The sequence below is a fragment of the Arthrobacter sp. ISL-85 genome (assembly GCF_018613675.1).
GTDB lineage: Bacteria > Actinomycetota > Actinomycetes > Actinomycetales > Micrococcaceae > Arthrobacter.
The window spans coordinates 423-115,765 of sequence record NZ_JAGGPQ010000003.1; the positions used below are offsets into that span (position 1 = coordinate 423).

The following is a 115,343-nucleotide window of genomic DNA, read 5'->3' on the forward strand; positions in this document are numbered from 1 at the left end:
GACTCATAGGTCAGCTGCCGCGCCGGGTTCTCGAAGTGCTGGCGGGCCAACCATAGTTCGTGGGTTCCAGTCCAGGCCTGCCCGCCCGAATACACGATGCCCTGACGCAACAGGAGCTTGGAGATCCGGTGCCGGCAGCGCATGAGGTCCCCGCGGACATCCTCACGGGAACGGACCAGATCCCGGGCTGCTTCCTGTTCCACCGAGGGAACCTGGACCGCTGTGATCTCGCCGAGTTTGAGCAACCGGGCCAGATGCAGAGCATCCTTGGCATCGGTCTTGACCCGGTCGCCGGACGGGCGCTGAAGCTTCGATGGAGCCGCGACAACTGTATCGATCCCGGCGGAAAGCAGGAATCTGGCTAAACCGAAACCTGTCGGGCCGGCCTCGTAAACAACCTTCGCCGGCGGAGGCAGCGAGATGATCCAAGCAAGAATCTCCTCTCGGTCAGGCGTCAGACGTTGCCGGAAAAGTTCGCCGGTCTGACCGTCCAAGGCGCAGGCAACGACAGTTCGGGCATGGACATCCAGGCCAACGCTTGTACGCTCGAACATAGCTGGAACCTCCGAATTTCAAATGTGGCTCTACCTGTTCGCCAAGTGTGGCAGGCAACCCACGTCTTGCTTTGAAAAGGAGGTTCCAGCCTTCTGGAACACAGTCCCCGAGGGGGCCCCTTCTGATAGAGGCCATCAGCGCCGGCAAAGGAGCCGGAGCGCCGAACCCCTTAAGTCAGCCCTATCGAACAGGGCGCTCCCGGGTCCGGAGCGGCGAAAATGGCCTTCAGAAGGGCCCCCGACCACCGGCGCCCCTCCTTCACCCATATCGTCTAGTGGGGGCTACAGGTAACCCAGCTCGGCGTTGAGTGTGCGCAACCACGCATGGAGTTCGTTCATGATGGGTCCTCTCTCGGGCCTCCGCGAGGTCGGCAGGAGTGCCGATGTCGTGGTTCAGGCCGCCAAGGTCGGGCAGTCTGATCAATAGTGATTCGGCGAACAACACGCGCCGGCGCGGTGTCCAGAGAGCCCCATCGCGCGCAGGCAAGTGGCTGCCACGCGGACGTGGTTCGCACGGAAGTCGCCGCGCAGCCACTGCGGGTGACCGGACGCGTCGGTCAGCACGACACCGTCGGAGTCATCGGCCGGATCGGATGCATTGAGAAGCAGCATCACGGCGTGCGGAGCGCGGGGTAGGTCGCAGGGGAGCACCAACATGCGCTCGGCGTCAGGTGCCTGGCGTCCGAGTTCGTCGTGTTCGGCGAGATGGTCATGGTCGGGGAATGCGCCATGGATCACAAACGCCAGGATCGAACAGATCAAAAGAACACGGCGACCCCGGCTGGGTGAGCGCACTGCGCGCCCCGGCGAGTCAAGGCCCTGGCCGCCGACGACGGAGCGCTGCAGATGTCCCTGTTTCGATGAGACGGACCTAAAGGACATCTCCCAACCGACCATCCCGGCGAACGACTCATCGGCTGCCCCAACCCCGCCCTGCCGTACGAACGGGCCCGCAAGTGTGGGGAACTGGTCACCGCCACCGACGTCGAACAGGCAAGAATCACCGCCGCCGCCGAAGTGGCCTGGACGGGATCTACATGATCCGGACCACCGTCAACGCACCCCGGATGGACGCTGGCAAGGTCGTGGCGACCTGCAAGTCCCTCGCCAACGTCGAACGCGACTCCCGCTCGATCAAAGGGATCGATCTGCAACTGCGCCCGGTCCACCACTACACCGAAACCCGGGTATGGGGCATGTTCATCCGCATGCTCGCCGTCTACCTGGCCTGGCAACTGCGCAAAGCTTGGGCACCGCTGACCTTCACCGAGGAACACCGGACCGAACCGGCGAACCCTGTCGCCTCCGCCACCCGCTCTACCGCCGCGCAGAGCAAGGCATCCCGGCGCACCATAGCAGGCGGACAATCTGCCAACAGCTTCCGTTCGCCGCTCCGTCACCTCGGGATCCTTGCCCGCAACCGGCTGCGCATCAACGGCACCGGGAAGTACTGCGGCTTTGAACTCCTCACCACGCCCACACCCACCCAGCGCCAGGCCTTCGAACTCATCGGGTAGCCCATCCCGACCATCATCGGAGGCAGGTAGCCAGACAGACAACCACCGGGACTCGTGAAATCCCGGCCCCAGCGGGGATTTCACGCGTCACGAGAGACGTAACTTCGGGTTAGTTTACGGCCAGCACGCCCGGACCGCGGACGTCGGCCCGGTGCCGCCGTCGGACACAATCACGGCGGCACCGAGATTCTTTCCAGTAGCGCGCACGATGTCCCAGTACCACGTGGTGTTGCGCCGGAACGCGCGGGCCGATCCCGTATCGGCTACTGAGGTCTGCGAGGCGTAACTGGCGACCCATTCTTGGAACCGCCGCAGCTGCTAGCGGCGCATGACGTTGGGACGTTTCCGGACCGCTGACGCGCCACAGTTCGGGCATCGCCCGCGTTTGGTACCGGCGGCCGTGCGCCCGTTCCTTACCCGAGCTTGTTCGATGCCCGACACGTAGCGGGCGTGCCAGTCGGCTTCGAGCATCCCCAGCGTTCATCACCGCCGTGGATACTCGCCACCGGAACCCGTTCGTCCGCGCGATATAAATCCTAGCCGCCTCGATCGGTTCGCCCCAAGGGGAGGATCAGCTTTCAGTACCCGTCCGTGCAGGGGTGTGACTCTCGGTCAGACTCACGGCGGGAGCTACCGTCCTTCCCCCCCAGGCTGCAATCACGAAGAGGGCGCCCCCTATCGCGAAGAGGACCGATACACCTAGGGTGCTTGGCGCGGCTGCTGAGCCGACGAGTGCGAGCGCGACCACCGGTCCGAGACCTCCCCCCACCGCTCCGCTGGTTTCCTTCCCGACGCCGATACCGGTGACGCGAATATTCGTAGAGAACTGGCGCGCCATGAACGGACTCGTCGCGACAGACAGCAGAGGGGCCAGGAAGCCCGTTCCCAGGATTAGCGCTACCCAGATCCAAATCGGTGACCTCGTGTCGAGCAGCCAGAAGAAGGGGACGGAGTAAGCAATCACCAACACGCCGCCGATGGCGAGAACCCATCGGATCGGAACCGCGTCGCACAGCCTTCCACACAGGGGCGTCCAAATAATGGCGAAGAGGCTAGCCAGCGTGACCCCAAAGGTACTGACCGATGGTCCGACATGTTGAAACTCTGTCAGGTAGGAGAGCGCAAAGGTCTTCCATAACGTAGCTACAAGGGCGTACCCGGTGTACACGATGAACACTATGACGACGCCCCTCCAGTCCGACCGGAAAAGATCAGCCAGCACACGGGGCCACGAACGCCGCGCCTGATCAGGACGCAAGTCCAAGAACTCCGGAGTCTCGGGAAGCTTGAGGCGAATGAGGTACCCCACGCCAGCCAATACGAAGCTCAAAACGAACGGGATGCGCCAGCCCCATGAGAAGAAGAAGTCATTCCCCAGCAATGCCAGTCCGGCGACAACCAACGAAGCGGCGAAGACCCCGAGATTGACGCCGAGCGTCGGTAGGGATCCTAATCTGCCCCGTCTCTTGGGGGTCGCGAACTCATAAGCGGCAGCAATTGCAGAACTGAACTCCGCTCCAGCGCCGACTCCCTGGACGATCCGCAGAAGAACAAGCAAGATCGGAGCCGCTATGCCGATCGTTGCGTAAGAAGGAATCAAACCAATCAGTCCGCTTGAAACGCCCATCAGGACCAAGCTCCAGGTAAGTACGGTCCTTCGACCGAACTTGTCTCCGATGATCCCGAATATTAGCCCCGCAAAGGGTCGTGCGAGATATCCGACGCCGAATGTTGCCAGCGACGCCATCGTGCTGGCAACGGAATTCGAGGACGGGAAGAATGTCGGACCAATAACAAGTGCAGCCATAGCGGAGTAGAGAAAGAAGTCGAAATACTCGAGAGCGGTGCCCGTGACGATGGCCGCGCTGACGCGCCTAGGTGAAGCCGGCCTCGAGGGTTGAGTAGCAGTAGCGTTCATACGTTTGCCTTCCGTCATTGGTAAGGTCGGTGGCCCTTCCGGCATTGGTAGGGTCAGCACGTAACACGTTCCGCCTGGTGGAACGGCGGACCAACCTGAGTAGGCTCTATGATGATCGTCACAATGAGCCAGTGTCAAGTGCTCGTAAAGAGCCTTGGGGACGGGCTTGGTTCAGCTGTGCTGCCAATCCCGAGTCGATTCCGAGGAGGGGTGCGGCCAGGGATATTCCGCGCGGGCGTCCTGGAGGGTCCTTGTCCCTTTGCATTGGGGTGCCGCGGCACATGACGGTGCCCGTTGACGTTTCCGCTGGTGATTACCGTGCACGTCGCCCCCGCCTGGAAGGCTCTTGCGCTTCTGTTGACAAGTCCACAAGCTCCCGTCCATGATGGATGTACCGGTAAGCGGCATTCCGTTCCGCTGAATGGCACAGCCCTGTGACTCGGCAACCGGCGTAGCAAGAAACTTCGAGCGCATTTGGGCGAGGGTGCCCCATAGCACGACATGCACTCGCGCCTACGGGATGGGTTGCAGCGTCAATGCGTCAGGGGGGCGAGCCGGGGCTGAAGGCACAGGTCAGTCGACACAGAGGTCGGGCTGGATACACAGGGCGACACAGCAAACGTTTTGGAACGAGGCGCAGGATGGTTTTGAAGGATAACCCGAGCGAGGAGGCAGGGCCTCAGTGGCTGGACTCTGAGCGAGGGACCCAGCTGATTGGGTGGATTTGCCTCAGGTGCGGCCAAAGGGGCGTCCCGCGTCAGCGCTTCGGGTGCGAGCGGTGCGGAGCGCCTGGCAATGAGATCGGTGAGACAAGGTTCGAGGCCCGCGGAGTGTTGCGCAGCTTTGCCGAGGTCCATCGGCACGCCAAGTGGCCGGTTCCATTCGTCATGGGGGAGATCACCTTAGACGACGGTCCGACGATCCATGCGTTCCTGGATGACGAGGTTGCATGGCACCCTGGCGCGACGGTCGTCGGCCAGGCCGGCGAGCGGCTGCTCCATTCCTATGTCGTCTTCACGTCAGGAGAACACTGATGGTTCTGATTACTGATCTACGTCCCGTGCATGTGGTCGGCATCGGTCTGCACCCCTACCAGTACCCGACCGAAACGTCGTACATCGAATTGGGCCTGCAGGCCGTTAGAGAAGCCATCGTCGACGCGGGGATTACCTGGCCGACCGTCGAAGCCGCGTTCGTCGGCACAGCTAGACTCGGCATGGCGGCGGGGGTCCCCATGCTCCGGTACCTCGGAATGACGGGACTTCGAGTTTCCCAGGTCGAGAACGCCTCGGCTACAGGCTCCACGGCATTCCGGCAGGCCGTCGCAGAAGTGGCGAGCGGTTTGGCCGACGTGGCTATCGCCATCGGAGTCGACAAGCCGATCGGAAGGATCGCTGCTCCGGACACGGGGATAACACCGATCTCCCCGGTCCAGGATGTCCCGTTTGCACGCTATGCGCTGCTGACCGAGCGTTATCTGGCAGAGGCGGGATACACCAAAGAACAGATCGGTCTCGTCGCCGTCAAGAACCACAACAATGGCGCTCTCAATCCATACGCACAGCGCAGAAAGAAGCGGACGCTCGAGGAAGTGGTCCGCCCTCCCTACGTTGCAGGATCGCTCAACAGTTTGCAGATCACCCCCATCGGTGAGGGTGCCGCGGCAGTCATCGTCATGTCCGAGGAAGCGATGGAGCGCTACAAAGTCGATCAGAGCCGTTCGGTCCGCGTTGCCGCATCTTCGACAGTGAGCGATCAGGCATTCGACGGCGCAAACGCCGACGTCGCGTTGACCCAAGCCGCGACCCAGGCGGCGTACGAGGAATGGGGCGGGGATCCGTCGGATCTCGATGTCGTCGAGGTGCACGATGCGTTCGCGATCGAAGAGTTGTTGTTCGTGGAGGCAATGGGACTGTGCCCACCAGGGCAGGGCGCTGCCGAACTCGCGAAAGGGTCGTTCGACATAGGTGGCCGCCACGCCGTCAGCCCCTCTGGGGGACTGCTCTCGATGGGACATCCCCTCGGCCCGACTGGCCTGGGGCAGATAGCCGAAATCACGAGGCAACTGCGAGGAGAGGCAGGAGTCAGGCAACAGCCGGACGCCAAGGTCGGTCTGGCGCACATGGTCGGGATCGGCCCAGTTTGCGTCGTGCACATCCTGCAGCGATGAGGATCGCAAACAAGCACTTGTAAGAAAAGCGGCTGCTTTTGACCATAATCATCGAACAAGTACTCGTTCGGTGACCGAGGAAGGATTGTCAATGACGACGGAAACGAATGACACAACGGATGAGCTCCTGACAGAGCGACGAGGATCGGTGTTGTGGCTGACCCTCAACCGGCCGAAGGCGCTAAATGCCATAACTGCAACCATGCTGGATGCTCTCGTCGCTGCTGTTGAAGCGGGCGATCGCGATCCGGAGGTGCGCGCGATGGTGCTCACTGGCAGCGGACGTGGGTTTTGCGCTGGCGCGGACCTGAAGGACAGCGCCAAACGGACTCCTGAAGAGGGCGCGAAGTTCGTCAAAAAGATCGGCGAGCTCACCAGCTTCATCGAGGCGAGCGGCACCCCGGTGATCGCCGCAATCAACGGCATCGCCGTTGCCGGCGGTCTGGAACTCGTTCTCTCCTGCGACATCGTGGTGGCAGCGGAGTCCGCAGTTATTGGTGATTCCCACTCGAACTTCGCGATGTTCCCCGGCGCCGGAGTCACCGTTCGGCTTCCCCGGAAAATCGGACTTAACAATGCCAAGTACTTGATGTTCACCGGGCAGACGCAGACGGCGCGTGAGTGGATGGCGCACGGTCTGGTGAACGAAGTCGTCGCAGATGCAGAACTCATGGGTTCGGTTGAGCGCCTAGCCGAGACGATTTCTTCGAAGAGTCCGCTGGTGCTCGCGCGCATGAAGCAGGCGCTGAACGACTCCCTCGACCACCCTGTCTCGACTGGTCTGCGCTACGAGCGTGCTCTATCTGCTGCGCACAGCTATTCCTTCGACCGCGTCGAGGGACTGTCCGCCTTCCGCGAGAAGCGAGTTCCCCAGTTCGAGGGCAGGTAGGGTCGAGTGCCAAAGCCGCAGAATTCTCTCGTTGGACACCGACTTACCGCCCCACCGGACGAGACCCAAACGCCACATCAGCCGGTTCAATCCGAGGAGCAGCCGTTGTCCGCATCCAGAGTTGCAGCGCAGATTAACGACCCCGACAGTGTCTTGGCTGCTATCGAGACGCGATTCGCGTGTCGGGCGTTCGACCGCAACCGTCCGATCGATCGCGAGGTCGTCAAGGAAATTCTGCGCGTCGCCAGTAGGGCTGCATCCGGGACGAACACGCAGCCGTGGAAGGTTTACGTATTGGAGGGGCAGCCGCGCGACGACCTGGTGGCCGAGGTGTTGGCAGCGGATGATGCTGTCAGCGACGATCCGAATCTCGTGCCTGCCTACCGCGATGACCCCGATTTCTACCCCAGCGAGTGGGTGTCGCCGTATATCGACCGAAAGCGGCAGAACGGGTGGAGCTTGTACGGCCTGCTTGGGATTGCGCGGGGGGAAAAGGACAAAATGCGCGCGCAGCGACAGCGCAACTATCACTTCTTCGACGCGCCAGTGGGACTGATCTTCACTATGGATCGAGTTATGGGGCGCGGCTCATTCCTTGACTACGGAATGTTCATGCAGAACATCATGCTTCTGGCGAGAGCACACGGATTGCACACATGCCCGCAAGCGGCATGGAACTATTACGGCAAGGTCATCCTTCCCTTCTTGGACGCCGGACCTCACGAAACCGTGGTCTGCGGCATGGCACTTGGTTACGCGGACCAGCAAAAAATTGTCAACACTCTCCAGACTCCGAGAGAGCCCTTGGAAGTCTTCACTCGGTGGGTTGAGTCGTCAGGGGAGCGGATCGTCACGGGTCATCAGCTCGGCGAGCGACCGTGACCCACCCTCGGGCGCGAAGCATACGTCGGCAACCACGTGACCTCATACCAGGGGCCGGTAGTGCAACGAGTGGGATGCATGTGCCCGGCACTTACGGCAGCGATCAGAAAGAAGGAATGAATGTTGGACGATGAAACGCGCGAGATGCTTCATCAAGCTCTGGCGGAAATCTTCGCCGATGAGCCGTCTGATCTATGGGGCTCTCTGCAAAGTACCGGTGTAGACAAGGCTCTGGTGCCCGAAAATAAGGGTGGCATCGGTGTGAACTGGGCGATGGCTTGCGAACTCTTGGAGATCGCAGGCAATAACGCCGCTGCTGTGCCCCTTGCTGAGACGATGATCGGCCACTGGCTGATTGATCTGGCAGGTGCACACGAGACGGATCAGCCCACGATCGCATTTGCTTCTACGGACGCACCGGTCCACCTGAGTCGCGCAGGGGATACGTGGCGCGTGGAGGGCACTCTCAGACGTGTCCCGTGGGGTAGTACGGCTACGCATGTCGTGTTCATCAGCGACAGCCCTTCGCCTCAACTCGTCGTAGTGGACCGCCAGGCGTCGGGTGTCTCCGTTACATCTGGTCGCAATCTGGCGGGGGATCCGCGCGACGATATCCGGCTCGAAGGCGTCATACCTGCCGAGGTCGCGCCTGCGCCGTTTGAGCCCAGATCGCTGCTGGTGATCGCTGCTATCGCCCGTAGTGCATTAATGGCAGGTGCTCTTGAACGTGCCCTGACTTTGACCGTGGAATACGCAAACATGCGAGTGCAGTTTGGCCGGCCGATCGGCAAGTTCCAAAGCATTCAGCAGAACGTTTCTGTTCTCGCAACGCAGGCCGCAGCCGCGCGCGCAGCCACGGAAGCCGGTGGTGAAGCGATCGACGAATGGCTTGCGAGTGAAGACGAATCGCTCTTTCACAGCGTGGCTGCGCTGAGCGCTAAGATCCGTACCGGGGAAGCTGCGGGAGCGGGCGCCGCGATCGCACACCAGGTGTTCGGGGCAATCGGATTCACCGAAGAACTCAATCTGCAACTGTTCACCAAACATCTCTGGGCCTGGCGCGACGAGTTCGGCAATGAAGCCTTCTGGGCGGACGAACTGGGGCGACAGATCCTCGGCGAAGAACTCGAGACCACCCTGTGGCGCACCCTGGCACCCGTGGGTGCTGGTATCACTTTAGGAGAGTCGAAATGAACGCTCTGACCTTCCCATCCCCTCGGCTGTCTGAAAAGGGCGAACGGCTACGAGCCGAGGTGCGGGAATTTCTTGACGGTTTCGAGTGGCCCGTCGATCGTGACGCGGCCACTGCCTTCGGTGGCTACGACCCTCAATTCAGCGAGGCGCTCGGCGCACGTGGATGGATCGGCATGGGTTTTCCCTTGGAGTATGGCGGAGGTGGGTACGGCCTCGTCGAACGCTATGTCGTACTCGAGGAATTGCTCGCGGCACGCGCGCCCATCACCGCGCATTCGGTAGCAGACAGGCAAAGCGGCTTTCTGCTGTTGCGGTATGGCAGCGAACGCCAGCGCCAGGAAATCCTTCCCCGCATAGCCGCAGGCAAGGCGTACTTCTGTATCGGGATGAGTGAGCCAGATTCCGGATCGGACCTTGCTTCGGTTCGAACTCGCGCCAACCGAGTCGACGGAGGTTGGCTTGTGAGTGGAACGAAGATCTGGACGACGAATGCCCACCGCAGCCACTACATGATACTGTTCTGCCGCACCGCGCCGGCCGGCGAGACGCGACACGAGGGTCTGAGCCAGTTCTTGGTTGATATGAGTACGCCAGGCATCGTGTGTCGGCAAATCACCGACATTGCCGGGGGCAAACACTTCAACGAGGTGCACTTTCAGGATGTATTCCTTCCCGACGATGCGATCATCGGCACCGAGGGAGATGGCTGGAATCAGGTCACCAGTGAGTTGGCTTTCGAACGAAGCGGTCCGGAGCGATTCCTCTCGCATCTTCGCGCGCTCGAAGAGTTCGTCAGGATCTTGAAGCAGCATCCCTCGGCTGAAGGTACGAGAGTAATCGGGCGAATGGTGTCCCATCTTGTCACGCTGCGTCGGATGTCGAGGTCGGTGGCTTCGATGATCGCCGATGGGAAAGATCCTGCGCTCCATGCGGCGCTGGTGAAAGACCTGGGCACCTGCTTCGAACAGGAGATTCCCGAAGTCCTTCGGTTGGCCTTGCAGACAGAGCCTGACTCGGACGCCTCCAACGCCTACCAGGCAATGTTGGCACATGTGATACTTAACTCGCCTTCGGCCACGATCCGCGGTGGTACGAAAGAAGTGCTGCGAAGCATTGTCGCGAGAGGTCTGGGATTGCGGTGAGCACGGTGGCGAATAGGGCAATTTAGGCGAGGAAGCTGTCGACGAGGCGGGCAAACGGGCGGCGGGCGTTGCCTATGAACTTCGGCCGCGCTGCGGTGGGGTTCGAGTGAGTAGAGGCCTCCACCGGCGTGCAGGCGTGAAGATCACCGATGGGGCGAGGGTGGCGAGAAGCTCGCCGCGTTCTTGATAGAGAACAGACTGGCCTAAGGGACGAACGATGACGGAATTTTCAGCCGACTCGATCCTTGTGCTGCTCGACGCCGTTCCTGGGGGTGAACTGTCCAAATCCGCAGCTGACCCATTGGGAGCGGCCCGGTCCGTCGGTACCCCGGTGGCACTCATCGTCAGCTACGGCGCCCAGCTCGATGGGTTCGCCGCTTCCGCCGGATAACTCCGTGTGACGCGGGGCTTGCTGCAACCGGAGCCGACGCGGACCTTACGGCACCGGTCGTCGATGCGATTGCGGCAGCGGCGTCGCTTGTTCAACCCGACGCGATCCTCGCCTCAGACACGATCGGAGGGACACGATGTTTCGGGTCGGTTCGTCGAAGACCTGTTCATGTTCCTGCCACCGCTGAATGAGGCGCTCAAGGCGAATAAGTCGTAGTGGTTGGCTCGGTGCTCATGCGGGGGGGGGTCCCGCGCATTCAGGGCGGCGAGGCGTGGCCCGGGCCCGGTGACGTATCAGAGAGCATCGGTGATTCCGGTGTGGTCGGCGGCGCTTCCGATGCTGCTCCCGCCGCCATCGCAGCGTCCCCCATGGGGGCCACTCCCGCTGTGCCGTCCTGCCGTTGAACGGCGGCGGACAGCGTAGACACTCTTGGCGACGCACCGGAGTTCACTTGGCCCGTGCCGGTGGACAAGCTATGCGTTCGATTCCCGCGGCTGGCCACGGCGACAGTGCATGGGCGGCTGACGGTGACAGTTCCGCCGCCGCGCTCGTAGCCGACGCGCAAGCCATCATTGAACGGATCGGTGAGATGCCGGTGCACATGGGCGCGTCGATGGGCTGCATGACCTCACTCATCGGCGAGGGCGAGCGTGGCCGGGTTGGCCCGCGCCCTCGTGCTTGTCGGCGTCGTAGCCCGGTTCGAGCCGGCGGGTATCAAGCACGTTTAGTCGTTCTTGGCGAGTGCGCCGCACGGGTTCGCGACACTGGAGGCTGCATCCGACGCCATCGCCGCCTACAACCCGCATCGACGGCGCCCGGGCAACTTCGACGGGTTGCGCAAGGACCTGCGCCAGCATGACGACGGCGGGGTGGTGCTGGGCACTGGCATTTGGGATCCTGCATCCCTGCGGATCACGAGCAAGCCCTAGCGCGAGGTCAAGGTACGAGCGTTCCAAGGCCGCCGCGCAGGCCGTTACGGTGCCGACCCAGCTGACCCGCGGCGGTAGCTCCGACATCGTCAGTGCTGCGCACGTGCACGAGATGTGCATGCTCATTCCGCATGCCGAAGCACTCGAGGTCGCCGCGGCGGGTCACATGATCGCCGGAGACGACAACGGCGTATTCATGGCGCGGCTCTCTGATGTCCTCGTCCGCCTAAAGTGACCCGAGATGCTGGAGTGCTCCTAAGATGACCGACCCCGCACCGGCGCCCCGCTGCAATGGACCACGCTGGCCGCCGGATGCTCGCACCCAACCCAGGGCCAATGACGCACGGCACGAACCCATTTTTTGCGCGCACCCGGGATCGGCGTCGCTCGTTGTGGTCGACCTCGGCCCTGACGACGCCGCGCACTTCGACCGGATCGCGGCTGCGGGGCAGGTCGAGCTGATTTTCCTCACCCAGCACCACCACCACGTAGACCACGTCGAGGGCGCACCCGGACTCGTCGCGCGAACGCGGCCATCCGTGCGAGCGTGGGATCCCGCCCTGCGCATCGACGGCGGGCCGGCGCAAGAGCGAAGTACGTGGCAGGCGGGTGCTGCGCACGCCAGGCCAGGCGGAGGATTCGGTGTTCTTCCTGATGCCGGAAGATAGCCCAGTCGCTCGCCGCGGTCGGTGCCGGCAGGCTGGTAGTGCCCGCACGCGGTCCGTCGTTGCCCGACCTGGCCGAGACGGCACGCCACTATCTCGAGCACGGGCGTATGCGTCTCATCGAGATGAGCGGGCGCTGCGGGGGCTTAATCTCCCGGCATCCATCGTTCCTGACACCCTTTCGAGGGTCACCAATCGCGGCTGCCTCGACCTCGCGCCAGCGTTCCGGTTCGCCGGTGACGCGTCCACACGCGCGCAGCTCGAGTACCTCTCTGCCCGCTGACCCGGGGCCTGTCTGATAACCGGCGTGCGCGAGGAGCCGGCGGTTTTCATGAGGGAGTGGTCGACGGCGGCCTCGAACGCGACGGGCTCACACGCTCTGAGGGGCGCCGGTATAGGCGGCCAAACTATGTTGGAGACAAGCTCATCAGCCTTCTCCCAGGCCGTGGGCGATGGCGCGTGCGGCCCCGACTACCAGCCTCCCGTATTTCTCTTCCAGTTCGGCGGAGATTCGATGAACCGGCGTAGAAATGCCTATACCTGCTACACCCACTCCGGCGACAACTATAGGCGCTGCAACGGCGTGGACGCCTTCTCGCCACTGCTGGTCAGTCACGGCGTAACCCGTCTTGCGAGCTTGGTCGATGACAGCCAGAAGCGCGTTTGCGTCGGTGATCGTGTGCGCGTTATAGGCAGTCAATCCACGAGAGACGAGTTCATGGATCTGGTCATCTGGCCATGTCGAGATCAGAGCACGGCCATTAGCAGAGACCAGAAGTGGTATCGACATGCCGAGCGCGATGTGGGCTCGCACCCCTTGAGGGCTCTCGAGCGACTCCAGGACGAAAACGGAATCTCCTTTCACGACTGCAAGGTGGACGGTCTCTCGGGTCTCCTCCCAGAGCTGCTGCATGACTGGAAGTGCGATCGCGCGCAAATCGTTGCCCGCGTGATGGCGTTGGCCCAACTGGAACATCTTGGGAGTCAGGGTCCAACGGGTCGTCTGATCGCGGACTTCGAAAGCCCAGCCACCCTCCTGCAGGGTGCGAAGCATCCGTTGCACGGACGACTTCGGGAGATCTAGATCTCTGGCTAGTTCTGAGACGCCCACCACCCCAGGCTCAGCGAGTCGCTCCAAGACCCGAAGCCCCGTCAATACGCTTCTTACACCTGCGCCGTCGTCCATCCCGATCCCTCTCGCCCGCCACGAAGGGCCATGCGCCCTCGGACTACTTTACTGTTGTCAACGGCAAGATACGTGATCCCCTTGCGGTCGGCCGACCCTTCTCCCAATTCAGCCTGTGTCTCGAAATTTCGGTGTCTCAGAAGTGCGTACAGGTGGATTTTAACAGGTTGCGGGCCTTGTCCTTTCGGCTGACCTTAAGGGTTGTGGCAGCACGCTCCGACGTCATTCGCTTTCGGCGCCGTTCCGATAGAGGACCCACCGCTGGGTACAAGGGGCCGGACTGCGAGCGGCGCGATGCGCCTTGGTTGCGAGGAAGGCCCGCCCAGCGAAAATCGGATATCAGAATGACAAACAGCAAAGATGCATCTGGTCATTCATGGTTGGGACCGGTCCATGCGGCATGACCGCCCCAACCGTGTGAGACGCCTACGGTGTGGGACGGGCGCCGGAGTGCCTTTCGAGGGCGGGTTCCGCCCGTTCGACGACGGAGCAGTCGTGGGCGTTGAGCCGTCCGGCTGCTGCGGGGCTGGCCATTTCGCAGTCTCGTATTTCGACGAGGCGTCGGTGAAGGTGTGTTTCGGCGTGAGGGCTGAGTGCTGGGTGCTGTCGGTCTGCTGGCACGTCGTCGATCGAGGATCAATTCTGGCTGGTCCGACGCGACTCTGTTCCAGATCGGCCCGATTTCCAGGAGCAGCAGGCGGACACGGAGCCCGAACGTGCGGTGATTGAGAGGTCCCGCCAGTCGTGGCAGGAGCAGCCCGACGCTGACGAGGAGAACTGCGAATGTTTCGCCAGTCCAGTAGAAGACGGTGAGGACCGCGGCTGCCGGCGGCTTGACTCTCGTTACGGCCTCGTAGAGGAGCAGGTCGAGCAGTACCAAGGCGAAGAGAATGCAGCCGATGGCGATGAGTGTAAAAGCCGAGCGGAAGGCCGGTCCTCGCATTGTCGGAAGATTTTTTGGCACACACGTGCGATATCAGGACAGATCCACATAATGAAGGCGTATCCGGTCCAGAGGAACAGCGCCATGCCTGGCTGTTCCCGTAGCTGAGGGGCAGGTCGGGTCTGTGGCCGGGGTACGGCTTGCCAGGAATCCTGCGGCCACTGCCGAGCACGAGCCCACCGCAGCCCACCGACCGATGGTGAGCTGAAGATGTCGTGCTTCGACGTCGGCAAGCTGCTGCCAGCAGGATGGCTGTCCGGAATTGCCGGAACCCGAGGAGCAGCGACAAAAGCGTGGCCAGGCCGACGTGGTTTTACCACCCGGCAACGGATCGAGGCCGTAGTAGACGGCAGGGATGTAAAGGGTGCAGGCGATCGCGGCGAGGATGGTCGCCCGGAAGACCTGGCCGCGGTGCGGATCGAGCGCGGCGGGGAGCCCTGAGAGGGGCAGGGCCCAGAGCATGGCTGCCGGGACATACTCCATCACCCCGAACACTTTGCGGAACGCCAATGGTTCGGGTGGGATACCGGCGTCGTTGTTGATGATGCGCGGTGCGAGCTGATCGGCGAGGGCTTCGGCGGCGAGTTCAGCGTCGTGGGGGTAACTGCTGCGGCGAGTGCCAGCAGCCCGCGTTCACCGTCGAGGTCTGGAAGGAGGCTTTTGACCAATTCATTGCTCAGGCCCTCACGATCGTGTTCGAGGATCATGTGGCTGAATTCGTGGAGGATGATCTGGTGCCGGGTGCCAGTCGGATTTGGCCGGTGCATGGAGGACGACGTCCCGGTCCTCGCAGAAGAGCCAGACTCGCCAATAGTGATGGTTCTGCCGTGCTTTCGCTCGAGTTTCTTGTGGATGAGCTCAAGCGTGGCGTTGTTGGGCAGGCTGAATGCGTGTTCCGCATTCCTCGCCGCGTTGCGGGCTTCACGGTAGTTCATTGCCGGAGTGGACGGGGGAGTGGGGAACGTTGGCCGGACCGATTTGGTCCAGGGAAAACCCGTGTGGGTAAGGGAGGAACCGGCCCCACTTGGGGTGAAATGCGGTTGTGTCTTCACCGGCCGACGGCGGGTGATTGCGTTGCAACTCGAATCCAGTTTTGAAGGCGGCCCGGGATGTCGAACCGGCGCGGGTAGGCCGGGTGCGGAGGTGAGGCGGTCGTCGTCGAGCATGGTGCTGATGAGCCAGTTTGCCAGGGGGCGCAGTGACGCCGGCTGGCGGTTTTGGAAGACCTGGACGGTGACGTCCATGAGTTGCTGGCCTTTCGGCGACGGCGCGACGTGGGCCGACTCGTGGCGATCGAAGAAATCCGCGCTTCGGCGGCAGTGATCGGCATTCTGTGAGGTTCTTGCGGGAGCTGAGTTCCCTGAAGAAAACGGAATGCGGCTGAGAGTTCTGAGGCTGTGGGTTTTCGCGCGCCGAGGATGGCTCTTGCGGTGGCTTTCAGAGAGGGGCCGGTGTTGCAAACAACCGACTTCGGGGTTGCGCTCTACGAGCCATCTCCCGAATCAACCGAACAGGGCTTTTAACGTTCCGGAAATGCGGGACGTCAACGCTCGAAATCTTTGGCTCGTAGGTTTGAGTTAGTGCCGGAAAAGGCATGCAGAAGTTCGAGTGGAATCATATTGGGAGGGGGCTGACCCGTGAAGTCTCGAAACTCGGCTCCCGATGAATCAGATGCGTCGCGGTCACCAGGATGGGAAACAGCCGACAGCGCGGAAACGTTGATAGGACCATATGACGAGGCCTGCCATCGACCTGGATGTTTTTGCCTGGAATTGCGTTAGTCGCAGCTGTGATGGGCACTAAGACGACGCCCTCCTACCCGCGCAAGGATTCGAATAGGCCAAAAGAGGCGCACATGCGATATTTGGAGTTGGCCGATAAGTCAGCCTGCGTGGCAATCAAGTCCTTGACTGGTCACCTTGGCCAGGAAGCTTTAGCGTTCAGTGGGCCAGGCCCGCGCCGATTTCAACCACCAAAACTCCTGCGCCGATGAGCGTTATACCGAATGCCATGAGCGGTGTCAGCGGCTCCTTGAAAAAGAGACGGGCCGATACTGCTGTGAGTGACACACCACAGGCAACCCAGATTCCGTAGCCCACTCCAAGTGCGAGCCCTTCGGCCAAGGCCAGGCTGAGGAAGACGAATGCACAGATATAGCCGACCACTATGGGAATAAGCCACAGCTTCTTCTTCAGCCCTTCCGAAGCCCGCAGGGACATCGTGGCACCAACTTCGGTAGCGATGGCCAGGCACAGGAAGACCCAGCTCATTGCGCATCCTTCGCTTGTTGGAGGCGCTTGGCGTTTTGCGATCCAAGCTCGACTGTTACGACGCCGGCGAGGATGAACATCATGCCTAGGCCCATCAGCCATGTAAGGGTTTCGTCAAAAATAAGGGCGGATAAAAGCGCGGTGGTTGTCACTCCACCTGCGCCCCAGGCGCCATAGGCAACGCTAATGCTCATGCCCAAGCGCAGGCAGATTGTGAGCAGGCCAAAGGCGGAGAAGTATCCGACGACGACCAACGCATACCAGCCCGGCGTTTCCATGGCGGCTTTGAGCGCGAGGGTAGCGCTCACCTCCGTTAGGACCGCCCCGCCGAGCGATAGCCATTTCTTCACTCTGCTTCTCCCTCCCGCACCAGGTCGATCAATTGCGCCAAAATGACGGATCGATCGGCTGCGCTTGGCCTAAGTACCCCACTGGCTTGCGCGGCCCATAAGCCATCCGCAGCCAAGCGCGCGGTCATGAGCCGGCTGCGCTGCCCAGGAGGCATACCCTCGGGCAGCGACAACCAACGCTCAAGTGGGCCGGTCCAGGCCGCTTGCAGCTCAGGCCAATAAGCGGACTGAAACCAAAGCGCCCATTCCGCGCGCATGTTTTCTCCCTGGGCCGCGGCCTGAATGTAGGCCCGGTACCGGTCAGCTACCGTTGCCCTCTCCGGGCTCGCGCCAAGGAGGTCAATCATTCTTCGCCGGAGTTGGTGGGCAGCATGTTCGACCAAGGCCACCATGAGTGCTTCACGGTTTGGGAAGTGGTACATCAGGCCTGGCTTGGTTATCCCGGCCTCGCTGGCAACCCGCTCAAGGGTGATCGTGGCACCCTGGTCCGAGCCGGCTACGCGCAGGCCTGCGTCAAGGATTCGAGGGCGTTGGCTTTCTCGCACATCCAAACTTTACCATCCGGAAGGTAAAGTATTCGGATGGTGAGGCAGAGGATCACTTGAACCCATGCATTATCCGCTTTCGGCCGAGCCGTCGCGCCGTCAGACATACCGGGCAGCTTGGGCAGGGTTCACGGTCAGGTTTCGGCGAGAACTACGACCCTCTTTCCGGGGCGATGACAGGACTCAAGATCGTGCTGTGCCTCTGCCACCTTTTCCAAGCCTGCGTAGGTGTCGGAAACAACGATGTCGAGTGAGTCGGCTTCGATCGCGCGAAGGTACTTCGCCAGTGCGGCTGCGGGTAGATCTTTGGCTTCGCCACTGTAGCTCGTTAGCCGGACGCCCGTGGGGATGGTGAACGGTGAGAAGTCAGGGATAGTCCAGTCTCCGCTGAGGGCTCCGACATACTCCGCATAGCTGCCGTCGATGGCGCGACCGAGTCCTCCCATCATTGTGGCTACTTTTTGCCCATGATCAAGATCAACACCTTCGCCGACGGCGTCGACGACGCCAACGGCTTCGATGCCCAGGATCCGGGGGAAGGAGAAATCGGGCCCAGACTGCCCTTTTCGACTGGTGACCTCGGATTCGTTAACGCCGAACGCCATCACGCGGATAAGCGCTTGACCAGGCCCGACGTCGGGGATTGGAACCTGGGAAACGGTGAGGCCGTTGGGTCCGACGGGGCCGGCCAGCCGGATGGCGCGCATCGTTTCAGGCATGTTTATGTTCCTTTTCGTGGAATGGGTGACCGGGGGCGGGGATGGCGACCAAGGCTCCGAAGGCTTGACGCACGGCTACCTCGTCCAGTTCTGTGTCCGGGTGCGCCAGGCGGTGGCTCCACCAACCCCACAGCAGTGCATTGACGGCAAGCGCGGTGCTGGTCGGCAGCACCCGATGGAGCATCACGAGGGCATCGTCCTCAACTGCCTGAAGAACAGCTGCCACCTTCGCGTTCCGCGCGCCGTAGTGGCGAATCTCCTCATAGAGGCGGATGTCGTCGAGGTTGGGGCTCGTCGCGCCGATCGTCGCCTCGACAAGTGCATCGACGATGTCGGCCTGAGTACGCGCTTCACTCAGGGGGGCCGCATAGCGGGGTTCGAGATCAACGCGGGTTGCATCCAGGGCACTCAGGATGAGGCCCTCCAAAGTGGGGAAGTAGTACGTCATCGACCCCAGCGGCACCGCGGCGTGCTCAGCGATTCCCCGGTAAGACGCTGCGCTTATGCCCCCGGACCTGATTACATCGAGCGTCGCTTGCAGAATCCGGGAGCGGCGTCCCGGGTCGTTCGGCTTCCCTCGGCGCATACTGTTCTCCAATGTTTGACCTAGTGCGTACAGCTGTGCGTACACTTGTGCGTAGAGGAACTGCGTACGGGTGTACGTACATGGCTACAATCTAGTACAGGATGGAGGTCATCGCATGAATGGCGAAAAGCTGCAGGCGCTTGCACGGGCGAGGGTGCAGGAACTCCCCGGCGCGGATCTGGAGCACCCGTTCGGTTCAGAGTGGGACGTCTACAAGGTTCGGGGCAAGGTGTTCATGTTGATGACCGACGTCACGGGCCAACCCATCGTGGTCGTCAAGGCCGACCCTGAAGATGGGAAAGCACTCCGCGAGGAACACGCTGACATCACCCCCGGGTATCACATGAACAAGCAGCACTGGATCACGCTGCACCCGGGCGGGACCCTGAAGAAGACCCTCGTTGATCAGCTGGTCACTGAGTCTTATCTTCTCGTCGTCGCAAATCTGCCCCAGGCGAAGCGTCCCGTTGACCCCGCCTTGTTTGACGGGGCAGACCGATGACCCTCTCCGGTGACCAGTTGCAACAGATTGCCCGCAACACCGCGGCCGCGCTCGAGGGCGTCAGCAATGGCAGGCCCTTCACGCCCCACCTCGACGTGTGGAAAATACGCAACAAGGTGTTCCTCATCATCACCGAAGACGATCCGGATCAGCAGATCATCACCGTCAAAGCCGACCCGCACCACGGCGACGCTCTCTGCCGTGACTACGCCTCCGTCACCCCCGGACGTTACCTCAACAAACAGAATTGGATCTCCGTCGGATACGGCCGGGGCATTACAACGCGGTTCATTGATAACCTGGTTCAGGACTCCTACGACCTCGCCTCCGGCCAACCGTGGAAGCAGGGATCGTGAGCGGGCAACCGCCGTCGCTGTTCGAGATGGACGATTCCTCCAGGCCCCTTGCCGACCGGTTGCGCCCGCGCACCCTGGTCGAGGTCCTCGGCCAGGACCACCTCCTTGCCGCGGATGCCCCAATTGGGCGCATGCTCGGCGCGCAACGGCTCGTGTCGATGATCCTGTGGGGCCCACCTGGGTGCGGGAAGACCACCATCGCCCGTCTCCTCGCAGAGCAAACCAACCTTGCGTTCGAGCCGCTCTCGGCTACCTTCTCCGGTGTAGCGGACCTCCGCAAGGTGTTCCAAGTAGCCCAGCGCCGCCGGGAGATCGGGCAGGGAACACTGCTCTTCGTCGACGAAATCCACCGCTTCAACCGCGCCCAACAGGACTCGTTCCTGCCCTACGTCGAAGACGGCACCATTGTCCTCGTCGGCGCAACCACCGAAAACCCCAGCTTCGAACTCAACGGGGCACTGCTGTCCCGCTGCCAGGTATTCGTCTTGAAACGCCTCGACGATGTGGCGCTCCACGCCCTCATCAATCGCGCCGAAGACATACTCGGGTCACCGCTACCACTGGACGAAAACGCCCGGCAGGCGCTTATCGCCATGGCAGACGGAGACGGCAGGTACCTGCTGAACATGATCGAACAGGTCCAGTCGCTCCCTGCGCCCGTTGATCCGGCCACCCTCGCGGCCGCGGTGCAGAAGCGCGCGCCGCTATACGACAAGTCGCAGGAAGGCCACTACAACCTCATCTCGGCGCTCCACAAGTCGATGCGCGGCTCGGACCCGGACGCTGCCCTGTACTGGTTGGCTCGAATGCTCGACGGCGGCGAGGACCCGCTGTTCATCGCCCGCCGGATCATACGCTTCGCCACCGAAGACATCGGCATGGCCGACCCCAGGGCGGTGCAGCAGGCCCTCGCTGCCTGGGACGTCTATGAACGCCTCGGCTCCCCGGAAGGCGAACTCGCGATCGCCCAAGCCGTGCTCTACCTCGCAACGGCACCGAAGTCGATCGGCGTGTACCGCGGCTTCAACAGGGCCCGCGACGCAGCACGACGCACCGGTTCGCTGATGCCGCCTGCTCACATCCTCAACGCCCCCACCCGCCTGATGAAGGACCTCGGCTACGGCAAGGGTTACCAATACGACCCCGACACCGACACCGGGTTCTCAGGCGCGAACTACTTCCCCGACGGCATGCCCCGGCAGACCTTCTACGAACCCACCACCAACGGATACGAACGCGCCATCACCGAACGGCTGCACCACTGGGCGCAGCTCCGGACCGCCGGCCCAAACGCTTCTACCGGCAGCAACTCCACTACCCCCGAAACCGAATGAACTTTTAGAAAGGACTAATTGTGGCGGACACGAGCAGTACCCTCACCAATGAACACGCCGTGCGCTCCTGGCTTGGCATTCCCTATGCCACCGCCGAGCGATTCCGCCGGCCCGTTCTGCTACCTTTCAACCCTGACCTGCCCTACGACCAGAAAGGACCCGCGCCGCTTCAAGCCGGGGACACCAGCTGGCTCGAAGCAGACAACGGGTTCAGCGAAGATTGCCTGAACCTCAACGTCTGGGCACCCGAAGACGCCGGGGACGCTCCCCTCCCTGTCGTCGTCTACATCTTCGGCGGCGGTTGGCTGCTCGGCGCGAACACCCAGACCACCTCGAACGCATCCGGACTCGCCGCGACCGGAGGCGCCATCGGCGTGTCGCTGAACTACCGGCTCGGCCCGTTCGGGGCGCTTTCCCTCTCCCAATACGGCGGTGCGCTCGAGGAAGCCACAAACATCGGCCTGCAGGACATCATCACCGCACTGCAGTGGGTGCGGGAAAATATCGCCCGCTTCGGCGGCGACCCGGACAACGTCACTCTCACAGGCCACAGCGCTGGCGCCTTCTCCGCCCTAGCCCTGCTCGCCGCACCTTCGGCCGACGGGCTCTACCACCACATCGCCGCTTTCTCAGGCATGCCCTCACGCCTGGTGCCGGCCTGGGGGGCAGAAGAGCGCGCGCTAGCGGTCCTCACCGCGCTCGGGATCCAGGACGCCCCCGAACAGCTCCTCAACATCGACGCAGAGCTCCTCGCCGAGACGATGAGCAAGACGCAATCATCAGACCCTGGCGCGGCGCACGGTGTCGACAATGAGGTCATCGCCATCGTCGATGACCGCACCCAGCCCAACGGGATCCTCGCCGATCATCCCATGCGGGTCCTCGACTCCGGACTGCATCGCGTCGTCGACATTCTGTTCAGCAGCACCACCCACGAGACCGACTGGTGGGTCCTTCACAGGACCGAGGATTTCAATCCCGGCAGCATCGATGACCTGGTCGAAGAATTCGCTAACCGGAACCGCATCCCCCGCAGCCGCGCCCGGAAGATCATCGCCACGTACCAAACCGACGGGCGCACCCCAGTCCAGATTCGCGGCGCCCTGCTCACCGACTATTCCTTCACCCTGCCCCAGGCACGTGGCGCGCTCGCGCACGCCGCAGCCGGAGGGAGCGCGTACCTGCTTTCCGTCGGCCCTGTGGAAGGTGCGCACGCCGTCCACGGCACGGAGATGTACGGCATCGTTGGCCAGATCCGACCTGGCGCCAGCGACGAGCAGGTCGGCCGCGACACCTTCGTTCGGGACGCCCTCCTCGCCCTCGCATCGGGCAACACCCGTGAATTATGGGAACCGGTGACGACCGTGCCTGTGACTAAGGGCATTGGCAATATTCCGTATGATCCCACGAGCCACGCGGTCGAAGTTCTGCAAACATTCGCGGGTATCGAGCGGCCGTAACTTCACCCTCGCTGTTCGCCCTTTCGGCGTCGAACGGATTGCTCTACCAGCTCCGTAATCCATGGCCTGTGCCCCCGGTAAAAAGTCACCTGCTCTGGTAGGCCCTTGACTATTGGAACGGAGTTCGAGATGTCGATGCTGATCCGTCCGCCGGCCATAGGTGCATTGGTGATGTGGACATCACCAAAAGACGCGGGAAGGACTGGGTCCATCCACACTCCGCCGCGGGAAACGTGAGCGTCGTACTGCATCAGGCCTGTCACCAGCAGAATGGGCGTCGTTGACGCCCAGGCCTGAGGCGAACATGCCGTCGGATAGGGCAGAGGCACAGCGAATTGTTCCCGGCTGAAACCGCAAAACAATTCAGGAAGGCGGCCACCTGAATACTCGGCCGCCTCCAGCAGGGCGGTCGAGATCCGTTGCGCTTCGTCCACGAACCCATATCGCAGCAGTCCTGCTGCGATGATGGCGTTGTCATGGGGCCATACGGAACCGTTGTGATAGCTGGCGGGGTTATAGGCGCCCATGTCCGTGGCCAGGGTTCGGACGCCCCATCCGCTGAACATTTCTGGGGACACGAGGTGCTTCACCACCGACGGAGCCTTGTCCTCATCCACAAGTCCGAGCCATAGGCAGTGGCCCATGTTGGAAGCGCAGGCGTCGACATGGCGCTTCTTTCCGTCCAAGGCAACGGCGTAATAGCCACGTTCCGGCATCTAAAATTCCTCGTTGAAGCGCTTCTTCAACTGCACCATTAGATCGGCATACTCGTTCCCCAGGGCATCGTCTCCGGCGTCATAAGCCATCCAGGCGCGGGCCGCGTAGGCTCCGTAGACATACGCCTGCACCTCACACAGGGCTATCGGTGGCTCAGGCATACTTCCATCTGCGAAATTAATGCCATCCCAGGAATCCTTCCAGCCTTGGTTAATCAGCCCTCGGCTGTTCAGCCGCTCATATTCGACGAAACCGTCGCCATCTTTGTCCCCCTATTTCTGAATCCACTCCATTGCGCGGTCTGCATGAGGCAGCAGAGCAGCGATGGTGTCCGCGGCGAATCCCCAACGACTAACCGATCCGAGAACCATGACGAACAAAGGGGTGGCGTCCACGCTGCCGTAGTAGGTGGCCTTGCCTCCCAGCGCCAGTCCGCTGGAGACATCAAGCCTGACCTCATGCAAGATCTTGCCGGGTTCTTCTTCTCTTGTAGGATCTACTACGCGGCCCTGCCGGTCGGCCAGCGTTTGCAGCGTGTCTAGCGCTAAGGAGGGATCAATTGGAAGGGACATCTCCGAGGCCCATAACGAGTCCCGGCCAAAAAGGGTCATGAACCACGGGGCACCGGCGGCCACGACAACCCGGTCTGGCTGGTTAGGGTCCTCGATCCTGAGCGCACCCAGGTCGTCATAGCTGCGCCGCATAGTCCGTTCAATCGACCGGTTACCCATCTGCAGGACCGGAATCTTCGCCACCCACTGTTGTCGGCGCAGGTCACTGGGGGAGAGCTCGCCGTCAGCATGGATGAAAGACGGCGGACGACTGCCGCTCTCGGTTTCGGGCATCACCGTCAGGGTTGTGCTCCACTGGCCGTGGGGTGCAATGGTCACCCTATAGGTCAAGGTCTCCGGCGTAGCCTCCGCGCCAGACGCATGGATAACAACACCCTTTCGGACATCTTGCCAACTGGCCTGAATAATCAGCTCATCGACCCGGTTCTGCCGTGTTTCGTCCCAACGTCTTTTGATTCGCGCCTCCTTCACTTCGAAGAGATCAGCGAAATCGGCCGCAACTCTTAGCGAAACCACGCAGTCGGCTGGCACCAGCGAGTAGTTCCGAACGGTGATCTGTTCGCGGATTCCGGACCCTACTTCGCGCAGCCGCTCCACAATAAGGGGGCTGTCGGCATGTCCATTTGGGCCGGGGACACGTCCAGCAAATAGCGCGCGGTACGGCTCCTTCGTTTCAGCCCCCAGCTCTTCTACCACCCGGCCGTTAACGGATAAGCTCCAGTGAGACAGGATACGAGTGTCTTGGACGAAAAGACCATGTGGATTCCCAGGACGGATATCTCCATTCCCCAGGGAGATACAGAAAGACGAACCCTCAACCAGGGTAACCGTCCCGGCACCCAGAGGCCCCGCAGCGTTATCAGCATTCCAACCGGACATTCCAGCCCTCCGAATAGCGGCCAGCGCCGTTTAGCAACCAATGCGCCACGGTCGCAAGTGAACATTCCTTCGAAATGGACGCTACTCTCGCCTCTGCTTTTAGGCGAGAGCCTTCGGCAGTGTATTCGGAACCGGGTACGCAAACGCCCTACTGGCCCGCTGCCCTATGTGTGTTCGAGCCGGAAGCAAACACGTTGGACGGCTGTCGGTTCCCTGGAGACGCGGGGTGGCCTGCATCCTTCTGGTCCGGCACCAGAACGGGGGCTGTGAGCACATCCAGCTCAGGAATATCGCCTGACCATGCTTCAACTTCTACGAGCGCGTGCTGGGCAGTAGTGGCCTGCGAAAGACTTGAGGACGGCCGGTCGGATGTCAGCACATTGGGATTGCCGTGGCGGCAGAACGATGGATCATCGGGAGCGGGGTCGTACCAGGCCCCTGCTGAAAGCTGGACAACTCCCGGACGTATGGCAGCGGAAACCATCAGGCCGCCCAGGCACCTTCCACGGTCGTTTCGAACCAGGACAACCTGTCCGTCCGAAAGTCCCCGGGCGGCGGCATCTTCAGGATTCATTCGAAGGGGCTCGCGTCCCTGTATTTTGGACTTTTGACTGGTGGCCCCGATGTCCAGCTGGCTGTGCAGCTTGGTCTTAGGTTGATTCGCTATCAGGTGCAGCGGGTAATCGCAGGCTGATCCAAGCCATTCGTCGGGCTCAATCCAAACGGGATGGCCGGGACAATCTGGGTAGCCGAAACTTTCGATCGTCGAGGAAAAAATCTCAATCTTGCCGCTAGGGGTGGCCAGTGGATTCTTAATTGGATCGCGCCGGAATTCGGAAAAAAGTACCTGATCCGGCTTTATAACGGGGATCTCGATTTTCTCGCTCGCCCAAAATGTGTCGAAATCCACGACGACTGTTCCCTTGTCAGCGAGCCTCTTCTGCCACCCGTCGTATAGGTGGCGAAGCCAGCCCATAGTGTCCCGGTTTTCAGTGAAAACATCACCTCGTCCCATCTTTTCCGCCACTGCGGCGAAGATATCGAAATCGTCGCGTGCTTCTCCAGCGGGTGCCGTTAGAGCGTGCATGGGAAAGAACGTAGGGTCGTTACGGCCGGCCCCATAGTCGTTTCGCTCAAACGTCATGGTTGCAGGCAGAACTATATCGGCGTGCCGCGCGGTACTCGTCCAGAACTGCTCATTAACGATGACGGTTGCGGGTTTTGACCATGCTTTACGGAATTTGGCAAGGTCTTGGTGATGGTGGAAGGGGTTGCCCCCGGCCCAATAGATCAGCTCGATTTTTGGCAGAGTCAAACGGTTGCCATTGAAGTCGATCTGGCTACCCGGTTCGAGCAGCATGTCCGAGATCCGAGCTACCGGGATGTAGGACGGTTCTTGGTTTCGCCCTTGGGGAAAGGAGGGCGCGCTCGAGACTCGCAAAGGCAATCCAACGTCTGCCGAGGAGCCATATCCATGCTGGAAACCACCACCAGGCAGCCCGATCTGGCCGAGCATGGCTGCCAGCGTCACACCGAGCCAAACAGGTTGCTCGCCATGCTGCTGCCGCTGCATTGACCAACTGATGTTGATCATCGTCCGGGATGCTGCCATCTCGCGCGCAAGCCGGACGATTCGCTCGGCAGGTATCGATGTCAACTTTTCTGCCCACTGGGGGTTCTTGGGCGCTCCGTCAACTTCACCGCGTAGGTAGGACAAGAATCTATCCGCCCCAACGCAATAGCGGTCCAGAAATTGCGAGTCAGCGAGGTTTTCAGCATCAAGGACGAAGGCCAATGCCAGCATCAAAGCGGCATCACTGCCGGGAACGGGGGCGATCCATTCGGCCTGAGCTTCCCGATAAGTATCGTCCGCGATCGGTGATACATCGATGAAGCGGCAGCCGCGCGCAACCGCCTCCTTTATTGCGTTGCGAGCGACGTGTCGGCCAATTCCACCAGGGCCTATTCCACTGTTTTTTTCTGACAATCCGCCAAACGCAACGAACAGTTGCGTATTCTGGCTGACCACGTCCCAGGATGTTGCCTTCGCCATGATTTCAACCGGGGGAGCGATCACGTGCGGAAGCAGTACGCCGGAGGCCCCGTAACTGTAGTCGGTCACACCTGCAACATATCCGCCGAGGGAGTTCAGGAATCTGTGGATTTGGCTTTGGGTGTGATGGAAGCGGCCGGCGCTGGCCCATCCGTATGAGCAGCCGTACACAGCTGTGGGGCCGTATTCCGCGTAGACACGACTGAGTTCCGCACTTACAAGCTCTATGGCCCGTTCCCAGGACACCTCCACGAAGGGCTCAGAACCACGTCCTGATCCACTCCCCGGCCCGTGCTCCAGCCATCCCGAACGAACGGCGGGGCGCAGGACGCGGGTTGGATGATGTTGCGCCGAGGCCACATTATCGAGAATGTCTCGGGGGTCTGGGTCACTAGACCATGGTTTGACGGACCGTAGAGACTTGCCATCGCTTTCAGCTTCGAAGGCTCCCCAGTGTGTCAAATGCGTGCCCATGCTTTGGGTCCCCTTGCGTCGTATCGTCGATCTGGATCCCGTTCACGTCGTTAGACGCACCAGTCCACTTTGAGAACAGAGTAGATGCAGAAACGGAATGGTGAACATTGGAGCAGAGCCGACAGCACGTTCGTGTGCTCGGGGAAACTCCAAACGAGCGCTGGTTGGAAGTTCCGATGCACTGGCTGCCGGGCTCATGGCCAAAAAAGCGAAAACGCTGGCCCGGAGCATTAGCTCCCGGCCAGCGCCTTCACGTGTTTCAGTTACGGGTACTTCAATCGGAACTTTTCGAACCGTCAGGCGTCACGACAATCTTGCCGATATGGGTTCTCTTCAGCATTGTCTCCTGGGCCTTACTGAGCTCAGAGAGCGGATAGACTTCTTCGACGAGAGGCTTGATCTTTCCCTGCTCGATGAGACCGACAAGGCGCGCGAACGTCTCGGGCGTCGGGTTAGTGATCCCGTGCAGCTCCAGGTCCTTGTAGATGAGCTCGCGAAGGTCGATACGGCTCACCGGTCCACCGATGGCTCCTGCTGTCGCGTATCGACCCCCACGCCGAAGCATGAGGAGCAAACTCTCGAACATACTGCCCCCGACAACATCGATAACGACGTCGGCACCACGTTCACCGATGAGAGCTGCAACGGCAGCGGCCAGGTCCGGTACCTCTCGAGGGACAAATCCGTCGACGCCGAGTTCCCGCAGTCTGGTCTCTTTCCCAGCACTCGCAATTGCGATAACACGGGCGCCACGTGCCTGCGCCAGCTGGATCGTCGCAGTGCCCACCCCACCGGCTGCGCCGGTGACGACGACTGTCTCGCCGTCGCTCAGCTCGGTCCGGGCCAGCATCTCCTCGGCAGTGTCGTAAGAGCAGGGGAAAGTGGCGAGCTCAGCGTCACTGAGGTCGGTGCTCACCCGATGTGCGTTCACAGACGGCACATGCACGTACTCTGCGAAACCTCCGTCACGGTCACCACCCAAGTACTCAACAATCTGTGCACGGCGAGGAAGCTTCGGATCCCGAACGGAGGGATCGACGACGATTCGGGTACCGATCCGGCTCTCGTCCACTCCTTCCCCGACTGCCACGATCGTTCCAGCCACCGAGGCCCCCTGAACCCGGGGAAACGACATTTTCGTGCTATTCCAAGTGGCACCGGCATCGTCGTCGCGCCCCGACCGGCCAAGCTCCTCCGAGACGGACTCCTCTACGACCCGGTCGTACCAGCCCGTGCGCGTGTTGATCTCGGTATTGTTGAGCGCGCACGCACCAACCTTAACCAGCACCTCTCCCGGCCCCGCAACGGGGGTCGGCAGATCGGTCCGGTACACCAGCTGGTCGAGGCCGCCGTGGCCGACCAGCTGGACCGCAGCCATCTTTGTGGGAATGTGTGTAATCGTGCTCACTGATCTCTCTGTCATCTCTTAGTGTTCCAGCTTCTAAAGGTCGAGTCCGGGCTTGACCATGACGTGCTTCAGCTGGGAGTACTCGTCCAGACCGTGCAGCGATAGTTCGCGGCCGTAGCCCGACTCGCCGTATCCACCGAATGGCATCTCTGACACATTGGGGGTGTGTTGGTTGACCCAGACCGTGCCGAAGCGCAGTTCTTTGCTGAAGCGCAGGGTGCGGGCAAGATTGGTCGTCCACACGCTGGCGGACAGGCCGTAATTGACGTCGTTGGCGAGTTGCAGCATTTCGTCGTCGCTCTTTGCAGACTGGATGCTCACTACCGGGCCGAACACTTCGCTCTGAACGATCTCATCCGTCTGCTTGACATCGGTGATCACAGTCGGTTCGATGAACCAACCTGGACGATCTGCCCGTCGTCCGCCCGTCCTGATCGTGTTGCCGGCGTCCCGTGCGCGTTCGATGAACCCGAGGACGGACTTCAGTTGCTTTTCCGAAATCACCGGCCCCAGCGTCGTGGCAGGATCGGAGGGGTCGCCGAGGACAAGCTCGCTGACTTCCTTGCAGTACGCCTCAACGAATTCTTCGTAGACCGACTCTTCAACGATGATGCGGCAAGCAGCCGTGCAATCCTGGCCAGCTCCCGAATATCCGAAAGACACGAGGTCCCTGGCCGTCTGGCGAATTGGGCTATCCGCGAACACCAGCACCGGTGCCTTGCCGCCGAGCTCGAGGCCCACCTTCTTGACGGTCTCTGCAGCCGTTGCTGCCACAAACTTGCCGGTGGAGGTGGCGCCGGTGAATGCGATCTTTCGAATTCCGGGGTGCTTGGCCATCGCGGTGCCTGCCGATCCACTACCCAGGATGAGGTTGATTACGCCTTCAGGAAGGAAGCGGTTGGCGATCTCTACCAGCTTAAGGGTACTGAGGGGCGTCACAGTTGCCGGCTTCAGCAGCATAGTGTTGCCCGCTGCGAGGGCCGGTGCGATCTTCCAGGCTGCCATCAGCAGCGGGTAGTTCCAAGGCGTGATGAGTCCGACCACACCGAGCGGCTCCCGCCGAACCCATGACGTACTCTCGTTGTCGTACTCGTCGACGGCGGGCGCCGTTGAGATGCGGGCCGCACCCGCAAAGAATCGAATAACATCCACGACCGTCGGCACTACGAAGTCCCGCACATCTCCGATCGGAAGCCCCACGTTCAGGCTCTCGATACGCGCGAACTCGTCGGTCTCCTGCTCGACCGCGTCAGCGATCTTAAGCAGCGCGGCCGCGCGCTCAGCTGGGGAGGTGCTACCCCACGTCTTGAACGCCTCCGAGGCTCGCTGCACGGCAGCATCAACGTCGGAATCAGACGCTATCGGGAATCTGGCGATCACTTCGCCGGTCGCCGGGTTGAATACCTTCGAAGCGTCTTCACCTTTCTCATCAGCGAGGTACGTTTCTGCAAAGGCCATAAAGTCCATGCTTTCCAGAGTCATTGTCGAGTTGCTCCTCAGTGGTCGTGGTGGTCGTCCAGGCTGGTCACTGTCAAGCTCAATCATCGCCTTCCGCGATGGACGCCGCCTCGTAGATTTTCTGAAACGAAGACAAAAAAGTGAGCCCTGGCACAACTGGCGGCTAAGTATCGGCACCTGGCTCGGCTTCCTGGGTCGCTCCGTCTGGGAACATGGAGATCGCCCGATATGTCATCGCTCACAAGATGCCGTCCGGTACTTCGTAATCTTCCCTAGCCCCTCCCACTGGCATTTGGGGAAAAATGTTGGCAAGGCATGGATTTCCGTCGAGAGACGCCGTTCGAACACGCCGTCTACCAAGTGAGGACAAAACAATGAAGCTTGACGCTTATGACTACATCATTGTTGGGGGAGGTTCCGCAGGTTGCGTCCTCGCGAACCGTTTGAGCGAAGATCCACAAAACCGAGTATTGGTCCTTGAGGCTGGACACAGATACTCCTCGCTTGATGTCCCCGTGCGGGTGCCCGCAGCATTCCTCTTCCTCATGGGCCACCCCTTCTATGACTGGCGCACCAAGTCGGAGCCGGAGACAGGGCTTAACAGTCGTCGAATTGACCACTATCACGGCAGGGTCATGGGTGGAAGCAGCTCGATCAACGGGATGTTTTATCAGCGCGCCAATCCACTCGTCTACGAGCGTTGGGCCCAAGAGACCGGAACCGAAGAATGGGACTACGCTCACGTTCTTCCGTATTTTAAGCGGATCGAGACATTCAAAGGCTCGGATCCATCCGGTGCGTACCGAGGTCGGTTGGGCCCTATTCCAGTCAATCAGCATCATCACAACGGATCGCGAAACCCATTGTTCGGTGCCCTCTTTGAAGCGGCCAAGCAATCGGGGTACGAGCTCGTCAACAACGTGAACGGCTACCGCCAGGAGGGCTTCTCCTCGTTCGATTCAAACATCGACAACGGTGAACGCTACAACGCTGCGCGCACCTATTTTGCTCCAGTGAAGAAGCGGAAGAACCTCGATGTCATCACAGGCGCTCGGGCAACCCGGGTGGTCTTCGAGGGAACACGCGCAGTCGGCGTCGAATTTGCCACCCGGTTTCGGAAGAGGACTATCGCGAGAGGCACTGAAGTCATTCTGAGCGGCGGCGCGTACAACTCGCCTCAGCTGCTGCAGCTTTCGGGCGTCGGTAACGCCGCGGAGCTGAGGGAGCACCGCATTGACGTCGTCGCCGATCTGCCTGGCGTCGGCGAGAACCTGCAGGATCACCTTGAAGCGTTCATTATGTTCGAGTGCAAACAGCCCGTCTCCAACCAGAGCATCGTAAAAAAGTACACCTATCCGATGACCGGGCTTAAGTGGTTGTTCAATAGGACCGGGCCAGGTGCGTCGAATCACTTCGAGGGCGGCGGGTTCATACGCTCGTTCGATGACGCCCCCATGCCGAACCTGATGCTCACTATGCTCACGCTCGGGGTGCGGAATGACGGCACCCCTGCAGAGACCCCTCACGCGTATCAAATCAACCTCGGTCCGCAACAGCCACAGTCGAAGGGGCACATCAAGTTGCGGAACAGGGATCCGTTCGAACAGCCCGTAGCGACCTTCAATTACCTGTCCACCGAACGTGATCGCCAAGAATGGATTGATGGTGTTCGCACTACACGAGCCCTCATGAATCAGCCCGCCTTCTCAGCATTCAACGGCGGCGAGCTCTCGCCCGGACCCAAAGTCCAGACGGACGAGGAGATCCTCGATTGGGTCTCCCAGGATGCCGAGACAACCTACCACCCATGCGGGACCTGCAAGATGGGGAACGATGACCAGTCCGTCGTTGATCCTCACAGCTTCCGGGTGCACGGAGTTGAGGGCCTTCGAGTTGTCGATGCGTCGGTGATGCCGTCGATTCCGAATGCCAACCTTTACGCGCCGGTCATGATGATCGCCGAGAAAGCGGCCGACGTCATCCTTAACAAGGAGCCGCTCCCCGCTGAGCACGTCGACTTCTACCGTCATACAGCAGCGGAGGGTCTTAGCCTCTAGGACGAGCGTTTGGTCGGCCCTCGGGCGCGGGAGCCTGTCAGTGTGGGGAGCAGCGCAACGGTAGTGTCCGTGGCAAAGCCGCAGCAATTCACCGACCCCGGGGTCGGTGGTGTCTACGCTGCATTAGCAGGCGGACTTGCACGCCGCTGCAGGTCCGCCCAGGACGCAGAGGATCACCTCGTGCAGGACCGAACTGGCTCCTCCTCGCTCACGGGAGTCACTCCGCTGATGGTCAGCCAGAGTCTGCAGGTGATATGAGACAAAGAGGGATCTGCAGCCAGGGCGATTTTTTGCAGGCTTCAACCACTCATATCCGTCAAGCGACTGGAAAACGAACAGCCAGCCATCCGAACGATTTTGGTGTATTGGTCTCTTCTCCAGGGTGTATTGGTGGGGTCACCATGAAGCCATACCGGCCGGACTTGAGGGTCCACGTGATGCCCAAAGGAGCCCCTTCGAGATCACAGACTAACGTTTATCTGGTGCTCTTTCGGGTTGAGACTCTCGCACACTTCCTCTGGTGACACCATCAGCGAAAAATCAAGCATCTTTATCAATTTACTTTTGTATAATTTTCGGAATGAGCGACTTTATATTGTATTCCTCTATTAAGAACCTGAGTCCAATACTTCATGCTCCGCGTTCAGAGCGGACCAAGCCTGAAGGCAGGATTGGAACGTGGGATCGTTATGCTCATATTCGGCGGACAACTTCTTCCAACTTGACAGAAATTTTGCAGCTCAGCTCAAGCGGAGTCTCGTTTGCCATCCGTGAACTTAAGGGTGGCGAGCCCCTCTCGGGATGTGGATACAGTGCGCCCTATCGGCGGTGCCGTTTCGGGCACGCCGGGCCCGTACGCCAGCGGCTGTATAAGGAGTGGTCCGGAGGACACGAAAAGGTGTCTGTCGTCAGGGTAGAGATATCGACGCTCCAAGAGCGGGCGACAATTGAGTCAGCAGTAGGCGCCCCGAGGACACCGGCAGGGGTTTCGCTTGATGACTGACTCGGCTGCTACCTCCCGCTTGGTTCCAGTGCTGATTTATGCAGCGCTGTCGACGTCTATCGTAAGTTCGCTCGGCATGTTGCTAGTGCCTGCCATCTCACGTGAGATGAACGTTTCAGTCGGCACTGCGCAGTGGATGCTCACTGTCAACCTGTTGTTTGGAGCGATTTCGACTCCGATTATGGGGCGCCTAAGTGATGGTCCCCACAAGAAACGGCTTCTCTTGGTCTCCCTGGCCGTTATCCTTGTCGGCTCCGTGGTGGCGGCTTTGGCACCGAACTTTACGGTATTCCTCATTGGCCGGGCGCTTCAAGGATTGACCTATGGAATAGTACCGGTCACGATTTCCCTTGCACGCCGGTACGTTCCTGCTGACAAAGTGCAGGCTTCTATTTCTAGCTTGTCCGTGACAGTGGCAACCGGGTTGGGCATTGGGTACCCACTGACGGGCGTCATCGCGGGCGTGACGGAATTTCGTGTCGCGTTCTGGTTTGCCGTGCTTTTTATAGTCTCCGCGATAGTTGTGGTCTTCGTGGCAGTGCCGGCGGGACCTGATCAGCAAGCCACACGTTTACCGTTCGACTACGGCGGGGCTGCGTTCCTTAGCTTGGGTCTGGGTGGACTGCTACTCAGTGTCAGCGAGGCTCCAAAATGGGGGTGGGCTTCTCCCTGGACTATTGGCAGCTTTGTTTTGGCGGCTCTCTGTCTGTTCTTTTGGGTTAGGACGGGGCTCCGGCTGCGGGACCCCCTGATCAACCTACGAGTATTCCAACACGGTGAGGTCTTGCTGGCTAATGCCGCTGCAGCCGGATTAGGCGCCGCACTATACATCGGTCTCTCAATTTCCAGTCTCGTCGCGCAAGCTCCCATGTCCACAGGGTATGGCATGGCTCTCCCGGTCTTCTGGGCTGGATTCGTGATGCTGCCGCTCTCCGTGGGAAGTTTCGCGGCCAACCGTTTGGTCCGCCGACTCTCACGCCGAATAGAGCTAACAACGCTTCTGCCGAGCGGTGCCGGCATTGTGGCCGGGGCTGGAATGTTGCTTTGGTTTGCACACGATGAACTCTGGGAGATTCTCTTGGGGATGGTCACGTTTGGTGTCGGTATGGGGGCCAGTTACGCTGCAATGCCTGCTTTGATTGCACGAAGTGTGGCAAGGGCTGAATTGGGAAGTTCCGTGAGCTTCAACCAGGTCTTGAGATCTGTTGGCGCTTCCTTCGGCACCGCCGTTTCCGGCGCTGTGCTCGCGGCGAACATGGCACCTGATCTCCACGCAACAGGGGACGGTGTCCGGGCGACTTTCGCGATCGGCGCGCTCATCTGTATGGCTGTAACCATATCGCTGCTCATTCATGCATTCGCCAGTCGCCGTCGCCTTACCGGATAGGGCTGACCCGTCACTTCACACCTACCCGCCGAGTTTGGCCATAGCCGAAACGAGTCGTCAGTAACGACAGGATACGTTTCAAGCTCCATCCATGCATGGCCCATCCGTGGATCAGGATTGAACCCGACCGATCCGCCGGTAGTCCGAGTTCAGTTCAAATGAACAGTCCGAATGCCCCTGCTGTCGTTAACTCTGGTTCTTGGGCCACTTTGCGCCAATCCAGTCGATTGCTTTTGTTTCGGATTCGGCGCGGTGGGTTTCCCAGCCGTCGTTGCCGGTGTTTGCAGGTCCTTTCAGCCCTGATTGCGATGGTGAGTCGAAGTTCCTATCTGGTGACTTTCGCTGACGGTCCAGAAAATCCTCGGCTGTAGCGAGAGGAATGATTCCATCCCGGCATAGTCTGTGCAGCACGGACCCTGCCAATGAAGCGTGTGGCGCAGCGGTAGTCCCCTAAACCAGCGTGACCGGTACAGGGGCCCGAGGATGCTCTCCCACGTGCTGGCAGCAGTTCGGTGATCTCTGCTGTTCGGGACGATGTTCTGGCGCCCGGTCGAGGGTAAACGTTCCTCGCGGGCGAGGTAACCGCTGCAGGCGGCGGATGATCTACCCGTGGAGTGTTCAACTCTGCTGCGTGCCATTGCGGGACTGCAACCTTGCAGCAGCGGAGAAATTCAGTTTGATGGCGCCACGCTGGCCCCAGACGTGGGAAAGAGGTCACGCTCTGCGCGGCGCGACGTGCAATTAGTCTTCCAAAACTCGACGTGTCTCTGAACCCGCGGCACAACGTAATGAATCTCGTCACCAGACCACTGCAACTCTTTGCGCCTGAGCTATCCAAGGCCGACCTTGAAGAACGAGTACGTGAAATCCTGGCGAGTCGCCCGCGGTCGACTACACGCGTGAACTGGTTGACGCCATCCCCATTTAGGCCGCAAACCTGTGGCGTTGACGTCAGCGGCCCCCAAGCCTGAGAAAGTCGCTCAGATCGGCTTCGAATAGGTTGGCTCCCGAGTTTCCCGCATCCCTATCCGATAGATAATTATCAAGTCGGGTTACTCTGGACGGGTGAAGACCCGGAGTGGCAGGCCCAACTGATCATCGAAAGCGCCAGCGCGCGGGGGAATCGCGATGGGCGTCGCGCTGGCGGCCAGAGACAGTCGTGGCCCGTCTCTGGCCGGCCAGGTCCCTATTTACCCGCTCCTCGATATCTGCCCAATGCTCGACGCCAGGGACGCCAGGGACGCCACCGGCTCGGGGTCTGGAGCTGACATTTTTTAGACCATTCAGCCGCTATGTGTCGGGTAGCCAATGTAGCCAGCAATCCGACCCCCTACAGAAGGCCGCGGTCGGGGGTCTATGGTTTTCGTCAAGCGGCTGAGGGCAGGTTGCGCGCTTCGGGATCCTGGTAGAGGCTTCCGTCTCGGAGCATTGCGACGAGGACGTCTGAACGTCGGTGTGCGAGGGCGATGAGGGCTTGTTTGTGGCGTTTGCTTTCAGCGCGTTTGCGGTCGTGGTAGGCCCGCAAGGGCGGGTAATGCAGGGCCGCCAGGGCTGAGGGGAACAGGGCGCGTTTGAGTTTCTGGTTCCCGGGCCGGCTTGTGTGCTCGCCCGGATCGATGTGCCCGAGCGGCGGGTCAATGGCGGCGACGCCAGCGTAGGAGGCCAGGTGGCTGCCCTGGCGAAGTGCTTGCCAGTGACTTCAGTGAGGATGCGGGCGGATAGCCTGACGCCGATGCCGGGCATCGAGATCAGGACCTTGTGAAGAGGGTGGACCTCGACGAGTGCTTCGACCTGTGCGGCGATGTCATCCCGCTGATGGCGAAGGGACAGCAGCTGCGCGGCCAGTTTCGGCAGCACGACGCCGGCCGCGTGGTTCCTACGACCACAACGCTCTGTTCTCCAATGCGGCAAAGACCGCATCCGTCAGGCGTTCGGCCGCGCGGCTCGCGTGCTTCTTCAGCCTTGCCCTGATGTGTCCGCGGCCGGCGGTCTTGAGCGCGCGGTGTCGGATACCGACTGAACAGGTCAGCCACAACTGGGTGATCAAGGATCTGTGCGGCGGGGTCATCGTCGTCACCACACAGCGCTCCGAGCTCGGCAGCTTACCTGCCCTGTCCAGGGCCACGGCATGGTGGCTGGATTTTTCAACGTCCAAGCCTATGAATACGTCTATGTCCTGCTCTTCCAGAATCACCGCCATACCCCTCCCATGTTCGCCACCTCACAGACCTGTGCTGGCTGGAAAGGGCGGCAGGTGTCGGCCTCCACGTTACGAAGGACCCGTAGTCGTGCCGCTATCAGCGGTCAACTGTCGCCAAGCCCGGCTCCGGCGACAACACCGCCGGATCATGAACGATTCGGACTGAAACCATGCCGGGATCCGACCGGCCAACACCCTCATCCTGCATCAGGATCGGGGCTACCAAAACGGTACCGGGGCGCGTTCACGGCCATCCGAGCGCAGCCGCGCAAACAAATGCCGGACGTGGAGGTTAGCCAACCCAGCGGACTGATCGTGTGAGGGAGCGCCCGATACAGCTGGGCGGTGTCGGACTCAATGACAAGTTGTATGGGTTGCTGGGGGAGATGCGCAGATGAGTGCGCTCGGCGCCGATCCAGTTTGAGACGGCAGTCGCAACTTCCCGGGCGAAGCCGACGCGGTTTCCGTGGAACCTCCGCAGCGCTCCGTACGCTGGCTGGTATTCTCCGACAGAACCTGGTGCACCAAATTGGTCTATGCGTTGATCCCCTCCAGGTCAGCCGTCGCCGCGACACGGCGGAAGTCGACAATGCTCGCGACCCGTGCACCGGACGCGAGGACCTATCAACGAGTGCTGCGCGCTGCACAGGTTGGCAGGGGGCGCCACCTTCGGCATCAAGGTCGCCGTCGGGCCAGGGAGATCAGACGGAAGTGATCGACAGCGACCGCGGTGCGCGGAAGCCACATTCGCAAGGCCTTCCGGAACGCTGCAGAGGGTCGATTGCGACGACCTGCACCGCCAGCCGCGATTCCAGGGGCTGGGCGAAGAGCCAGTCCCCGACGCCCTCGTGGTCCCGCCGGTCAACGAAACCATAGTTAACCTGGCGCGGGTCCAGGTTAACTATGGTTGTCCTCCACGGCTGGAACTCGGTCGAGGTCGTCGTGGCCCGGTCCTGGAAGTAGCACACGGACCGGAACCGGTGTTCCCACCAGGGCAGTGGACTCACTTATCTTCAACGACACCAACTCAGTTCCTCACCAACGACGAAGTGCCCCGTTAACGTAGCGATCGAAACCCCGGCGCCGCATCACCGGCGGTTTCCGCTGCTCGAAAACTACAGAATCAGAAACCTGCCCGCCGCCCATACCGGAAGAAATGACTCAACTACGCTTAGAGATGAAGAGCCACGCAAGCGTCCGTGACCAGAGACCTAATGCCTTTTCATCATGCTTCATCCGCCCCTGACCTGTACTACGTCAGTCACTGCCTTTAGGGACCCTGATTCCACGGTCGGGCTGCCCAGAGTTACCCCCGCTGCCGCGGTGGCTCGCTGAACATTAGGGTCATTGTGGGATCGATGTATTGTTGTACGTCCGGGGCCTGCGCAAATGCTTCGTAGGCGAGCGGGATAAGTGATTCCAAACTCGTACCCTTCGATCACGTTGCCAACGACATTTTCTGCAGGAGCGCGCGTTAGGGCACCCTGATTCACAGTACGGATATTTTTAAGCAGCAAAGGACGCTTAACAGCTCGGATACCCCTCAACTTTCAGATTGTGATTTCCCGGTTTGAATCAGTGGCTCCCTGATCGTAATCCGATGGTGGAAAGGGCTGTTGAAGGAAAACATCGTAACCGTCAGCTGCGTGGAAGAGGCGTCGTTCGCCAATCCGTGAGGTAACCCAGATGATATTCCGGTCAATAGTCAAAGCGTCCACTGTTCCAGCAAAACGGTGATTCCCATTTCTGAGGACTAGATCTTGCCCCTCTTCCACCAGAACCCAAGGAATGCTTGACTCTGATGTCTCAGTCCTGAAAAAGGGCCTTGTGCTGGTTGTGCCGGGACCTTCCGCGAACATGGCTTCCATAATCCGAACTCTGCCTACGCGCCTGCGTCGCGCCAGTGGACAGGGCTGATGGAAAGCAGAAGCCGGGTGCCGGGGGTTGCGCTGTACTGGACCGTGGTTCCTTTGGGAAGAACAAGCAATTCGTCGGCCTCACCCGTCAAGGTTTCCTTGAGTTCACCATCGATTATGACCAGCTGAGCCTGGCCTTCGATAACGTAAATTGTTTCCTCGTACTGAACAGTCCAGGGGTCGCTGAAGCCGTTCTCCTGGAAGGTCATAATGTATGTTCCAAGCTGCTTGAGCCCGCTCCCGGCCGTCCGATGCTCGATTTTTGCCGGACCAAAGTCGTTCACGTTGTTTGGATCAAGAGCGGGTTTGTGGATCAGAGTGATGGCCATGTAAGGCTCCTAATTGTGTAGTTCGTGCTTCGATGGCCAGATCGACTTGTGCGAAGTCGTAGCTGGCCGTGCTTAATTGAGAAGAAGTGCCGAAACTCAGAGCAGAGAATTGGATCAGCCCTGCAAGGCGCCATCGAGTGCCAGTGCGACGGCTTCCGGAAGTGGTCGAGAACGGGCCTCGGCTGGGTCGACGTTAACGTAGACGAGCTCGACGTTCGCCACTTCTGTTCCATCCCGAGCAATCGAAACGTCGATTTTGAAGCTCGAGTTCCCGACGTTTCGGCACTTGACATCAACGTCGAGAATGTCGTCGAAGTAAGCGGGGGATTTGAAAGAAAGAACTGCGCTGACAACGGAGGGATCCGTCCCTTCAGCGACCAGCTTCGGGTAGGGCCAACCAATGCTGCGGAAGAACTCCGTCATTGCTACGTCGGCGACCTCAAGGTAGCGGCTGTTAAAGAGAAACCCCTGAGAGTCCACCTCGTGGTTCCTCACACGATGCTGGTAAAGCGGCATCAGGCTCCCATTTCTGCCTGGAGCTTGGCGTACAGATCCAGCCTACGAAGGGCCAGACCGGGTGCTTCGGGTTTCGCCCGTGAGGCAACCAGCAGGTCATGGTCCAAGTCGGCCACCAGCAATTCTTCGTCGGCTGATGCCGTAGTGGCCAGGATCCCGTCGTTCACTCCCACTGTCCTGTCCACGGGCCCGACTATAAGGGCCCTGCCCACAGCGAACATCGGAGAATCGGTCGGAATGCTGCTTGTACCGAACAGCGGAGACATCACTACGTACAGTTGGTTCTCAATAGCGCGCGCCTGACATCCGGTACGTACACGGTGGATGCCGCGCCGGTTCCAAGTGAGGGAAGGGCAAAGGATCATGTCGACGCCTTTGTGGACAAGATAGCGTGAGAGCTCAGGGAACTGGATGTCCGCGCAAATCAAGACTCCAACAGTAAACGGCCCAACTTTTGTCACCAGGAGTTCATCGCCACCGCGGGCCCCGAGAGCATGCTCCTGGGGCGTGAGGTGGATCTTGTCCTGGGATTCGACCCGACCATCCGGGTGTGCGATATACGCGGTATTGCGCAGCGAGCCGTCTTCGGCGACCCGGTTGTGGCTTCCGCCGGCAACCACGATGTTGTAATCCCGGGCCATCCTGCGCATGCCCTCAACGATGTCATCCGTGAACTCCGGCAGGAACTTCCAATAGTCCGATGTGATTGTGGCGGTTGTGACTTCATGATCGGTGACAGCTCCGAGAAGCCCCGTGCTTGCGAGCTCAGGGAAAAGCACGAGTTCGGCCTGTTGCTCCGCCGCGCGCTTCACTAGCCCCTCCACATGATCCAGATATTGCTGGAGGGTCTTCTCGGGCCGAAGCTCGAATTGAACGGTGGCTACCTTTAGTGACGCCTTGGTCATAGGAATCTCCTGTCTGAGAAGTCGGCCGTCTCTGATCGGCGATTCTTCCATTCGTATCCTTCCCCCGGTTGCGGACGAAGGTGGTCGGCAGGTCGTAGAAGGAACTTGCAGGTAGTGCATGGCGTTTCTATGGCTATCCATGTGCCGGGCCGACCCATGCAATAGACGCTAATGGAGCGTTTAGGGCCTGAACACTAGAAGGATTCCGAAAAGGTAGTCATTGAGTTGGTTCTCAGGCCAAAGGTCAGGACAGCTGAGCCAGCTGCAAAGACTTTTGACGGGGAAGGGAATACTGGAAGGCTACTCTCCCCAGACTCTTAGGGCCGATCGGCTCATTCTCAAGGCACCAGCAAAGACGCTGGCTTCCCCGGCGATGACCTCCGCCATTACCTGGCCGCAGATGGGCCCGCTTGCGATGCCCCAGGCGTGACCGACATTGATATAGGCGCCGTCAGCGCGATCGACGATGGGCAGGTTGTCACTTGTTTCGCTTCCGAGACCGGCCCAGAGACCGGTGACGCCGTATTCAGCCAGGGTTGAGTATCTGTCCAAGGTTGTGGAAACCATCGCGTTTGTAGCGTTAATGCTGATGTGGGGATTGAGGGAGCCGCGTCCGTCAAAACTGTTGCCAATGAATATTGATCCTCCGCGGTTTTGGGCGATCGAGTCGTCATAGTCAACGAACGAGGGCCCCGACGTCCCGCCCGGGCCCTTTCCGGTACTGGAGTTGCTTGGGCGAGGAAAAACCGCGGCGTCATAAGTTGGCAGGTCAGTAAGTGCCCCGCATCCGTAAACTCCCCTGGGTCCATGCATTATGGCGTTCAAGTGCGTGTCTACGGGTTGTGTCAGCATCTGGCCTACTCTGGCGGTGCTGATCGGAACATCGATCCCCTCGGCCCGGAGGTTGGTTGACCAAGCGCCAGTTGCCCACACCACACCTGATGCATGAACTTCACCCCGAACAGTGCGGACCCCTGTTACGGTTTCGCCATTCCGCAGGGTCGAAAGAACTGAGGTGTTTTCAAAAGTGCGGATGCCGGCCCGCACACAGGCACTAGCCAGAGCATTGACGAACTGCACACCATCTACTTGGGCATCATCGGCGCAAAAGACGGCTCCGAGAGCACCCTCCGGAAGGATGGAGCAATGCTTTTGAGCCTCCTCCCGACTGATCAGAGTTGCATCCAGTCCAGCTGCCCGACGGTCGGCAGCATAGTCTTCAAGAACACGACCCTGCGCTTCGCTTTCGAAGAAAAAAAGGCCGCCTTGATTGCGATAGTCAAACACGTCGCCAAGTTCGCTTATGTAGTCCTGGTACTTTTCCTTGCCGGCTTTAGCCAGTGACAGTTCGTTCCCTGTGCGCCGCGTCTGCAGCCAAAGGGAGCCCGGGTTTCGTCCGGAAGCACCGTAGGTAGGAAACCGCTGCTCCACGACGACGACGTCGAATCCCCGCTTGCGCAGCTCCCAAGCGGTGCATAGCCCCACAATTCCTGCTCCTATGACGACAATGTCACCTGTCGCAAGTGTGTCAGCGCTCATGGCAAGATACCTTCTTCCTCGGGCTGTCCTGTGGCCCTCTTCGTTAGTCTTCCAGATCGACGGATCCGATAGCAGGCTGCGAAGTCCTTGACGCTTGATTTTCCAGAGGTCAAGCCCATGCAACATGACCTCCACGCCAGCGAAAGCAAGCAGGCCCCATATGCCAGCCGTATGGTGTTCTACTCTCCATCTGCGACGTTAGGAGCCCACCAACACAGGTGTAATTGTTTCTTGTCCAACGTTCCTCGAAGAGCGTTAGAATTCTCACAGGGGGACGGTCGAATTTCTGGTCTAGTCTGGGCGAAAGCGGTAGGCGAGGCCAGCCGCCCGTCCCGGTCTCTTCCCGAAAGAGTTCCCTATGATAGATGATCCGACCTCCATACCACTTGGAGCTGTCCTCGCCGACCTGGGTCCTGCTGCGAAGCTCATCGCGGGGGACGCTTCCCAGCAGTCCAGGCAAGTTCGCGGCGCCGTTGTTTTGTTGAAGCCGGAAGACTTGCCAGCCCACATGGATGTGGTTGTCATATGTCCAGGTGCCGACAGCTTTAATAACTTGGCTGCGGCCACCCACCACGGGCTTGGACGAGTAATCTTTGTCATGGCATCCGAGTCATCCCTTTCTGAAGGGATCGATGCCGTCGGGGAGCAGCACGTTGTCATCGCGGTTGATCCAGCCCTGAACGTCGCTAACGTCGTGATGTCATTTTCCCGATCGATGCAGATGCCTGAGGAGTCTGTTTCTCGTCGATTGGCTTCGTTACAGAGGGCCCTAAGTCAGGCAATGACGGAAGCTGAGCCGATTCCTGCGCTACTATCCCGCTTGGCGCACGTATGTAATGCAACCGCAGTCCTGATCGACAGATTCGGTAAGACTGTCCATGCCACCGGTCCCACGCCTATGTCGCTTCTGTTCGAAGAGATCGGCCGCACGTCCGCCGACTCCCAGAACGTGGACGTGGACGGATGGCGGGGGGTGGCAGCCAGAATTTCGGCTCCTGACGAGGCCGACTCGCACTTTGGCTGGCTCGTCATCACAGCCCGGCGGTCGAACTTTCCGGATAGCCATTCAACCTCCGCGGCCCACGTGGCAGCAACCCTGGTCGAGGCCAGCCAGCGAATGGCCGTGGCAGCCCGACAGCAGGAACGGGCCATACGCACTGCGGTGCTTGAGGAAGCGCTGGCATTGCGCCGAGAGCCTCACAATCCCGAACTGGCTGCCCGGATCACGGCTTTTGGTCTTTCTTTTGCGGACGAGTTGCGGACCATTGTTTTTCGGCCAATTCGTCCTGCAGTTGCATCGCGATCTTTGCCAGCGACTGAGGAGCTGTCGGAAATGGTGGGCAAAGCGCTGGAGTCGCAGTCCATCGCGTACCTCATGACCGCCAGGGACAAGACATTAACTATAGCGGCGCAGTGCAGCGTTCAGGCGTTCCGGCGTGCGATAGTAGCTGAAGGCTCGAAACTCCCAGGCGCCCTCATTGGAATTGGCCGCAGTGTGCACGCTTTAGGAGACATTCTGGACTCTTACCAGGATGCGCAGCTGGCGGTTCGGACCCTTCGCCGCAATTCTCGGGGTCCTAAAGTTATGGCCTACGAAGACTTTAACTACGCAACGAGGCTTTTCGCTGACGTCGGTTTCGACAAGATGATCAAATGGGCCCAGGAGTTTCTGAAGCCCCTGGAGGGACGGGAACTGCTTGTTGAGGGTCTTCAGACCTACTTTGAGCATGCTCAAAACATCAATGCCGCGGCCGACTTTCTGGAAATCCACCACAACTCTCTGCGCTACCGGATAGCTAAGGCTGAAGAAATTCTGGGCATCAATTTAAGGGAACCTGGTGCCGTTTCTTCCGTCTTCTTGGCACTGACAGCCCTTGATCTTGGACGGATCCAGCAGCCGCGGCCCAAGTCGTCGGGCGATACAGGGCGAAGTCGCAAACCGTCGGACGTCGAGGCAAGTGATGTCTTGCCTTATTCGAGGCCACTCGCTGAAAGGGCCGGCGTCGTTCGTGCACCCAGCAGATGAGCCGCTTCGCGTGGGAAAAACAGGTGGGCGGCCGGGCGATTAAAGAGCGTGAAATCTCGACTGTGTCATACCGTCCCGGCCGCTCTTTCGGAATGCCACGCGGCGTTGTAGAAATGGGGCACGCCCAAGCTGCACGGCAAAGGGACGGCTGCTGCTCGAGGATGAATCGAGTCGGCAGGCGAAAACCCGGTCCGGCTGGGATGAATTTGACGGCCACCCGATGTCACCAATCGCGGCGTCTCCGGACTTTAGGCGACGGTGTGCTTTGCCCCAAAGAGTCTGCAGATCTGCGCCTGGTCCTGGGATCCGCCATGGCACACCTTCTACTGGTTTGCCGTGACAGCCCCAGGACCTCCTTCACGGGAAGTAGATTCCGTGTGTTTTGTGAAGGGCCGAAGGGACTATAGCTGCAGCGCCCATTCGAAACTGTCGCCGGCCGAAACTGCGATATGCCGTGATGACGATCCGAGCGCAATATCCAGAGCGGTCGAAACTCTGGCCGAAACGTCCGAGATACTGCCGACCCCCTCTACCTTCGTCAGGATGCCGCGTTCGCCGTACCGGGACGTAACAGGGGTTGTTTCGTTGAAGTACAGCGCCATCCTGTTTCTTATGACTTCCGCTGTGTCGTCCGAACGATTTTCGAGTTTGGCCCGCAGGAGCAGTCGCTGGACCAGCTCTTCCGTTTCAGCCGTGAGCTGCAATACGAGGTCAAGTTCCTGGCCTGTACTTGCAAGTACCTCATCGAGAAAGTCCACCTGACCTAGGGTGCGCGGATATCCATCCAACAGGAATCCGTTGTGTGCGTCGTTCTGCCCCAAACGCCCACGGACCATCTCGTTCGTGACCGAATCCGGTACGAATTGTCCTGCATCAAGGTACGATTCAGCAATTCGGCCCAACCGAGTTTGATTCTTGACGTTTTCGCGAAAGATGTCTCCAGTGGAAATGCTGACGATCCCGAACTTCTTTGCAATGTACGTTGCCTGCGTGCCTTTGCCAGCTCCGGGAGGACCTATGAGAAGAATTCTAATCAAGGGAGCATCCGATCTAGGGGAGCGGGGTCATTCCGAGCAGGCCTGGAGGCTGCGGGCCGGGAAGTCGTGGCTGGCGCAGGGTCGTCTCGCCAGCAGTCAAAGAGCTCGGAGAGAGTGGGAAACCAGACACCTTCGAATGAAGTGATGTGGTCGAGGAACTTCTCGAGCATCACGAGGTTGTGTGCCCGTCCAATGGTTTGCGGGTGTAATGTCCACGTCATTGCGCCCCCGGCACATCGCTCGTAGGCGAAATTGAAACTGTCAATCCAGCGAGCCAGAACAGTCTCGTTGCTCTGCATGAGCGCGCTGCCCTTAAAAGATTCAAGTTCGGGAAAATCGTCGAGGAACCAAGACACAGGGAACTCAAGGACGCTGCTCTCTGGGCCGAAGGTGTTTCCTTCTTCCTCGCTAACGCCGACCACCGTCCGCGGCCGGTAAGGCTCGAAGTCCCTACCCATGAGAGATGAATCCCAGTCAAACTCGAACTTCGCAAGGAGATCGAGGGTGTTGTCGGTAACATCCAGTGCAGGTGAGCGATATCCGCGAGGACGTGTACCCAGGAGCTGCTCGTGCTGGGTTATTTGCAGTTCCAGCAGCCGCTCTTCCTCGGCTCGATCGAGCGCAGGCACATATTCGTGGTAGACGCCGTGAGCGCCGACCTCATGGCCGGACTCGACAATTGCTTCCACTGAGCTGCGGAATGTTTGCATCGTGTGCGTGGGCACACACCACGTCGTCGTGATTCCGTAGCGCCGGAAGACGTCTAGAAGTCGTGGGGCACCGACCAGGGCACCGAATTCACCTCGGGACATCAAAGACTGGGAGGTTGAGCGAAAAGTGCCTAGCCATACGCTTTGGGCATCAAAATCGGGGCTGAGAGATACGGCAAGTCGTTTGCCGTCCGGTAGATGAAGAGGCACTTCGATCAACTTTCTATTTCAGGCAAGGGGAGTTCACCTTGATGAATGTTCTGGTAGGCGAATTCTGCCTAGACGGGGCGACGGGATAGGAGGACAACCCAGTCGCCTTCCTGGCAGACCACGCCGTTCTGGTTCAGAATTTGAACGCGGGTAGTTACGACTCCACGGTCGGGTTTGCTGGCAGAGGGCTTGATGCCAATCACTTCTTCGCGAACACTAATGGTGTCGCCAATACGGATCGGGGCACGGAGGTTCCAGTTGTCAATTCCTAGGAAGGCGATGGCCGAGCCGTTCTTCCATCCCAATGCCATTTCCAGCCCAAAGGCAAGTGAAAGTGCGCCCGGACCATGGAAGACCCTGGTCCCAAATTGTGTCGTCTTGGCGTACTCCTCGTTGGTGTGCAGCGGGTGCATGTCACCAGACCATGTGGCGAAGGTGACGACATCGAACTCAGTGACAGTTCGTCCTGCCGAGGTCCACTGCTGTCCAAGTTCCAATTCGCCCAGGTAGCGCACGGCTGACTCATTGGTCGTGCCGAGTAGGTGAGTAGTCAATGTTTGTTCACTTCCGAATAGTTTTAGTGCTCTTGTGGTGGGGTGGGTGCCAGTGCTAGTAGCGAATGACTCCGTCAACCGGCGTGGCCAGGGATGGCCGGTAGAGCGAAAGTTCGTCGATGGAGTGGCTGAGGCGGTCTCCTGAAATCAGTTCGGCCACCAGCTTTCCCGTGATGGGGCCGGCCAAGTTGCCATAGACGTGCCCCGTGGCCAGAATCAGCCCGGGAAGTTCCTCCACCCCGTCAACGATCGGGAGGGAGTCAGCTGTCGCGGGGACGAGGCCAGCCCAGGCACGTTCAATACCGAGAGACCTGTAGTTGGGGAAGGTTTTGAGCAATGAATCGATAGCCAGCTTTAGACCGGCGGCAGGCAGCCTGTCGTCGAGTTGGTCAGGGTAGTCCATCGGGCAGCCAATGAATAGGTTCCCGTCCTCGGTCTTGGCGACACATTCCATGTGTTCGAGGCCCGATGATTGGTCCTCTGAAGGGGAGGTGAAGTACTCATCCCTGTAGCTGGGGAGGTTCCGGATGTGGGCGTATTGCTTCGCTGCAAGCGGTCCGTTCAGGATTTTATCGAGCTTCTCCTCTACAGGAGCTAGAAGGACAGCACCCAGCCTGTGTGGCTTGATGGGTACGGTTACGCCCTCTGATTCGAGCATGGTAGACCAGACACCGCCAGCCCAAACGACCTTGTCCGCTGAAACGCTGCCGCCGGCTGTTCGTACACCGACGACTTTTGAGCCATTCCGCAAGAGTCCGAGAACCGGCGTGTTTTCATGAATTCGAACACCAAGCCTCCGGCATTCCTGCGCCAAGGCACGGACGAACTTCGGCGTACGAATTTGGCCATCTTCCGGGCTGAACGTGGCCCCAATAACATCGGGCGGCAATATCGGGGCGGCTTCATGAGCGGCCTGGTCATCAAGGAGTTCGGCTTTGAATCCGTCTGCGATCCTGGCTTCCACAAATTCCTTGTAGACCCGCCGCTGATCATCCGTATAGAAGAACGTCATGGCGCCGTTGCTTCTATATTCGAAAGATGGCCCGAGGATGTTTGCAAAGTCGTCGTACAGGGCCCTTCCGGCACGAGTCAGTTCGACGGCGTAGTCGCCATGGCGATTCTGCATGTGGAGGAACCCGAGATTTCGCCCGGAAGCGCCGTGGCCAAGTTCCCGCTGTTCCAGAAGCACAACATCGTGACCCTTTGAAGCAAGAAAATAGGCGGTTGTTACACCCACTATCCCGCCGCCTACAACTACCACTCCGGCCTTGTCGAGGTTCATTTCGTTATTTCCTAACTTCGTCTTTGAGCAACACTTGTCCGGTGCCGTCTCGTGATTTGTCGGCTTATGCAGCCGTCTGCTATGCCTTGCCCTGGCTCTTTTCGGCTGTCAAAAGTGTCGCCACGTCCCGCCTATTGACTTTGCCGGTGGTCGAGTTCACTGGAAGGGAGTCGACTGCGATGAACTCGCTGGGGACTTTGTACGAGGACAAGCGGGCCCCAGCGAATCCCTTCAGTTCGGCTTCGTCAAGGGGCGCTATGCCCCTGGGGACGACGGCAGCTACCACACGCTGGCCGTAGACGTCATCGGGAAGACCAACAACTGCCACTTCACCAACAGAGGCATGCTCCTGAAGTACACGTTCAACTTCCGCCGGCGAGATGTTTGTTCCGCCACGTATGATGACGTCGGAGAGCCGGCCAACGACGTATACGAAACCCTCATCATCCACCCGAACAAGATCTTTTGTGCGGTACCAGCCGTCATCCGTTATGACAGTCCTCGTTTGCTCTTCGTCACGCCAATATCCGAGCATCAGTCCGGGTCCAGTCGAGTACGCTTCCCCAACCTCCCCGGCTGGAACTTCCGCTCCGTCGGCGTCTAGGATCTTTAGCTTCGACCGCGGCACAAGTTTGCCTGCAGACCCGGGTTTGGGGGTTGGGTTCGCGACGGGGTCGTAAGTTACCAGCGGCAGGCATTCGGAGGCGCAATAGGCGTCCAGAACTGGCAGTCCAGTCTGGGCCTCCCAGCGGCTGAATGCTGCTTCGTTCCTGGGCTCTCCTCCTGAGATGCACAGTCGAAGTGATGGGAATGCCGGCTTATCCTCGGCTCGGAGTTCAGCGTACTGGGCCAGCTTTCCGAAAGTCGCCGTCACACCGGCGAGGAATGTGGCGGAATGCTCCTCAATGGCGGGAGCAATCATGTCTGGACGAGCCCTCCGGACTACCACAACTGTCCCGCCGCTCAGCAGGACAGCCAAGGATGTGCTTGCTAGTCCATAAAGCCACGCCATCGGCAGACAGATAATTGCCTTGTCTTCGGGTGAAAGGTGCCATACTTCGCCATAGGTCTTCGCGCAGTTGTATACGGCTGCAGCCGAAAGCATGATCGCCTTCGGACGGCTCGTGGTGCCGGACGAGAAGCAGATCATGGACAGGGGTTCGCGAAGACCCTCAGGGTTGGGTAGGGCGTCTTGCCGAACCTCGGTTACGTGGAAGTCAACGATATCGACAATTGGGGCATTTCGTGCGGCAGGGGCGATATGCGCACGATCAACGCTTTCGGAGGTGACTATCAGCGCAGGGTCACTCGTGGCGATGGCATATTCAAGGTCCTCTGGACCCGAAGAAGGATAGACAGTAACCAGCACGCCGCCGCTTCGCCATACAGCGAGGGCTGTGGAGAGATAGTCCGCTGAGCTTTCGGCGACGAGGGCCACCCGATAACCCGGCTTGAGTCCGGCCGAAAGCAACACAGCTGAGCGGTGCTCAATTGATGTTTGGAGATCCTTGTAGCTCATGAAGGCGTCGCCGTCGACAATCGCTGTCTTATCTGGGTATTGTTCGGCGATGGATTCCAGCGCGGAGACGCAATTAGTTAGCTCCGGCGACGATTCAGTCATGTACGCTTCACTTTCTTTTGATAGTTGGAAGACTCCAACTGGCCCGTTGAGTCGGACTGGTTTAACTCAACGGGCCGCTTGGCCTTTTTATTGGCGGTGCCAGCTATTTGCCGGCTGCAAGTCCACGGAGGATTTTTTCTGCATCCGATGCCATATTCTTGACGATCTCACCAGCTGGGAGAATTTCGTGGACAAGCTGCATGGTCTGGCCCACGGGCATCATCCCGAAGTCCATGTCACCGTCCTGATAGCCTGTTTCGACCCGCGTGCCGGCCACAGCGTACTGTCCGGGGAAGCCTGCGGGTTTTTTGTCCGAAGACTCCCATTCCGAGGTCCACTTGTTCTCGAATGCACGCATACGCTTGCCGCTGTATGAGTAGGTGATGGTGCTGTCCTTGAAGGACCCTCCCACCACGCGGTTCTTGAAATTGTCGTGCCCATACGCTTCGGGGCTGGCAATGAAGCGTGTTCCAACCCAGACTCCTGCTGCACCCAAAGCCAGCGAGGCGGCAAGCCCGCGCCCATCCGCTATTCCGCCAGCGGCCAGGACTGGCTGATCCACCACATCAATAACGGCAGGTACGAGGGTCATAGTGGAGGCGTATCCGGTGTGCCCCCCGGCCTCAGTTCCCTGGGCGACAATAAAGTCGACACCCGCTGCGCTGGCTTCCTGGGCCTTGCCGACCGAGCCGACCAGCGAGAAGACCGTGATTCCGCGATCCTTACACTCTTTGATGAACCAATCCGGTGTAGCGAACGTCAAAACAACCGCAGACGGCGCAGCATCCAGGACGATTTGCACCTGGTCTGCTACGGCCCCAGGCGTCAAGAGCGCTTCTACACCTGCAAGTTTTTCCTGGTCCGCTCCAGAAAGCGACTGCCACAGTTCCCGCACTGGCGCCCACTGTGCTTCGTCTTCAGTGGTGAGTGAGTCCGGAAGCAGGAGATTAACTGCGTAGGGCTTGTCCGTTCCAGCTTCGATCTTCTTGATCTCCGCGCGTAGGTTATCGGGCATGAAGCTGACGCCGCCGAGGCATCCCAAGCCGCCAGCGTTACTGACCGCGGTGACGAGTTCAGCCTGCGCGACACGCGCCATGCCGGCGGAGCAGACGGGGTATTGGATGCCGAGGGCTTCCGTCAATGCTGTCTTGATCACTTATACACCTTTCACTTCGGAGCCGAATTTCATCCTGGCTTCCGAATAGTTAATGTTGGCCCCAGCGGGCGAGTTGGTGGGGTTTTTGTTGGTAATAGGACATTTAGTCGGCAGGACTACGTCGCGTTCCAGCCGCCATCGACCTGGATAGTTTGCCCGTTCACATAGCCGGCAGAGTCGGACGCGAGGAACAGCACTACGCTCGCCACCTCCGAGGGTTCGCCGGAGCGTTTTGCTGGGATGAGGAAGTCCATGATTTCGGGAGACACCCCGATGCCGCGCTGCTGCGTCGAAACGAGATCGCCCAAGATTTCCTCCGAAGTGGCACGAAGGTTTGTCTTGATGACGCCCGGGGCGACTACGTTGGCGGTTACCCCGTGAGGGGCAACATCGATGGCGAGACGACGGGTCAGTCCTTCAATGCCCGCCTTGGATGTGACGTAGGAGATACCGTCTGCTGCACCCCTCTGGCCGGCGACGGAGCCGATTGTAATGATCCGGCCGGAGTTCTGCTTCGTCATTACCTGCGCCGCTGCACGGCAGCCGTAGAACGTGCCTGTCAGGTTGACTCCAATAATCTTGGCCCACAACTCGGGCGTCGTTTCGAGCACGTCGGCATACCCGTCGAAGACTCCTGCGCTATTGACCATAACGTCCAGTTTTCCTGTCGTCTCCACGACCTCGTCCACCAAAGCAGACACAGAGTGGTAGTCGCTGACGTCTACGACCCTTGTGTGGAGTGAGTCCGGAGAGCCGAGTTCTTTCCGGGTCTCCGCCAGACGATCTTCTGAAACGTCACTCGCATAGACTTCGTAGTCTGCTTCGACGAATGCTTTGGCAATGGCCCGGCCGATGCCAGAGCCGGATCCGGTGATGATTACGCTTTTGCTTCCCATGCCGTACAAACTACGTTGGGGATCTTCCGAGTGAAACTGTCATCCTCACGGCTTTTTGCTGACGTTGTCGTGGAAGCTACAGGAGCTGGGTTACAGGTTCGGTGTCTGTGCCGGCCACCCTAAGCCACACTGGTGATCCACGTGTATGGACCCGGCCCTCCGGATTTTGTACTTTGACTAGGGTTGGGCACTTGCCGTTGAAACAATTCCGGCGCCGGAACCCGTCTCCTAGTTCTAATGTTCAAAGGACGATTCTTCCCTTTCGAGACGGCACCCAACACGGGGAACCGACGTCGTTTTAGCCGAGGCTGACGCAGGAAGTTGCGGCGAGCCTCAACAGGATCGTGACACTGGACTGATCTTTCGATCCCGAAATCCCCATAGATCAGCCAGCAGATTTCGGCAAACCAACGCGCCCGGACAACAGACCTGGCGGCGCAGGTTGTGCCGACCCTAACCCGGGTCCTCCAGCTGACCGTGCGCTGGAGGACCCGGCGCCAAACATGTCACTTGAGCGATCCATGGGCGCAGTTGCGCAGATGCCTCAGTAGTTTCTACGCATGGGCGCCACGGCTTCAGAAAATCTCCAATGCCGGGATTGCGCGTTGGATTCTAAAATTCAAGCACATGGCCGACATACTTTGGAGCTTGGCTCGTCAACTTGCCAGGATTCGCAGGCCGCATCAGAACACATGACGGTTCGGGAGAAACATTGCAAAAGGATACTGCAGACCAGTCTGGGGCTTATTGGTCCTCCTCTGTCAGCCAAGTCACTGATACGAATGTTTACGTTCGCGGCTATGATCTCGAGGACCTGATCGGGCAAATCCCCTTCACGGCAGCCATATTTCTCGTGATCCGTGGTCGGATCCCCTTGGACCATGAGATACGGGCGCTGGACGCAGTCCTGAGCGGAATCCTGGATTATGGCCTTGAAAAGCCCGGGACAGTGGCCGCGCGGTTTGCCGTCTCCGCCAATCCAAGTATGGCTATCGGCATGTCAGCTGCCTGTTTATCTGTCGGGAAGCACACGCTGGCCACTGAGGACAGCGGCCGCTTCATCCTCGCTACGCATGCCGAGTTTCTGGGATCCGGCCTCGCACTCGAAGCTTTCGCTGAGGAAAAGGTAAACCGCATGCGCGAAGCAAAGGAACGCATCCCGGGCTTGGGGCATCCTATTTTCAAGGTTGTTGATCCTCGCGCTGAACGGCTCCGGTCGATTGCTCTGCAGGAAGGTTTGTGGGATCAGGCGGCTGAAGTGTACGAGGCAGTACACAGGGCCTTCACGAAACTCCCAGGTAAGTCAGACATCCCAATAAATGACGTTGGTGTTATGGCCGCGATACTGCTGGGGCTTGGCTTCACACCCGAAGAAGGGACAGGTGTTGCCCTGCTTTCTACCCTCCCAGGGGTTATCGCACACGTATCCGAAGAACTCTCCGGAGGGAAGCCAATCCGAATCGTCCCGAGAGGTTCAGCATCCTACGAGGGGACCACTGGCCGCGATTTTGACGCGGACCGACTCGAAGCGGGCTGGGGCCCTTCGGGATCCTAGGCGGCAACCGGACAGGAGCAAAGATGAATGCAGGAGCCGAACATCGTCTGATCCCTTCAGCTACTCGATTCTTTGAGGATCTTCAAACCGGAGATTCGTGGTCGTCTCAAGGGCGAACGATTACAGAGACGGACCTAGTCACGTTCGCGACTTGGTCGGGGGATATGCATCCCCTGCACACCAACCAAGAGTATGCCCGTGGTACTCAGTTTGGAGAACGGGTTTTCCACGGTCCGGGGACACTTGCGATCGCTTTTGGCCTGGAAATGGGAATGGGCTGGAAGGACCGTTCGGCCATAGCATTTCTAGGCATTCATGACTGGAACCTCATTGCACCTGTACGCATCGGCGACACAATTGCCGTACGGGAAGAAGTAGTAGAGCTCCGGCCTTCTGCGACTAAGCCGGACCGGGGCATTGTGAAAACGAGGCTTCATGTACTCAATCAGCGAGGCGAAGTCTGCCAAGAGGGATTCTGGGTTGTGCTGCTGTATCGGTCGGCGGCGTGTACGCCATGAAGACGGAGGAAGCGATGAGCAGCACCACGTACGAGGGGAGGGACGCAACGGGACTCTCAGCTCCGCGGCTAGCCGTAAGCGTGGTCCTGATGCGGAATTCAGCGCACGGAGTTGGAGTGTTCGTCCAACGCAGGGCACTCACTATGGATTTTGCTGCCGGTGTTGTCGCATTCCCAGGAGGCAGAGTAGAGGCTGTTGACTCCTCGCCATCGGCGCCGAACATACCGCTCTTGGATTCACAGGTCAGGGCGTGGAGGCGGACCAGCGTTGGAACCGATGCATCGTTCGCGCGCCAAACTACCGCTCGCCTTCTAGCTGCCGCCATCCGAGAAGTGGCGGAAGAATGCGACGTCGTCCTGCAACCCACAGCCCTGGTTCCTTGGGCAAACTGGATCACGCCCGAGGGCTTTCCCAAGCGTTTCGATACGTTCTTTTTTGTCACTGCCGTAGCGCCGAAAGTGGAGCCCAGGCATGTCACGACGGAGGCAACGTCTTCGGAGTGGATATCCGTCCGAAGGCTTCTCCAAGACGAAGGGGCCGGAAGGCTTAAGCTGCTGCCCCCAACGATTGCGATTCTCGATGAGCTTGTAGAAGCGCATACCACCGAGGAAGTGCTTTCGGTGAAACGGCCCATTGATCCGGTGTGCCTTCAGCTTTCTGAGATAGAAGCGTTTCGTCTCCGGCGGCAACGGATGACGAAAGACACCGGGGAGCAGCCTTGAAACACCTTCGCCGACCCTCTGCCAAGACTTCCACCAGAATTTGCGTGAGGAGATTGGTGGGTTTGCCAGCAAACGAATTCTCAATACTGCATATCCCGACGTGGGTGTCAAATTTTGTCGGGACCGAAACTGGAGCCTGATAACGCTATGACTCAAGATGTCCTCTCCACACCGGGCCATGCACCGGTTCTTGCCCGGCTGGAAGCGGCGGGGGTGCTGGCCGAGGAATCGGGCCACCGCATTGCCGCATATTCCTATGACGCGTCCAACTACCGGGTTCCGCCTGTTGCTGTGGTCTTCCCGCAAAGCGTCCAGGACGTCGTTAGGACCATGGCCGCATGTCGGGAAACCGGCACGCCCCTGGTCAGTCGTGGCGGCGGGACGTCGATGGCCGGCAACGCCATCGGCCCCGGCGTTGTTCTGGACTTCTCCCGATACATGAACCGCATCATTAGCGTCGACGAGGCTACCAAAACCGCCGACGTCGACCCCGGCGTCGTCCTGTCCCACCTCACGCTTGAGACCGAGAGGGTCACTGGCGGGAGGCTCACGTTCGCGCCGGATCCTTCCTCAAAGAACCGCGCCACCATCGGCGGCTCGCTGGGGAATGACGCGTGCGGTAATCACTCCGTGCGCTACGGCCGCACCTCTGACCATGTGCTCGAGATTGACGTCGTCACTTCCGACGGTGCACAGTTGACCGCCACAGCGACCGGTCTACGCGCGACGGACCCAACCGACGCGTTCTCGGTCTCCCGCGCCTTTGAGCTGGGGGAGAGCCTTAAGCAACTCGCCCAGGACAACTTGGCAAGTTTCAGGGTTGAGCTTGGCCGTATCCAGCGGCAGGTCTCCGGTTACCATCTGAGGAATCTCCTTCCCGAAAATGGATTCAACGTGGCCCGGGCCCTCGTGGGAACCGAGGGTACTTGCGCGGTCGTCGTCAGGGCCCGCATGAAGCTCGTTCCCAAGGCGTCCAGCGCGTTGCTCGTGTGCCTCGGCTACGCAGACGTCGTGGACGCCGCGAAAGACATCGAGACCATCCTCGAATTCTCCCCGGCCGCGGTCGAGGGCATCGATGAGGCCATCGTGGACACCATGCGGATGCGCCGCGGCCCAGACTCCGTGCTCGGTCTACCCGAAGGCCAAGCCTTCCTGTACGTGGACCTGGATGGTGACAACCCCGAAGACGTCGCCGCGGAAGCGGACCGGCTCATCGAACGGCTCTCAGCCAACGGCCGTCTCGTGGACGGCCGCGCGGTCGCGGACACCACTGAACGGGCGACCTTATGGCGTGTCCGTGAAGACGGCGCCGGTTTGTCCTCCCGTCCGGCCAGCGGCAAGGAATCACAGGCCGGCTGGGAAGACTCAGCCGTTGCGCCGCAGAACCTGGCAGCGTACTTGGCTGACTTCCGAGAACTGCTGGACGAACATGGCTTGACCGGCATCATGTACGGGCACTTCGGTGCTGGCTGCATGCACATCCGCATCACTTACGACCTGCGTAGCGACGAAGGCCGGACCGTGTTCAGCAAGTTTACGCAGGCCGCCGCTGAACTCGTCGTCCGGCACGGCGGGTCGCTCTCCGGCGAGCACGGCGATGGGCGCGCCCGCTCTGCTCTGTTGCCGGTGATGTACTCGCCGGAAGTGATCGCGGCGTTCGGCACCTACCGGAAGCTGTGGGACTCTGCCGGGCTGTTAAACCCCGGCTCCATCACTGAGCCTGACGCCTTCGAGGACAACCTCGCGCTCGAAGGGATCCCGGACCGTGAGTGGCGAACCCACTTCGAACTCCGTCCGGTCGAAGCCGCGGCTGCCGGGGCTGACCCGTGGGTCCGCGCTGTCCAATCATGCATAGGCGTGGGCAGGTGCCGGTCCGATGCCGGAGGCGTCATGTGCCCCAGCTACCGGGCTACCGGCGACGAAAAAGATTCAACGCGCGGCCGTTCCCGTGCCCTGCAGGACATGGTCCGCGGGGCCAAAAGCATCGACGAAGGCTGGAAATCCGAGGACGTCCGGGAAACACTGGACCTCTGCCTGGCCTGCAAGGCCTGCTCGAACGACTGCCCCGCCGGGGTTGACATGGCCACGTACAAATCGGAGTTCTTCTCCCACTACTACGAGGGCAAACTGCGGCCAATGTCGCACTTCTCCCTCGGATGGTTGCCGCGCTGGCTGAAGCTGACCACCCTGATCAGCCCGCTGGTGAACCTGGTCCTGGCCAGCCCGCTGGGCAAGGTCGTGGCCGCAGCAGGTGGACTGACCACACACCGGAAGATGCCGAAGTTCGCTTCCCGGGCCATGCTCCGCAAAGAACTGGCACCCTACGCGAACCCGTCGACCCCGGCAGATGCGGTCCTGTTCGTCGACTCCTTCACCAAGGGCTTCAGGCCTGAGGTTGCCGGGGCAGCGGCCCGGGTAATGGAAAGCACAGGCCGCACCGTCGGCTGCGAATCCGACGCCTGCTGCGGCCTGACGTGGATTTCCACCGGCCAGCTGGACACAGCCAAGAAGCTCATGGGCAAGGCAGTAGCCACGCTCGATGACGGCACGGATGCACCGATCGTCGTCATTGAACCGAGCTGCGCAGCAGCGTTGAAGAAGGACGCCCCCGAACTGCTCGGAACCGCAGCGGCCGAACGCGTCTCCCACAGGATCCGCAGCTTCGCCGAAGCCGTGAAGGAATGGGTCGACGACGGATGGACGCCCTCTGCCGTGCCTGCGGCCGTCACTGTGCAGACCCACTGCCACGAGTACTCCACCTTCGGGGCAACCGTCCAACGCAAGGCCTTGGCCGCCCTCGGTGTCGCCAACGTCAACGAAGCCACCGGCTGCTGCGGAGTCGCCGGGAACTTCGGTTTCGAAGCCAACCACTACGACATCTCCATGAAGGTCGCCGAACAAGCCCTGGCGCCCGCCCTGGCCAAAACAGCCTTCGACGTCCCCGTCCTTGCCGACGGCTTCAGCTGCGCCATGCAGGTCAAACAGCTTGATCCGGACCGCAAGAGCCTGCATTTGGCCGAGCTACTCGACCAACGTCCACCAAGCGGTGAGATGCAATGAAGATTAATGAGGAAGCTGCAAGCCTTCCGGCCCTAGCCGAACCCGACACCCAATATATGCCTCTCTTCTTTGACCCGATGGAAGAGCTGACGGGACACCGCTCCATTCGGCCACTACCAGCGGCACCCGCGGACCCCCGGAAGTCACCCACCCAACAGCCACGATCGGCAGAACGGTCCCGCGACAGGGCGCTTGAAAGAAGGGCCATGCTCGACATGGTCGTCCATGACCTGCATGCCCTTGGTGTCCGGAGCAAGAGCACGCGTCAAATTAGGGAGGCCCTACCAAACGTAAAAGAACAATCAGATTGATCAAGTAGCTTGTATATTCAAGGAATGAAAGACCAAAAGAAAATCACACGCCTGTTCTTCGAGGCGCTGCACCCTGTACTGACCCGCTTGAATATGGAACGGACCCTTTCGCCCGGAAAACTGGGCGTTCTCCGGCATCTGGCTGAGCATGGGCGCGCGACCACTTCGGAACTAGCTGTGGCTGGACAGGTCAGCCCCCAGGGCATTTCACTCGCTGCACGTGAGCTCGAACGGCTGCAGCTGGTCACGCGCACTCCCGACAACTTGGATCGTCGCCGGGTCTGGATTCAATTAACACACCAAGGCAGCCAAAAACTCTCTGAGGAAGTGTCAGTCGGGTATGGCTGGCTTGACCGGGCAGTCAAGGACTGCTTGACGCCGGAAGACTGCAAGGCGCTCGAAGCAGTCATCCCGGTTCTCAGAAAGCTGGCGTTGGAGGCGAAAAGCGAATGAACTCGTCAAGTTATCCTAAAGATCGTGGAGCGGTATTAGGAGAATTGCGTTGATCTCATCCCGCGCCACTGCTGCGGTACAGGACCCGGCGAGCGTGCAAGCCGCCATTGAGGGACGTTTCTCCTGCCGGGCGTTCCTGCGGAATAAAGCTGTCGACCGAAAGGACATCGAAGAGATACTCCGCGTCGCAAGCCAAGCAGCGTCAGGTACGAATACACAACCCTCGAAGGTGTATGTGCTGCAGGGCGAGCGGCGGGACACCCTCGTCAATGAAGTCTGCGCGGTGGACGACGCAGTGTACGCCGACGCTGGTCTGGCGGAAAAGTATCGCGAGGAGGTCGACTACTACCCGGCACAATGGGTTTCACCGTACCTTGAGCGGCGGCGTCAGAACGGCTGGAGCTTGTATGGCCTTCTCAGCATCGCCAGGGGCGAAAAGAAGAAGATGCACGCCCAGCTGCAGCGCAACTATCATTTCTTCGATGCCCCGGTGGGACTGATTTTCACGGTCGATCGGGTCTTGGGGCGAGGCTCACTTATCGACTACGGCATGTTCCTGCAGAACATTATGCTCATGGCGCGGACCCGGGGCCTGCACACCTGCCCCCAAGTAGCATGGAACCACTATTCGAAAACCATTATGCCCATCATCGGCGCTGGCGCGACGAGACGCTGGTCTGCGGCATGTCACTAGGCTATGCCGATGAATCAGCCCCCGTGAACACACTGGTTACGCCGCGGGAGACGGTGGATAGTTTCACGCGCTGGGTTTGAAACCCGGCAAAAGCCAAGTCAGTCCTACTGCGCGCATAGCGCGCCCAGTAGGACTGACTTCTGGCTTCACTTACGCGTCGGAAGGTTTCTTGTCCTCCGGGATGACGGGCAGCTCGACGTATGAGTGACGGATAGCGTCGTGGTAAAGCCGCTGATGCGCCGTGACGAAGTCCGTCCCCCTTTGGTCACCCGTGTTGAGGTTTCGGTCCCACCGAGGGAAGCAACTGTTGGTGACTTGCACCCTGATCCTGTGACCGGCCAGGAACACGTTGCTTGTTGACCAGAGATCGATCTCGATTTCCTGGGGCTCGTCTGCCCCGCTGTCCAGGCGGAGAATTCCGTCGGTCAGGTTTAGGGAACGTCCGTCGGGGTCCACGTCGCATAGGCGTGCGACCCAGTCGGTCGACGGCGCAGAGCTTTGGACGTGGAGCTTCACCCGGATCCGGCCCGTCACCTCGAGATCCTCCTCCAGTACTTCTGAGGTGAAGACGAGTACGTCGTCACGCGCCTCGATTGGCCCTTGGTCGACAGGGCCTCGCCCGGGGCCGAGGCCGACCGTCCCACCCCACGTGGGCACAGGGTCGGCGGGGTCGTAGTCAACCTCACTAGGGCGGCCGTCCCGGGGCTTAGCCGTGCTCAGGCCACCGCCAGCGTGCAGGTGCCAACGCTCGGTGCGGGCGCGTTCGAGCGGCCAGGTCTCCTCGTCGCGCCACGCGTTGCGTCCCATCACGAAGATGCGCACCGGTGCTGTGCGCTTCACGTGCGCGTCACCCGCGACGTGGCGCCGCAAGAACGCCAACACCTCGGCACTCCAGCTTCCATGAGGATGCACCGCTGCGTCCCGCGACGACGCCGCACCGAAGTCGAGCGCCCCGATCACGTTTCCGAAGTCTGTATGTGTCCACGGGCCGACCAGGAGCTGCGACTCGAGACCGAGGTCGCGCATCGTCATGAAGGCGTCGAGGGTTCCCTGCACGCAGCTGTCGAACCAGCCACCTGTGTGAAAACTCGGGACCTGTACGCGCGCATGCCGACCTGCGACGCGCATGTGCTGAGTGGCCTCGACGTCGTCGGCGTCACCCGGGTCGACGAACCTCGGCAGCCCGTTCCGGTGGATGACTGGCAGATCAGCAACCGGTAGCCCCCAGTAGCCCGTCGTCTCAAGATTCTCCATCTCTTCCGTCAGCGCGGCGACGCGATCGGCCAGCTCTGCAGCGCTCAGGCCCTGGCGCGACAACCAGTCAAAGCCGGCAGCCATGGACCACCCCGTGATGACCGAGATCTGTGTGGCACCCCCGCGGGCCACCAACGCTTCACGCGGCTCCGACCAGGTCATCAATGGCGTGATCGCCTTCAGCGCCGGTGGTTGCTCAATGGCGGCGCGCCACTGGGTATGCCCGCAATAGCTGCCGCCCACCATGCCGACGCTGCCGGTCGCACCCGGCAGCTCGGCGGCCCACTCAACGGTGTCGGCTCCGTCTTGCCCCTCGTGTCGCAGCGGCTCCCAGACACCCTCAGAGGCGTACCGGCCCCGGACGTCCTGGATCACCATGATGAAGCCATTGCGGCACACCTCTTCGGCAGAGAAACCGTTCCACGCGTTCTCTGCCGCACCAGCCTTGTTGTAGGGGGTCCTCACGACCAAGGTCGGCCACGGACCCTCGCCAAGAGGTCGGTAGACATCAGCCCGCAAGACGACGCCGTCCCGCATTCGCGCAGGGACGTCCAGGTCTACCTGCACTGATGCTGGCGTGTCAGTATCCGCGTTCATGACGTTCGTTCCGTCTGCTTTTGTGTCCTGGCTCATTTGTCTTCAACCTGGTCGCGGAAGATCCATCGGAGCGTCTCGGGAAACACTGCACCTGCGTGCCCGAGGGTGTGCCCGGCGGTTCCGAACACGAACATCGAATCGTAGCGGCGATACTTCAGGGCAGCGTCGAGGTCATGGTTGGCGATGGGGATGTTGCCGTAGACGATGTCGACGTCGCGCTGCCCGGTCTGGTGCCAGACCCGGATAGGCTTGCGCGGGGCGCGCCGGACCATGCTCGGCAAGTTGTTCGCGCCCAGGATGTTGATGAAGCTGCCGCAGTGCGAGATCACGTTCCCGAATTCGTCCGGGCGATGGAAGGCAGCGGTGAAGGCGCCTGCACCACCGGAGCTGAAGCCGCAGATGACCCGGCCCTTGGGGTCATCCGTGAGCCTGACCTTCGTCCGGATTACCGGAAAGAGTTCCTCTACGAGGTAGCGGGCAAAGTCCCCGCTGACGGTGTCGTACTCGACACCGCGGTTGGTGCTCCCGCCATAGATCGGATAGCCCGGTCCCGTTTCCCCAGGGTTGTGGAACAGGCCCACGGTCATGGGAATCTCACCCGAATGCACGAGATTGTCCAGCACTGTTGTGGCGCGAACCTTCTCCCCGGTGTACTCCAGGCCGTCCAGGCAGACCATCAAGTTGACCGATTCGGCCTCCTCGGCACCGTGCGGCAGGTAAAGGTAGACACTGCTCGTCACGCCCGGATAGACGGTGTGGCTGGTCCAGCGGAAGTGGTAGTACTTCCCTGCAGGAACCCCCTCCTGCGGCGACGACTCGGATGTCAATCGGTACTCCGACACGCTGTCGTTTTCTGACAACTCGTACATGGCTATGTCTTTGAGCGGCAACGTGTTCGCCAAGTCTTCGTCGTTTGTGATCATTCCCCAGTGGTCGAGATCCACCAGTTCGAGCTCGGTTGCCGCTACCTGCGTATGGGTCATGGTGAAACACCCTTTCTTCTTCTCAAGGTTATCGAGATCTGGTCTCTAGGTCGCGTGATTACTTGTCGTCGTGGTCGGCGTTGAGTTCAATACTTGAGGGCTGGCTCAGCTAAGACAAGCACTGCGAAACCAAGACCAAGCACCCTGGCGACGGCAGCTGCGGACCGTCGTAGGATCGGCTTGCGCGCCTCGCTGGCTTCGTTTGAGTACGTACCCTCAGGTGGTCTCCTTCGGCCGTAAGTATCCGTCGGCTGTAAGTTGTGTGGCTCCGGGCCAGATCTCAGAGGCACCTCGGCTCTGCCCTCTCCACGACGCCAAAACCGCTTCTTCAATTCAGCAGCGTGCGTTGATTTTGCCGTAAGTGGAATACTTCGGGTAGTGGTGGTTTAACCAATTGGCGAGCAGGGATTTGGTCTTGTCTCAATGTCCTTACCCACCCCTTGGATGTAGTCCTGATCACTAGGACCGGATGCTTTTTTGTAGGCGAATAGTCACGGGCAAGAGTGGCGGATCGACCAAGCGCCTTCCCGTTCGCCTTCAACCTGTTCGCGGAAGATTCATCGAAGCGTCTCGGGAAACACGGCGCCGGCGTGCCCGAGGGTGTGCCCGGCGGTGCCGAACAGGGACATCGAATGGGAGCGGACGTCCCGTGGTGGCGCGAACCTTCTCCGCGGTGTACTCCAGGCAGATCATCAGGTTGATCGATTCGGCTTTTTCGGCACCATGGGGCAGGTAGAGGTAGATACTGCTCGGCACGCCCGGGTAGACGGTGTGGCTGGTCCAGCGGAAGTGGTAAGGCTCCCCTGCGGGAACGCCCTCTTGCGGCAGCGACTCGGATATCAGTTGGTACTCAGACACCGGGTCGCCTTCTGACAACTCGATTCGGGCAAGGTCCTTGCCCGGGATTCGACCCTCATCAAGGAGGTTTGCCTCGGACGACATACCCCAGGTCAAGCTCGACAAGTGCGAACTCCGTCGTGGCTGTTCGCGCGTGGTTCAAGGTGAAACACCCTTTCTTCTCAATGCTGTCTTCTCCAGTGCACGAAACATCACGCCTTCACGTCATTCGCATGAGTTGAGTTTTTCCCAAGTGCAACGCTTCGGATAGTGGTGTTAGAACCAATCGAACCAGCAGGAGTTGGGGGTATTCCAGCGACCGCGTCGGGTGCGACGACAAAGCCCCCCAGTCGGCAGTATCGACTACGGGGCGGCGGTATTCGTGATTGGGAGGACGCCAAAGTCCTGACGGCTCGTTGGTAAAACAACTAGTGACGAGCAGATGACCAAGCAGCGAACATCGTATTCAGACCATCGGCGTGTGATTCACGTCCCAACAACCGAGCAAGCCTTTGTGACTTTCGCCATGTGCGCGCCTAAGGAGCAGCCGCTCATGTCGGACCGCGCTGAAGACGCGGCCCTGGCTCGGGGAAGACTATTACTTTTAGGAAGGTACTGATCGAATATGGACGTAATGAGTTCAGTGGATACTAAGGCGCCGCCACAGAGCCAGCCACACCTCAAGGGCAACATGGGGTTCCTCTCGCTGTTTTTCAGCGTGGTGGCGTATAACGCCCCTCTGGTGGTCGTCGTCGGGGCCATCCCCATCATGGTGAGCAGCGGGGCAGGCCTGGGCACGCCAGTGTCGTTCATCATTGCAGGGGCCATCCTTGGCGCCTTTGCCGTCGGCTTTACGCGCATGTCCAAAATCATGCCGAAGCCAGGCGGTTTCTACTCGATGATCACAGCCGGACTCGGGCGGGAAATCGGCCTCGGCTCAGGTCTGGTGGCACTTCTGGGTTACTTCTGCGCCTATGCGGGAAGCGTCGTGTTCGGGGGTGTCGTCATGGGAGAGTTGGTGCACGGCACGCTCAACGGGCCCAACCTTCCCTGGTACGTCTGGGCAAGCATCTTTTGGGCTGCCAGCTCAATCCTCGGCTATTTCAAGGTCGAACTGTCAGCAAAGGTGCTGACGATCTTCCTGTTCCTTGAGGTCGTCATCGTGGTCGCTTACGACGTCCTTGTTTTCGTCAATGGGGGAGCCGGCCATGAGGGCATCTCCGTTGCACCGCTGAGCCCGATGCACTGGTTCGATGGGTCGTTCCCTCTGGGTTTGCTCTTCGCTCTCGGGATGTTTGCAGGCTTCGAGGTCACCGTCCTGTTCCGTGAGGAGGTCCGGGATCCCAGCCGAACGATTCCCCGCGTCACCTATGCTGTAATCGCCTTGGGGACGGTCGTTTACGGCCTTTCCGCACTGTTGTTCCTCAACTCGATCGGTCTCGACAAGGTCGTTGAAGCCGCCACCGTGGATCCAACTGGTTCAATGACGTCCAGCCTCCAGGCTTTCGGCGGGAAAGTCCTCGCGGACGCCGCGACCGTCCTCGTCAATACGAGTACCTTTGCGGTGATCCTCGCCGCGCATAATATTTCGGCCAGATATTCCTTCAATTTGAGTGCTGACGGAATCCTTCCGCGGAAGTTGAGCATAGTGCACCCCCGACACGGCTCTCCACACGTCTCGTCCATGGCTATTAGCGGTGCAGGCCTGCTTGTAAGCCTTGTAGTGATCTTCACGGGTATCGGGGCCATTAACTTCTATACGGCTCTGCTCGGCATCACCAGTTTCGTGATCCTCGGCGTGATCTTCGTGACAGGAGTCGCAGTACCGGTCTACCTGCGTCGCCATGGCCAGCAGCATTCTGTGTGGAGCAGGCTCGTCTTACCGGCCGTGTCACTTATCGGTCTGGGAGCCGGACTGATCCTCGCGGGGGTCAATTTTCCTCTCCTGGTCGGTGGCTCCTTCGTCCTGGCAACCATTCTGATGGCGCTGATTCTCGGACTATTCGTGCTCGGCATCGCTCTCGCGGTGGTCTACCGGCAGACCAAGCCGGCCACTTATGCCCACATCGGGCGCCAGTAAGGTCCGGCATCAACTAGGCAAGAGGAAAAGAAAGCTCCTAACTCAACGGCTTGCACCCCATAAGGTCGCGGCGTGCCTGCTCCCCGTGAGCTGGACCGATCTCAGGTCCGGTTCGCGGGGAGCAGTTTCATACAGGTCGGCATGCTCTTTTCGGGCATTCCTGCGTCAGAAAGTTGGGACCCAACAGAAACTGGACTAAATATGCAGCAGGCTCGGAATTGGTGCCAGCGCTGCGGTTGGCCGGGGTCGGACCCCGAACCCTCGAAGAGCCAAGTGACGGGCTTTCCATATTGCAGTTCAACCGGTCATACGATCTCCGCCTACTGCCCCTGCCCAGGGCGTATCGCCCGGGCTGGGCAGCACGAGATGAGCGAAAAAGGTAGCCCTGATGAAGTGTGATGACCTGCGAAGTGGTCCGTGCCCATTCCAGAGCCAGCTCGATGGGCCGGAAGGGGGCGCCAGAATGCTCCTGTTCAACGGCGACCGCCGCGCCGGGAGCACCAACGCAGGCTGCAGTGACGGTGTACAGCCCCGTGCAGGCACCTTCGCCGTCGTGCCGAAGCCCAAGAGGGGGCCATCGAGTGGCCCCACCTCGGATATGAGGGCCGGCTCCGCCGACGTCCTTAAGAGCCGGTACAGCTCAGAGTAGTTCTTGGCCTCCTGCTCCAGAATCCGCGGATTTACTGTCTGGCTTCGGGGGCCTCGAATTGATCGTGGGATCGGCAGTGCGCGTGTGAACGGGATTGGATGTTGGTGGATGCGCGGGTTCAGGGTAGTCATAGACACACCCCGATGTCCCGCTTAGAGAGATCAGAAGGCACAGAGTCACCCCGATTCAGCGCAGCCTGTCCTTCATCCCCACGTTTCCGCAGTGGGGAGGCCCGTAGTTCAGTAGCAAGGCGTGCCCGCGAGGTCGTCATTGACATCGGCAGCATCGTCAATGAAGTCCGCTGGACGGCTGGAACAACACTAAGGAGGCCGACAAAGCGGTCCGGATCGCGCGCGGAAAAGTCATGGCCCGGTACGGGCTTCCCGCTTCCGGCGAGCTTTTCGACCGGGCGTACGCTTACGCCGCCGAGAATTACTTGTGGTACGGCTATTTGAGTCTGGAAAGACGAGACCTCCGAAGGGCATGATGCAAAAGGCGATTGGGGCCGCCGGGGGCTGGGGGAGAGGCCTGGTCTCAGAGGCTCTCGTCGTCGTCGCCGACCCGGAGCTAGTTAACACCGGGCATGCACCGGGGAACACGAATGGTCCCTACGGCTTCCACGCCAACTAACGGACGAACGTCCCGCCCTGGACCTTTGCCGGCAAACCACTGACATCTTGGGGGAAGGCCTTGTATTCTCATGGCACCCACCCGACCGGTTAGAGACTTTCGGCAAGGAGAAATCATGCCCAGCAATGACGAAGCACAGGTTCTGTCTCAATGGAGTCAGGAACTGGCGAGGGCGCTGCAGATTTTGGATCTTGAGGTGGCCCAGGAGCTCGTCCTCGATCTAGCCAGGAAATCTGCGGACTCCGTGATCCATGCAGCGGCGCCGGTGACGGCTTTCATGGTCGGTTACGCCGCTGGGCTTGAAGCCGGGAAAGGAAGCCTGGGTTCCGGCGTTTCACCTGCCTTGGCAACTAACAGGGCGGCCGAAGTCGCCTTCAAGCTCTGTTCTGACTGGGCGGAAGGAAATGGCTGGGAACCGACAGATCAGTCGTAGGGTCTCCCCTCCTCCTGCGTCCCGTCTTACCTTGACCGGATCTTCGCAGTATGAAGTTTGACGGACTCGGCTGCCTTGCTTCGGGAGGAGCCTTTCAAGCTAGGGGCGAATTGACCGCCCCTGGGTTAGGAGAATGCATTCCATTCACGAATGGCTGGGCCCAGAATCTCCCTCTGGGCGGCAATTGCTTCCTCGTGATTGCATATTTTGTAGCTGCGAGGTGGGGTTCCCGCCTCTCCGTATCTCTACTCGTTGTCCGAGAGTCCGTTGCCAATCCGGTTGCAGGTGAAGGTGGATCGTTTGCTCCTAAGTGCACGGGAGCCGGTTCTTGCAAAGCTAAGCGGCGTGTTGCGTGGGCCGGCGGTGAGGTGTCATTTACGTTGCGACTAGTTGATGATCCGGGTGATCATCGGACACCCCACCGCAGGAATTTGGGGCAGTTGAGCCGCCGGAGGCAGTCGAACTGCCGGTTTAGAGGAACCGCTGTTCGCGGCCGTTGTAGGCGCTCAGTGGACGGATAAGGGAGTTGGCCGCTGCCTGTTCCATGATGTGTGCTGTCCAGCCAGTGATGCGGCTTGCGACGAAGATGGGTGTGAACGTGGGGGTATCGAAGCCCATCAGGTGGTATGTAGGCCCAGCGGGGTAGTCAAGGTTGGGCTTGATGGCTTTAGCTTCATCCATTGCCTGTTCCAAACCGTTGTAGAGGCCGAGGAGCTCAGGCCTGCCGTAGTGGGCGATCATCTTGTCGAGGGCCGCTTTCATCGTGGGAACCCGGGAGTCGCCGTGCTTGTAGACGCGGTGCCCGAAGCCCATGACCTTCTTCTTGTGCGCCAAGGCATCTTCCATCCATGCCGTGGCCCGGGCCGCGGCCTCTTCCAACGATTCCTCGGAGCGGATGCCGATTTCGTCGAAGGTGTGCATGACCGCCTCGTTGGCGCCTCCGTGCAGTGGACCTTTGAGGGCTCCGATGGCCGCGGTAACGGCTGAGTGCAGGTCGGACAATGTTGAGGTGACCACGCGGGCGGTGAAGGTCGAGGCGTTGAAGGAGTGCTCGGCATAAAGGATCATCGACACATTGAACGCGGCGACGACTTCCTCCACGGGCTCTTCGCCGAAGGTCATCCAGAGGAAGTTGGCCGAGTAGCCCAGGTCGTTCCGTGGTTCGATGATGTCCTGGCCATGGCGGCGGCGCTGATCGTACGCCACCACGGCCGGCATGGCCGCCCAGAGGTCGATGGCCTTCGTCATGTTGGCCTCGGGCGAGGAGTCCTCTGCCAGCGGGTGCCGCGCTCCCAGCACCGAGGCGGCGGTGCGGCAGACGTCCATGGGATGGGCGTGCGTGGGCAGGGCGTCGATAATGGCCTTGAGCGCAGGATCCAGCGAGCGGCTGGCCCTTTCGCGGTTGCCGAACTGCTCCAGTTGTTGTTGGCTGGGCAGTTCGCCGTTCCAGAGCAGGTATGCGACCTCTTCGAAAATGCATTTCGCGGCGAGTTCCTGGACCGGGTAACCGCGATATAGAAGCGAGTTGGTTTCCGCATTGACCTTGGATACGGCGGTGTAGTCCACCACGACGCCAGCGAGGCCTTTTTTGATTTCTGTTTCAGTCATGCTGAACTCCTTCGTTGCAGTTCTTGTCCTAGTGTGTGCGGGGGATCTGGAAGTTGAAGATGCCGGAATCGAACTTGTTGTAGGCCTCGTAATCCACGAGGTCATAGAGGCGGGCCCGCGTCAGCATTTCAGGAACGCGTACTTCTTGGGTGCCCAAGCTCTTGAGCGTGTCCAAAACCCTTTCAGCTGCCCCCATGGCGCTACGGAGCAGGGTAACCGGGTAGATAATCATGTTGACGCCCACGGCCTGCAGCTCCCTGGTCGAGAAGAGGTCGCTTTTGCCGAATTCGGTCATGTTGGCCAGGATCGGCACGTCCACGGCGTCGCGGATGGCCTGGAATTCGGCGAGGTCCCGCATGGCTTCGGGGAAGATCGCGTCCGCGCCGGCGTCCACGAGGGCTTTGGCGCGGTCTTTGGCGGCTTGGAGTCCGTCGGTGGCGCGGATGTCGGTGCGGGCCATGATGAGGAAGTTCGGGTCCCGGCGGGCATCCGCCGCGGCGCGTATGCGCTTGGTGGCGGTGTCCAGGTCCACCACGTTCTTGCCGTCCAGGTGGCCGCAGCGCTTGGGGTTGAACTGGTCCTCGATGTGGCACCCGGCCAGGCCCGCGTTCTCAAGCTCCTGGACGGTGCGGGCGACGTTCATGGGCTCGCCGAAGCCGGTGTCGGCGTCAACGATCGAGGGCAGGTCCGTCATGCGGGCGATCTGGCCTGCGCGGGTGGCCACCTCGGTCAGCGTGGTCAGCCCGATGTCCGGCAGGCCGAGGTCGTTGGCCAGGACCGCGCCGGAAATGTAGACCCCGGCAAAGCCCTTCTCCTCGATGAGCCGGGCGGAGAGCGGGCTGAACGCGCCCGGGAACTGCTGGATGGTGCCGGAGGACAGGAGCTCGCGGAAACGGATCCGCTTCTGTTCGGGTGTGGTCTTCGAATACAGCATCAGAAGAGTCCCTTCGGCGTCGCTGCCAGGTCGATGACGCCGGGCGCTGCAGTGATGTTCAGTTGGTCCAGCTCGCCGGCGCCCAGTTCGGGGAGGCGTTCGACGGCGGCGAGGAACCTTTCGATCTCGGCTTCCTCCACCAGTCCTGCGGCAAGGGTCCGGAATTTGTTGATGTACTGTTCGCGGGCGAACGGCCGGGCGCCGAGGGGGTGGGCGTCGGCGACGGCGATCTGGTCGGTGATGACGGTGCCGTCCTTGAGGGTGATCTCCACTGAGCCGCCAAAGGCTTTCTCGGCGATGTCCAGGGAGTGGTAGCGGCGGGTCCATTCCGGATCCTCCACCGTCGTCACCTTGTGCCACAGCTCCACGGTGTCCTGGCGTGCGGCGCGCTCGGGGGAGTAGGAGTCCACGTGGTGCCAGGCGCCGTCCTGGAGGGCGACGGTGAAGATGTAGGGGATGGAGTGGTCCAGGGTTTCCCGGCTGGCGGTGGGGCTGTACTTCTGGGGGTCGTTGGCGCCGGAGCCGATCACGTAGTGGGTGTGGTGGCTGGTCTTAATCAGGACTGATTCGACGTTGGCCGGGTCGGTCACCTCAGGGTGTTCGCGGTGCAGCTTGCGGGCCAGGTCGATCCAGGCCTGGGCCTGGTACTCGGCCGAGTGTTCCTTGGTGTAGGTGTCCATGATGGCGCGCTTGGCTTCGCCGGGGGTGGGGAGCGGGACCATGTAGGACGCGTCCGGACCATCGAGCATCCAGGCGATGACGCCGTCTTCGCCTTCGTAGATCGGCACCGGTGAGGTCTGGCCGCGCATGGCCCGGTCGGCTGATTCGATGGCCATCTTGCCGGCGAATGCCGGGGCGTGGGCCTTCCAGGTGGAGATCTCGCCCTTGCGTGACTGCCGGGTCGCCGTGGTGGTGTGCAGCGCCTGGCCCACTGACTGGAAGATGGTTTCGACGTCGAGGCCCAGCAGGGTGCCGATCCCGGCGGCCGCAGAGGGACCAAGGTGCGCGACATGGTCGATCTTGTGCTTGTGCAAGCAGATGGCCTTGACCAGGTTGACCTGGATTTCGTAGCCCGTCGCGATGCCGCGCACCAGGTCCTTGCCGCTCGAGCCCACGTGCTGGGCCACGGCGAGGATCGGCGGGATGTTATCGCCGGGGTGGGAGTACTCGGCGGCCAGGAACGTGTCGTGGTAGTCCAGTTCCCGGACCGCTACCCCGTTGGCCCACGCAGCCCACTCCGGGGAAACGCAGTCCGTAATGCCGAAGACGCTGGCGCCCTTGCCGTTTGTGGTCGGTGCGTGGGTGAGCGCCTGGGCGCGGGCGGCGACGATCGGCGCCCGGTTCAGCGAGGCAATAGCGACCGAGGCGTTGTCGATGATTCGGTTGATCACCATCTCAGTGACCTCCGGCGTGACCTCCACTGGATCGGCGGCGACCCTGGCGATCTTGTAGGCAAGCTGGTCCTCGCGTCGCAGGTTCTCTTCACTCTTGTAGACACGTACTGAATGGTCGACAGTCATGAGGCTGTCCTCTCGGTTTGGTGCTGCGTTGATTTCAAGTGGTTAAGGCTTTGATTCAGGTGGACCGTTGTACATGCCGCTGCGAGCTGAGCATCGCCGGCCGCAATTGCCCCGGCTATGTTGGCGTGCTCCATTGCTGAGGCGAGGAGGCGTTCAGGATTGTCCTTGGCGAGCCGGCGCATGCGCACCAAATGTACGCGCAGACTTTTCAAAGACTGGAGCAGGTAGGCATTGTTCATGGCCTGGTCGATCGCGTCATCCAGTCTCTGCACCAGGGAGTAGTAGTTGCCTTTGGCAGCGTCGTCACCTTGGACGAGTGCAGCAGCCGAGGAAAACTCCTTCTGCAGCTCGGAAAAGACCAGGGGATTACCCCGGCGAGCCGCAAGAGAGGCGGCCTTGCATTCAAGAGCCTCACGGAGTTCGAAAAGCTCATCGGCGTGGTCAAGCGACAATTCTGTTACTACCACGCCGCGCCCGTTGTGGGCTGCTGTCAGTCCTTCCGCGGCAAGGCGTCCCAATGCCTCCCGCAGAGGAGTCCTCGACACCCCGAGTCTTTCGGACTGCTCGACCTCCGCAAGGATCGTCCCAGGGGGCAGACGCCACTCGAGAATCTCCTCAAGCAAGGCTAGGTAAGCGCGTTCACTCGCACGCAAGGTCGTTCCTTCCTGAACGGCTAGGCTGTCTAAACGACTAGTGTATACAGAGGGGGAGGAAGTTCAAAGGAAACCTCACCGAAAGCGCAGTAAAACTCCCGATCTGTATACATGACCGGTTTCATCCGGCCCGTACGCGCTGGGCCAGTTAGCCCGAATGGATAGAAGATTCAGAAACAGCCACATTTTGGACCGATAGGCCAGTCTTGCTACGAAAACTGATTACCGCAAAGCTTGCCATGTATACATAGACCGTCATAATCCCCGTCCATAGACCCTCCTGCAGGATTCCGTGTATACACTGCTTGTCACGGGTCCCGCTGCCGCTCCTGCGACGGGGTGGAGGAGGGCTAAAAGCGGGAGAAGCCGGGCAGTTGCTAAGCCTTTAGCGTGCCAATTCATAGGTTTAGGTGAAACTGCGTCACGAGAAGGCACAGAGGCTGCACTCAGCCCGTGTAGTCCAGCAGAGACTGAGAAGTGGGAAGGACTGTGCGGAAGCCGGGACAGATGGTAACTCACGTCCTGGCATCGCCCCGACGGCGTGTCGCTGCTGGCCCGTTCTTGGAAAGAAAAAGGAATTGATTCCTGGCGCGCCGGGCAATGGATTGCTGCCCAAACCGGATGGCGGATGAAAGAGAGTAACAAGTGACGCGTATTGGCATCGTGGCTGAGTTGGGTCGCGAAACGAGGGCGGCGGCAACGCCTGTCACCGTGAAGCAGTTGTTGGGTTTGGGCTACGACGTCGTGGTCGAAAAGGGCGCCGGTGAGTCCGCGTCCTTCCGGGACGACGCCTATGCTGCGGCGGGTGCGGTTATCGTCGGTGCCGACGATGCGTGGGGCAGCGACGTGGTGCTGCGGGTCAATCCGCCCACGGAGGAGGAAATCGGCCGTTTGGCTCCTGGTGCCACGCTGATCGGTACGCTGGCCCCGGGCCTGCGGCCGGAGCTTGTTGAGGCTTTGGCGGCCCGGCCCATCACTGCTCTTGCCCTGGATGCGGTGCCGCGCATCTCGCGGGCGCAGTCGATGGATGTCCTCAGTTCGATGGCGAACATTGCCGGGTATCGTGCCGTGATCGAGGCCGCCCATGAGTTTGGCAGGTTCTTTACCGGACAGGTCACGGCGGCGGGCAAGGTCCCGCCGGCGAAAGTTCTCGTTGCCGGCGCGGGCGTCGCTGGACTGGCGGCGATCGGCGCTGCGAGCAGCCTGGGCGCGATCGTTCGCGCTACTGATCCGCGGCCCGAGGTGGCGGACCAGGTGAAGTCCATTGGTGGTACTTACCTCAAGGTCGAGGTAGAGGAAGAGATGAAGTCCTCTGACGGGTACGCCAAAGCAACGTCGGAGGCATACAACCGACGCGCGGCCGAAATCTACACCGAGCAGGCCCGTGACGTTGACATCATCATCACCACGGCCCTGATCCCGGGCCGGCCCGCGCCGAAACTCCTCACGGCCGATGACGTGGCCGGGATGAAAGCCGGCAGCGTGATCGTGGATATGGCTGCCGGACAGGGCGGCAACGTTGAAGGCTCAGTGGCAGGCGAACGGATCGTCACCGAAAACGGCGTCGTCATCCTCGGCTACACCGATTTGCCGGCCCGGCTGCCGGCCCAGGCGTCACAGCTGTACGGGACGAACTTGGTGAACCTGCTCAAGCTCCTGACCCCGGACAGGGACGGCCAGCTGACCCTTGACTTTGATGATGTGGTTCAGCGTTCCGTGACGGTGGTGCGCAATGGGGAGCTGACCTGGCCGCCGCCCCCGGTCCAGGTTTCCGCCGCCCCGGTGGTGAAGCCGGAGGTCTCCGCGGCCGCCGAAAGCCCTGCACCGAAGAAAAAGCAGGGCCTGAGCGCGGCCGGTAAGGCCGGGCTCTTTGCCGCCGGGATCGCCGCGCTGTTCCTGGTCAGCGCGGTCGCACCGGCGCCGCTGCCTCAGCACTTCACGGTCCTGATGCTCTCCGTCGTGGTCGGGTTCTACGTCATCGGGAAAGTCCACCACGCCCTGCACACCCCGCTGATGTCCGTCACCAATGCGATCTCGGGGATCATCGTCGTCGGTGCCCTGCTGCAGATCACCTCCGACAACATCGCGATGCAGGTGCTCGCCGCCGTCGCGGTCCTGCTGGCCAGCATCAATATCTTCGGCGGCTTCGCCGTGACCCGGCGCATGCTCGCCATGTTCTCGGCCGGGAAGGCACGTTCATGAGCGCCGCCACCGAAGCAGCAGAAATCATCTCGAGGAGCCTTACCGTGCCTGACACCGTCTCTGGTCCGTTGACCGCCGACACCATCGCGGGGGCGGCCTACATCGTCGCGGCCCTGCTGTTCATCCTCAGCCTCGCCGGGCTGAGCAAGCACGAGAGAGCCCGTGCCGGAGTCATCTACGGCATTACCGGGATGATCATTGCCCTCGCCGCCACGATCTGGCTGACCCTGCAGGAAGCCTGGGGCTCCGGCGCCGGCCTGACCGGCCTGGGGCTGCTCCTGGCCGCAGTGCTCATCGGTGCGGGGATCGGGCTTTGGCGCGCCCGGGTGGTTGAAATGACGGGGATGCCGGAACTGATCGCCCTGCTGCACAGCTTCGTGGGCCTCGCCGCGGTCCTGGTCGGCTGGAACGGCCACCTCGAAGCCCCCGCCCTCTCCTCGGACCTGACGGCAATCCACCACGCCGAGGTGTTCATCGGCGTGTTCATCGGAGCAGTGACCTTCACCGGCTCCATCGTCGCCTTCCTGAAACTGTCAGCGAGGATGAAGTCCTCACCCCTGATGCTGCCGGGCAAGAACGCCATCAACCTTGGCGCCCTCGTTGTGTTCGTCGCCTTGACCGTCTGGTACGTCAACGACTCCCAGCTCTGGCTCCTTGTCGTTGTCACTGTCCTTGCCCTCGGGCTGGGCTGGCACCTGGTGGCCTCCATCGGCGGCGGCGACATGCCCGTCGTCGTCTCCATGCTCAACAGCTACTCCGGCTGGGCCGCAGCCGCCGCGGGCTTCCTGCTCAACAACGACCTGCTCATCATCACCGGCGCCCTGGTGGGCTCCTCAGGCGCCTACCTGTCCTACATCATGTGCAAGGCCATGAACCGGTCCTTCATTTCCGTGATCGCCGGCGGCTTCGGCATCGCAGCGCCCACCACCGGCGGCGACGCCGACCAGGGCGAGCACCGCGAGATTACGGCCGAGGCGACAGCGGAAATGCTGACCAACGCCTCCAGCGTGGTCATCACCCCCGGCTACGGCATGGCAGTGGCACAGGCCCAGTACCCGGTCGCAGAACTCGCCCACCAGCTGCGCGAACGCGGGGTGAACGTCAGGTTCGGCATACACCCGGTCGCCGGGCGCCTTCCCGGGCACATGAACGTCCTGCTTGCCGAAGCCAAAGTCCCGTACGACATCGTCCTCGAAATGGACGAAATCAACGAAGACCTCGGCGACACCTCCGTGGTCCTCGTCATCGGCGCCAATGACACCGTCAACCCCGCCGCTGCCGAAGACCCGGGCAGCCCCATCGCCGGCATGCCCGTCCTGCGCGTCTGGGAAGCCGAGAACGTCGTCGTGTTCAAACGCTCCATGGCCGCCGGCTACGCAGGCGTTCAAAACCCCCTGTTCTACCGCGACAACTCCCAAATGCTTTTCGGCGACGCCAAACAACGCGTCGAAGACATCCTCAAAGCCTTCTAACGCGATCCAATTCAAACCTTAGCTAAAAGGATGAGAAGGTCCTCATGTCAAGAGATCAGTGTCCGGGTGGCGACAGCCAGCAGAATCAGGCAGGAGCACATGTACCACAGCTGGCTGGAAGCGGAAAGGATCGGGTTTCGGATCCGGCCTTCGATATTGACGCGTTTGAGTCATCCCCTTGGATTGGGCTTCATTACCGGTATGAGTCCCTGCTTCATCACAGTCACGAACTATTGGAGCGCATCGGGGAGGATGCCCGCCCACGGGGCCGCGGTTGACGCGATGACACCGGGGAATCCATAGATGTCGGCACGGCCGCCCTCGGTTAAAGGTGGACTTTCCCGCTTCATGGGCAGAGCCTCGCACGCCCATCCGCGGCAGAATGGCCCGTTCCTGACGTACGTCAATGTCTCGGATGCTTCGGAAGCATGAACGGCGGGACGCGAACCGCTGGCAGCCTGCGTGAGGGCTTGACGATAGATCAGCGGGGAAGAACGTCTGCAACGAATAGGCGTCGGCGAAGCCACGAATGAGGGAGGCTCGTCCACATCAGCTCAATGGCATTGTCCACCTGGACGCTAGCCGCGGGCTGTCCCCGCGACGTCGAGGCGGAAATACGCGACCAGATTCAGGCCATCTTGGCTCCGCACCACCGCCCGGCCATCGGGCGTCCGCTAAGATCCGGCAGGGCGCTTTTGGCCCGACATCGTTTGCTACTTCGCGAACACTTCCAAGCTACGCCTGTGCGATTGTCTTAGTAACGGTGGTTGCACGGTTGGCCTCACACAACGGCGGTGCGAGCCAATCCTGCTCTGGATGATGTAGGAGACCAAGAAGGAACGGCACAGCGCTGCCGAGGACGGACTGACAGGCGGAAAGCCGGATTCGTCTTGGAACGGAAGTCCTCCGCAACTACTTCTACTCCGTCTCTGCCCTCTGAAAACCTAGTCGATTGGCAGTGCTTTGTAGGCGGTTTCTTTGTTCAGGTTCCAGCCGGCGACGATGCCGGAGCCGATCATTTGGTCGCTGAGGCGGGCGAGGCGGTAGGCGGGGTTGGTGTCGAGGGCTAGTTGGAGAAATTGGTGGGCTTTGCTGCCTCTGCCTTCCCACCAGTTGATGTAGCCGATGGCTGTGAGAACTGGTGCTGCGTACTCGGGGCTGGTACGGGTGTAGGCGTGGAGGAGTAGTTGTTGTGCCCATTCGATGCGTGACCACTTCGGGGCTGTTTGGGTTTGGGCGAACAGGATGTGCTGCATTGGTTCGTCCACCCCTGGGATGTCTGCGATGAGTCTGTCGCGGATTGGGGGAAATTGGAGGTTCGCGACGAGGGCGTGGCAGTCGTCGTCGCTGGGGAAGTCGGTGGAACGGAGCATGTCTGCCCAAAGTTCCCGCCCATGCCGGAGGGCAGTTTCGGTGGATTGTGCCCTGACGGAGTCCATATGGTGTTCTACGGCAGCGGCTTTTGCTGCTTCCTTGGTAGCAGGTGGGAGGGTGATCCCGCTGGTGGGTTGGACGTAGCTGCCGCGGTAGATGAATTCGGCGTTGATAGTGCTGGTTTGGGCGGAGTTGACGGGCAGGGCGAGGCTGGTGCCGGGTTCGGCGTCGTAGGGGGAGTAGGTTTCGTCTCCGACGAAGAGACCGTCGCGGATGGTGATGCGTTGTTCGGCGAGGACTCCGGTGAGGGCGGCGATGGTGCTGGCCTGGGGCCGGGCCTGCCCGGGCTGGGTGGTTTCGCTGGTGTAGACGGCGAAGAGGATTGATGTGGCAGTGGTGTCGCTGGTGAGGTAGTGGGCGACTGTCCGGGCGTAGGCGAGTTCCTGCCCTGTCTGACGGGGAAGGTCGATGCGGAGCGTGGCGCCGATGCTGTTGTCGTTCATCGTGATGCAAACAAGGCTTTCCTGGGGCCAGAAGCCCAGCGTATGCCCGATAAAGCTAAGGACATCCGATGGTGTTTTGATCGTGAGCTTTTCCATGATCCCGTGATTCCCTTCACCCTTGCGATTGCTGTTTCTTCTGCGGTTATTGGTCGTGGTCGTCGTTCTGGTAGGGGACCATCCGCTGGGTTGAGGGGCCGGAGTGCAACTTGGGGGACCGGCGTCAAGGCCGAAAACCTCGTTGCGGACTGTGGTCCGTTGTCTTGAGAAGGTTTTCGGTTTTGGGGTCGGCGCGGTAGCGCCCTGGTTGCGCGAAGGGCCCGCCCAGCGATCATGGGAGATATCAGAATGACAAGCAGCGTTGGAACTTCTGCCTGTCCATCGATGCCAAGGAACTAAGCGGCATGACTTACGGGGATGAGGCCGGTTCGGAGTACTCGCAGCGATTGTGGCTCCGCGTGCGGGAGCCTCCACAAAGGGGGAAAATGCCGACTCTAGGATTGCATGTCTTTTGAAGGGCGAGCCAAATCAGTCTGGACAAAGAAAATCCGAATCCCTTCGTTTCGGGATGCCGTCGTTGATTGAACGCTTCAACGAGGCGGAAGGCGAGGTGTGGAAATTGTCCACAATCTTGGCCTCGGATCGGGTAACACCGTCCTCGAACTGCTTCTAATTACGCATGTTTCGGCGATGTCTCAGCTTTGCAAGGGCCCGGAAGACAGCTGGGGTTATGTGGTTCCTCGTTCCGGTTCTGTTGGGTGGGCCGTCACCTATTCATGCGCCGAGGGAACGGGGACGACATGGTCACAGCAGTGTCTACGCGGGGCTTCCAGATGAGGGTTCCGGGAATCGTTCGAAAAGCTACGTGCCTATGTTTGTCCACCCGAAGAGGGTGTGGAATTGTGCACACTTATGTCCACTTTATTGAGGGTGGCATCGGTATCGACGTTGGGATTGTGAAGGATGAGGCGGACCGCTGAATAGTGCCACAGCTTGTGGCTGCCGCAGATTCGAGGACAAGCAAGGCTCCGACGGATGGAGCGCAGTGCGGCTCGGATCCTTACTTCCGTGGACATCGCGCAATTCGGGGACTGGCTCCGTCAGATCCGCAGAGATCTCTCGATGAGCATAAGGAACGATATCCTGCCGCGATCATTGGTCCTCTGGCAGTGAATTTCTCTCGACGCTGGGCCGCTGATGGAATTAGTGGCATCGTCGCTGTTATCCCGCAGCGTTCCGATTAGATCGGTCACCGGGGGCGACGAGGATCCGCTGGAGGTCGACCCCCGGGCTTCGACCAAGAGGACTACAAAGGCCGCAATGTCGTCGAACGGTACTTCAACACCTTCAAACAGTGGAGAGCCCTGGCAACCCGCTACGACAAACTCGCACTTACCTACAAAGGAGGAGCCGTCCTCAGGGCATCAGCATCTGGCTGACAGCTTAGGAGACCCGCCTAGGTGACGGGCGCGTGCACTGCGTCGGGTAAACGGCGCAGTGCCCATGACGCGGCTTCATAATCACCGTTTGCCCGACCGGAATGTTGGGGAAGGGTTTTATGGTGCAGATGACCGGGATGGTTGCTAAACGACGGGGCCCCGGAGTTCCCTCTCGGCGCTCCGGGCTTTGGCGACGAAGCCCGAATTTCGAGACCGTTGCAAATTTTGTGCTGTCTGCCAGAAGGAAGCAGGAGGTGGAGGCGCGGAGGGAGGCGACTTTGACGTCCATATTGTCCATCGTTGGGGTTGTGACGCCTCGGGACAGGTTCCAGGTTCCGGTGCTGAGAAAGCACAAATCGGTATGGATGCCTCTGATCGTGTCGGCTGCGATTCGTCCCTCGCTGGAACCGCTGTATGGATGTACGGCCCCCTGTGTGGATGGCCTTAATGATGCTCCTATAGCTGTCAAATGGGGGGTGCGAGGCTATTCCCGCAGCCGCGTGCCGTAAACCGGGATGCTTGAGGAGCGTGCGTCGCGTCGCTCTTATTTGCCCATCGCCAACTGGTCCAAGAATTCTATCGACCGGGTAAACGCATTTGGCAACTTCAGGCATCAGGAGCGCCTTGATTTTCTGCCATGTCACGTCGGTTGGGCTCTCTTCTGCTGGAGGCGATCACTGCCTGCGTCGGAGAGGGTCTCGCCGGCCGGAGCAGCAGCCGACGGTTGGCGCAGAGCGTGTGAAGAAACTTACTGGTCGACTCGCAATTTGTTATCATGTAACGGTCTATCTCAGAACTGAGCACCGATTGCCGACTAGGTTCCTGGTCAAAAGAGTAGGGAGCATTGCATGTCACTGGATCCACTACAACGTAACTCCCTGATTCTTCCTGTTGTCTGCGCCCCGATGGCGGGTGTGTCTGGGCCCGATTTGGTGAGGGAGGCTTGCAAGTCGGGAATTATGGGCGTTTTGCCCCGACATAACGCCTCGGACATAACTGAGTTCGGGAACTGGCTTCGCGATATCCGCAGAGCTCTTGGCGATCATCAGGAACGATATCCTGCGGCAATCATCGGTCCTCTGGCCGTGAATTTCTCCCGACGCTGGACCTCGGATGAGATGAGAGTAAATCTTGATCTCTGCGCGCGGTACGGGGTGGAAGTCATCATCAGCGCCATGGGCGATCCCACGGAACTCACTCAAACTGTGCATGGGTGGGGTGGCAAGGTCTTTCATGATGTCACGAGCATGCGTTTCGCTGAGAAGGCGATCTCTGCCGGCGTGGACGGCCTGACTTGCATTGTGGGCGGAGGAGGTGGCCACTCGGGCCTTCTCAGCCCATTCGTCTTCATTCCGCAGGTGCGGAGTATATTCGATGGAACCGTCCTTTTAGCCGGCACCGTTTCAACGGGCGCCGCGATTAGGTCCGCAGAGGTCCTCGGTGCCGACCTTGCATACCTTGGGACTCGCTTTATTGCGACTAAAGAAGCGAATGTACCCCCGGCCTATCGGCGGATGCTTGTGGAGGCAAAGTCGACCGATCTGATCTACACGAGCAGCGTAACCGCCGTTCCAGCCAATTGGTTGAAGCCCTCGCTTATCTCCCATGGTCTAGATCCTGAGGATCTTCCTGTCTCATCCGGACGCGGCAATTATGATCATCTGCCGCCGAAGAGTCGACCATGGCGTGACATCTGGAGTGCCGGCCAAGGCGTTGACCTTATCTATGACACGCCTTCCGTGGCTGACTTGGTTCAACGCCTAAGTATCGAGTACCGCGCTGCCTGCCAGATTCCCGAATTTGGACCTCTTTCATGAAACCTGCGATATTTCGATGCCGTTGACGCCTAGCAAATTGGAGACCGCGAGGGAGCGATATATCCACGGCTTCGACTATGCCGGGCTGGTTCCGACTCGCCATTCGACAACAGGGGTCTATCCGAGCGCGACGGTACTCCCAAGCGGAGATTGCTCGATTGGTCGTGCCAGGCGGATCGGTGGATGTGCAAAACCCGACATCGGAGTGCAACAACTGAACCCAGGCTTGGAGCGGCCCCGTATTTTGAGAGTGACGGCATGACAGAACTCCGGGTTGACCGGCCTGCAGTTGGAGTACTCCGCTGCAGGCTGGATGGACCCGACACTTTGAATGCGCTGGATGATCCGGTCAAACGTGCCCTGGTGGAACAAATTGTTCTGGCGGCTACTGAACCGGAGGTGCGGGTTCTGATGTTAACGGGTGCTGGCCGTGCGTTCTGTTCCGGTGGGGATATCCGGGGTATGGGGCAACGCACTCCGGCTGAGATGAACCGGGTGCTTACATACGGCCGCCAGATTACCGAAGGCCTGTCGAACCTGCAGAAGCCGGTCGTGGCCGCAGTGAACGGCATTGCTTCAGGCGCTGGCTTCAACCTTGCCCTTGCCTGTGACCTCATCCTTGCCGCCCCGCAGGCATGGTTCCAGCAGTCCTTCGTGAAGATGGGATTGTTGCCGGATATGGGGGGAACGTACCTTCTTGCGCAATCCATTGGGCTCCACCGCGCCAAGGAAGCTGTGCTCACCATGCGCAGGTTCTCCGCGCATGAGGGGAAGCAGTTGGGTTTCGTCGCAGAGGTGTTGGATGGTCAGTCATTTGACGACCAAGCAGTCGCATACTGCGCAACACTTTCCCAACGAGCCCCCTTGGCCATGGGACTGACCAAATTTCTCACCAACAGCTCAGTGGACGGCACCCTTGGAGACGCGTTGGACCGTGAGGGCCTTGCGCAGGGAGTCCTAGCCGCGACTGAAGACCACAAACGTGCCGTTAGCACGTTTCAGAGCAAAGGTGACCTCGATGCCATCGAGTTCACAGGCAATTGAATCAACACCTTTTCTGACGAGCTACCGCACACCAAGTCCTGGGATCGAGGCGCAGGACTTGCTGCCCGGCTGGGGACCACCGGAGGACGGGGAGGGGCTCTCAGTTGAGCCTCATACAGCAAGCATCAAAAAGCCAATACGGCTCCGAGCGCGACGTTGCCTATTCGTGGGCTGGGCAGTCAGATCCCCCATTTTCTGTGACCCGTAATATCGGGTCACGCTACCTCAAAGCTGCCTGCCGACACCGAGATAACGTCCTGTAACCCGCTTTTTCGTAGCCGGTGACCGGTCTCGCTAGGGAGCGGTCACCGGCTACTCAAGGACGTGCGAGCTGTGTGGATGACGAGGTGCTCCGCAATGTCGTGCTCACTGGCGGGGCAGGGTGTGCGCTTCGGCAAGTCCACGGCAACGACTTGGGCGAGGTTGTCCGCCAGGCCGCCACGGGGGAACCGCTCCTGGGTCCTGACGTGGCGCATCTGGCCTAGGAGTCAGAAGTGGTGGAGTGCGCTGTTGGCTTGGTGGTCATCGCCGCTGCTGAGTTTGTGGCGAGTGCTTGCCTGATGGTGCGGGCACGGGAACCGTTGAAGGCGCGAACTGTGCTTCGTTATTGATTCGTTCGGGGTAGAACGCCACGCTTAAAACCACTCAAGGTGACCTTGAGCTGTCCAGGATTGGGGTCAATTCGGGTTATCCACGGCTGGTTTGTGGGAGCCGTTGGGGTAGCTCCCTTGGCGGTGCTAGTTGTGGATAACCCGTGGGAATTGTCCCCGGTTGTGGACAGGTGCGCTTGGGTGAGCCATTGTCGGTACGTTTGGGCGACGTGGTCGTTTCTGGCGATTCCTCGTTCGATGCGGGAGAGGTTGGAGGGCCACTGGTTGAGGTGTTGGCCGGCTTGTTGCAGCGTGACGCCGAGCTGTTTCCTGAGGGTTCGGAGGCGAGTGATGTCGGGCGCTGCCACGGGGTTCAATATTTGGCGGAAGTTTCCCGGGCGACGTAGCGTTTGAGGCAGCGCATGGTTTCTCGTTTGCTTTTGCCGTCGGCGGTACGTTTGGCGACGTAGTCCTTTGGTTCGGTGGTCTGATTGCATGCGGGAGAGTACGACGTGGTGGAGGGCGCCGTTGGCTTGGCGGTCACCGCCTTTGCTGAGTCTGTGGCGGTTGGTTTGCCTGATGATGCGGGCACGGGTGCGGTGCCGGTGAGCGCTGCGAACTGTGCTTCGTTGTTGATCCGTTCGGGGTTGTCTCCGACGGTGACAAGGAGTTGGGTGGCGACTTCAACGCCTACGCCTGGCAGTTCGGTCAGCAGTGGCGCGTAGGAGTCGAGGATTTCTTGCAGGAGCTCATCTGTAGACGCGATTTCGGATCGCAGGGATTGATACCGCAAAGCCAGCGTCTTCAGCGTCAGCGCGGTGATGTATTCCGTGTCTGCTGGGTGCCCGGAGGGCCGCGAGCGGGCAAGCGCGGTGATCATCGCGGTTGTGGGGAGGCCGCGGTACTTGGCTCGGATCGTTTCTGGTGCGGAGACGAGCAGGCTTCGGATTTGGTTGATGGCGCTGGTGCGCGCCTTCATTGCCGAGGTCCGTGCTGTCCGCAGGATGCGGAGGCATTCCACTGGTCCGTCTTTGGTTTTGGGGGTCGAGATGCCTCGTTCGGCGAGTACCGATTGCGCTGCCTGGTAGGCGTCCAGTGGATCTGACTTTCCCCGGATCCTGCGCTGCTGATGGTTTGGTCGGTTAACCTCGAAGACCTTCAGTTCTTCCTTGGTTAACATGCGGGACAGTTCGGCCCCGTAGGAGCCTGTCCCTTCCACTCCCACGGCGCTCACCGTTCCATGGCTGGTGATGAAGTTAAGCAGGTCGCTGTAGCCGGCGGCTGTTGCTGCGAACTTTTGATCAGCGATGGGATTGCCGTATTCGGTGACTACGGCGACGTGGTGGGTGTCGGAATGGGTATACACCCCGACGATGACTTTGGGTAGTTCCTCGGCCAATAAGGCGACGGCCCTGCTCTTCCTGGTCTTCGTGTGTTGCACGTTGGCCAGGCCGGCAGAGAGCACGGGAATGGGACTAAAGCGCTTCAGGCTCCTATTAGGTCATGTCCGCCTGGCTCAACGGGCTTGGTGCTGGTCCTGAACTGGTGGACAGATCATTAGAAAGACAGCGTTCGCACGCGTCAGGTGGGCGACGAGCCACGCCAGTTCAGGACCTTTACCATCATTACCGTGGGGGTGGGTGAAGAGGCTGGTCACCACATAGAAGTTGTTGGTGAGGACTGTGAGATTCTTCCGTGCGCCGAGGTGGGGCACTACTGACTGGCAGGTGGTGCCGGCGTTCTGGAAGATCATCATGTCGTCCTGGATGAGCCGGGCAGCCAGTTCGGCAATGGCCTGCTTGTGCTTGCGGGGCAGTTCCAGTTGCGCCTTGGATTTCCGCGTCCTGGGAGGGGCTCGGCCTGTCCATTCCGAGAGACGGAGTCCGCCTGGTACCGAGCCACTTGTCCCGAATTTTCCGGTCAGCGATATCGCGCCGTACCGTCATATGGGAAACGTTGATGTAGTCCATGAGGCTGCGGATGCTGAGCACGCCTTCCCGGCGCAGGAGCCGCAGTATTTCCCGATTGTGCTGTTCCGGGATGGGGGTCTCGCTGGTTGATTCCCGTTGGGCTCCTCTTGTGGCATGCTCTCCTGCCCGATGGCCGCTTCCGCGGAAATAGTTGAAACGGTCGCGCTGCGTCTAATCGCAGTCCACACCGATACCGGTAAATGACGTCCTGTCAGATAAGTTCCCCCAAAAACACAAGCAACGACAGCAGTGCAGACCTCAGTAGTGGCCGGAACTAAGGGTCGATTGGTGTTGGCGACGGTAGGCAATTATCCGATCGCCGTTAATCTCAACGCGTCCAGCAACGCTCTTTCATTGGAACACCGTGCTATTCTGAAAGCGTGCGTGCAGAGCTCCTTCTTCTTAGCTGCCGCGGCGAGGCCTCAGACGCGATCTAGCGCAAGGCCCACCCTCGCCGCGGAGTTAGCTATGCCCGGCCAATCTTCCACCAAGATTAGAGAAAAGGCCCCACGTCATGCGCAACGCACAAAAACCCTCGGGAATGCCCATTCACCGGTACCTGCCTTTCCAGGACCAGATCCGTGTCGAACTGCCCGACCGCACCTGGCCGGACAAAATCATCACCGAGGCACCGCGCTGGTGCGCCGTCGATCTGCGCGACGGCAACCAGGCGCTGATCGACCCGATGAGCCCGGCCCGCAAGCTGAAAATGTTCCAGCTGCTGGTCAAGATGGGCTACAAGGAAATCGAGCTCGGGTTTCCGTCCGCCTCCCAGACCGACTTTGACTTCGTCCGCCAGCTCATCGAGGGCAACCACATCCCGGACGATGTCACCATCCAGGTCCTGACCCAGGCCCGGGAACACCTGATCGAACGCACCTACGAGTCCCTGGTCGGCGCGAAGCAGGCCATCGTGCACCTCTACAACGCCACCTCTGTGCTGCAGCGTCGGGTGGTGTTCAACCAGGACGAGGATGGCATTCTGGACATTGCCCTGCAGGGCGCCCGTTTGTGCAAAAAGTACGAGGAAACGCTCGTTGACACGCACGTGATCTATGAATACTCACCGGAATCATTTACTGGTACGGAACTGGAGTACGCGGCGCGGGTGTGCAATGCCGTCGCCGATGTTTTCGAGGCCTCCGCTGACAAGCAGGTGATCATCAACCTGCCTGCCACGGTGGAGATGGCCACCCCCAACGTCTACGCCGATTCCATCGAGTGGATGAGCCGGCACCTGCACCCGCGCGACGGCATCATCCTGTCCATGCACCCGCACAACGACCGCGGAACCGGGGTGGCTGCCGCAGAACTGGGATATATGGCCGGGGCCGACCGGATCGAGGGGTGCTTGTTCGGCAACGGCGAGCGTACCGGGAACGTGGACCTGGTCACCCTGGGCCTGAACCTGTTCGTCCAGGGCATCGATCCGATGATCGATTTCTCGGACATTGACGAGGTCCGCCGGACCGTGGAGTACTGCAACCAGTTGCCGGTTCCGGAGCGCTCCCCGTACGGTGGTGACCTGGTGTTCACCGCGTTCTCCGGCTCGCATCAGGATGCGATCAAGAAGGGCTTCGAGGCCCTGGAGCGCGACGCCGCCGCGGTGGGAAAGGCTGTGGACGACTTCACTTGGCAGGTGCCCTACCTGCCGGTGGACCCCAAGGACCTGGGCCGCAGCTATGAAGCCGTCATCCGGGTGAACTCCCAATCCGGCAAGGGCGGCGTGGCCTACCTGCTGAAGAACGAACACAGCCTGGACCTGCCGCGCCGGGCACAGATCGAGTTCTCCGGCGTGATCCAGCGCCGCACGGACACCGTAGGTGGGGAAGTAAGCGGCGCGCAGCTCTGGCAGATCTTCCAGGACGAATACCTGCCCTCCGGCAAAGCGGACGGGCAGTGGGGACGCTACTCCCTGGGTGCGGTCAAGACGGAGACGGATGCCGACGGCGGCATGACGCTGCATGCCTCTCTGACCATTGACGGTGCGGAGGTGAGCCGCACCGGCACCGGAAACGGCCCCATCGCCGCCCTGCTGAACATTTTGCACGAGGACGGCGTGGACGTCCGCGTGCTGGACTACAGCGAGCACGCTCTGTCCGAAGGCGGAAACGCCATGGCCTCGGCGTACGTGGAGTGCGCCGTGGGGGAGCGCGTGCTGTGGGGCGTCGGCATCGACGCCAACACCAGCACGGCGGCGCTCAAGGCAGTCATCTCCGCCGTCAACCGCGCTGTCCGGGACGCTTAGGGCTGCGACGGCGTCCATTGAAGGCTTCGGTGTTTTCCGGACACGGCAGGACTCCCTCCTGTCGTGTCCGGAATCCTCGAGCTCTTTCATTGTCCCGAACTGCCAAACGTCTCGAAACTCTAGAAATTTGATACAGGCGGATTCAGGTGGTGCCTGCAACACCGGTTTGTTTTGTTGGGTTCGAGATTAGCTCGGCGAGGACTTCTGCGGGCGTTCGGTAGCCGTGTCGTTTGCGTGGCCGGCGGTTGAGTTCCGCGGCGACGTTCTCGAGGATTCCGGGCCCGTGGAAGGACAGGTCGGTGCTTTTCGGAAAGTACTGGCGGAGGAGCCCGTTGGTGTTTTCGTTGCTGCCGCGCTGCCAGGGTGAAAGTGGGTCGCAGAAGTAGATCGGCATACCGGTCGCCATCGTGATCTCCTGATGCCGGGACATCTCCGCTCCTTGATCCCAGGTCGTCGAACGGCGCAGCTGCTCGGGCAGGGTATTCATCGCGGTGATCATGGCGTCGGCGACGGTGCGGGCAGTGTGGTCCTCGGGCAGATGCAGGAGCATCACGTAACCGCTGGTCCGTTCGACGAGGGTTCCGATCGCGGACTTCCATGACGTCGAACCGATGATTAAGTCCCCTTCCCAGTGGCCGGGAACGGCGCGGTCCTCGATCTCGGCCGGCCGGTCAGAGATCATCACCATCTCCTGGAACCGTTGCGGGCGAGGACCCTCTGGCCTTTGCGGCCGCCGACGCACCCGCCCGGACCGCAGCGCCGCCGCAACTTCCAGGCGCAAGGATCCGCGGCCCTGGACGTAGAGGGCCTGATAGATCGTTTCGTGTGACACCTGCATCTCCGGATTCTCCGGATGCTCCACCTTCAGCCGGCCAGCGACCTGTTCCGGGCTGAAGCGGTCGGTGAGCATCGTAGTGACCTGTTCCCGTAACGCTAACCTGTCCAGCTTCCGCGGCTTCGGCTTGCGGGCACGAGCCCACGTCTGCTCCTGCGCGAGCGATGGCGAATACCGGTCACTGACCCGGTTCCTCGCGATCTCCCGGCTGATCGTCGACGGAGCCCGACCGAGAATGGCGGCGATACGACGCACTCCATGGCCCTGGGCAAGCTGGAAGCCGATCTCTTCCCGCTCACGTAACGACAAAAGCCCTGCACGGGGCACACTGAAATCCGGAACCGGCGATGGCAACACCTTCTGATGGTCGCTCAACCACCGGTACGCGGTCGGACGCGACACCCCGGCGGCCCGCGCCGCTGCGGCTACCGCCAGCCCGGCATCCAGCCCTTCCCAGAACGCTAAACGAACACTCAACGGCGACCACGGTCTGCCCATCGACGACACCCACAGAATTCAGGGTGTTGCACTCACCACCTGAACTCGCCACAGGGAGGTTACGAGACACTGGTCCCCCAGTTGAGCGCAGAAAAACTGCCGCACCGTTAGTTAGGCGGATTCCCTCCGGATAAGCTCTGGTGCCTCAAGTTCTCGGGTGGGCTGCAATCGTTCCCCTCCAATTGCCGCCAACAGTTTTCGGACGGCGTTCCTGCCCATTCGTTCGTAGGGCTGACGAATCGTGGTGAGCTGAGGGTCGAGCAGCTGGGCGGCCAGGTCGTCATCGAATCCAACGATGGCGACGTCTGCGGGAACGCTGAGGCCGGCGCGTCGCAGGGATCGAAGTGCCGGAGCGGCAATCATATCGAATTCACAGAAAACCGCATCAAAACTGATTCCTCGGTCCACCAGGTATTCGATTGGCGCTGACCGGGATGGCGTTTCACCGTCGTCCCACTTCCACGCGGTGTCGTAGACAACGAGCTCCGGATCAACTTCAAGGCCGTGTTCTGCCAGGGCCTTTTTGTAGCCAGCGAGGCGATCCCTTTCGAACAACGTGCTTTTTGCGCCAGACCCCAGATAAGCGATGCGTCTGCGCCCTGACTGAATCAGATATGTTGTCGCCTGGTACGCCCCGGCGACGTTGTCCACGGTTATTGTTGGGACCCGAACCTCGTCATTCACATCATCTATCGCGACAGTGGGGAGCCTCAGCGCGTTGGCAGCTCTGAGGACCGCAGTGTCGTTGGATGAGCCGAACAGAAGAATCCCTTCTGTAGGAACGTTGGCCAAGTCCTCTACGACTGATGCGGCACCGCCCGGGCGGCCTGCCACGGCATGAGCCAGCACGTGGTAGCCGTGTTCGCCTGCTTCAAGGAATGCGGCGCGAACGGCGGGTTCCCACCATCCCCACGCGTTGTCCGGGATAACGGCGCTGATCGCGTGGTAGCCGCCGGCCCGCAAGGCGCGTGCAGTGACTGACGGGCGGTACCCAAGCCGATCTGCGACGGCCTTGACCCGCGCACGCGTCTCCTCGCTGACATCCGGGTGCGGTTCTACTGCAAGGGCGCGGGAGACGGTTGCCTTACCTAGTCCCGCTTCCCGCGAGATGTCCGCCAGCGTCACTTTTGGCACGAACTCTCCCATGGTTGACATCTTCGTTTCTAAAACCCTACACTACCGAAATCGGTACCGGAACCGATACCGGAACCGATTCCGGCCTTTGCCGCTACTAGAATCTCTCATCCAATAAGCCAAGGACGTCTTTTATTGACTGCTGTCCCTCCCGAGTCTGCGCTGCCAATCGCGCAGTCCCTTGCAGAAGCAAAACTTGATCCCCCGCCTGTCCCGAAAGCTAGCAAGGCGTTTATGAGCGTGTACGCGCTGGGTCTGTTTGGCATATGGATGGCGATCAATCTGCCGGCATCCGTCACGGTTGCCCTGCGTATTTCTGAGATCGATCCCGACAACAAAGCAGCCACCTACTCGCTCGTGGCTGGCATCGGCACCATCGCTGCGGCCCTGGCCAACCCGTTTTTCCGGCGTCTGTCCGACCGGACGCGCAGCCGGTTCGGTCGACGCCGCCCGTGGATTGTTGTAGGCCTCCTGGGATCTGCCCTCGGTGCAGGCATCATCGGCTTCTCCAGCTCAGTGGGCATGCTCATTTTGGGCTGGGTCCTAATGCAGGCCTTCGTCAACGCCGCCATCGCGGCAAGCCTCGCGATCGTATCCGACCGTTTTCCCGAGTGCCAGCAAGGTGTTGCCGGCGCCATTTCAGGAACGGCCAGCGCAGCTGGCAACGTCATCGGGATCTTTTTCATTCAGGCTTTCCCGACCAGTATCCTCGCCCAAATTGGACTGCCCGTGGTCCTGGCCATAGTCTTCGGTTTCGCACTCGTGGCGATGCTGCGCGACGACCGGCCCGCCAACGGTGACCGGCCGCCGATGAACCTTAGGGACTTCCTCGGCAGCTTCTACATCAACCCCCGCAAGGCACCCAAATTCGCCTGGTTGCTTCTTGCTATCTTCGCCGTCTCGGTCGGCATGTCAGTTGCGTTCACCTACACTGTCTACTTCCTGCAGGACCAGCTTCAGGTCGCGCCGGAGGAACTCACGAACGTGTTGTTCGTAGCGATGCTCCTTTCCGGTGTCGTCTCCGTCGTAATAGCACCACTGGCGGGGTGGATTACGGACCGTGTTGGCGGCCGCCGGGGAGGGGTGGTTCTCGCTGCGGCAATTATGGCCGCCGGCATGGTGACCATTGCGACATCATCCACTACGGTCCAGTTCATCATCGGCCAGACCTTAACCGTAGGCATCGGCGCTGGGATACTCTTCGGCACCTACATCGCCCTGGCAATCAGCACCCTACCTGATGCCACAACCGTTGTCCGCGACCTGGGAGTTCTCAACCTGGCCGCAACAGTCCCGTTTTCCCTAGTGCCATTCGCAGCTCCGGCGGTTCTGGCCATCGGCGGAGGCGCCCCGAACTACGTTCTCCTCTATCTTGTCGGCGGCGCCATGGCGCTTCTCTCCGTGCCCATGCTCTACATGATCCGCACTTCCCCGACGAAGAAGGCAACCATCTGCTGACTGCCGACTACCTGAACCCATCCCTGCCTCCCGAAGCGCGTACCAAAGATCTGCTTTCCCGCATGACGCTCGAGGAGAAGGGAGGCCTGCTGTTCCACTCCGCGATCGCCGTCCCGGACGCCTACAACCCGGAAAAGGAAGCCGTCAAAGTGGCCGAGAGCCATATCGCGGGCAAGCACCTCTCGCACTTCAATGTCCCCAACGGTGACGGAGCGGCCGAGATCGCCGCGTGGACCAATCGCCTTCAGGACATCGCCGCCGGCACCCGCCTGGGCATCCCCGTCACGGTGTCCTCGGACCCGCGCAGCGGATTCCGCTGCAGCCCCTTTACGGGGGAAGCAGTGGATGACCTGTCCCGGTGGCCCGAACATACCGGCCTTGCCGCGATAAATAGCACTGACACCGTTAGGTCGTACGCGGATACCGTCCGTCGGGAATTCCTGGCCATGGGTATCCGGGTATACCTCGGACCAATGGCCGATCTTTTCAGCGAACCTCGTTGGTCACGTGGGTACGGCACGTTCGGTGAAGACCCCGAGACAGCATCCAGGCTCACAGCCGCCTTCATCGAGGGACTTCGGGGCGGCACCGACCTCGGCCTGTCAGTGTCGCAGCGGTCGTCAAATACTTCCCTGGCGCCGGTCCCCAGCTCAACGGAAATGATGCCCACGACATCCGTTATTCGGAGCAGGTTTACCCCGGAAATGAACAGCAGCTCCACCTGCGCCCATTTGAAGCAGCATTCGACGCGGGCGTTACCCAGCTCATGACTTATTACGCGAAGCCGGTCGGCACGCCCTGGGAAGAGGTCGGGTTTGCGTTCAACAAGAGCGTCGTCAAAGACCTCCTCCGGTCTCACTATCGCTTTGAAGGAATCGTGATGACCGACTGGAACGTCATTGATTCCGCCACGGTTGGTGACATCACGTTCGGGCCCAATGCCTTTGGCCTTGAGCACATGACCCCCTCGGAGCGGTTGAAGATTGCAGTCGAGTTAGGCGTGGACCAGTTTGGAGGCGACATCTGCACGGAACTAGTCGTGGAACTTGTGCGCTCCGGCCAGTTGACCGTAACCAGGATCGACCAGTCCGTCCGGCGCCTCTTGCTGGAAAAATTCCGGCTTGGTCTCTTCGAAAGCCGTTTCGTCGACATCGAGGCCGCCAAGGCTGTGGGCTCCGACGTAGAGCTCCAAAGGAAAGGCCGCGAGGCCCAGGCAGCGGCGCTGACCCTGCTCAGCAACCCGGAGCAGCTACTCCCCATCAAACCGGGAGCGCGTGTCTACACCGAGGGGTTGAACTTGGGTGACTCTTGGGACGGCTTTGTCCAAGTGAAAGCCCCCGAGGAAGCTGACGTGATACTCGTGCGCCTGGACGCGCCGTGGGAAGCAGACCCTGACAGCGTTCTGGGCGACTTCTTTCACGGCGGCTCACTTGAGTTTGCGCCGGACACTGTTGACCGCCTGCGGAAGCTCTCCACGCACGCCCCTGTCATAGCTTCAGTGTTTCTCGAACGACCAGCCATCCTTGCCCCGCTACTGCCACACGTCAAAGTCCTGGTGGGTGACTTCGGAATTGCAGATACTGTCTTGGCCGATGCATTGAGCGGCGCCCAGCAGCTGACCGGGCAACTGCCCTTCGACATCCCCGAGACCATGAAGGCCGTCGAGGAATCCCGAGAAGACGTACCGTTCGACACGGCACAGCCACTGTTCACACACGGACACTCCGCGTCGATGGCTGCCACTCCATCCGTCTAAATCCCGCACGTGCATAGTCGTACCTCCGGACAAGGTCTGGAGGTACGACTATGCATAGCCATGCAACGAAAGACGTTAGAAATGCCAAACGACTTTGTCGTGTCCATAAACGCCCTGGATCCCCACAGCCTCAACACGGAACTGGACCAGGTAGTAGCAGAGGCTCAACAAGTGGCCATGGCACAGGGCCGCCACGGAATACTCGTCACGCAAAACACTTACAGCTCATACACGGTGAGCCTTAGCCCAGCAGTACCGTATGGCGTAACCATGAAGCGCCGACACTGGCATGCCGAACGTGACTGACGACCTCTCTGGCCCACTTGGCACTGACCACAAGGCGGATGCCAGCCGCCGGCTGAACAGTGCCGACGGACTCCGCGAAAAGATGCTACAACCCATCCACGAAGGAATGGACATACAACCGTCAACCCTAGCCACGGCCCGCCATCACATCGAAAACCTTTTAAGCGCCCTCGCATATGGGACGTCCACTAGAGACAGCCACCTCCTGAGTGAATTGATGAAAGATCTTGGAGGCAACGAAGGGACCAACAAGGCAGGGCACATCGACCTCGGGGTTCCGAATTCGGGTCACCCAAACGGCACATACGTGCAAACGGTGAGCAATATCAACGTCTCAATCCACGGCAACTCCGCCCTCTATACCGCCATTTACCAAAACTGGAATGTCGCACGGAACCCGATCTGTACCTCCCTGGGCCTCTACACCGGGAAAATCGATGCAGGCCCTCAAACCTGGAGATGGACAGACCACCGTGTCTCGCCCTTCCGCGCAGACGAAAGCGAAGATGCAGCAAGGAACTTCATCTGGCAGCCCATCGTCCGCGAATTCCAGCAAACGTTCGTCTCGTAACCCCAGGGATTCGAGGCACTTTGTACGGAGGACGGTTCAGGTGCCCGTAAGGGGATCTCCTTGCGGGCGCCGACCCCTTTGTCCTATTCGGGCTTGGTGTGTGAGTCGCCGAGACATATGACTCCTTTTTCGCAGCGCTATTTGGCTTGCTCGCCTATCCAGCCGTCCCGTTTGCGGATCTTGCGGGCGCCAGCATTTCATAACCTCCGGGTGGCGAGTTTCCATCCCTTGTTGAGACCCCCTAAAACGCGCCGCTCACCGAAGGCCGGACGGGTGTGGATCTCGCACGTCACTACCAACCTAACTTGGGACCAGCCAGCAGGGGCCGGCCGACCGGATCAGGTGCTGGCCCGGCAGAGTGGCATCAGCGAAGGACGGACGGGTGTGGTTCTGTGATGGGTACGTCGATGTCGTGGCCCTGGGAGCGCAGGTACACCACGTGGCTGGCCGTTTCGGATACCGCCAGGCGGAGCGAGAAGGCCTGCAGGGACTCCCAGCCGCGGGACCAGGTCAGGTGCCGTGCGATGCCCCAGACGGTACTTGGCCGGTGCTTCTCCAGCACCCGTAGGACCTCGGCGGAGCGTTCGCGGTTGTGCTCGATCAGCTGTGCGACGCGGCGCTGCATGCCGGAGAACCGGTACTCGTGCGCGGGGCAGACCTCCATCGCATCCTCGAACGCGATCAGGTCCAGGGATTCGTAATAGTCCGCCAGCGGGTTGGCCGGGCCGGGCAGCTCCAGGGCTATGTGCGGGGAGATGCGCGGCAGGACGTGGTCCCCGCTGAAGATCATCGCGTGCGGCTCATCGACCAGGCAGATGTGCCCCGGGGAATGCCCGGGGGTGGTGACCACGCGCAGGTGAAGGCCCTTGGCGGGCACCAGGGTGCCGTGGGCGAGGCGCAGGTCCGGGTCCGCGAGGTTCCGCAGATGGGTGAGCGTTTGATGGTTCATGGCGACCTCGTCCAGACGGTTGTGCGGAACGCCCCAGAGTGCCAACTCCTCGCGGTGGGTGCGTAAGATAAGGTCGGGGTCTTCGGGTTCCGTGAGTCGGCGCATTTCCTTATCCCCGAGGGCAACCCATGCCTTCGTTGCTGTGCGCAGGCGGGCGGCCATGCCCAGGTGGTCGGAGTGGAAATGGGTTGCGACGATCCCCGTCAGGTCGGCCAGGCCCAGGCCTGCCTGCCGCAGGCCGGCGACCAGGTACTCGAGGCCAGCGTCGCTGTCCCAGCCTGGATCGATCAGGACGGCGTCGCCGTCGCCCAGGAGCAGGTAGCTCAGGGTGTAGCGCATGGGATTGTCCGGGAACGGGACGGGGATGGACCATACCTCCCCGCTGAGCCGTTCCACCGGCGGCAACACCTTGTTCTGCCATGCTTCTTTCTGCGCGTGGCCGGTCAGGGTAATCGACGGCAGGCTCATCAGTTCCTTTCATGGACCGCGAGGCATGGGCGCGGCCCGGCCCGTCCGGATCCTGGATGTACTTCGTGGTTTCAAGGCAAAACTGAGTTTTGCCCTGGGCATGGAAGGCGGAGAGGGTGGCGACGCCCGGGCGCCCGGACATCCGCCTCACTGGCGAGCCATTATACATTACTATCGTGCCAGTAGAAAAAACTTCGTGCCGATGAGTGGCACAAACTTGCCGGCCTGTTTCAGCCGTCTACGAACGCAACACTGTTATTTGAAGGAGTTGACGCCGTGATTATTGATTCCCAGGTTCACGTCTATGACGCTGACACGCTCGAAAGGCCATGGCGCAACTTCCCTGACGATTTCCCAGTCTTCAACTGGCACGACCACGTCACGGGCGACGAGATGGTCGCGGCGATGGACGCTGTCGGCGTGGACGGTGCAATCATAGTGTCACCAACGCGTTGTACGGTTACGACGCTAGCTACGCGGAAAGCGTGCATCGCGCTCATCCCGGTAGGTTTGCCCTGGTCAAACCCGTTGATTCACATGACCCGGCGGTGGCCGATGTCATTGCCGACTGGTCAACGATTCCGGGCACGGTCGGAATCCGTATCCTCAAAGGGGTTGAGACAGCAGGAGAACCGGACATCGATGGATTCAACCCGATCGCGCGTGCGGCAGCCCGGCACGACAGTGCTGTCAACTTCTTTTGTTGGTTCAACCTGGACATCGCCACGGATCTGATCGATCGCCCTCCGCCTGCTGCATTGGGGGTTCCTGCGTTACCTCCTTTCGACTCTGTTCGGCAGGCTGGGTGGCCTGCACCTATTCAGGGGCCGGGGGAGTTGGTCCGACATGACCTCCACGATTTCGATATACAACCTTCTAACGCGCCATCTCAGCGATGCGGAGAGTGTCCGGCCCTCCTTCATGCAGCCAAAAAGCGTGTGGACACTATCCAGACTTACGTCTGTTTTATTGCCTGCCCGGCCCGGGATTTCAGGTGTTCGCGGACCCGCTGGCTGTAGCCCCCGGACCGGTTTGTTGAAAGTGTGCAGGAATCGACGGTGTGCTCTTCTTCCCGAGGCAGCCACCGCCGTAGTGACGGCTGTAGTTGACGGATATCGGAACGCCACCGCTATGCCCGAATGCTTACTCCGTAAGAGTGGCCAGGGTCCCGGACATGTAAGGCGCTGATTTGGAAAAGTGTGATGCACCCTTCCTCGGTGTCGCCAGCACGAAGTTGTTGACGTTGGCATGATTCCTGCACAGGCGTTGTCGAAGTGCCAGCTTGGAATCTATGGCTGCTCGAAGTGGTTCTACAAGAAGCTGGAATCCGCCTCTAATCTGACGCCGTCGGACGGCACCAGACTGAGCTCCGGTTAGGCCGCGGCTCATGCTGATCTCGAAGAACGGCCTCATAGACCCGATTCCGCAGGGCGGAATGCCCAAGGCCGGCTAAGCGACACAACCGTTCGGGTTGTCTCTGCTTGGGCCACGTGGACGTTGACGCCCAGGTCCCGGATGTTGTCCCGCATCTCGAGCGGAAGCTGGTCGTCCGTGATGACGGCATTCAGCCTTTCCAGCGGCGCAACGTTCAAACGAGACACGGCGCCGAACTTGGCGCTGTCCGCAAGCAGGAAGCACGACGATGACGCCTCCAGCGCGGCCAGCTTCACCTCGACCTTGTCCATCGAGGGTGTGGTGACACCCCGGGCGCCATGTTCCAGGAGCCCGTCCTAAGGAAGAACATTTCGATGTTTATCGCCTTCACGACGTCCGCGGCGATACGCCCGCAACTTGAGGCGCTCGACTGGTCAACAACACCACCGGTGCGGATCGTCTCAACCTCCGGGTAGGCGAACAGGCTTGTGACCTTGTAGATGTCGTTCGTCACCACAGTGAGGTTCTGGCGGCCGGCGAGGTGCGGCACCACGCATCAAGGAATACCACCATGCCGTCTTCCACGAACCCGGATGCCAGGCCGGCGATCGCCTGCTCCCTGGCAGGCAACAACTGTCCGCGGGACTCACGTTCGCGCGGAGGTTCCTGGCTTGTCCAATCGGCGAGTCGCACACCGCCGTGGACTGAGACCACCTGGCCCTGGTCCTCCAGGACAGTGATGTCCCGGCGGACGGTCATGTGGGAGACCTTCATGTAGTCCGTCAAGCTGCGGATACTCAGGACACCCTCGCGGCCTAGAAGTCGAAGGATCTCCTGATGGCGTTGTTCAGGGATACGTGGTCGCGCTGCTGGGCTCACGGCTTCTCTCCTTGGGCGTGCCGCTGCCCGGAAGGCATCGAGCAAGGCAACGCAGGTCTCCCGGCCGTAGTTGCAGCCAAAACACGGCTGGGGGACCGGCGTGCGTGCGGTATGGTTCTGGGCCTGGACCGGCTTACAAACTGGGACGGCTACGGGCGGTTGAACGTGTGACGGCGACCCCCGCCGTTGCGGTGGAGGGGCCGCCCTTTCCGGGCCACCGTGTTGTCACTTCCCCAGAATCGGTGACAGAAGCGTCAGGATTTTGAGCTGGGCCGACCGGGTATATGGCTGAGGATAGATTTAGAAAAGCCGCCATCGACGCAGATGTCCTGCCCGGTGACGTAGCCCGATAGTGGGCTTACAAGAAATTCGATAACATTGGCAATCTCCAGGGGGTCCCCGATTCGTGCCAGAGGGATGATATTTTCCCTGGCCTTTTTGATTTGGGGATCCTCATACATTTTTTCGGTCATTCGCGTGTGGGTCATGCCCGGGGAGACTACGTTTGCGCGGATTCCGTCGGGCGCCCATTCCAGTGCGAGTGTTTGGGCCAGCATCGTCAAAGCAGCTTTGCTGGGGCTGTAAGCGCCGGATCCGGCGTGGGGGAGCTGACCGGACATGGAAGAGGTAAAGCAGGCGGCGCCCTGGCTCTGTTTCAAGTGGGGGTAGCTTGCTTTGGCAAGAAGCCACGCGCTGCGGAGGTTGACGGAGAACATGTTGTCCCAGTCTTCAAGTGACACGTCACAGATCGCACCGGGGTTGGCGATTCCCGCGTTTGCTACCAAGGCGTCCAGGCCGCCGAAGTCAGCTACCGCGGCCTCTACCAGCTGGCTTGGCGCATCGGGGTCACCGAGATCTCCCGTCAGTGCGATGGCCGTACCGCCGAGGGACTGGATTGAGCGAACGACTTGCTCTTGGCTGCTGTTCGGTTCGTGTCCACAGACGGCGATCATCGGGTGCACACCCCGGGCCAGGGCAGCCTCTGCGATTCTCACGCAGGTAGCCGCTCCTATGCCGCTGCTTCCGCCGGTAACCAAAGCTCTCATCGCGCACAGTTCCTTTCACTAGTGGTTCATAAAAATCTTTTCGACTACCAAGCGGTAGAAATCACGGCCAGCAACGGCTTGTTTTGCAGGATTCCGGCTGTAGACCGAGTTTCTGTTCTAAACGCCGGCTGGCTCGCGCGCTCGAACCCTTGGCTAATGCCCCAGGTCCCAGCCGTTGTTCTTGAGATCCTGCATCGCCTTATTAAATTCCTGAACGGGGTTTTCTTCACGAATTATTTCAAGAACGACATTATTGACGCCACACGTTTCTTGTACTGCTTTACCCAACCCGTTCCAGTCGATCACTCCGGTGCCAATTGGATCATGGCCCCAGGTTTCCGTGCCCGTATCAGAAATATGCACCAGTCCAATTGATCCGTGATGGGAGAGCAGGCTCTGTACGGGATCCTCTCCGATGTATGCAGCGTTCGCGACGTCGTAAACGATCTTGACTGAGTCGTCGTTGATCGAGCTGACGACGCCTACCAGGTCCTGGATGGTGGGAGTGAAGCAATAGGGGGTGTTCTCGAAAAGCAGGCGCGCGCCGGCCTGCTTGGCAAGCGGGATGAGATTTTCCAGGCTCTCGTACATCCACCCGTAGGTCTTTTCGAGCGAAGGTGAGATCATCGGGCGTCTGGTGCCGGGGGATATCACAACTTCGGGAACGTCCCAGGCTTCGGCCAGGTCGATCACCTGTTTGATGTGCTCCACACTTTTGCGGCGCATATTAGCGCCGGGGCTCGCCAAGTTGATGTCATATCCACCGGCATTCAACGACCTGATTTTGGCGCCGTATTCATTGAGCCTTGCATAAGTTACCGAGCGTTCGGAGCCGGTTATTTCGTCCGGCCAGCAATGTGGGGAGCTGACCGGAACTTCGAAGGTCTTATACCCGTTGTCAACCAACTCCCCAATAGCATCAATAGCGGTGGATGACCATAAATAGGAAAATGTGTTGATAATCATTTGATTCATTTCGAAACATCCTCTTAGTTCTGCGCCGATATGGAAAGAGTGCCTACCGGGAACGAGTCGCTTCGTCAGTGGCCGACGGAGTACCCAAAAGCAGGTGCTCGCCTTCGAGTACCTCGGGGTCGGCTGGAGCGACGGTGGCGCGGGCGGCCCGGCTGCCGGTCTCCGGGAGGGTGAAGTAGACAATGAGGCTGAGGGCGACAATGGCGATCATGTAGACCGCGACGAGCATCGGCTGTCCGGCGCCGACGAACGCAGCGGCGATCAGTGGCGCGGTGCCACCGAAGACTGCAATCACGATCTGGTGTGCGAAGCCGATGCCCGACACCCGTACCGACGCCGGGAACAGTTCGGCCTGGATGGTCGGATATACCGATTGCCAGATACCGAGAACGACCCACCCGGACGCCGATACCAGAACGTAAACACCAAAGCCCGGCTGGTTCAGCAGTAGGAGCATGGGGTAGAAGAGAACGATCATGCCGATGGCACCGATAATGGGGAAGATTTTGCGTCGGCCGAGTCGATCAGAGAGTGCACCGCAGGTCGGCACGATGATAACGAGCAAGGCCAGCCCGATGACGCTCCCGGCCAGGGTGGAGGACAGGTCCCGGCCGGTGGTCAGCTTGGCATAGGTGGGAAGGAATGTGGCCCAAGTGTAGTAGGCGACGGCGGGTGCCGAGAGCGCTGCTGCCTGCAGCAGCGCCTTCGGGTGTTCGCGAAGCAGGTCCATCAAGCGGCCCGCGGCGGACTTCTGATCGACGAGGGCACCTGCCTCGAACTCAGGGGTCTCTTCTGAACGGGCCCGCATGATGAGACCGACGATGCCGAGGATGCCCCCCATAACGAACGGGATGCGCCAACCCCAGGCGGCGAGGTCCTCTGGCGTAAAGGAGGATGTCACCATCGCCGCGGCGCCGGTCGCTGCGAGGGTCGCGAGGCCGCTCGCCATGTTGGTGAACGAACCGAACAGGCCCCTCCGGTTCGCGGGAGCGTGCTCAACCATGAAGGCGATGGCACTCTGCCCCTCACTGCCGGCCGAGATGCCCTGGATGATGCGGGCAGCGAGAAAGAGGACGGGTGCTGCATAGCCGATGGTCGCAAATGACGGCGTGAGGCCAATGATGAGCGAGCCGAGCGCCATTCCGGAGATGGACAGCGTCAGGATGAGCCTCCGGCCGAAACGGTCGGCCAGAGGAGAGATGATGATTCCGCTGAGCGGGCGCACAACAAACCCGACGGCGTAGGCGAGCAAGGCTGCGATAAGGGAGGCGAACGGGGAATCGCTTGGAAATATCTGGGATGAGAACACCGCTGCCAGGAGCCCGTAAATGTACCAGTCGTACCACTCCACGAAGTGGCCGATCGTGCCTGCCACCAAGTTTACGGTGCGGCGGGGGGACTCAATCGCTTCGGGAAGCTCCGAAGCGACTAGGCCACCGACGACTTCTTTTGAGGTCTTCATTGAACTCTCCATATTTTCACGTTTGTTGCGGAGGGAAATTTAAGTAGTCCCGGACACCTCGGTGTCGGGTCTCGCCCGGCTGGAAATCGACTCGCGAGACAACGACCGCCAAGACCAACAGCCGGATCAACACCGGCAGGCATACTAGCGGTTGCGCAATGAGATCGGTTGCTGAGATCGGTTGCAAGCAACGATACGGACGAGATGTGATCCTTGTCAACGTCCGGTCCGGTGACGGCCCAGCTTTTCGAAGATGGACCTTGGCCTAGGGGAGGAATGCCTGGCTAGACGAGCATTCACTGTGCCCTTTGCCCATCGTGAACTTGCCGGAGCCAGGACATCCGACAGCAGTTCGCGTCAATCGACTTGAAGCGGCGCCTCATTGTTGAAGTCCTGGTAATCCACTCCGGACCACGCGCACTCCAGGCTGCCATAAACCGACCAGTAGTCATCCCAGTGGGCCAGTTTCCACTGGTCTCGTTCCAGTCCGCGGCGGATGAGCCGTGTGCGCAGAACGTCTTCAGGTACCCGGACCCGTATCACGGTGATCGTGGACGACGGCCACCGGAAGTCTTCTGCTGCACGAGTTAAGTAGTCTGGGTCTCCGAAATAGGCCCCAAAGGGAGCATCAAGGACCACGGACCGGCCGAGGCGCAGGTTTATCCCCGCCACATCCATGAGAGTCTCGTACTCGAGGGGCAGCAAATTGACGCGATAGTAGTCGTTGGACTCGCGGTCGGTGGGATCATGCCCGGTGGCAGTCAGCGCGAATTCGACGAAACGGCCACTGACCCTGTCCTTGTCCAGGTACGCAGCCGCGTGCTCTTGCGCTGTTTGCTGGGCAATCGTTGTTTTCCCTGAGCCTGCCGGCCCGATGACAATGAAGACGCGGGGGGACATTATTTTCGGGCCTCTGCTACTGCCGAAAGGAACGCCCGGGCTGCCTCGGTGACGCGGCTAAAGTCGCCGTCCGGCTGCCATGCCTTTGTCACGTAGCTGCCCACGCCGACGCCCGCCACGCCTGCCGCGAACCATTCACCGACGTTGTCCAGCGTTACGCCACCTGCCGGCATGATCGGCAGATGCGCGAGCGGGGCCAGCACGGCCTTGGCGTAAGGTATGCCGCCGGCTTCGGTGGGGAAGAGCTTGAGGATGTCTGCGCCCGCCTCGGCGGAGTTAACAAACTCAGTGGGTGTATAGGCGCCGCTGATGGTCGGCACCTGGTACCGGTTCGCAGTTCGGATCATCGCGGGGTTCAGCTGAGGACTGACCAGGAACTGAGCACCGGCGCGGATGCACTCGTACGCTGAGTGCTCGTCCAGCACTGTTCCGGCACCGATCGCCACGCCGGCGGTCCCATGCTTCGCGGCGAGCCGACGGATCACGTCCACGGCGCCAGGGATCGACAGGGTGATCTCGAGCGCCCGGAAACCTCCTTCGATGGCGGCTTCCGCAACGCGCTCGGCGAGCTCTGCGTTTTCCAGCCGCACGATGAGGACGGCCCCCGACTCGTCGATGGTTTGCAGGGTGCGAAGTTTCTTATACATGCTGGCCTTTCTCTGGCCGGGAATCTTTCAACTTCCTGAGGGGCCCGGCCCTTGTTGGTGTTTGGTTCCGTTGACAAACTCTGCCACCATCCATACTGTTATTGCAACCGATCTCAGCAACCGATCTCATGCAAGGGGGTATCGCGGTTGAACCATGTACGCACAATCATTCTGGGTGCTTCCCATTGGCATGTTCCGCTCTGTGCGCAGGCCATTGGTGAAGAGCACGAGGTGATCGGAGTCGGTGACGACGACGTATCCCGTGTGCAGGTGCAGGAGCTGGCCACGGGCTGGGATGCGCCGGTGGAAGCCGACTGGCGCAAGCTGGTGGATCTCCCCGATGTCGGACTCGCCTATGTCTTTGGTCCCCATGAGGGGATGGCAGAGAAGTGTCTCGCCCTGATCGAGCGCGGTATTCCGTTCGTCGTCGAAAAGCCTTTGGGTACTTCCCTTGACGAGCTTTCCACTGTGCGTCAGGCCGCCGAGGCAGCCGGTGTGCCTGCCACTGTCCCGCTGGTCCAGCGCGGCGGACCCACGGAAAAATGGCTTGCCAAGGCGGGCCGGCCCACCTACCAACGGAGCACCTTCATCGCCGGTCCACCATCCCGGTACCTGGACAACGCGAATCCCTGGATGCTCGACCCGGTGCAGGCGGGCGGGGGTTGCCTGGCCAACCTGGCACCGCATTTTGTCGATTTGTTCCTTCAGGGCAGTCATGAGTCAGCAGCCCATGTGGACTCCCGGCTCTCATCGGTTCTTCACCGCCAGGCCGTGGAGGATCACGCCAGCCTCATCATCACGACACCGCAAGGACGCGAAGCCATTGTGGAGGTTGGCTACGCATTCCCTGCCTCTCCACTGAAGCGTTACTGCAGCTTCACCTCGGTCGGTGAGGCCGGATTCGCCGCCGTTGATTCGGACGGCACAGCTACGTTCACGGCACTGGACGGCACCACGGAGGTCGACAAGATCAATGTGGACAGCGACCCTCTTTACGCTCCGTTCGTGCGGAGCGTCGCCCGGACGCTGGAAGATGGATTCCGGGGCCTGACTACGCTGGCCCAGCTCGAAAACGTCATGCGCCCCATTTGGCGGGCCTATGACGACCAGCACGGAGGAAGAGAACATGCCTGACTTGAGTATCGACGTCGTCGCAAAAGCTGCCGGCGTCCACCGGTCCACCGTTTCCCGGGCATTTTCGCGCCCGGAAGCGGTGAAGAGCGAAACACGGGAACACATCCTCCGGGTCGCCGAGGGACTCGGCTACACGATGAGTCCACTCGCCCAGGCGCTCCGCCGAAAGACCAGCACCTTCATCCCGCTGATTGTCCCTGACATCACCAACCCGTTCTTCGCCGAGCTTGCCAAGACCATGACGCAGGCAGCGGACGAGCGCGGCTACCAGCTGCTGCTCTGCGTCACCAACGGTGACCCCGCCAAGACCGACGGATACTTCACCGCCATGCAGGCCATGTATGCCCCCTTCGGCATCGTCGCGCCGTCCACAAAGGTCGATACCGAGGCCCTGAAACGCTTCGACTTCGGTCACAAGGTCGTCGTGATCGACCGGGTGGAAGGGGACGATGCCGTCCCAACGGTCACCGTCGACAGCCGCCGCGGAATCATGCTCGCACTGGACCACCTGCACGGCTTGGGGCACACCTCGATCGGCTACGTATCCGGCATCGCCGGGACGCACACCGCCCAGGACCGGATGGACGCCTATCTGGAGCTCACTGCCCAGAGCGGCAGCACGCCCCTGGTGCTGGACAGCGGATCAGACCTGGATGCGGGGACGCGCGGGGCAGAACATTACCTCGAGATGGATAGTCCGCCCACGGCCATCATCGCGGCCAACGACATGGTGGCCTTTGCGGTCATATCGGCGCTCGGCCAACGTGGCGTACGCGTCCCTGAGGACGTGTCGGTCATCGGCTTCGATGGTCTCGCTCTCGGTGCCCGGTTCAACCCTGCCCTGACAACCATCCAGCAGCCGATCGCCGACATGGGACACATCGCCATCGAACTCGCCGAGAAGCAGAACGCAGATGGCTCGGTGGACCATATCGTCCTCGAACCTCAGCTTCTGGTCCGCGGGTCCACCTCTGGACCACGCAAATGAGCGGGGGACAGGAGTCCACGCTCCGGCGTCTGGGGCTCCAACACACAGACCACGTCGGCCTGACAGTGCCCAACCTTCAAGACGGCATCCGGTTCTTCGTCGAAGTCCTCGGAGCTGAAGAGCTGTACCGCTCCGAACGCGGGCCCGACGAAGAATTCATGCCCACAAACTTCGAAGTACCGGCAGATGCCAAGCTCACGCTCGCCATGCTGCGCCTGCCACCGAACCTCAACATCGAGCTTTTCGAGTGGAGCAGCGCTGAGCGGCGCGATACCCCACCGCGGCACTGCGACGCCGGCGGGCACCACCTGTGCTTCGTCGTCGACGACGTCGATGAAGCGATCACAGTGCTGCAGGAAACACCTGGGGTACGCGTGCTCGGGGAGCGCAAAGAAGTCGCCGGTGACAGCCCCCGGGTAGCCGGCAACCGCTGGACCTACTTCGTCACCCCTTGGGGGTTGCTGATGGAAATCGTGGATCGAAGCCGCGTCGCATCCCCGCCCCGGCTGGTCGGTCCCGCGGACTGGACAGCAGCTCCAAACACTCCAGAAAGGACATGAACAATGCGGCTAGCCGGTCACACACTAGGCACCCCGGACCACACGGTTCCCCAAGCACTTGACCTATTCCGAGCCGCAGGGCTCGATGCGGCCGAAGTCATCTACCAGGATGATTACAAGTCCGGCTTGCCGTTAGGTGATCGTCGCGCCGCCATGGAGGCCCTAAAAGCGGCCGAAGGCGCAGCCATTCCCATCGTGGGTTTGACGCCCTACACCACCGCCATCAACTCCCTGGACAACGTGGAATGGGGCAACGCCGTCGATGAATTCCGTGGCGCCATAGAGACCGCGCACCTGCTCGGCGCTGACCGGGTCCGGGTCTACGCCGGATCCTGGCACCCCGGCGATAACGACCACGCGGCGCGATGGGCAAAATTGCGTCAGGCATTGGAGACCCTGGCGCCTGTTGCTGACCAGGCCGGGGTTCGACTCTGCGTGGAAAACCATTTTGGCACCATGACCCAGACCGCAGCGGACACCGCTGCCCTGGTCCGCGAAATAGCCCACCCGGCCGTCCGCGTTCTCTACGACCAGGCGAACCTCACGTTCACCCACGACGAAAAGTACGACCAGGCCTTCGCTTTTCAAGGTGACCTGATCGGTCACGTTCACGTGAAGGACCTCGTCTTCACCGATCCCAATGCTGCCTTCCGCGCCACCGAAACGGCCCGAGTCGACGCTTCCGAGCGGGCCGTCCGCTCCCGCGTCGTCGGAAGCGGCGTCGTTCCGTGGTCTCAGATTCTCGCTGCGTTGCTGCAGCATGGCTACGACGACGTGCTGAGCATCGAGCTAGAGTACCGCTGGCACCCGCAAGACCTGCCTGCGCCGGAGGACGGATTCCGGGAATCAGCTGCTGTCCTGCGCTCAATGCTCGCTGACCTGGCTAAAGTAAGGAACGCCTGATGAACACCGCCCGTCTGCGCGTCGGAGTTGTCGGCGCCGGCAACATCGCCACCATCGCCCAATTGCCCACCCTCGTACAACGCGACGACGTTGAATTGGCTGCCCTGGTGTCCCGGCGTGAGGACCCAAGCAACCTGGTCCGACGCTGGGGCTTCAACGCCGCCTATAAAACGGTGGAGGACATGCTGGATTCGCAGGAGCTGGATGCAGTATTTGTGCTGACGCCACGCTCTGAGCACGCGCACGCCGTCGAGCTATGCATGAGCCGTGACATCGACGTGTTCTGTGAAAAGCCATTGGCACCAGCGACCGATGAAGCAGAACGCCTAGCAGATCTCGCCGACGAGCGGGGACGAATCCTGATGGTGGACTTCAACCGCCGTTATGCACCCGTCTACGCCGCCGGGCGGGAAGTCTTCGGCGACAAAGGCGCCACATTCTGCGTCGCCCAGAAAAACCGCCCCGGATCCGAATACCGTGCGACATTTGAGAACGCCATCCACATGGTCGATCTCCTCCGCTGGTACTGCGGCGGCGAACCCGAACACGTCACCGCCCACGCCGCCGGTGACGACCCCTGGGAAGAAGACGGCGTCGCAGCAACCATCCGCTTCAGCACCGGAAACACGGGCGTCCTGATGGCAGCCCGGACGGCCGGGGCCTGGAACGAAAAACTGGACGCCTACGGCGACGGAAAGACTGTCGAAGTCAGGGCACCCGAGACGGTTTCGACCACTGTCAAGGGCGTTACCACAGCGCGGGAACTAAGTGCCGAGGCCTATGGCTGGGCTACCGCGACAGACACTCTGGGATTTTCGGCCGCCGTTCATCACTTCCTGGACCGGGTGGCTGACAGGGTGCAGCCACTTACCTCCGGCCGGGAAGCCGTTCACACCCAACGCTTGCTCGACCGGATTCTCGCTGCCGCCGGTTTGCCGACGGAAGAGCAGGCCGGCCGTGAGTGGGCCAGCCACGCAGTAAACGGAAGCTGACAACCAACCGAGCCCGCCCGTTCTTCACCGCATTTTCGGTCCTTGATGTGAGCATCGTGGAACCGTGGCTTGAACAAACCCGATGAAATACGGAGGTGCAGACATCGCTCCACTTCGCTTCCGTCAGGGCAGACCACACACCGGGGGAGCGGGAAGACACCCGTTACGCGGCCGGCTCAGCGCGCTTGTTGGCATCCTGCTGGTCGCGTTCAGCGCCAGAGAAGCCGTTTCGGCTGTGTCTCCACTCCTTGGTCCAATAGGCCAGGACCTTCACCTCGATGCGGTGGCGACAGGGACCCTTGGGATGCTGCCGACCGCCGGTTTCGCAGTGATGGGCTTCCTGGCTCTGCCGCTCCTCCGGCGTATCCAGCTCGAACATCTGCTGCTGGTTTCGATCCTGCTGACAACATGTGGTCAGGTCGGCCGCGCACTGGGATGGAACATCCCGGCATTCCTGGTGTTCACCATGATCGCCATGCTCGGGATCGGGCTGGTCAATGTCGTGATACCGCCTCTGCTGATGAAGTACTTTCCCGACAAGACCGGGATCCTCGCAGCCCTCCACATAACTCTCCTGGGCGTCAGCACGGCCGTGGCCGCCCAATCTGCCATACCCTTGGGCAGTCTTTATGGCTGGCGGTTCTCCATCGGCATTTGGGCGGCCTTCAGCGTGGTCGCTGCGATTCCTTGGCTGATTCTTCTTATAGCCAAGCGGGCTGTTGACCAATCCAAGACATTCCTCTCCCACGATCGGCTGTCTCCCCCCAAGAGCGCGATTAAGCCCTGGAGATCTTCCATTGGCTGGGGTGCAGCACTGATCTTCGCCGGTTGCTCAAGCAATACCTTTGCGGCGCTCACTTGGCTTCCGGTTGTTCTTATCGACAGAGAAATGAGTCAGGAAACCGCTGGATCCATGCTGGCGTTATATTCAATCCTCGCCCTGCCCGTCGGCCTGATTGTGCCTCTGCTAGTGACGAGAATGCCTCGCCCGCTACCCGTCGCAATCCTGTTTGTTGTCGCGTTCGCCATCGGCTACGGAGGCATCATCTTTGCTCCGCCAGCCTCTGCCGCGCTTTGGGTCGCCATCGCCGGACTTGGCCAAGGTGCGTACTCCTTCGCGTTCACGATGATCAATAAGCGAACACGAACGCAGACCGGGTCAGGGGCCCTATCCGGGTTCTCCCAGGGAGTCGGTTACGCCCTCGCAAGCATTGGGCCCCTCGTATTTGGTCTCCTGCATCATCCGGGGGACGGCTGGCTGCCCTCCTTCTGCATGCTCGGAGCCTGGCTCCTGGTGCTTTCGGTCGGAGCCATGATGGTCAACAAGCCCCGCGTGCTCGAAGACGCCTCGCGGGGAACAGCCCTGCACTAACGAAGCAAGAAGTTCACCGCACCAGACCACAAACCGCAAGAATCCATGCGGCCAACCGAGAACGTCGGACCGAGCCACCCAGATCCTTGACAGAGCCCTTTGCAAATCCTACGGTTGTTGCAACCGATCTCAGCAACCGATCTCATAAATTCTCGCTGTAACTGATCTCGAGGGAGAGACTTGATGACCAATTGGTTTATCTCCGACCTGACCTCCTGTGGCGGCACATCATGACGCCGCGGGTGGCTGTTGTAGGAGCGGCCGGCTGGGCCGGGTCGCGGCACGCGCGGGCGTTTGCCGCGGCAGGTGCGAAGGTTGCCGTCCTTGTCGAGAGGGACGAGCGCGGCTTGGCGCTGGCTCAGGAGCTGGGCGCTCAATTGGTGCCCACTACTGCCGAACTCCACCCCGATGACCTGGACCTGGCAGTCGTTGCATTGCCGTCCACCCTGCAACCGGTCATTTGCGCCGACCTGCTGAACAGGGGATTCCGTGTGCTGACTGAAAAACCGGTGGCCGCGGATGCCGAAGGTGCTGCCGTCCTTGCCGCTGCGTCCGGGGTGAACGACAGACTCATGGTCGGTTACACGCTCCACCAACATCCCGCCGCCGCACTTGTCTCGCAATGGATCAAGAACAACAACGTCATCGCCGTGTCTGTTCGTTCCGTCGCCTATAAACCAAAGGTTGACTCTTGGCGCGCTGACCCGAAGGAGGGCGGTGTGGCTGTAGTGAACGGCATTCACGCCATCGAATTGGTGTCGTCGTGGTTCGACGGCACCCCGAAAGTGCTGGCCAGCAGCGCCAGCAACAGCCTCTATGGGTCGCCGGTGCCGGAGCACGTCGTTTCCACCCTCGAATTTCCTGAGGGCTTGGTATTCAGCATGCAGAGCTACTGGTCTCCCTGGCAGGAGCCTCAAGGTCTCAACCAGGGCGACTGGAGTCTCACCGTCGATGTCCTGGCAAGTGACGGCCGGGCGCTGTGGTCCAACGATTCCCTGCACGTGTGGGAGCGTGACGGTGGCCAGTACGAAAAAGCCTTTGACCCCTCGGACCTCTTCCTCCGCCAAGCAGAGGCGGCGCTGAAGTTCTGCACGGGTGGAATCCCGGAAGTCACCTTCGCCCAAGCACTCCGCGCTACAGAAATCGCCGATGCAGTCCTGGCAGCGGCGACGTCCCGCGCTCGGGACGTGGTCTCCCCGTAGCATCTCCAAAACCCTGACACCACGGACCCTCGACTGAACGACACAACGAAGGAACTAGACATGAAGCCAGCAACCTACGCTCCGACCGCAGGAGAACCGCGATGCAGCCGCCTCCAGAGGGGAGAGAACCGATGAGCCTCAAAGACCAGGTAGTTCTGGTAACCGGATCGAGCGGGGGAATCGGAGATGCTGCCGTCAGCGCGTACACAGCCGCCGGCGCCGTCGTCATTGGCGCTGATCGTTCCCCCAAAGAGGACCAGGCTTTGGAGGCCTTCTACCCGCTCGACATCACCTCGGAGCAACAATGCGCGACGGTTCTCCAGGACATCAAAACCAGATTTGGCCGCATCGATGTCCTCGTCCACGCAGCAGGAGTGCTCGGCACTACCCCCGACATCATGGAGACAACCACAGAGGAATTCGACTCCATCCTGAGGATCAATGCCTCTGCAACGTTCTCGATGGTACGAGAGACAGCCAAGACGATGCTTGAATCCGGCACGGCCGGCGCAATCGTAGTCCTATCCTCCGTCGCGGCCAAAGAAGCACGCCTCAACTACCTGCCTTACAACGCCAGCAAACTGGCAGTCCTGCACATCATGTGGTCATTTGCTGAATTGCTTGGGCCTCAGGGCATCTCCGTGAACGCAATCGCACCGGGCCCGGTGAACACACCCATGTGGGCACAGTTCGCAAAAGATTCAGGCCCGGATGCGGTCGCGAACCGGGCGAAGCGGGCTGCCCAGCTGCCGATGCGCCGGTTTGCCGAGCCCGACGAAGTCGCCCGCGCCATTCTTTTCCTGACCGATCCCGACAACCGCTACATCACGGGAGTTTCCCTCGACGTGGCCGGCGGAGCACACCTGGGAATAGGAACCTGAACCCCCTGCACAATGCCTCCCACACGGGTACCCATAACCCAGCACCGACCCCTCCAGGGCTGCTCTGACGTCCTTACTGCGACCCAGCAACCCAAGCAAAGTTGAAGTCCAAACCTACCGAGGAGACAACGATATGTCCGTTCCTTTTGTCCAGTTCAAGCCCCTCGGGAATGTTTAGGTGGAAGAAATGAAAACTGCAATTCGACATCATCACACTGCCCTGCACGTCACGGACATAGAGCGCGCCGCACGGTTCTACGTGGAAGGGCTTGGCCTTACCCGCGTGAAAGAGTGGACGTCGGGCCCATACATCGGCGAACTCTACGGCCGTCCCAACGTCAAGGTCAAAGCTCTGATGCTCACAACGGGTGACGGGGACTTCAACCTGGAGCTGGTCCAGGTGGAGGATCCGCCACCCGCCGTTAACCCCTCAGAGGCGCAGCCGGGAACGGCACATCTTGCCTTTACCGATATCGACGTGCGCAAGGTCTACGCCAAAATGACATCGCTTGGGTATAAGGCTCTGTCCGAACCGGTCGCGCCTGCCTCCGGCCCAGTTGCAGGAGGCCTGCTGATCTACATGCTCGATCCAGACGGCAACCGCGTGGAGCTAATTCAGGAGCCAGACTGGCAGCCAGGCGACAACTCTTGAGCCAAACCCCCGTGATGTAGCGGTTGTGGGGGAGCGGGCGTAGGAGAGGAATGTCGCATGGAAGCAGGAAAGAGGCTTCATGAATCCGGCTGGCAGGGGCCGCTGGTCATCAGACGAGCCCAAGGTCTCCGCGACAACAGGTGACGTCTCTGTCGAAAAACCGATCCAGATGGACAACACCGAGGTGATAACTCGTACGTCACCCGATGGATTGCCACGCGTGGGACAGAAAAACATCCCTCTGTATCGTGCCGTCCCCGGGATGCACGACACTTGCTGAACCCACCGTGGGAAGAGGGGCGGCGTAGTGGCCCTCTTCGGGAGCCGCCTGCGGCCGAACACAGACTCGCGATGTAATCCGACGCAGGCTGCTTGGCTGCACCACCCGGGTCGCAGTTGGATCCCATCGTTTGGGAGTCTGGGGAACGGGTTGCTTGCAGTGACCGCAGGAGCAGCCGTTAGAAGCCGCCCTCGAGTGCTCGGGTTCTCGTGCAACCCGCCGCTTTGGAACGGTCCGACGGTTTGGGCCTTGGGCTGCAGATGATCCTGACCTCAGCCGTGCGGTTAGGCTGCCGAAAAGAACCGAACAGGGGTCACAGCTGCGGTGGCCTGCCTGCCTGAAGGTCCAGGACCTTTGGGAACTGCTTTTTTGTTAGCTTGGCAGCAGCCGACCCATGTTCTCTCGCTGGAGGGCGAATTGGGTGGCCATAAACCCCTACGCCGACCAAGCCGGCTCTGAGAGGTTCAAGTGAACGGACGATGGTCAGGTCTTCCATGACAAGTGGCGCGGCTTCTGGTATATGACTTCCTGGATGCCGGCGATCAAATGCTCACCGGCGGTAGCGAGCCGACCACCGGTTGAGATTATTTCGAGGTTGAAGAGATTGATGCTGGTGCCCAGGATTCACCTAAATCGTTGTCCGGTTGACGGAGGGGACCGATGGCCGCGAGATTGCCGTTACGGGCCAGCTCAACAACATCATCGGCGTTCTCGGCTTTGTGTCCGGCCGCGGTAAGGGATTTTGCAATGGCGTGCAGCCAGCCAGGACAACAAGACATCCTTTGTTTCGGTAGACACAAGGAACGTCTGCGCCGCGCTGAACGGGGATATGTCCAATGGCGCCAGCAGTGCACTTCATTTCCCGGAGCAGGGTGCCGCGGCCAATCAGGGCCCGCGCCTATGCCGGTGGAACCTTCAACAGCGATCATTTCCGTCGCGGCAGGCCTCAACAGGTGTTCCCCCGGAGCTACCAGGTTGGCGCTGTTATTAACCAGGACGGGGACGTTGAAGTGACGGGATACGTAACCAGGAACGTCAAAGTGGCCCCAATCGGGAAGGTTCGTCGCGTTGTGTGGGCGGCCCCCGTCTCCCCGGCCCCTCTCGTCCAGAAGCGAACGGACCACCGCGATCGCTGCGTCCAGCACAAATCCTGGCCCGTCCGCCATCCGCGCATCGAATGTCCTGTCCGCGACGATCTCTCCCTGCAAGATCGAGAAGCGCCACGAGCCCGCCCTCCAGCAACTCATCGAGCCGAAGAGCGATGGTCGAACGTGCCCTTCCTGTCGTGTCCAAGAGCTCGCTCAGCGGGTGTGCCTGTTGGCCGCTGGGCAAGGTAATCCGGCTGTGCATTGCCGGCGGGCGGTAGGTGTTGCAAGCGAGTTCACGCTTGGTCCAGCGTCGTCGACACGCCACCTCATGCTGTGAGGACATCTGCCTTAGTTGGATGCACAGTCAGCCCTTGCAAGCAGCTGATGACGCACGCATAGGGCTCGTCAGAATCCTGTGAGTGCAGGCCCGTCGGCTTGGGCAAGAAGGCACGCCGCATGACCGCTTGGATGCGGTCATGCGGCGTGCCTTTCCAGGATGGGCGTGGGCAGCAGAACTCTTGCTGTGGTTATCCCTTGACACCGCCGGACGTCATGCCTGCAACAAACCAGCGCTGGAAGGCCAGGAAGATTGAGAGAACGGGGATGAAAGCAACGACGATGAAAGCGGCGAAGAGTCCCCAGAAGCTCCCGAAGCCGGTGGTTATATACCGCACAATGCCGTTCTGGACGGTCTTCATGTCTTCCGTGGTGGCGAGGACGGTGCCTACAAGGAAGTCGTTCCAAACGAATACGAAGATGAAGATTGCTACAGCAGCGATGCCGGGACGGATGAGTGGGAGGATGATCCGCCACAAGATCTGTATCCGGGAGCAGCCATCGATTGCGGCTGCTTCCTCAATCTCAACGGGGATGTTCTCGATGAAGTTGCGCAGAAACAGGATGGTCTGTCCACAAATGATGGCCGTGTAGACGACGATCAGCATCGGATAGGTGTTGATTAAGGCGGTTTTGACGAACATGGAGTACAGAGCGATGAAGACCACGATCGCCGGGACCATGGACAGCACCAGAATGCCGGTCATCAGAGCTTCCATGCGGCGGCTCCGGTACCTGGTAGCCACGTATGCCGCCGGAATACTGATGGCGAGAGCGAGCACGATCGAGCCGCCTGCATAGATGAGAGAGTTTGCGAAGAAGCGGATGTTGGTTGGGGTTAGCAGACCAACATAGCCCTCGGAGGAGAACGGGTCTGGTATCCACCTTGGCGGGAACTCAAGGGTATCCGAGGCAGTTTTGAGCGAGGTGGATACGATCCATGCAACAGGCGGTAGAACCACCGCGGCGGAGAGGATGACGTAGGCCCAGGCCGGAACCGCCCGAAGGGCCGCGCCGACACCGCCTCGACGGCGCGCGGTTGTGGTACTCACAGGCTTTCCTTCCGTCGGAAACGAATCGCGACAAGAGTGAGGACAATGTTGACCGTGAAAAGGAGGATGGCCGTTGCTGATGCCCCGGAGAGATCGAACTTGTCGAACATCTGGTTGTAGACCCGCATGGACAGCGTCTCGGTCGATCCGATTGGGCCACCTCGTGTCGTCACCAGGATGATGGTGACCATTTGTACATAGAGCATGAGAAGAACGATCACCACGGACACGATGGTGTTGCGCAGGTGAGGCAACGTGATGTTGACGAATGCGTGCCGGATGCCTCCGCCGTCCACTTTGAGGCTTTCATACAATTCCCCTGGAACGGTTTGAAGGGCGCCGAGAAAGAGGAGCATGGCTTGCGGGTAGGACCACCACGCCGTCATCAGAGTCACGGCGACGAGCGCACTGGTAGGTGAAGAAAACACATCAGTGGGACCGAATCCGAGGGACCTGGTGAGGGCGGAGGCTGGACCGTAGTTCGGGTTGAGGAACCAAAGCCAGATTGTTCCTGCTGTGGCCTGTGACATCAGCCAGGGCAGTAGGAAGAGGCTCCGGACAGAGCGCTTGAAGCGGTGGAGGTTGTTCAGCACGATCGCAGACAGAAGCCCGGCCGGCAAGGCAATAACCAAGGCACCGAGCGAGAATACCAGGGTCGTCCAGATGCGACTGGGCAGGTCAGAGTCCGAGAACAGCCGGACGAAGGAGTTGAGACCTGAGAATTTGCCGATCTGGTAGTAGGAAGTCTCGTGGAGGGCCGTCCACGCGGTGTAGATGAGCGGGCCCACAAAAACAAACAGGAAGACGGCGCTGACGGGGATGACGTAGAGCCATACCTTCCGATCCCTGCCGGCCCGGTGAGAAGCTTGGGTGCCTGAAGGGGAAACTAGGGTGTGGCGTGAGGTGCGGGTCGGGCTTTTTGTTGACATTATCTGTCCCTTCCGAGGGGAGCCCGATTTCTCAGGCTCCCCGACCGGCTACTTCTTGTTGGCCGCATCCTGCGCGGAATGGATAAAGTCGCTCCCCGACGAAGCGTTGAGGATCACTTTCTGTCCAGCCTGGGAAAGCCCTCTGGCCAGCGAGGTCCAGTTGCTGGAGTATGTGCGCGGTTTGCTATTGCTCTTGACGTAAGCAGCGATGTCATTGACCGTTTTAGCCTCAGGCGAGGAGAAGTACGGTTGCTGGTAGGTGGCGGCACGCGTGGGTACCTCGCCTCCGGTTGCCATCCGTGCAGCGGCTTCCGGACCGGTCATGTACTCGATGAACTTCCAGGCCGCCTCAGTGTGTTTGCTGCCGTTGCCTATCCCCAGGGTCCACCCGATGGTGGTGCCGGTGGTATCGCCGGTGCTTGCTTTCGGCAAGGCTGTCCACTTAAGGTCCGGATTTTGCGAGGCATAGGAAACTGCGCGTTCCGTGCCCATGATTGCCATCGCTACCGTACCGCTTGCCATGCCGTCAGCTACGGTGCCGTAAGTATCCGAAACGACGTTGCTTCCCAGAGCTTTTGCGTCCCGGAGTTTGGTAAGGAAGTTACCAAACTCCTCGCCCTTGGATGTCGCGAAATCTGCTTGGCCATCCTTGTTCCACATTTCTTGATCGACCTGCGTCATGAAGCAGTCGAAGAACGTACCGATAATGGCTGAATTGTCACTGTCCGAGAACCCGGTTCCGAAGCCGGTGAATCCCGCTGCGGCAGCTTTCCGTGCAACGTCGACAACCCCATCGTAGGTGGTAGGAACGGTCGCGCCGATCTGAGAAAGGATCTTCTGGTTGTAGTAGAGGGCGCAAGTGCGGTACTCGTAGGGCACGGCGACCTGCTTGCCGTCAGGACCGGCAAGAGCGTCGGTCGGGCGGAGCCAGTCAGTCACCTTGGAGGCCGCATCAGGCAGCGGGGAGTAAACGCCGGCAGATGCCATCTGGGGAACGACGGGAGTGTACATCTTAAACACGTCAGGAGCCTGACCGGCTGCCGCGGCCTGCGGCAGCCTGTTTAACATATCGCCCAGGGAAACAACGGACAGGTTGATCTTGATGTTCGGATTTGCTGCCTCGAAATTGGCAACGTTTTCCTTCAGGGCTTTAGAGCGCGGATTAGCCTGGCTGGGATCAAGGAAGTCCCAGTAATTCAGCGTCACAGGCCCCTCAGATTCCGGAGTTGAGGGGGAGCAGCCGCTGAGGGCAAGGCTGGCTACGACTGCTGTGACGAGTGCCAAGCCCCATCTCTTCTTGATCATGAATTTCTCCTGTGTGTGGGTTGCTGATGCGGGAGCATGCCGTACTGAAGACGACGCCTGCTCAATGTGGGGCTGCTACGGAAGGTCCGGGGATGAGCCAGTTGATCATCGAGTCTCTCCTTTGAGATCGGTTGAATTAACCATTAGTGAGATCGGTTGCTGAGATCGATTGCACTAAACATAGGGCTGAAGGAAGGCTCTGTCAAGGATTCCTTTTGATCGGATTTGGGGGTCCCGACTTCTCGGACCGTCATCGAATCTTTCGGTCTTGTGCTCTGCGCGATCGGGCGGCTCTGCACCAGTCTTATGAAGCGTATGGCTATCGCACCACGGAGATGTGTTCACCAGTGACGACGGAGCCGCCACCCGTGGTGTCGTTGGCTTTGCCGCCGCGGCCGGACACAACCCGTCCGTTGTAGGGCGAACAGAATGCAGCGGTGACCTTGGGGGAGACCCAATGGCCGTCTGTGGTCACGTGTTGTTGCAGGTTCCGTCTTGTCAGGGGGGCGCACAGGGTTGGTCTGACCCAGGCATGCTCTGGCGAGCCCGGGGATGATTAAGGTCTTTGGGGCATGCAGCCCCCGTCAGCGCCTTTTCCAGCTGCCAAAGCAAGTCGCCCTAAATGGTGCCGTTGAGAAGGGGAACAGGGGCCTTCTTTCCACGTGCGAAATGACCAACACCGAGGGATCGCTGCCGACGGCCTCCTTCCGCTGATCGCATAACTCCATCTCAATACCGCCAAGAGTCTGTACCAGCGCGCCGCCACACCGATAATAAAGATTCTGTCGGCCTGGGCAAGTCACCGAACGGCCCTTCTGAACAGTGTGGACATTGTCCACACTTTTCGTCTCGTACTG

At 60.5% G+C, this 115,343-nt stretch carries 96 protein-coding genes and 4 pseudogenes; 45 read left to right on the forward strand and 55 right to left on the reverse strand.

Annotation, left to right across the window (positions count from 1 at the left end; translation table 11 throughout):
- Both J7I84_RS21390 and J7I84_RS01445 read right to left on the reverse strand, forming a co-directional pair.
- A partial coding sequence (locus tag J7I84_RS21390; protein ID WP_251045929.1) for a transposase occupies positions 1-554 on the reverse strand: 554 nt, incomplete at its 3' end.
- Positions 555-974: 420 nt separating this feature from the next.
- Positions 975-1,316 carry a nucleotidyltransferase family protein gene (locus J7I84_RS01445; protein WP_214939650.1) on the reverse strand — a complete coding sequence of 114 codons (342 nt, stop codon included), beginning with the start codon at positions 1,314-1,316 and terminating at the stop codon, positions 975-977.
- Positions 1,317-1,591: 275 nt separating this feature from the next.
- Between J7I84_RS01445 and J7I84_RS01450 the strand changes: the two genes are divergently transcribed.
- A complete protein-coding gene (locus J7I84_RS01450) occupies positions 1,592-2,071 on the forward strand; it encodes a hypothetical protein (protein WP_214939653.1) in 480 nt (159 codons plus the stop codon).
- A 571-nt stretch (positions 2,072-2,642) separates the two neighbouring features.
- On the opposite strand, the gene J7I84_RS01455 is transcribed toward J7I84_RS01450, so the two are convergent.
- Positions 2,643-3,989 carry an MFS transporter gene (locus tag J7I84_RS01455; RefSeq protein WP_214939656.1) on the reverse strand — a complete coding sequence of 449 codons (1,347 nt, stop codon included), beginning with the start codon at positions 3,987-3,989 and terminating at the stop codon, positions 2,643-2,645.
- Positions 3,990-4,819: 830 nt separating this feature from the next.
- Here J7I84_RS01455 and J7I84_RS01460 point away from each other — a divergent pair.
- The 9 genes from J7I84_RS01460 to J7I84_RS01500 all read left to right on the forward strand — a co-directional run bounded on the left by J7I84_RS01460 (position 4,820) and on the right by J7I84_RS01500 (position 11,821).
- Positions 4,820-5,023, forward strand: coding sequence for a hypothetical protein (locus J7I84_RS01460; RefSeq protein ID WP_214939659.1), 204 nt, complete (start codon positions 4,820-4,822; stop codon positions 5,021-5,023).
- Positions 5,023-6,159, forward strand: coding sequence for a thiolase family protein (locus J7I84_RS01465; RefSeq protein WP_214939662.1), 1,137 nt, complete (start codon positions 5,023-5,025; stop codon positions 6,157-6,159). Before J7I84_RS01460 ends, J7I84_RS01465 begins: the two co-directional genes overlap by 1 nt.
- A gap of 91 nt (positions 6,160-6,250) precedes the next feature.
- Positions 6,251-7,048: an enoyl-CoA hydratase/isomerase family protein gene (locus J7I84_RS01470; RefSeq protein ID WP_214939664.1), complete on the forward strand. Its 798-nt coding sequence runs from the start codon at positions 6,251-6,253 to the stop codon at positions 7,046-7,048.
- 105 nt (positions 7,049-7,153) lie between these two features.
- Positions 7,154-7,930: a nitroreductase gene (locus J7I84_RS01475; protein WP_214939666.1), complete on the forward strand. Its 777-nt coding sequence runs from the start codon at positions 7,154-7,156 to the stop codon at positions 7,928-7,930.
- A gap of 123 nt (positions 7,931-8,053) precedes the next feature.
- Positions 8,054-9,124, forward strand: coding sequence for an acyl-CoA dehydrogenase family protein (locus J7I84_RS01480; RefSeq protein WP_214939669.1), 1,071 nt, complete (start codon positions 8,054-8,056; stop codon positions 9,122-9,124).
- Positions 9,121-10,266: an acyl-CoA dehydrogenase family protein gene (locus J7I84_RS01485; RefSeq protein ID WP_214939672.1), complete on the forward strand. Its 1,146-nt coding sequence runs from the start codon at positions 9,121-9,123 to the stop codon at positions 10,264-10,266. Before J7I84_RS01480 ends, J7I84_RS01485 begins: the two co-directional genes overlap by 4 nt.
- Positions 10,267-10,483: 217 nt before the next feature.
- Positions 10,484-10,657, forward strand: coding sequence for a hypothetical protein (locus tag J7I84_RS01490; protein WP_214939675.1), 174 nt, complete (start codon positions 10,484-10,486; stop codon positions 10,655-10,657).
- A 734-nt stretch (positions 10,658-11,391) separates the two neighbouring features.
- Entirely contained in the window at positions 11,392-11,586 is a 195-nt protein-coding gene (locus J7I84_RS01495) for a hypothetical protein (protein WP_214939678.1), read from the forward strand.
- Between the two features lie 49 nt (positions 11,587-11,635).
- Positions 11,636-11,821, forward strand: a complete 186-nt coding sequence (locus J7I84_RS01500) for an alpha/beta fold hydrolase (RefSeq protein ID WP_214939681.1) — start codon at positions 11,636-11,638, stop codon at positions 11,819-11,821.
- 857 nt (positions 11,822-12,678) lie between these two features.
- Here J7I84_RS01500 and J7I84_RS01505 read toward each other — a convergent pair.
- The 8 genes from J7I84_RS01505 to J7I84_RS01540 all read right to left on the reverse strand — a co-directional run bounded on the left by J7I84_RS01505 (position 12,679) and on the right by J7I84_RS01540 (position 18,850).
- The gene (locus J7I84_RS01505; protein ID WP_214939684.1) at positions 12,679-13,437 is read right to left on the reverse strand and encodes an IclR family transcriptional regulator; all 759 of its coding nucleotides are present in this window, start codon (positions 13,435-13,437) and stop codon (positions 12,679-12,681) included.
- Positions 13,438-14,413: 976 nt separating this feature from the next.
- On the reverse strand, positions 14,414-14,866 hold the full coding sequence (locus tag J7I84_RS01510) for a hypothetical protein (RefSeq protein WP_214939687.1): 453 nt from the start codon (positions 14,864-14,866) through the stop codon (positions 14,414-14,416).
- On the reverse strand, positions 14,863-15,315 hold the full coding sequence (locus J7I84_RS01515) for a hypothetical protein (RefSeq protein ID WP_214939690.1): 453 nt from the start codon (positions 15,313-15,315) through the stop codon (positions 14,863-14,865). Before J7I84_RS01515 ends, J7I84_RS01510 begins: the two co-directional genes overlap by 4 nt.
- Before the next feature lie 1,005 nt (positions 15,316-16,320).
- A complete protein-coding gene (locus J7I84_RS01520) occupies positions 16,321-16,650 on the reverse strand; it encodes a multidrug efflux SMR transporter (protein WP_214939693.1) in 330 nt (109 codons plus the stop codon).
- Positions 16,647-17,000 (reverse strand): multidrug efflux SMR transporter, encoded by a 354-nt coding sequence (locus J7I84_RS01525; protein WP_214939696.1) that lies wholly within the window; start codon positions 16,998-17,000, stop codon positions 16,647-16,649. Before J7I84_RS01525 ends, J7I84_RS01520 begins: the two co-directional genes overlap by 4 nt.
- Positions 16,997-17,545 (reverse strand): TetR/AcrR family transcriptional regulator, encoded by a 549-nt coding sequence (locus J7I84_RS21715; RefSeq protein WP_214939699.1) that lies wholly within the window; start codon positions 17,543-17,545, stop codon positions 16,997-16,999. Before J7I84_RS21715 ends, J7I84_RS01525 begins: the two co-directional genes overlap by 4 nt.
- A gap of 134 nt (positions 17,546-17,679) precedes the next feature.
- Entirely contained in the window at positions 17,680-18,264 is a 585-nt protein-coding gene (locus J7I84_RS01535) for an alcohol dehydrogenase catalytic domain-containing protein (protein WP_214939702.1), read from the reverse strand.
- Positions 18,257-18,850 carry a TetR family transcriptional regulator gene (locus J7I84_RS01540; protein ID WP_285291163.1) on the reverse strand — a complete coding sequence of 198 codons (594 nt, stop codon included), beginning with the start codon at positions 18,848-18,850 and terminating at the stop codon, positions 18,257-18,259. Before J7I84_RS01540 ends, J7I84_RS01535 begins: the two co-directional genes overlap by 8 nt.
- A 115-nt stretch (positions 18,851-18,965) precedes the next feature.
- Here J7I84_RS01540 and J7I84_RS01545 point away from each other — a divergent pair, with 115 nt between their 5' ends.
- The 4 genes from J7I84_RS01545 to J7I84_RS01560 are packed head-to-tail and all read left to right on the forward strand — an operon-like array spanning position 18,966 to position 22,502.
- Positions 18,966-19,352, forward strand: a complete 387-nt coding sequence (locus J7I84_RS01545; RefSeq protein ID WP_214939709.1) for an MmcQ/YjbR family DNA-binding protein — start codon at positions 18,966-18,968, stop codon at positions 19,350-19,352.
- Positions 19,349-19,708: an MmcQ/YjbR family DNA-binding protein gene (locus J7I84_RS01550; protein ID WP_214939712.1), complete on the forward strand. Its 360-nt coding sequence runs from the start codon at positions 19,349-19,351 to the stop codon at positions 19,706-19,708. The genes J7I84_RS01545 and J7I84_RS01550 overlap by 4 nt, the downstream gene beginning before the upstream one ends.
- Entirely contained in the window at positions 19,705-21,042 is a 1,338-nt protein-coding gene (locus J7I84_RS01555; protein ID WP_311381038.1) for a replication-associated recombination protein A, read from the forward strand. Before J7I84_RS01550 ends, J7I84_RS01555 begins: the two co-directional genes overlap by 4 nt.
- A 20-nt stretch (positions 21,043-21,062) precedes the next feature.
- Entirely contained in the window at positions 21,063-22,502 is a 1,440-nt protein-coding gene (locus tag J7I84_RS01560; protein ID WP_214939717.1) for a carboxylesterase family protein, read from the forward strand.
- Between the two features lie 2 nt (positions 22,503-22,504).
- On the opposite strand, the pseudogene J7I84_RS01565 reads toward J7I84_RS01560, so the two are convergent.
- From J7I84_RS01565 to J7I84_RS01580, 4 genes and pseudogenes are all read right to left on the reverse strand, one after another.
- Positions 22,505-24,670 (reverse strand): annotated as a pseudogene (locus tag J7I84_RS01565) (glycogen debranching N-terminal domain-containing protein).
- 148 nt (positions 24,671-24,818) lie between these two features.
- Positions 24,819-27,197 (reverse strand): molybdopterin-dependent oxidoreductase, encoded by a 2,379-nt coding sequence (locus J7I84_RS01570; RefSeq protein ID WP_251045916.1) that lies wholly within the window; start codon positions 27,195-27,197, stop codon positions 24,819-24,821.
- 274 nt (positions 27,198-27,471) lie between these two features.
- Positions 27,472-28,605: an alcohol dehydrogenase family protein gene (locus J7I84_RS01575; protein WP_214939720.1), complete on the reverse strand. Its 1,134-nt coding sequence runs from the start codon at positions 28,603-28,605 to the stop codon at positions 27,472-27,474.
- 33 nt (positions 28,606-28,638) lie between these two features.
- Positions 28,639-30,087: an aldehyde dehydrogenase family protein gene (locus J7I84_RS01580; RefSeq protein WP_214939723.1), complete on the reverse strand. Its 1,449-nt coding sequence runs from the start codon at positions 30,085-30,087 to the stop codon at positions 28,639-28,641.
- A 350-nt stretch (positions 30,088-30,437) separates the two neighbouring features.
- Here J7I84_RS01580 and J7I84_RS01585 point away from each other — a divergent pair, with 350 nt between their 5' ends.
- From J7I84_RS01585 to J7I84_RS21970, 3 genes are all read left to right on the forward strand, one after another.
- The gene (locus tag J7I84_RS01585; protein WP_214939726.1) at positions 30,438-32,120 is read left to right on the forward strand and encodes a choline dehydrogenase; all 1,683 of its coding nucleotides are present in this window, start codon (positions 30,438-30,440) and stop codon (positions 32,118-32,120) included.
- 995 nt (positions 32,121-33,115) lie between these two features.
- Positions 33,116-34,510, forward strand: a complete 1,395-nt coding sequence (locus J7I84_RS01590; protein ID WP_214939728.1) for an MFS transporter — start codon at positions 33,116-33,118, stop codon at positions 34,508-34,510.
- Positions 34,511-35,119: 609 nt separating this feature from the next.
- Positions 35,120-35,281: an ATP-binding cassette domain-containing protein gene (locus tag J7I84_RS21970; protein WP_396020020.1), complete on the forward strand. Its 162-nt coding sequence runs from the start codon at positions 35,120-35,122 to the stop codon at positions 35,279-35,281.
- A 595-nt stretch (positions 35,282-35,876) separates the two neighbouring features.
- On the opposite strand, the pseudogene J7I84_RS01595 reads toward J7I84_RS21970, so the two are convergent.
- From J7I84_RS01595 to J7I84_RS01615, 5 genes and pseudogenes are all read right to left on the reverse strand, one after another.
- Positions 35,877-36,609, reverse strand: a pseudogene (locus J7I84_RS01595) (transposase); the annotation flags it as partial.
- Positions 36,610-38,592: 1,983 nt separating this feature from the next.
- A complete protein-coding gene (locus J7I84_RS01600) occupies positions 38,593-38,955 on the reverse strand; it encodes a hypothetical protein (RefSeq protein ID WP_214939731.1) in 363 nt (120 codons plus the stop codon).
- Positions 38,956-39,069: 114 nt separating this feature from the next.
- A complete protein-coding gene (locus J7I84_RS01605) occupies positions 39,070-39,471 on the reverse strand; it encodes a thioesterase family protein (protein ID WP_214939734.1) in 402 nt (133 codons plus the stop codon).
- On the reverse strand, positions 39,471-40,427 hold the full coding sequence (locus J7I84_RS01610; protein ID WP_214939737.1) for a nitrilase-related carbon-nitrogen hydrolase: 957 nt from the start codon (positions 40,425-40,427) through the stop codon (positions 39,471-39,473). The genes J7I84_RS01605 and J7I84_RS01610 overlap by 1 nt, the downstream gene beginning before the upstream one ends.
- A 249-nt stretch (positions 40,428-40,676) precedes the next feature.
- On the reverse strand, positions 40,677-41,915 hold the full coding sequence (locus tag J7I84_RS01615) for an FAD-binding oxidoreductase (protein WP_214939740.1): 1,239 nt from the start codon (positions 41,913-41,915) through the stop codon (positions 40,677-40,679).
- 358 nt (positions 41,916-42,273) lie between these two features.
- Here J7I84_RS01615 and J7I84_RS01620 point away from each other — a divergent pair, with 358 nt between their 5' ends.
- Positions 42,274-43,941 (forward strand): CdaR family transcriptional regulator, encoded by a 1,668-nt coding sequence (locus tag J7I84_RS01620; RefSeq protein ID WP_214939743.1) that lies wholly within the window; start codon positions 42,274-42,276, stop codon positions 43,939-43,941.
- Positions 43,942-44,342: 401 nt separating this feature from the next.
- Here the strand turns inward: J7I84_RS01620 and J7I84_RS01625 are convergent, their stop codons facing one another.
- From J7I84_RS01625 to J7I84_RS01655, 7 genes are all read right to left on the reverse strand, one after another.
- On the reverse strand, positions 44,343-44,978 hold the full coding sequence (locus J7I84_RS01625; RefSeq protein WP_251045918.1) for an adenylate kinase: 636 nt from the start codon (positions 44,976-44,978) through the stop codon (positions 44,343-44,345).
- A complete protein-coding gene (locus J7I84_RS01630) occupies positions 44,975-45,790 on the reverse strand; it encodes a polysaccharide deacetylase (protein WP_251045934.1) in 816 nt (271 codons plus the stop codon). Before J7I84_RS01630 ends, J7I84_RS01625 begins: the two co-directional genes overlap by 4 nt.
- A 176-nt stretch (positions 45,791-45,966) precedes the next feature.
- On the reverse strand, positions 45,967-46,413 hold the full coding sequence (locus J7I84_RS01635; protein WP_214939749.1) for a MaoC/PaaZ C-terminal domain-containing protein: 447 nt from the start codon (positions 46,411-46,413) through the stop codon (positions 45,967-45,969).
- A gap of 94 nt (positions 46,414-46,507) precedes the next feature.
- Positions 46,508-47,734: an FAD-binding oxidoreductase gene (locus J7I84_RS01640; RefSeq protein WP_214939752.1), complete on the reverse strand. Its 1,227-nt coding sequence runs from the start codon at positions 47,732-47,734 to the stop codon at positions 46,508-46,510.
- Positions 47,735-47,813: 79 nt separating this feature from the next.
- Entirely contained in the window at positions 47,814-49,355 is a 1,542-nt protein-coding gene (locus J7I84_RS01645; protein WP_214939755.1) for a class I adenylate-forming enzyme family protein, read from the reverse strand.
- Positions 49,356-49,458: 103 nt separating this feature from the next.
- Positions 49,459-50,511 carry a nitronate monooxygenase family protein gene (locus J7I84_RS01650; protein ID WP_214939758.1) on the reverse strand — a complete coding sequence of 351 codons (1,053 nt, stop codon included), beginning with the start codon at positions 50,509-50,511 and terminating at the stop codon, positions 49,459-49,461.
- Positions 50,512-50,627: 116 nt separating this feature from the next.
- Positions 50,628-51,407 (reverse strand): SDR family NAD(P)-dependent oxidoreductase, encoded by a 780-nt coding sequence (locus J7I84_RS01655; protein ID WP_214939760.1) that lies wholly within the window; start codon positions 51,405-51,407, stop codon positions 50,628-50,630.
- Positions 51,408-52,119: 712 nt separating this feature from the next.
- Between J7I84_RS01655 and J7I84_RS01660 the strand changes: the two genes are divergently transcribed.
- The 6 genes from J7I84_RS01660 (at position 52,120) to J7I84_RS01685 (ending at position 58,720) form a co-directional block, all read left to right on the forward strand.
- Positions 52,120-52,962, forward strand: coding sequence for a citryl-CoA lyase (locus J7I84_RS01660; RefSeq protein ID WP_214939762.1), 843 nt, complete (start codon positions 52,120-52,122; stop codon positions 52,960-52,962).
- A 23-nt stretch (positions 52,963-52,985) separates the two neighbouring features.
- Entirely contained in the window at positions 52,986-53,480 is a 495-nt protein-coding gene (locus tag J7I84_RS01665; RefSeq protein WP_214939765.1) for a MaoC/PaaZ C-terminal domain-containing protein, read from the forward strand.
- Positions 53,481-53,494: 14 nt separating this feature from the next.
- On the forward strand, positions 53,495-54,202 hold the full coding sequence (locus J7I84_RS01670) for an NUDIX hydrolase (RefSeq protein ID WP_214939767.1): 708 nt from the start codon (positions 53,495-53,497) through the stop codon (positions 54,200-54,202).
- 147 nt (positions 54,203-54,349) lie between these two features.
- A complete protein-coding gene (locus J7I84_RS01675; protein ID WP_214939770.1) occupies positions 54,350-57,262 on the forward strand; it encodes an FAD-binding and (Fe-S)-binding domain-containing protein in 2,913 nt (970 codons plus the stop codon).
- 335 nt (positions 57,263-57,597) lie between these two features.
- Positions 57,598-58,026 (forward strand): MarR family winged helix-turn-helix transcriptional regulator, encoded by a 429-nt coding sequence (locus tag J7I84_RS01680; protein ID WP_214939773.1) that lies wholly within the window; start codon positions 57,598-57,600, stop codon positions 58,024-58,026.
- Between the two features lie 49 nt (positions 58,027-58,075).
- On the forward strand, positions 58,076-58,720 hold the full coding sequence (locus J7I84_RS01685) for a nitroreductase family protein (RefSeq protein ID WP_214939776.1): 645 nt from the start codon (positions 58,076-58,078) through the stop codon (positions 58,718-58,720).
- A gap of 150 nt (positions 58,721-58,870) precedes the next feature.
- Here the strand turns inward: J7I84_RS01685 and J7I84_RS01690 are convergent, their stop codons facing one another.
- From J7I84_RS01690 to J7I84_RS01700, 3 genes are all read right to left on the reverse strand, one after another.
- Entirely contained in the window at positions 58,871-60,607 is a 1,737-nt protein-coding gene (locus tag J7I84_RS01690; protein ID WP_214939779.1) for a CocE/NonD family hydrolase, read from the reverse strand.
- A complete protein-coding gene (locus tag J7I84_RS01695; protein ID WP_214939782.1) occupies positions 60,604-61,554 on the reverse strand; it encodes an esterase family protein in 951 nt (316 codons plus the stop codon). Before J7I84_RS01695 ends, J7I84_RS01690 begins: the two co-directional genes overlap by 4 nt.
- 537 nt (positions 61,555-62,091) lie before the next feature.
- Positions 62,092-62,412: a hypothetical protein gene (locus J7I84_RS01700; RefSeq protein ID WP_214939785.1), complete on the reverse strand. Its 321-nt coding sequence runs from the start codon at positions 62,410-62,412 to the stop codon at positions 62,092-62,094.
- Positions 62,413-63,025: 613 nt separating this feature from the next.
- Here J7I84_RS01700 and J7I84_RS01705 point away from each other — a divergent pair.
- Both J7I84_RS01705 and J7I84_RS01710 read left to right on the forward strand, forming a co-directional pair.
- Positions 63,026-64,471, forward strand: a complete 1,446-nt coding sequence (locus J7I84_RS01705) for an APC family permease (protein ID WP_214939788.1) — start codon at positions 63,026-63,028, stop codon at positions 64,469-64,471.
- 1,394 nt (positions 64,472-65,865) lie between these two features.
- Positions 65,866-66,183 carry a DUF6457 domain-containing protein gene (locus tag J7I84_RS01710; protein WP_214939791.1) on the forward strand — a complete coding sequence of 106 codons (318 nt, stop codon included), beginning with the start codon at positions 65,866-65,868 and terminating at the stop codon, positions 66,181-66,183.
- Positions 66,184-66,654: 471 nt separating this feature from the next.
- Here J7I84_RS01710 and J7I84_RS01715 read toward each other — a convergent pair whose 3' ends face one another.
- Genes J7I84_RS01715 through J7I84_RS01730 form a run of 4 tightly spaced genes read right to left on the reverse strand, consistent with a single transcriptional unit; the run spans position 66,655 to position 70,898 of the window.
- Positions 66,655-67,791: a bifunctional 2-methylcitrate synthase/citrate synthase gene (locus tag J7I84_RS01715; protein ID WP_214939794.1), complete on the reverse strand. Its 1,137-nt coding sequence runs from the start codon at positions 67,789-67,791 to the stop codon at positions 66,655-66,657.
- Positions 67,792-67,819: 28 nt separating this feature from the next.
- Positions 67,820-68,725 (reverse strand): methylisocitrate lyase, encoded by a 906-nt coding sequence (prpB, locus tag J7I84_RS01720; RefSeq protein WP_214939797.1) that lies wholly within the window; start codon positions 68,723-68,725, stop codon positions 67,820-67,822.
- A complete protein-coding gene (locus tag J7I84_RS01725; RefSeq protein WP_214939800.1) occupies positions 68,725-70,245 on the reverse strand; it encodes an MmgE/PrpD family protein in 1,521 nt (506 codons plus the stop codon). The genes prpB and J7I84_RS01725 overlap by 1 nt, the downstream gene beginning before the upstream one ends.
- A complete protein-coding gene (locus J7I84_RS01730) occupies positions 70,242-70,898 on the reverse strand; it encodes a GntR family transcriptional regulator (RefSeq protein WP_214939802.1) in 657 nt (218 codons plus the stop codon). The genes J7I84_RS01725 and J7I84_RS01730 overlap by 4 nt, the downstream gene beginning before the upstream one ends.
- Positions 70,899-71,543: 645 nt before the next feature.
- Between J7I84_RS01730 and J7I84_RS01735 the strand changes: the two genes are divergently transcribed.
- Together J7I84_RS01735 and pntB are read left to right on the forward strand one after the other, a co-directional pair.
- Positions 71,544-73,100 (forward strand): Re/Si-specific NAD(P)(+) transhydrogenase subunit alpha, encoded by a 1,557-nt coding sequence (locus tag J7I84_RS01735; RefSeq protein ID WP_214939805.1) that lies wholly within the window; start codon positions 71,544-71,546, stop codon positions 73,098-73,100.
- On the forward strand, positions 73,097-74,572 hold the full coding sequence (gene pntB / locus J7I84_RS01740) for a Re/Si-specific NAD(P)(+) transhydrogenase subunit beta (protein WP_251045920.1): 1,476 nt from the start codon (positions 73,097-73,099) through the stop codon (positions 74,570-74,572). Before J7I84_RS01735 ends, pntB begins: the two co-directional genes overlap by 4 nt.
- Before the next feature lie 944 nt (positions 74,573-75,516).
- On the opposite strand, the gene J7I84_RS01745 is transcribed toward pntB, so the two are convergent.
- Positions 75,517-76,545, reverse strand: a complete 1,029-nt coding sequence (locus J7I84_RS01745) for a DUF4192 domain-containing protein (RefSeq protein WP_214939808.1) — start codon at positions 76,543-76,545, stop codon at positions 75,517-75,519.
- A gap of 1,344 nt (positions 76,546-77,889) precedes the next feature.
- Entirely contained in the window at positions 77,890-78,354 is a 465-nt protein-coding gene (locus J7I84_RS21975) for a hypothetical protein (protein ID WP_214939811.1), read from the reverse strand.
- A 379-nt stretch (positions 78,355-78,733) separates the two neighbouring features.
- On the opposite strand from J7I84_RS21975, the gene J7I84_RS01760 reads away from it, so the two are divergent.
- The 3 genes from J7I84_RS01760 (at position 78,734) to J7I84_RS01770 (ending at position 81,231) form a co-directional block, all read left to right on the forward strand.
- Positions 78,734-79,702, forward strand: coding sequence for a nitronate monooxygenase family protein (locus tag J7I84_RS01760; protein ID WP_214939814.1), 969 nt, complete (start codon positions 78,734-78,736; stop codon positions 79,700-79,702).
- Positions 79,703-79,960: 258 nt separating this feature from the next.
- A complete protein-coding gene (locus J7I84_RS01765) occupies positions 79,961-80,746 on the forward strand; it encodes an enoyl-CoA hydratase/isomerase family protein (RefSeq protein WP_214939818.1) in 786 nt (261 codons plus the stop codon).
- Between the two features lie 335 nt (positions 80,747-81,081).
- The gene (locus J7I84_RS01770; protein WP_214939820.1) at positions 81,082-81,231 is read left to right on the forward strand and encodes a hypothetical protein; all 150 of its coding nucleotides are present in this window, start codon (positions 81,082-81,084) and stop codon (positions 81,229-81,231) included.
- 478 nt (positions 81,232-81,709) lie between these two features.
- Here J7I84_RS01770 and J7I84_RS01775 read toward each other — a convergent pair whose 3' ends face one another.
- The 3 genes and pseudogenes from J7I84_RS01775 to J7I84_RS21980 form a co-directional block, all read right to left on the reverse strand.
- On the reverse strand, positions 81,710-82,801 hold the full coding sequence (locus J7I84_RS01775; RefSeq protein WP_311381039.1) for an IS110 family transposase: 1,092 nt from the start codon (positions 82,799-82,801) through the stop codon (positions 81,710-81,712).
- A 51-nt stretch (positions 82,802-82,852) separates the two neighbouring features.
- Positions 82,853-83,266: a hypothetical protein gene (locus J7I84_RS21405; RefSeq protein WP_214939924.1), complete on the reverse strand. Its 414-nt coding sequence runs from the start codon at positions 83,264-83,266 to the stop codon at positions 82,853-82,855.
- 4 nt (positions 83,267-83,270) lie between these two features.
- Positions 83,271-83,378: pseudogene (locus tag J7I84_RS21980) on the reverse strand (DeoR family transcriptional regulator); the annotation flags it as partial.
- Between the two features lie 442 nt (positions 83,379-83,820).
- On the opposite strand from J7I84_RS21980, the gene leuA reads away from it, so the two are divergent.
- Positions 83,821-85,554: a 2-isopropylmalate synthase gene (gene leuA / locus J7I84_RS01785; RefSeq protein WP_214939823.1), complete on the forward strand. Its 1,734-nt coding sequence runs from the start codon at positions 83,821-83,823 to the stop codon at positions 85,552-85,554.
- 142 nt (positions 85,555-85,696) lie between these two features.
- Here the strand turns inward: leuA and J7I84_RS01790 are convergent, their stop codons facing one another.
- Both J7I84_RS01790 and J7I84_RS01795 read right to left on the reverse strand, forming a co-directional pair.
- Positions 85,697-86,887, reverse strand: a complete 1,191-nt coding sequence (locus J7I84_RS01790; RefSeq protein WP_251045924.1) for an IS30 family transposase — start codon at positions 86,885-86,887, stop codon at positions 85,697-85,699.
- Positions 86,888-86,998: 111 nt separating this feature from the next.
- Complete coding sequence (locus J7I84_RS01795; protein ID WP_214939825.1) at positions 86,999-88,042, reverse strand: LacI family DNA-binding transcriptional regulator; 1,044 nt, start codon at positions 88,040-88,042, stop codon at positions 86,999-87,001.
- Between the two features lie 249 nt (positions 88,043-88,291).
- Here J7I84_RS01795 and J7I84_RS01800 point away from each other — a divergent pair, with 249 nt between their 5' ends.
- The 4 genes and pseudogenes from J7I84_RS01800 (at position 88,292) to J7I84_RS01815 (ending at position 92,112) form a co-directional block, all read left to right on the forward strand.
- Entirely contained in the window at positions 88,292-89,479 is a 1,188-nt protein-coding gene (locus tag J7I84_RS01800) for an MFS transporter (protein WP_214939827.1), read from the forward strand.
- Between the two features lie 62 nt (positions 89,480-89,541).
- Positions 89,542-90,003 (forward strand): annotated as a pseudogene (locus J7I84_RS21985) (glycoside hydrolase family 3 N-terminal domain-containing protein); the annotation flags it as partial.
- A gap of 20 nt (positions 90,004-90,023) precedes the next feature.
- Complete coding sequence (locus J7I84_RS21410) at positions 90,024-91,235, forward strand: glycoside hydrolase family 3 N-terminal domain-containing protein (protein ID WP_396020022.1); 1,212 nt, start codon at positions 90,024-90,026, stop codon at positions 91,233-91,235.
- Positions 91,236-91,533: 298 nt separating this feature from the next.
- Positions 91,534-92,112: a hypothetical protein gene (locus J7I84_RS01815; protein WP_214939831.1), complete on the forward strand. Its 579-nt coding sequence runs from the start codon at positions 91,534-91,536 to the stop codon at positions 92,110-92,112.
- 364 nt (positions 92,113-92,476) lie between these two features.
- Here J7I84_RS01815 and J7I84_RS01820 read toward each other — a convergent pair whose 3' ends face one another.
- The 9 genes from J7I84_RS01820 to J7I84_RS01860 all read right to left on the reverse strand — a co-directional run bounded on the left by J7I84_RS01820 (position 92,477) and on the right by J7I84_RS01860 (position 100,812).
- Positions 92,477-93,529: an MBL fold metallo-hydrolase gene (locus J7I84_RS01820; RefSeq protein WP_251045925.1), complete on the reverse strand. Its 1,053-nt coding sequence runs from the start codon at positions 93,527-93,529 to the stop codon at positions 92,477-92,479.
- Between the two features lie 1,409 nt (positions 93,530-94,938).
- On the reverse strand, positions 94,939-95,214 hold the full coding sequence (locus tag J7I84_RS01825) for a hypothetical protein (RefSeq protein WP_214939833.1): 276 nt from the start codon (positions 95,212-95,214) through the stop codon (positions 94,939-94,941).
- Entirely contained in the window at positions 95,196-95,417 is a 222-nt protein-coding gene (locus J7I84_RS01830; RefSeq protein WP_214939836.1) for a hypothetical protein, read from the reverse strand. The genes J7I84_RS01825 and J7I84_RS01830 overlap by 19 nt, the downstream gene beginning before the upstream one ends.
- Positions 95,414-95,782: a DeoR family transcriptional regulator gene (locus J7I84_RS01835; RefSeq protein WP_214939839.1), complete on the reverse strand. Its 369-nt coding sequence runs from the start codon at positions 95,780-95,782 to the stop codon at positions 95,414-95,416. Before J7I84_RS01835 ends, J7I84_RS01830 begins: the two co-directional genes overlap by 4 nt.
- A gap of 254 nt (positions 95,783-96,036) precedes the next feature.
- Entirely contained in the window at positions 96,037-96,828 is a 792-nt protein-coding gene (locus tag J7I84_RS01840; RefSeq protein WP_214939842.1) for an SDR family NAD(P)-dependent oxidoreductase, read from the reverse strand.
- 153 nt (positions 96,829-96,981) lie between these two features.
- Complete coding sequence (locus J7I84_RS01845; RefSeq protein ID WP_214939845.1) at positions 96,982-97,803, reverse strand: sugar phosphate isomerase/epimerase; 822 nt, start codon at positions 97,801-97,803, stop codon at positions 96,982-96,984.
- 43 nt (positions 97,804-97,846) lie between these two features.
- Positions 97,847-99,265 (reverse strand): MFS transporter, encoded by a 1,419-nt coding sequence (locus J7I84_RS01850; RefSeq protein ID WP_214939848.1) that lies wholly within the window; start codon positions 99,263-99,265, stop codon positions 97,847-97,849.
- A 357-nt stretch (positions 99,266-99,622) separates the two neighbouring features.
- Entirely contained in the window at positions 99,623-100,165 is a 543-nt protein-coding gene (locus tag J7I84_RS01855; protein ID WP_214939849.1) for an ATP-binding protein, read from the reverse strand.
- Positions 100,165-100,812 carry a bifunctional 4-hydroxy-2-oxoglutarate aldolase/2-dehydro-3-deoxy-phosphogluconate aldolase gene (locus J7I84_RS01860; protein ID WP_214939852.1) on the reverse strand — a complete coding sequence of 216 codons (648 nt, stop codon included), beginning with the start codon at positions 100,810-100,812 and terminating at the stop codon, positions 100,165-100,167. Before J7I84_RS01860 ends, J7I84_RS01855 begins: the two co-directional genes overlap by 1 nt.
- 231 nt (positions 100,813-101,043) lie before the next feature.
- On the opposite strand from J7I84_RS01860, the gene J7I84_RS01865 reads away from it, so the two are divergent.
- From J7I84_RS01865 to J7I84_RS01905, 9 genes are all read left to right on the forward strand, one after another.
- Complete coding sequence (locus tag J7I84_RS01865; RefSeq protein WP_311381040.1) at positions 101,044-101,946, forward strand: Gfo/Idh/MocA family oxidoreductase; 903 nt, start codon at positions 101,044-101,046, stop codon at positions 101,944-101,946.
- The gene (locus J7I84_RS01870; protein WP_214939858.1) at positions 101,939-102,934 is read left to right on the forward strand and encodes a LacI family DNA-binding transcriptional regulator; all 996 of its coding nucleotides are present in this window, start codon (positions 101,939-101,941) and stop codon (positions 102,932-102,934) included. Before J7I84_RS01865 ends, J7I84_RS01870 begins: the two co-directional genes overlap by 8 nt.
- Positions 102,931-103,494, forward strand: coding sequence for a VOC family protein (locus J7I84_RS01875; RefSeq protein ID WP_214939861.1), 564 nt, complete (start codon positions 102,931-102,933; stop codon positions 103,492-103,494). The genes J7I84_RS01870 and J7I84_RS01875 overlap by 4 nt, the downstream gene beginning before the upstream one ends.
- Before the next feature lie 3 nt (positions 103,495-103,497).
- Positions 103,498-104,397: a sugar phosphate isomerase/epimerase gene (locus J7I84_RS01880; protein ID WP_214939865.1), complete on the forward strand. Its 900-nt coding sequence runs from the start codon at positions 103,498-103,500 to the stop codon at positions 104,395-104,397.
- Positions 104,397-105,389 carry a Gfo/Idh/MocA family protein gene (locus tag J7I84_RS01885; RefSeq protein WP_214939868.1) on the forward strand — a complete coding sequence of 331 codons (993 nt, stop codon included), beginning with the start codon at positions 104,397-104,399 and terminating at the stop codon, positions 105,387-105,389. Before J7I84_RS01880 ends, J7I84_RS01885 begins: the two co-directional genes overlap by 1 nt.
- A 199-nt stretch (positions 105,390-105,588) precedes the next feature.
- Positions 105,589-106,761: a CynX/NimT family MFS transporter gene (locus J7I84_RS01890; RefSeq protein WP_251045940.1), complete on the forward strand. Its 1,173-nt coding sequence runs from the start codon at positions 105,589-105,591 to the stop codon at positions 106,759-106,761.
- Positions 106,762-106,952: 191 nt separating this feature from the next.
- Positions 106,953-107,963, forward strand: coding sequence for a Gfo/Idh/MocA family protein (locus tag J7I84_RS01895; protein WP_251045926.1), 1,011 nt, complete (start codon positions 106,953-106,955; stop codon positions 107,961-107,963).
- A 131-nt stretch (positions 107,964-108,094) separates the two neighbouring features.
- Complete coding sequence (locus tag J7I84_RS01900) at positions 108,095-108,844, forward strand: SDR family NAD(P)-dependent oxidoreductase (protein ID WP_214939874.1); 750 nt, start codon at positions 108,095-108,097, stop codon at positions 108,842-108,844.
- Positions 108,845-109,031: 187 nt separating this feature from the next.
- Positions 109,032-109,496: a VOC family protein gene (locus J7I84_RS01905; protein ID WP_214939877.1), complete on the forward strand. Its 465-nt coding sequence runs from the start codon at positions 109,032-109,034 to the stop codon at positions 109,494-109,496.
- A gap of 864 nt (positions 109,497-110,360) precedes the next feature.
- Here the strand turns inward: J7I84_RS01905 and J7I84_RS21990 are convergent.
- From J7I84_RS21990 to J7I84_RS01930, 5 genes are all read right to left on the reverse strand, one after another.
- Positions 110,361-111,023, reverse strand: coding sequence for an ROK family protein (locus tag J7I84_RS21990; RefSeq protein ID WP_396020021.1), 663 nt, complete (start codon positions 111,021-111,023; stop codon positions 110,361-110,363).
- A gap of 368 nt (positions 111,024-111,391) precedes the next feature.
- Positions 111,392-112,252, reverse strand: a complete 861-nt coding sequence (locus tag J7I84_RS21415) for a carbohydrate ABC transporter permease (RefSeq protein WP_214939882.1) — start codon at positions 112,250-112,252, stop codon at positions 111,392-111,394.
- Positions 112,249-113,181: a carbohydrate ABC transporter permease gene (locus tag J7I84_RS01920; RefSeq protein ID WP_251045927.1), complete on the reverse strand. Its 933-nt coding sequence runs from the start codon at positions 113,179-113,181 to the stop codon at positions 112,249-112,251. The genes J7I84_RS21415 and J7I84_RS01920 overlap by 4 nt, the downstream gene beginning before the upstream one ends.
- 48 nt (positions 113,182-113,229) lie before the next feature.
- On the reverse strand, positions 113,230-114,486 hold the full coding sequence (locus J7I84_RS01925) for an ABC transporter substrate-binding protein (RefSeq protein ID WP_214939885.1): 1,257 nt from the start codon (positions 114,484-114,486) through the stop codon (positions 113,230-113,232).
- Positions 114,487-114,805: 319 nt separating this feature from the next.
- The gene (locus J7I84_RS01930; protein WP_214939888.1) at positions 114,806-114,961 is read right to left on the reverse strand and encodes a hypothetical protein; all 156 of its coding nucleotides are present in this window, start codon (positions 114,959-114,961) and stop codon (positions 114,806-114,808) included.
- Positions 114,962-115,343: the final 382 nt, after the last annotated feature.

Excerpts from the sequence above, each read along its gene's own strand:
- J7I84_RS01450 (WP_214939653.1), top strand. The coding sequence starts at position 1,592 with ATGATCCGGACCACCGTCAACGCACCCCGGATGGACGCTGGCAAGGTC.
- J7I84_RS01455 (WP_214939656.1), bottom strand. The coding sequence starts at position 3,989 with ATGAACGCTACTGCTACTCAACCCTCGAGGCCGGCTTCACCTAGGCGC.
- J7I84_RS01465 (WP_214939662.1), top strand. The coding sequence starts at position 5,023 with ATGGTTCTGATTACTGATCTACGTCCCGTGCATGTGGTCGGCATCGGT.
- J7I84_RS01470 (WP_214939664.1), top strand. The coding sequence starts at position 6,251 with ATGACGACGGAAACGAATGACACAACGGATGAGCTCCTGACAGAGCGA.
- J7I84_RS01485 (WP_214939672.1), top strand. The coding sequence starts at position 9,121 with ATGAACGCTCTGACCTTCCCATCCCCTCGGCTGTCTGAAAAGGGCGAA.
- J7I84_RS01490 (WP_214939675.1), top strand. The coding sequence starts at position 10,484 with ATGACGGAATTTTCAGCCGACTCGATCCTTGTGCTGCTCGACGCCGTT.
- J7I84_RS01505 (WP_214939684.1), bottom strand. The coding sequence starts at position 13,437 with ATGGACGACGGCGCAGGTGTAAGAAGCGTATTGACGGGGCTTCGGGTC.
- J7I84_RS01515 (WP_214939690.1), bottom strand. The coding sequence starts at position 15,315 with ATGAACTACCGTGAAGCCCGCAACGCGGCGAGGAATGCGGAACACGCA.
- J7I84_RS01520 (WP_214939693.1), bottom strand. The coding sequence starts at position 16,650 with ATGAGCTGGGTCTTCCTGTGCCTGGCCATCGCTACCGAAGTTGGTGCC.
- J7I84_RS01535 (WP_214939702.1), bottom strand. The coding sequence starts at position 18,264 with ATGCCTGAAACGATGCGCGCCATCCGGCTGGCCGGCCCCGTCGGACCC.
- J7I84_RS01540 (WP_285291163.1), bottom strand. The coding sequence starts at position 18,850 with ATGCGCCGAGGGAAGCCGAACGACCCGGGACGCCGCTCCCGGATTCTG.
- J7I84_RS01545 (WP_214939709.1), top strand. The coding sequence starts at position 18,966 with ATGAATGGCGAAAAGCTGCAGGCGCTTGCACGGGCGAGGGTGCAGGAA.
- J7I84_RS01550 (WP_214939712.1), top strand. The coding sequence starts at position 19,349 with ATGACCCTCTCCGGTGACCAGTTGCAACAGATTGCCCGCAACACCGCG.
- J7I84_RS01570 (WP_251045916.1), bottom strand. The coding sequence starts at position 27,197 with ATGGGCACGCATTTGACACACTGGGGAGCCTTCGAAGCTGAAAGCGAT.
- J7I84_RS01580 (WP_214939723.1), bottom strand. The coding sequence starts at position 30,087 with ATGACTCTGGAAAGCATGGACTTTATGGCCTTTGCAGAAACGTACCTC.
- J7I84_RS01585 (WP_214939726.1), top strand. The coding sequence starts at position 30,438 with ATGAAGCTTGACGCTTATGACTACATCATTGTTGGGGGAGGTTCCGCA.
- J7I84_RS01590 (WP_214939728.1), top strand. The coding sequence starts at position 33,116 with ATGACTGACTCGGCTGCTACCTCCCGCTTGGTTCCAGTGCTGATTTAT.
- J7I84_RS01600 (WP_214939731.1), bottom strand. The coding sequence starts at position 38,955 with ATGGCCATCACTCTGATCCACAAACCCGCTCTTGATCCAAACAACGTG.
- J7I84_RS01605 (WP_214939734.1), bottom strand. The coding sequence starts at position 39,471 with ATGCCGCTTTACCAGCATCGTGTGAGGAACCACGAGGTGGACTCTCAG.
- J7I84_RS01610 (WP_214939737.1), bottom strand. The coding sequence starts at position 40,427 with ATGGAAGAATCGCCGATCAGAGACGGCCGACTTCTCAGACAGGAGATT.
- J7I84_RS01615 (WP_214939740.1), bottom strand. The coding sequence starts at position 41,915 with ATGAGCGCTGACACACTTGCGACAGGTGACATTGTCGTCATAGGAGCA.
- J7I84_RS01620 (WP_214939743.1), top strand. The coding sequence starts at position 42,274 with ATGATAGATGATCCGACCTCCATACCACTTGGAGCTGTCCTCGCCGAC.
- J7I84_RS01630 (WP_251045934.1), bottom strand. The coding sequence starts at position 45,790 with ATGTCCCGAGGTGAATTCGGTGCCCTGGTCGGTGCCCCACGACTTCTA.
- J7I84_RS01640 (WP_214939752.1), bottom strand. The coding sequence starts at position 47,734 with ATGAACCTCGACAAGGCCGGAGTGGTAGTTGTAGGCGGCGGGATAGTG.
- J7I84_RS01645 (WP_214939755.1), bottom strand. The coding sequence starts at position 49,355 with ATGACTGAATCGTCGCCGGAGCTAACTAATTGCGTCTCCGCGCTGGAA.
- J7I84_RS01655 (WP_214939760.1), bottom strand. The coding sequence starts at position 51,407 with ATGGGAAGCAAAAGCGTAATCATCACCGGATCCGGCTCTGGCATCGGC.
- J7I84_RS01665 (WP_214939765.1), top strand. The coding sequence starts at position 52,986 with ATGAATGCAGGAGCCGAACATCGTCTGATCCCTTCAGCTACTCGATTC.
- J7I84_RS01670 (WP_214939767.1), top strand. The coding sequence starts at position 53,495 with ATGAGCAGCACCACGTACGAGGGGAGGGACGCAACGGGACTCTCAGCT.
- J7I84_RS01675 (WP_214939770.1), top strand. The coding sequence starts at position 54,350 with ATGACTCAAGATGTCCTCTCCACACCGGGCCATGCACCGGTTCTTGCC.
- J7I84_RS01680 (WP_214939773.1), top strand. The coding sequence starts at position 57,598 with ATGAAAGACCAAAAGAAAATCACACGCCTGTTCTTCGAGGCGCTGCAC.
- J7I84_RS01690 (WP_214939779.1), bottom strand. The coding sequence starts at position 60,607 with ATGAGCCAGGACACAAAAGCAGACGGAACGAACGTCATGAACGCGGAT.
- J7I84_RS01695 (WP_214939782.1), bottom strand. The coding sequence starts at position 61,554 with ATGACCCATACGCAGGTAGCGGCAACCGAGCTCGAACTGGTGGATCTC.
- J7I84_RS01705 (WP_214939788.1), top strand. The coding sequence starts at position 63,026 with ATGAGTTCAGTGGATACTAAGGCGCCGCCACAGAGCCAGCCACACCTC.
- J7I84_RS01710 (WP_214939791.1), top strand. The coding sequence starts at position 65,866 with ATGCCCAGCAATGACGAAGCACAGGTTCTGTCTCAATGGAGTCAGGAA.
- J7I84_RS01715 (WP_214939794.1), bottom strand. The coding sequence starts at position 67,791 with ATGACTGAAACAGAAATCAAAAAAGGCCTCGCTGGCGTCGTGGTGGAC.
- prpB (WP_214939797.1), bottom strand. The coding sequence starts at position 68,725 with ATGCTGTATTCGAAGACCACACCCGAACAGAAGCGGATCCGTTTCCGC.
- J7I84_RS01725 (WP_214939800.1), bottom strand. The coding sequence starts at position 70,245 with ATGACTGTCGACCATTCAGTACGTGTCTACAAGAGTGAAGAGAACCTG.
- pntB (WP_251045920.1), top strand. The coding sequence starts at position 73,097 with ATGAGCGCCGCCACCGAAGCAGCAGAAATCATCTCGAGGAGCCTTACC.
- J7I84_RS01745 (WP_214939808.1), bottom strand. The coding sequence starts at position 76,545 with ATGGAAAAGCTCACGATCAAAACACCATCGGATGTCCTTAGCTTTATC.
- J7I84_RS01760 (WP_214939814.1), top strand. The coding sequence starts at position 78,734 with ATGTCACTGGATCCACTACAACGTAACTCCCTGATTCTTCCTGTTGTC.
- J7I84_RS01765 (WP_214939818.1), top strand. The coding sequence starts at position 79,961 with ATGACAGAACTCCGGGTTGACCGGCCTGCAGTTGGAGTACTCCGCTGC.
- leuA (WP_214939823.1), top strand. The coding sequence starts at position 83,821 with ATGCGCAACGCACAAAAACCCTCGGGAATGCCCATTCACCGGTACCTG.
- J7I84_RS01790 (WP_251045924.1), bottom strand. The coding sequence starts at position 86,887 with ATGGGCAGACCGTGGTCGCCGTTGAGTGTTCGTTTAGCGTTCTGGGAA.
- J7I84_RS01795 (WP_214939825.1), bottom strand. The coding sequence starts at position 88,042 with ATGTCAACCATGGGAGAGTTCGTGCCAAAAGTGACGCTGGCGGACATC.
- J7I84_RS01800 (WP_214939827.1), top strand. The coding sequence starts at position 88,292 with ATGGCGATCAATCTGCCGGCATCCGTCACGGTTGCCCTGCGTATTTCT.
- J7I84_RS01820 (WP_251045925.1), bottom strand. The coding sequence starts at position 93,529 with ATGAGCCTGCCGTCGATTACCCTGACCGGCCACGCGCAGAAAGAAGCA.
- J7I84_RS01825 (WP_214939833.1), bottom strand. The coding sequence starts at position 95,214 with ATGGACAAGGTCGAGGTGAAGCTGGCCGCGCTGGAGGCGTCATCGTCG.
- J7I84_RS01840 (WP_214939842.1), bottom strand. The coding sequence starts at position 96,828 with ATGAGAGCTTTGGTTACCGGCGGAAGCAGCGGCATAGGAGCGGCTACC.
- J7I84_RS01845 (WP_214939845.1), bottom strand. The coding sequence starts at position 97,803 with ATGAATCAAATGATTATCAACACATTTTCCTATTTATGGTCATCCACC.
- J7I84_RS01850 (WP_214939848.1), bottom strand. The coding sequence starts at position 99,265 with ATGAAGACCTCAAAAGAAGTCGTCGGTGGCCTAGTCGCTTCGGAGCTT.
- J7I84_RS01855 (WP_214939849.1), bottom strand. The coding sequence starts at position 100,165 with ATGTCCCCCCGCGTCTTCATTGTCATCGGGCCGGCAGGCTCAGGGAAA.
- J7I84_RS01860 (WP_214939852.1), bottom strand. The coding sequence starts at position 100,812 with ATGTATAAGAAACTTCGCACCCTGCAAACCATCGACGAGTCGGGGGCC.
- J7I84_RS01870 (WP_214939858.1), top strand. The coding sequence starts at position 101,939 with ATGCCTGACTTGAGTATCGACGTCGTCGCAAAAGCTGCCGGCGTCCAC.
- J7I84_RS01875 (WP_214939861.1), top strand. The coding sequence starts at position 102,931 with ATGAGCGGGGGACAGGAGTCCACGCTCCGGCGTCTGGGGCTCCAACAC.
- J7I84_RS01880 (WP_214939865.1), top strand. The coding sequence starts at position 103,498 with ATGCGGCTAGCCGGTCACACACTAGGCACCCCGGACCACACGGTTCCC.
- J7I84_RS01885 (WP_214939868.1), top strand. The coding sequence starts at position 104,397 with ATGAACACCGCCCGTCTGCGCGTCGGAGTTGTCGGCGCCGGCAACATC.
- J7I84_RS01900 (WP_214939874.1), top strand. The coding sequence starts at position 108,095 with ATGAGCCTCAAAGACCAGGTAGTTCTGGTAACCGGATCGAGCGGGGGA.
- J7I84_RS01905 (WP_214939877.1), top strand. The coding sequence starts at position 109,032 with ATGAAAACTGCAATTCGACATCATCACACTGCCCTGCACGTCACGGAC.
- J7I84_RS21990 (WP_396020021.1), bottom strand. The coding sequence starts at position 111,023 with ATGAGTTGCTGGAGGGCGGGCTCGTGGCGCTTCTCGATCTTGCAGGGA.
- J7I84_RS01920 (WP_251045927.1), bottom strand. The coding sequence starts at position 113,181 with ATGTCAACAAAAAGCCCGACCCGCACCTCACGCCACACCCTAGTTTCC.
- J7I84_RS01925 (WP_214939885.1), bottom strand. The coding sequence starts at position 114,486 with ATGATCAAGAAGAGATGGGGCTTGGCACTCGTCACAGCAGTCGTAGCC.